The sequence below is a fragment of the Novosphingobium sp. FW305-C-111 genome (genome assembly GCF_058783565.1).
The window spans coordinates 1-112,093 of record NZ_JBYSYP010000011.1 but is presented as its reverse complement, the minus strand read 5'-3'; the positions used below and the strand labels follow the sequence as shown (position 1 = coordinate 112,093).

Below are 112,093 nucleotides of genomic sequence, written 5' to 3'. Positions count from 1 at the left end.
GGCAGCGGCGCGGTGACGTCGATCCAGTCGCCTTCCGGGTGCTCGATCCTGAGGCGGCGGGCATGGAGGTGCATCTTGCGGCTGATCGAGCCCGACAGGAACGCGCCCTGGCCGCCGTACTTGCCGTCGCCGACGATCGGGTGGCCGATCGCAGCCATGTGAACGCGGAGCTGGTGGGTGCGGCCGGTCAGCGGCTGGAGCTCGACCCAGGTCGCGGTGTTCCCGGCGCGCTCGACGATCCGGTAGCGGGTCCGCGCGCTTTGCCCCTGGCCGCTTTCGTCGACCATCATCTTCTCGCCGCCGGTGCCGGGCTGCTTGGCGAGCGGCAGTTCGATCAGGCCATCGGCGATGTCGGGCACGCCGACCACCAGCGCCCAGTATATCTTGCGCGCCGAGCGGCCCGAGAAGCGCTTGGAAAAGAACGCCGCGCTGCCGGGCGTGCGGGCTATCAGGAGGACGCCCGAGGTGTCCTTGTCGAGCCGGTGGACGAGGCGGGGGCGCGGGCCCTTTTCCTCGACGAAGGCATCGAGCAGGCCGTCAACGTGCTCATAAGTCCCGGAGCCGCCCTGTGTGGCGAGGCCTGGCGGCTTGTTGAGCACGATGGCGGCGCGGTCGCGCTCCAGCACCATCGATTCGGCGAGTTCGACCTGTTCCGGGGTGAGCGGCTTGCGCTGCGAGCCCTGCCCGGCGGGGAGGGCGGCGCCGCCCGGCGGGATGCGCAGGACCTGGCCCTTCTCGAGCCGGTCGGCGGGATCGGCGCGCTTGCCGTCGATCCGAAGCTGGCCGGTGCGGGCCCAGCGCGAGACCGTGGCGAAGCCGACCTGCGGGAGATTGCGCTTGAACCACCGGTCGAGGCGGATGCCGTCGTCGTCTGCGGTGACGGTGAACTGGCGGACCTCGTCCGATTCCCGATCGCCCTGCGCCTGTCGATCGACCATCACGCCGTCCCCCGCATCATCGCCATGCCGGCAAACAGGCCGACCGCCCCGGCAATCAGCGAGGCGAGGCCATACGTGACCGCCAGGCCGATCATGCCGCGCTGGATCAGCGCAACGATCTCGAGGCTGAACGCGGAAAAGGTGGTGAACCCCCCGAGCACGCCGACGCCCAGCAGCAGCCGCCAGGCCTCGCCATCCGCCTGGCCGTTGCGCGCCAGCCACCCGGCGAGCACACCCATGGCGAGGCTGCCGAGCACGTTGATCCAGAAGGTCGGCCACGGAAACATCGCCTCCGGCCCGGTGAACACGCCGATCAGCCGTCCGGCCTGGAAGCGCAGCGCCGCGCCGATGGCACCGCCGAAGGCGACGATCAGCGTGGCGACGAGAGTGGATGGCGGGTTCATCGCGCGTGCCTTAGAGGGGATGGGCGGCGGGCGCAACGCGGCCAAGGGGCGGCCAAGGGGCGGTCAGCGGACGGGAGGGGCGCTCGTCTGGCCCCGAAAATGGCCGCAAACCCTTGCCTTGCCCCTGCTTCGGTGGTAGCGGCCCGCCCGTTCGAGCCGGTCCGTTCGGATTCGGCTTCGTTTTGCGTTTTTCAATTTCCGGTGACTCCCGCCGCGCCGCGGGCTCTCGCCGACAGTGATCGAGGTGTTCCGGTTTATGCAAATTCTCGTCCGCGACAACAACGTCGACCAGGCTCTCCGCGCGCTCAAGAAGAAGCTGCAGCGTGAGGGCGTGTACCGCGAGATGAAGCTGCGCCGTCACTACGAGAAGCCGTCCGAAAAGCGCGCCCGTGAAAAGGCCGCCGCCGTGCGCCGCGCCCGCAAGCTCGAGCGCAAGCGCGCCGAACGCGACGGCGCGAAGTAAGGCCGGTCCCCCGCCCTTCGGCTGGCCGGCAGGCCGGCCGCTCAGGGTAAACTGCCCGTCGGGCAGGCGGGGACGTCCTTCGGCAGGGGCCACGCCCCGGATGAAAGCCTCCGCCCGGCGCGGGGGCTTTTGTCGTTGTGGGGGCGCTCCCGGGGCCGCGGGTGCAGCCCTCTGGAATCCAGAATCGTCACCCTGAACTCGTTTCAGGGTCCCCTCGCGTCCTGTTCCGATAGGTCGGAAGCGAGGACCACAGCGCCGCTGACATGCTCAAGATGCCGAGCCGGACCGAACTGGACCCTGAAGCAAGTTCAGGGTGACGGCGGGATCGAGCGGAAGGTTGGCGCTTGAGCCGCATCACCCCTCTTGCCCGCGAACCCGCGTTGCGCCATCAGGGGCGCGACTGAAACGGCGCGCCTCATTGCCCGCGCCGCCTTGGGGGAACATCATGTCCGAAGTCACGCGCGTCCCGCTCCAGCCGATCGAGAAGGGCTCGATCGGCATGATCTGGCTTGGCGTCATCATCGCCTTGCTCGTCGGTATCGGCGCGGCCTGGGCGCTCCACCCGCGCGGCGTGACCGTCGAAGAGCTTTCCGCCGGCAAGGGTGCAAGTCCGACCGCGACGGACGTCGTGCTCGTGAACTATGTCGGCCGGCTCGAAAGCGGCAAGGAATTCGACCGCGGCGAGAAGGTCGCGATCCCGCTCGAATCGGTCGTTCCGGGATTCCGCGACGGCCTCATCAAGATGAAGGAAGGCGGCAAGTACCGCCTCGAGATCCCCTCGCAGCTCGCCTATGGCGACAAGGCGACGCCCGATCCGCGCACCGGCGAAGTGGCGATCCCCGCCAACAGCGACCTGGTGTTCGAGGTCGAGCTGCTCAAGTTCATGACCAGCCAGCAGTTCCAGATGCTCCAGATGCAGATGCAGCAGATGCAGGGCATGGGCGGCGGCCCCGGCGGTCCGGGCGGCGAATCGGCCCCGCCGATGCCGGAAGGCGCGCCGAAGCCGTAAGGTGACGGGAGAGGAGACTGTGCCGGTCGCGAGCCGCGACTGGCCGCTCCGCCCCTGGCTCGCCGGAGGCCTGCTCGCGGTGTGCGGGCTGGCGGTCTGGCTCCTGACCAGGAACACCGAAGCGTCGCCCGGGCGGATGGCCGGGGCGGCGTTTTTCGTGTTCGGCGGGGTCAGCGCCGCGTTCACGCTGGAGCGCGAGGGCTGGCTGCGCGCGGCGGCGTTCTCGGTGCTCGCCGGGCTGGTCATGGCGGGCCTTGCCTTCCATGCGCTCGACGTGGGCGACCATGTCGCGGGCGAGGAGTTCGGCTTTGCGGCCGGGGTCTTTGCCCTGCTGCTGGCACTGCCGCTGTTCCAGGCGGGGTTCGAGCGGGCGCGGTTCGCGACCCCGTACCGCGACATCCACTTCCACGTCTGGACCGATGCGGTCTGCGGGGCGGGGGCGCTGGCGTTTACCGGCCTATCGTGGATCGTGCTCGCGATCCTGTCCGAACTGTTCCACCTGCTCAAGATCGACCTGCTCCGCGACCTGATGCAGGAGGGCTGGTTCGGCTGGACCTATTCGGGCGCGGCGTTCGGGGCGGCGCTCGGCACCTTGCGCAACCAGATCCGGGTGATCGGCACGCTACGCCACGTCGTCATGCTGGTGCTGTCGCTGCTGGCGGTGCCGACCGCGCTGGCGCTGGTCCTGTTCCTCGCCGCGATGGTGGTCTCCGGGCCGGACGTGCTGTGGGAGGCGACGCGCAGCGCCACACCGGTCCTGCTCGCCTGCGCCGCCGGGGCGTTCGTACTGGCCAACGCGATTGTGCGCGAGGACGACGGCGAGATGAGCCGCAACCCGGTCATGCGCCTCGCCGCGCTGGCGCTGGCTACGGTGATCCTGCCACTGACGGTATTCGCTGCGATCTCGATGGGCACGCGGATCGACCAGCACGGCCTTTCGCCCGAACGTCTTTGGGGCCTGCTCGCGATCGCGGTTGCCTGTGCCTACGGCCTCGCCGCGTTCGTCGCGGTGCTGCGCGGGCGGATCAAGGGCTGGCCGGAATACCTGCGCCGCGCCAACCTCAACCTCGCCGCCGGGGTGAGCGCGCTGGCGCTGCTGCTCGCGCTGCCGGTCCTCGACTTCGGCGCGATCTCGGCGCGGCAGCAGGTGGCGCGGCTGGACGGGGGGAAGGTCCCGCCCGACAGGTTCGACTACCACGCCCTGCGCTGGCAGTTCGGTGATGCCGGACGCGCGGTGCTGGCGGGTCTCGCCAAGCGCGGCGGCGAGGTCGGCAAGCTGGCGAAGGAAGCGCAGGCGGAGACCGAGCCTTATCCTGCCGTGCCGATGCCGGACCGCGAGGAGCGCAAGTTCGAAAACCGCATCACCGATCCGGGTCTGCGGGCGCGGGTGGACAAGTACTGGCAGCAGAACCCTTACGTCTGCGGTTCGCCATGCATCGCGGTGGACGCCGGGACACGGCCGGGCGGGCCACCGCGCGCGGTGTTCGTCGGGCCGGACGGGGTCACCGTGCGCGAATTCGATTCCGCTTCCGCCGACGCGGTCGTCCAGATGCCGGAAGCCGCCCCGACGGCGGAGGTGCGCGAGGACTCGAAGGTCGAAGTCCGCCCGTGGCAGGGCCGGCGCGTGTTCGTCGATGGCAAGCCGGTGGGGCCGCCTCTGGAATAGCGCGAATTTGCCCGGTTTCCGGCGCAACCCGCCCTTGAACGCGCCCGCTCCCCCCGCTAACGCGCGGCCATGTCCGTAGACAAAGCAACCGTGGCGAAGATCGCCTCCCTGTCGCGCCTCAACCTCGGCGACGCCGAGCTTGAGGCGATGGTCCCCGAACTCAACGGCATCCTCGCCTGGGTCGAGCAACTGGGCGAGGTCGACGTGACCGGGGTCGAGCCGATGACTGCCGTCATCCCCAACACCCTGCGCCTGCGCGACGACGTCGTGAACGCCGATCCGCTGACCGGCGGCGGGGTCCGCGACAAGGTCCTGGCCAATGCGCCGGCGGCTGAACACGGGTTCTTCGGCGTGCCGAAGGTGATCGAGTGAGAGCTCTCGGCCACACCACCACTTTTTGCGCCCCCGCGAAGGCGGGAGCCCAGGGCCGCAAACGCTGCGCCCTGATGCACTGGGTCCCCGCCTTCGCGGGGACGCACGGGATTTCGATTTGATGACCGACCTCACCGACCTTTCCGTCGCCGCGATCCGCTCCGGCGTGTCCTCGGGCGAATTCACCGCCGTCGAGGTGGCCACCGCGTTCAACGCCAACGTCGCCGCGGCGCAGGATGCGCTCAACGCGTTCATCGTCACGACCCCTGATGCCGCGCTCGACGCCGCGCGCAAGGTCGACGCGGCGCGCGCCGCCGGCCAGCCGCTCGGCAAGATGGCCGGCGTGCCGATCGGGATGAAGGACCTGTTCGCCACCCGCGGCGTCCAGACCACCGCGGCGAGCCACATCCTCGAAGGCTTCAAGCCCGAGTACGAGAGCACGGTTTCCCAGAAGCTGTGGGACGCCGGCGCGGGGATGCTCGGCAAGCTCAACCTCGATCAGTTCGCGATGGGCTCGTCGAACGAGACCAGCTACTTCGGCAATGTAATCAGCCCGTGGCGGCGCAAGGATGGGGGCAACGCGCCCCTGGCCCCCGGCGGTTCGTCGGGCGGCAGCTCGGCGGCGGTCGCGGCGCGGCTCTGCCCTGCGGCGACCGGGACCGACACCGGCGGCTCGATCCGCCAGCCCGCCGCGTTCACCGGTATCACCGGCATCAAGCCGACGTACGGCCGCTGCTCGCGCTGGGGCATCGTCGCGTTCGCCTCGTCGCTCGACCAGGCCGGGCCGATGGCCCGCGACGTGCGCGACTGCGCGATCATGCTCGAAGCCATGGCCGGGTTCGATCCCAAGGACGCGACCAGCCTCGACATGCCGGTGCCCGAATGGGAAGCGGGCCTGAATGCCGACTTGCGCGGCAAGAAGGTGGGCATCCCCCGCGAATACCGCATGGACGGCACCGACGCCGACGTGCTGGCGAGCTGGGACAACGGCATCGCCTGGCTGAAGGACGCGGGCGCGGAGATCGTCGAGATCTCGCTGCCGCACACGAAGTATGCGCTGCCGGCGTACTACATCATCGCCCCGGCCGAAGCCTCGTCCAACCTCGCGCGCTATGACGGCGTCCGCTATGGCCTGCGCGACCTGCCCGAGGGCGCGAACCTGCAGGACATGTACGCCGCGACCCGTGCCGCCGGGTTCGGGGCCGAGGTCAAGCGCCGCATCCTGATCGGCACTTACGTGCTCTCGGCGGGCTTCTACGACGCGTACTACACGCAGGCGCAGAAGGTCCGCACCCTGATCGCGCAGGACTTCGCGAACGCGTTCACGCAAGTCGACGTGATCCTCGCCCCGACCACGCCGACCGCGTCGTTCGGGCTGGGCGAGATGGTCAGCGATCCGCTGGCGATGTACCTCAACGACGTGTTCGCGGTGCCCGCCTCACTCGCCGGCCTCCCGGCGATGAGCGTGCCTGCCGGGCTCAACCGTGAGGGGCTGCCGCTCGGCCTGCAGATCGTCGGCAAGGCCTTCGACGAGCAGGGCGTGCTGAATGCGGGGCTGGCTATCGAACAGCGCGCCGGCTTCGTCCACAAGGCGGAGCGGTGGTGGTAGATGAGCTTTTTTGCGGACCTTTTGCAGCAAGAGGTGACGGTCTGGTTGCGCGACCTGATCGGCAGAAAAAGACACGAAGCAAATAAACACGAAGTGACGGATCAGGCAGCGACCAAGCGGGCCAGACGTCGAAAGCGGAAATAGATATGAGCAGCTACCGCATCCAGGGCGCAACCGGTGAGTGGGAAGTCGTGATCGGCCTCGAGGTCCACGCGCAGGTCACCTCGAACTCCAAGCTGTTTTCGGGCGCGGCGACCGCGTTCGGGGCGGAGCCGAACAGCCAGGTCAGCCTCGTCGACGCGGCGATGCCGGGGATGCTGCCGGTGCCCAACCGCGAGTGCATCCGGCAGGCGGTGCGCACGGGCCTTGCCATCCAGGCGCAGATCAACAAGTGGTCGCGCTTCGACCGCAAGAACTACTTCTACGCCGACCTGCCGCAGGGCTACCAGATCAGCCAACTCTACCACCCGCTGGTGGGCGAGGGCGCGATCGAGGTGATCCTGGATGAGAAGGACCCCGAAGGCTCGACCAAGACCATCGGGATCGAGCGCATCCACGTCGAGCAGGACGCGGGCAAGCTGATGCACGACCAGCACCCGACGATGTCCTACGTCGACCTCAACCGTTCGGGCGTGGCGCTGATGGAGATCGTCAGCCGGCCCGACATGCGCTCGCCGGCGGAGGCGGGCGCGTATCTCACCAAGCTGCGCCAGATCCTGCGCTATGTCGGGTCGTGCGACGGCAACATGGACCAGGGCTCGATGCGCGCCGACGTCAACGTCTCGGTGCGCCGCCCGGGCGAGCCGTTCGGCACCCGGACCGAAACCAAGAACGTCAACTCGGTCCGCTTCGTCATGGCGGTGGTCGAGCAGGAGGCGATGCGCCAGGTCGGCGTGATCGAGGACGGCGGCACGATTGCCCAGGAAACCCGGCTCTACGATCCCGACCGGAACGAAACCCGCTCGATGCGCAGCAAGGAAGACGCGCACGATTACCGCTACTTCCCCGATCCCGACCTGCTGCCGCTGGTGCTCGACGACGCCTTCGTCGACGAATGCCGCGCGAGCCTGCCCGAACTGCCCGACGCCAAGCGCCACCGCTATGAAACCGCGCTGGGCCTCTCCGCCTACGACGCCGCGCAGCTGACGCTGGAGGTCGAGACTTACCAGCAGTTCGAGGAGATGCTCGGTGCGGTCGCCGTCGCCGCCGGCAAGGGCGAGAAGGACGTCGCCAAGCGCGTTGCCAACTGGATCCTCTCCGAACGCCCCGGCGTGCTGCGCGCCGCTTCGCTGCCGGTGACGCACCCGAAGAACACGCTGGAGGCCAACGTCGCGCTGGTCGTCGCGGTGAGCGAGGGCACGATCTCCGGCGGCAAGGCCAAGGAAATCCTCGCCCAGCACCTGACGAGCGACATCGACCTCGCCGCGGTCATCGCCAGCAACCAGCAGACCAGCGACACCGGCGCGATCGAAGCCGCGGTCGACAAGGTCTTGGCCGACAACGCCGACAAGGTCGAACAGTACAAGGCCGGCAAGGAGGCGCTGTTCGGGTTCTTTGTCGGCCAGACGATGAAGGCAATGCAGGGCAAGGCCAACCCGCAGGTGGTCAACGGGGTGGTGAAGGCGAAGTTGGGGTAGGTCCTCTTTCGAGGCATTGATGCTTGCACCCCGTGTGCCCGCCGCTAATCTGGCAGTGCAACAGGGGCAGGGGAATAATGCGCTTGAAATTGACGCTCGTGGCAGCGTCGGTTTGGCTTGCGGCGACGGCGACGACTGCCATCGCGGCCAAACCGGCTGAGCCAGCGCCGGAAATGGACGATCCGGCAAAATTCTTTCTTTTCCATGCCGGCGACCAATCGGCGGACCAGTTTCGCGGCGATCTCGTCTATTGCATTGGCCAGGCTTATCCGATCCTGTCGATGCGTGACCGGATGCCGTCGACTGGCGGGATTTTCGGAGCCTTACTGGAGGGCCGGATGGCGGAGATCGACCGCTTTCGCATGCGCAACGCAGCCATGCGCAAGTGCATGGGCGGGTTCGGATATGCGCGGTTCCAGGTGCCGCAGGATCGCTGGAACGAGATCGTCTAGAATGGCGATATCGTTCGCGACAACGATCAGCTCGTCGATGCCGAGGTGGTGGAAAACATGGTCGGTTTTGCCACTGCAGCAGCGCCTTCCAGCGGGAGGCTCGAACCATGATCCGCTTCTGCCTTAGTGTCGCTGCGATTGGGCTGGCGACGTCAGTGATCCCGCCAGCCTCTGCTGCCCCGGCACCGGCCAAGCCTGCGAAAATCAAGCTCGATACGCTCAAGCCGGGAAAAGTGAAGGTTGATCCTCGACTGGGATATATCCTTGTCCGGATGGGCCCGCGTGCCACGCCCAAGGACAACCCGGTACCGATCGGCTTCATGCGAGTTTCTCCGGAGACGCAGCTTCCGTTCGCTGAGGATGACCCGGAGACGAAGGCGCCCAACTACTCGCAGACTCTAGGCGTCGGAGTAAATACGGCACGTAGTTTCGGTGAATCCGACGGGGCCGGGGTTTATCTGGTCGCGGCCTACCCGGGGCGATGGATCATCAGCGGGGTCGGCAATACCTGCCTGTCGATGGGCACCTATGCATTCGACGTGAAGCAGGGTGAGATCAGCGATATCGGGCTGATGCTGACCGGTCGCGAGGATGGCAATTCTCCCGCACCGGAAATCAGGGCTGCGAAGCTTTCCGACGACCTGGTAGAGTTCGGAACCTTGATGAATGTCGTCATGACCAGCGCCCTGTTCGCAAGGTCGGCAAGCGATGACCCGGCTGTGCCGCCTGAGCTTTCGGCCATGCCACGCAGCCACGTGACGTTAACGCCGGATGTAATGCTGCCGAACCTGTGCATGGACATGGTCGGCCGCGCCGCCAGCCTGCCGCCATTAGGTCATCGTCCGCCGATGACTGCGGAAGAGGCGGCCAAGGCTATCGATGAGATCAATCCTGACGATCTGGCCGAAAGAGTGGCCAAGGCTCGGGCCGCGAAGGCAGCAGGAAACAAGAAATACTGAAGCAGACGGGTGGCGCGGTGTTTGGCCGCGCCACCCTTTGCGTTCTAGACCCGCGTCCCGTTCATCGGAAAGCTGCCGAACGCGCCGGCCTTGACCGTTCCGCTCAGCGTGTCGCCGTCCACGGTCGCGTCGCCTTCCAGGGTCATCGGCATCGGCACGGTCATCTTCATCTTCCAGGTCAGGCGGTTGCCATCGACCTTGCCGTCCTCGACGTCCATCGAACCCATCGCGCCGACGTTGCTGCCGGTGAAGGTGTCGCCGTCCACCGTCACGGTGAACTTGCTCGACTGGTCGCCCATCGGGGTCTTGGTCACGCAATCATAGGTTCCGGCAACGCTCATGGTGTTCTCCTCTCCGTAAGGTGGTCTCGAGTTCACTGCTTATCTACACCGATGTCAATAGTGCGGTACTCGACCGGCAGGCCGATCCCCTTGAGCTGGGGTTCGATCACCTTGCGGTCGCCCACCACCACGAAGACCATGTCCTGCGGCTGGAGGTATTTCGCCGCCGCCGCGTCGAGCGCCTTGGCATCCACCGCGCGGTAGCGACTGGCGAGCGTGGCGTCCCAGTCGTCCGGGCGGCCGAGGCGCCGGTTGAGGACGAGCTGGCCGAGCACCTGCGCATTGGTTTCGTAGCGGTTGGGCAGCCCGCGGATGTTGCCGTCGGTCACCCGGTTGAGCTCGACCGGATCGACCGGCTTGGTGGCGGGGAACGCCGCCATCTGCGCCATCAGCACCTTGAGCGAATCGCCCGTTCGGTCGGATTGGACCGCCGTCTGCACCACGAAGCTGCGCGGGCCGACGCTGCGCCGTACCGAGCTGCCTACACCGTACGTCCAGCCCTTTTCCTCGCGCAGGTCGTTGTTGAGCCGCGAAAGGAAGCCCGAACCGATCACTTCGTTGGCGAGGTCGACCGCGACGTCGGGGTCGCTTCCGGTCATCGGCAGGGCCTTCCCCGCGGCGATCACCGACTGAGGCGAATTCGGCCGGTCGATGACGATGATCCGGGGCGAGGCGGCGGGCACGGGCGCGTCCACGCTTTTCATCGGCGGCATCGCATGAGGGATGCCCCAGGTCCCGAACGTCTCGTTCAGCAGCGGCAGGATCTCTTCCAGCGTGGTGTCGCCGACCACAGTGATCGAGGCCAGTTCGGGGCGGAACCACTTGGCGTGCTCGCGGCCGAGGTCATCGGACGTCAGCGCGGCGATGACCTTCGCCGAACCCAGGCCGCCGGACGGCACGCCATAAGGATGGTCGGGACCGAACACCGCCGGGGCCAGGACCTCGGCGGCGAGCCCGTTGGGGGAGGACAGGTTCTGCGCGATCTGCGCGATCCGCTGCTCCTTCACCCGCGCCACTTCGGCCGGATCGAAGCTGGGCGAATGCACGATGTCGTGCATCAGCCTGAGCGAGGGCGCGAGATTGGCGGAGAGTGCGTCGAGCGTCACCGTGCTGGCGTCGAGCGACGCACTCGCGGTGATCGTCGCGCCGAGCCGTTCCTGCGTTTCGGCAATCTCGGCCGAGCTCTCGCCCGCCGCGCCTTCGTCGAGCAGGTCGAGCATCAGCGACTGCACGCCCTGCCGGTCCTGCGGGTCGGCGCTGTAGCCGGCGTTGAAATCGACCGCGATCAGCACCTTCGGCACCGCGGTGCGGCGCATCAGCTGGACCGGGATGCGGTTGCGCAGAAATCCGTGCTCGATCGGCGGCAGGGCTAGGTCGGCGACCGGGGCGATCGGCGGAATGTCCCGCTTCGGTCCCTTCTTGACGACGGGCGCCTTCGCTTTCTTCGGCTTGGAAGAGGGCGCGGTGCCTTCATCGCCCCAGCCGCCCATCGCGTCGCCCTTCTCGGTGCGCTCGCCAGGGACAACGGCGAGGTCGAACGGCGGGCGGCCGAGCCACTTTGCCATGGCGGCCTGGACTTGGGCCGGGGTCACCGCGGCCGCGGCGGCGAGGTCTTTCTTGTAGGCGGCCGGATCGCCCTGGTAGAGCATGCCCTCGGCCAGCGTCATGCCCTTGCCGCCCATGTCGCCGACCCGTTCGAGCTGGCCGATCTCTTCGGCGATCAGACGGGTTGCGGCCCGCTGCACCTCGTCCGCGGTGGGCCCTTCGCGGACCAGCCGGTCGATTTCGCCGGCGAATGCGGCTTCCGCCGTCGCCTTGTCGACCCCCGGCTTCACATCCATTTCCGCGATGATGAAGCTCAGTTGCTCATGGTCCTGCAGCCCCGCCGAGGTCGATACCGCCAGCTGCCTTCCGCGGACCAGCGCATTGTCCAGCCGCGAGCTGGAAAGGCCGCCCAGCACCATCAGGCCGATCTCGAGCGGGATGCGGTCGGGGTCGGAGAGCGCCGGCCCGGTCCAGTTGCGGGAGAGCTGGATGGTCGCGACCTGGTCGGTCATCTCGCGCTTCGCCGGCGCGGCGAGGGTGACCGGCGCCGCCTCGACCTTGCGAACTTCCGGGCCTGCGGGAATGCCGCCGAACCACCGCTGGACCTTGTCCCTGGCGGTGGCGAGGTCGATGTCGCCGGTCAGCGCGAGGACCACGTTGTTGGGGCCATAGTTGTCGATGAACCACTTGTGGACATCGGCGAGGCTGGCGGCGTCGAGGTCGGCCATCGAACCGATGGTCGAGTGGCGGTAGGGGTGGCCGACCGGCAGCAGGCCGTCACCCAGCGCATACTCGGCGAGACCATAAGGCTGGTTGTCGCGCTGGCGCTTCTCGTTCTGGACGACGCCGCGCTGCTTGTCGAGCTTGGCCTGGTCGATCGCGCCGAGGAGGTGCCCCATGCGGTCGCTTTCCATCATCAGCGCCCGGTCGAGCGCGCCGGTGGGGACCACCTCGACGTAGTTGGTGCGGTCGTACCAGGTCGAACCGTTGGTCGGGGTCGAGCCCGCTGCCTCGAGCGGGATGTCGAAGTTGGGCACGTTTTCCGAGCCGGTGAACATTAGGTGCTCGAACAGGTGGGCGAAGCCGGTCTTGCCCTTGGGTTCGTGCTTCGAGCCGACCCGGTAGTACGTGGTCACGCCGACGATCGGGGCCTTGCGATCGGTGTGGACGATCACGGTCAGGCCGTTGGCGAGGGTGAAGGTCTCGAAGGGGATGTCTACCGCCTTGACCAGTTCGCCGAGCGGCGCTGGGCGGGGTTCGGGGCTCGCTGTCGGGGCGGGCGCCGGGGCGCTGGCGAGCGGGGCGGTTTGCGGGGCGCAGGCGGCGAGGGTCAGCGAGGCGAGGGCGGTCGTGAAGAGAAGACGCATGGGGTTCCCGGCCTGGAAGATTTGGTTGCTGTGGTAACGGAAGCGGGGCGGAGGTCTAGTGGCTGTCGATCAACGACACCAACTCAGCGCGTCGTCCGGGACGACGAGATGGGCGCACTGACCTACCGGCTCGTCACCACCTCGCGGCTGGCAGCGTGCGCGGCGATGTCCGCGCGCTCGAAATGCACGGGCTTCAGTCGGTGCGCGACGAACAGCGGTGCCTGGTCGGCGAAGTGCTTGCTTTTCGGCCGGGTCGTCGCCGCGCCGAACGGCTGGATCGATTCGGAGCGGACAGCGCCGCCGCCGGCTGGCCACTCGATGAACATCACGAAGCTGTCGCCGTGCTTGATCAGCAGCCGCCCGTCGTCGGGATCGACGTTCCAGCTGGTCGCGGCGCGCAAGGTGTCGCCGCCGCCGTCCATGGGGAGGTCGGTTGTGCCCTGCCGCACGCGGATCACCTCGCCCAGCGGCGGGTCGATCCGGCCCCAGTACTTTTCAAGGTGTTCGCTCGCCTTCTTCAGCTCTTCCTTGGGATCGGGCGCGGGCTTGAGGTTGTAGCTGGAGGACATCGCCTCCTTGAGCACCATCACGGCAAGCGCATCCGCGCGGCCGTTGCCGTCGGCCTTCAGATCCCAGGTGGCGAGCAGCCTCTGCGCCTCGGCCAGCTTGGGTTCGCTGCGCAGATCGAGCCGCGCGATGGCATCGAGCATCCACGCGACATAGCCGGTGCGCTCGTAGCCGGTGTCGTACTTGATCCGCTCGAGCTCGGTCCGCCCGATCGGGTTGGTGGCATCGAGCAGCAGCGCGGCGCGGCGGGTGCGGTTGGTGACGTCGAGCTCCACGCCCATCTCCGGCGCGAACCTTGCGGGATCGAGCTCGCTTCCCTTGCCGGCGGCGAGGAATGGCGTGTTGTTGGCGTTGTAGAGGAAACCTGAAGCCGGGTTGAGGATTTGCGGAACAGCCTCGAACGGCACGGTTTTCCGCCAGATCAGGTCCGAGCGGTCGCCCGGCAGGATCCCGCGCCAGTCCTGCCCCGGGACGCGCTGGGGGATCATTGCATTGTAGACGTAGGCGATGTTCCCGGCCTTGTCGGCGTAGAGGAAATTGGTCGAGGGAATGGCCATGAGCTTCAGCGCCGCCATCCATTCGTTCATGTCGCGGGCGCGGTTGAGGCGGTAGTACTCGGTCAGGTTGCCGAGGCTGCCGATCCCCGCATAGCGCACCGCGAACGCGCCCTGGTCGTTCACGATCACCGGACCATGTTCGCTGCGCCAGACCGTCCGGGGGATCGGCAGGGTTAGCGGCCCGAACCTGACCGGCAGCCAGACGGTGCGCTTCTCCAGCGGCCTCCACTGCCCGTCGAGCCGGTACTGCGTGCCATCGGCGTTCAGCACCAGCTTGTAGACATCGACGAGGTCGGGCCGGTTGACGGTGTTCGTCCAGCCCAGCGTGTCGTTGTGGCCCAGCGCAACCAGCGGCATCCCCGGGAAGGTCGCCCCGGCCATGTGCCAGCCCTCGTCGCTTTCGACAACCAGCTCATACCACGCGGTCCCGCCTCGCCACGGCTGGTGGGCGTTGGAGACGAGCCGGGTCACCCCGTCGCCGGAACGCTTGGGGGCGATGGCGAAGGCGTTGGAGCCGGCAAGGTCGGCATCCTCGCCCACCGGCAGCGGGCCGGGCCTTGTGTTGTTCGCGGCGAGGTCGATCTGGTCGCCGCCGCCTTGGGCATAGGCCGGCGCGGGCTTCCCATCGGTCGGCGGGCCATGGTCGCGGCGCGGCAGCTTGCCTTCCGCCAACGGACCGATCTGGCTACCCAGGCCATAGAAGAACGGCTGGCGCAGCGCGAAGCCGGCGGCAATGTCCTCGCCGGTGACCGGGAACAGGTTGGCCAGCTTGATCTCGCCCGGATGGGTCTTGGCATAGCGGTTGAGGCCTGTGGCATAGCCGTCGAGCAACGCGTGTACGTCCGCCGGCAGCTTCGCATACTCGCCGTCCACGGTCCCGCGGACGTTCAGCAGGTGGTATATGAAGTCGACCTTCGCCCCGTCTTCCCCCGCGATCGCGCCATAGCGCCCGCGGGCCATCGCGAAGACGTCCTGCAGCGTGGAGAAATCATCCTCTGCGTGGGCATAGGCGATGCCGAACGCGACTTCCGGATCGGTCCGGGCATGGATGTGCGGCACGCCCCATTCGTCGCGTGTAATCTCGGCGCGGTAATCGTATTTCGGCGGGGCATGGCCGGGGGTGAAAGCGAAGAACGGCTCCCACACCAGCAGACCGAGAATCAAGACAAGCGCGAAAATGAGCACGGTCCAGGTGGTGCGGGCGAGCCAGTTGCGGATCATCCGCGGTTGCTAGCGCACGGGGCGCGGGGTGGGAAGGGCGTGGGTCACAGGCGCGAATTGCTCTCTCCTATGGAGGTTCGTCACCCTGAACTCGTTTCAGGGTCCACTTTCGCCCTACCCTGACGGTTGGTTGGCCTGCTCAAACCTCAAGGCTGCTCACTCCTCGGACTCGGGAGGAGGTCGGCGGCGGGATGCTGAAACAAGTTGAGCATGACGAAGGGGTTGCAGGGCAGGCTGCCGCGATCCAGTCCCTTGCGTACCGTCGCTCAACCCCTTAGCCCTCGCCCCGAACAAGTTACCGGAGAAACCGATGCGCCTTCGTGCCGCCTTCTTTGCCCTGCCGCTCCTCGCCCTGTCGCTGCCCGCCGTGGCCGAGGATGTGACGTTCTCACCCGAGGCAGTGCGCGCGCATGTCACGTTCCTGGCGGACGACCTGCTCGAAGGCCGCGACACCGGCTCGCGCGGGTTCGACATCGCGTCCAACTATGTCGCCACTCAGTTCATGGCCATGGGGCTGAAGCCGGTCGGCGATCCCGCGACCGGATCGTACTTCCAGAAGCTGACCGTGCGCGAAGCGCGGCTGGACGGGACGCCGAAGGTCACGCTCAACTACGGCGGCAAGGACGTCGTGCTCGACAGCACGGCCAGCGTCCTTGTCGGGCCGAGCATCGCCGAACGGCAGGTCTCGATCGAAGCGCCGCTGGTCTTCGCCGGATACGGCTTCGACCGTCCCGAGCTCAAGCTGAGCGACTATAAGGGCCTCGACGTCCGCGGCAAGATCGTGGTCGTGCTTTCGGGCTTCCCCAAGGGCATGAACAGCGAGCTTGGCGCGAGCCTCGCCGGGGACAAGGGCGTGGTCGCGATGCGCCGCGGGGCGATCGGGGTGATCACCGTGCCGACGCTCGCCGACACCGCTCGCCGCCCGTGGGAGCGGCGGGTGGAATTGTCCGACAGCCCGTCGAAGTCGTTCCTGGAACCGGGCGGCGAGCCGTTCCGCCGGGCGCCCGGCATTCGTGCCGGAGCGGTGCTCAATCCCGACGCCGCGACCCCGCTGTTCGCCGCCGCCGGCAAGAACCTCGGCGCGATCCTCGCGGCGGCCGACAAGACCGGCGGGCGGCCGAAGGGCTTCCCAATGAAGGCCAAAGCGAAGATCGAAGTGGCCAGCACCTTCAAGGATCTCGCCACCCAGAACGTCGTCGCGGTCCTGCCGGGCAGCGATCCCGCGCTGGCCGGCGAATACGTCGCGCTCACCGCGCACCTCGACCACCTCGGCGTTCACGGCAAGGGCGAGGACAAGATCTCCAACGGCGCGATGGACAACGCCGCGGGTGTTGCGACGATGCTCGAAGTCGCGAAGAAGCTCAGCGCCGGCGGTGAGAAGCCCAAGCGCTCGGTCCTGTTCGCCGCGTTCACCGGCGAAGAGGGCGGGCTGCTCGGCTCGGGCTATCTTGCGCGCAACCCGGTGACCACGGGCGGCGAGATCGTCGGGCTCGTCAACTTCGACATGCCGGTGCTGACCTATCCGTTCACCGACGTCGTCGCCTTCGGCGCGGAGAACTCGACGCTCGGGCCGATGGTCGCCAACGCCGCGCAGAAGGCGGGTATCACGCTCTCGCCCGATCCGATGCCGGAGGAAGGGCTGTTCACCCGCTCCGACCACTACCGCTTTGTCCAGCAGGGCATTCCCTCGGTGTTCCTGATGACCGGGTTCGCCAACGGCGGCGAGGCGAAGTTCCGCGACTTCCTCAAGACCCACTACCACCAGCCGAGCGACGACCTGAACCTGCCGATCGACTGGCAGGCCGGGGCGAAGTTCGCCGAGGTGAACTATTACATCGTCCGCGAGATCGCCGACGCCGCCAAGCGCCCGCTGTGGTACCAGGGGAACTTCTTCGGCAAGGAATTCGCACTCAAGGCAGAGAAGGCGGCGAAGTAGTTTTTCCCGCAACATCAACCAAATGCGTCCCCGCGAAGGGGGGGACCTCCATCCATCAGGCGGACCATTTGCGGCACGAGGTCCCCGCCTTCGCGGGGACGCCGCTGAATTGCCGTCCACGGCACTGATCGTCTCGCAACGCGTTTTTGTCGAGCGACCCCTTGTGTTGCATGAAAGCCACACTACCTCCCTCGCAACAGGAGGAACACCCGTCTCATGAACCTCGAAAAATTCACCGACCGCGCCAAGGGCTTCCTGCAGGCGGCGCAGACCGTGGCCATTCGCAACAGCCATCAGCGCATCGGGCCGGAGCACCTGCTCAAGGCCCTGTTGGAGGATGGCGAAGGCATGGCCTCGGGCCTTATCCAGCGTGCGGGCGGCAATGCCCCGATCGCGCAGGCTGAAATCGACAAGGCACTCGCCAGGATTCCAGCGGTGTCGGGCGGCGGCGCGCAAGCGACCCCCGGTCTCGACAATGATGCGGTCCGCGTGCTCGACCAGGCCGAGCAGGTCGCGACCAAGAGCGGCGACAGCTTCGTCACGGTCGAGCGGATGCTCGTCGCGCTGGCGCTCGCCACCACCACCGTCGCGGGCCAGGCGCTCAAGGCCGCCAATGTCACCCCGCAGGCGCTCGAAGCGGCGATCACCCAGCTGCGCGGCGGGCGCACGGCCGACAGCGCCGGCGCGGAAAACGCCTACGAGGCGATGAAGAAATACGCCCGCGATCTCACCGATGCGGCGCGTGACGGCAAGCTCGACCCGGTGATCGGCCGCGACGAGGAAATCCGCCGCACCGTGCAGATCCTCGCCCGGCGGACAAAGAACAACCCGGCGCTGATCGGCGAACCCGGCGTCGGCAAGACTGCGATCGCCGAAGGGCTTGCCCTGCGCATCGCCAATGGCGACGTGCCCGACAGCCTCAAGGACCGCCGCCTGATGGCGCTCGACATGGGCGCACTGATCGCCGGCGCGAAGTATCGCGGCGAGTTCGAGGAGCGGCTGAAGGCCGTGCTCGACGAGGTCAAGGGCGCCGAGGGCGAAATCATCCTGTTCATCGACGAGATGCACACCCTGATCGGCGCGGGCAAAGGCGAGGGCGCGATGGACGCCTCGAACCTCCTGAAGCCCGCGCTGGCCCGCGGCGAACTGCACTGCATCGGCGCGACCACGCTCGACGAGTACCAGAAGTACGTCGAGAAGGACCCGGCGTTGCAACGGCGCTTCCAGCCGGTGTTCGTCGGCGAGCCGACGGTCGAGGACACGATCTCGATCCTGCGCGGGATCAAGGACAAGTACGAGGTCCACCACGGGGTGCGGATCGCCGATAACGCGATCGTCGCCGCCGCGACCCTGTCGCACCGCTACATTTCCGACCGCTTCCTGCCCGACAAGGCCATCGACCTGATGGACGAGGCGGCCAGCCGCATCCGCATGGAAGTGGAATCGAAGCCCGAGGAGATCGAGAAGCTCGACCGCCGGATCATCCAGATGAAGATCGAGGAGATGGCGCTTGGCCGTGAGACCGACCAGCCGTCGAAGGACCGGCTCGCGACCCTGCGCGAGGAACTCGCCAACCTCGAGCAGCAGTCAGCCGAGCTGACCACGCGCTGGCAGAACGAACGCGACAAGATCGCCGCGGAGGGCAAGGTCAAGGAACAGCTCGACGCCGCGCGGGTCGAACTCGAACAGGCCCAGCGCCAGGGCGACCTCGGCAAGGCCGGGGAGCTTGCCTATGGCCGCATTCCGGAGCTCGAGAAGCAGCTCGCCGAGGCGCAGGGCCATTCCGAAAACGCCCTGCTGCGCGAGGAAGTCACCGCCGAGGACATCGCCAGCGTCGTCAGCAAGTGGACCGGCGTGCCGGTCGACAAGATGATGGAGGGCGAGCGCGAGAAGCTGCTCCAGATGGAGCATGTGATCGGCCAACGCGTCATCGGCCAGAAGGACGCGGTGCTCGCCGTGTCGAAGGCCGTGCGCCGCGCGCGGGCCGGGCTGCAGGATCCGAACCGCCCACTGGGCTCGTTCCTGTTCCTCGGGCCCACCGGCGTCGGCAAGACCGAGCTGACCAAGGCGCTCGCCGGCTTCCTGTTCGACGACGACAACGCGATGGTCCGCATCGACATGTCGGAGTTCATGGAAAAGCACGCGGTGTCGCGCCTGATCGGCGCGCCTCCGGGCTATGTCGGCTATGACGAGGGCGGCGTGCTGACCGAAGCGGTTCGGCGCCGGCCTTACCAGGTCGTGCTGTTCGACGAGGTCGAGAAAGCCCACCCCGACGTGTTCAACGTGCTGCTCCAGGTGCTCGACGACGGGCGGCTGACGGACGGGCAGGGCCGGCAGGTGGACTTCACCAACACCCTGATCATCCTGACCAGCAACCTCGGCAGCCAGTATCTCGCCAACCTCGAGGAAGGGCAGGACGTCGAGAGCGTCGAGCCGCAGGTGATGGAGGTCGTGCGCGCGCACTTCCGGCCCGAATTCCTCAACCGGCTCGACGAGATCATCCTGTTCCACCGGCTGGGGCAGGAGCACATGGGACCGATCGTCGAGATCCAGGTGGCGCGGGTGGCGAAGCTGCTCAAGGACCGCAAGATCACGCTCGACCTGACCGAGGCGGCCAAGCGCTGGCTGGGGCGGGTCGGCTACGATCCGGTCTATGGCGCCAGGCCGCTCAAGCGGGCGGTGCAGCGGCACCTGCAGGACCCGCTCGCGGAGAAGCTGCTGGGCGGCGAAATCCCCGACGGCAGCACCCTCCGCATCGACGAGGGCGACGGCGCGCTGGCGATCGCGGTGGAGTGAAGTAAAGGCCACCCCTGACCCCCGTCCTGCCTGCGGGAGGGGGATTGAAGGGCTAGCTCCCGGCTTAGCGCAACCATTTCCCCTCCCGCAGGCGGGAGGGGTCAGGGGTGGGCATACCGCGAACAGTGGTTGGGGGTGGGGCCGCTCCTACTTCTTCAATCCGATCTCCCGCAGCCGCTGCTGCAGAAACTCGTCTGCGGTGATCGAGACCGGGTAGCGATCCGGATTCGCGGCGCTGACGCACTGCGGCAGGGTGCGGAACGGGAAGTCGCTGCGCAGGTGCAGGAAGAACGGCATCGAATAGCGGCTGAACCGCGCCCGCTCGGCATCCGGGTTTCGTACCCGGTGGACGGTCGAGGGCAGGACGTTGTTGGTCAGCCGCTCGAGCATGTCGCCGACGTTGACCACCAGCGCGCCTTCAGGCGGCGAGGCGCTGATCCACTTGCCCTCGCGGGTCAGCAGCTCGAGCCCCGCTTCCTCGGCACCGAGCAGCAGGGTGATGAGATTGATGTCGCCGTGCGCCCCGGCGCGGATCGCCTCGCCCTGGAGGTTCTCGATCGGCGGGTAGTGGAGCAGCCGCATGACCGAGTTGCCGTCGCTGATCGGGCCATCGAACCAGTGCGGGTCGAGCCCGAGGTAGACCGCAATCGCCGACAGGATCCGCGCGCCGGTCTCATCGAACTGCCGGTAGAGTTCGGTGAAGGTCTCGCGGAAGCCCTCGGGCTGTTCGGGCCAGACGTTCGGCGGCATCGAATCGGACAGCGGATGCCCGTCCGGCAGGTCCCGGCCGATGTGCCAGAACTCCTTGAGATCGTGAGCCTTGGCGTCCTTGGCGATTTCGGTGCCGAACGGGGTGTAGCCGCGCGCCCCGGCGATGGCGGGGTCGTGGTAAAGCCGCTTCTCGGCTTCGGGTAGCGCGAAGAACGCCTCCGACAGCGCCCATGCGCGGTCGATCAGCGCGCGGTCGATGCCGTGGTCCTTGACCATCGCGAAGCCGAAGGTCTGGAAGCTTTCCCCGATCTCGCGGGAGAGGGCGGCCGGGTCGCTGGCCAGCGACAGCACCGGCAGGGTTTCAAGGTTCATGGGTGTCCGTTCTCGAAAAATTCGCTAATGGCGCGCCTATAGACGAGCGGGACCCCGGTTTCATGACCAAAATCAACGACGATACTGCGCTGTGGCTGATGAAGTCGGAGCCGGACGTTTATTCATGGGACGATCTCGTCGCCGAGGGCGAGGGCACCTGGGACGGGGTGCGCAACCATCTCGCCGCGCGCAACCTGCGGACGATGAAGAAGGGCGACCTGGCGTTTTTCTATCACTCCAACATCGGCAAGGAGATCGTCGGCATCGCCAGGATCTCGAAGCCGGGGCTGACCGATCCGACCGACCCTGATGGCAAGTGGGCGGCGGTCAAGGTCAAGCCGGTAAAGAAGCTCAAGCGCCCGGTCTCCCTCGCCGAGATCAAGGGCACGCCCGAACTCGCCGAAATGGAATTGCTGCGCCTGTCGCGCCTCTCGGTTTCGGCAGTGCGACCGGCGGAGTGGGATTTCATCCTGGGCATGAGCAAGCGCAAGTAACCGGGAACGGAGCCCGGCTTCCAGCGTATCTCCTTGCAAGAGCGGCGAAATCCGTTTTGCCGCATAAAACAAGGAGATAGTCCCATGGGTGAACTGATCGACAAGGCCAAGGGCCTCGCCAACGAAGCCATCGGCAACACCAAGCAGGCCGCCGGCAAGGCGACCGACAGCCCCCGCCTCCATGGCGAAGGCGTTGCGCAGGAGCGCAAGGGCGAAGCGCAGCAGGTCAAGGGCAGCGTCAAGGGCACTCTCGGCGACGATATCTGATCGCCCTGCAGCATTGCAGAAAAAGAATACCGCGGGCGGTGCCGGAAGGCGCCGCCCGTTTCATTTGCGCTGTCCCCACGGTGTAAGGGGCTAGGCTGCAAACTGCGTCATTTCGGCACTGTGGACGAGACGCGCTGGAACCAAGTTAAGATTTTCTTAATTGTAGGTTCCATGAAGCGCAGACTCGTCCTCACCAGCGAAGGCGCCGGACATCCGTTCCGCCGCAGCTTGCCGCCCCGCGTGCTGCAGCGCCTGCCGCAGCATGAGCCTGAGGTTGCCGCGGCAATCGCGCGGCAGGAAACTGCAGAGCGTCCGCTGTGGGACTGGCGGGGTGAGACCCAGCGCTTTGCCGGCGACAGCGAAGGCGCGCTGATCCTGCCGGCCGTAGAGCAGGCGCCGCAATCGACGCTCGCACAGGACCTGCGCCACTTCGCGATGGCCTATGCCGCGTGCTTCGTGGCGGTGAGCCTGTTCATTCTTTAGGGCCCGCGGGGCCTAGTTAAAGGTTGATGTCCGTTCGCTCGCCGCGTCCTTCTCGGCGTTGAACAGCAACTGACCGAGCCACGCCGAAACGAGACACATCGCCGCGCTCAGCAGCAGCTGGTCGACCAGCGCGATCTTCGCCGCCGACAGCCCGACCGCAAGCAGCGAGCCCACCACCATCGCGCCCGAATTGACGATGTTGTTGGCGGCAATGGTGCGCGCCGTCTCGGACTTTGCGACCGTCGTCGTCAGGAACGCATAGAGCGGCACCACGAACATGCCCCCGCTCACCGCGATGCCGAGCAGCGTCAGCAGCAGCGGCACCGCCAGCGGCTGGGCGAGGAAGTGGCCGACATCGAGCAGGCCGTTCTCCGGGTGCGGTGTCCACTGCTTGCAGACCACGTGGAAGGCGACCACGAACAGTCCCATCACGACCACCGAAATCGGTGACCAGCGCGCGGAGACCGTGCCCTTGAGCAGTGCGTTGATTGACATAGAGCCGATCGCCACGCCGACCGAGAACACCACCAGGAACAGGCTGGCGACTTCCTTGCTCGCGGTCAGCACGTTCTTGGCGAGCGGCGGGAACTGGATGAACAGCACCGCGCCGATGGTCCAGAAGAAGCTGATCGCCATGATCGCGAGGAACACCCGGCGATGGTGCATGGTGTTGCGGATCAGCGCGAAGGATGAGCGGAAGAGATTGTAGTCGAGCGGCTCGACCGTGCTCAGCGGCGGGGCGGGGGGTACCTGCCGTCCGGCGAACCAGCCGAGCAAGGCGGTGAGCACGACGCCGCCCGCGGCGACCTCGACGGGGATCCACCCGGCGAGGATCGTTCCGGCGAGGATCGCGATATAGGTTCCCGCTTCGACCAGCCCGGTGCCGGCCAGCACCTCGTCATCGTGGAGATGCTGGGGCAGGATTGCGTACTTGATCGGGCCGAAGAAGGTCGAATGGACCCCCATCGCGAACAGCGCGAGCAGCATCATCGGGATCGCGGCGGAGTGCACCACGCCGGCCGAAATGACGTTCTCGGCGGCCAGCCAGGCGAGCACCAGTCCGCTGCCGCCGACCAGCATGATGGCGATCTCGCAAGCCTTGACGATGCGGATGATCCGCGCCTTGTCGCGCATGTCGGCCAATTGCCCGGCCAGTGCGGACAGCAGGAAGAACGGCAGGATGAACACGCCCGAGGCGATCGCCGAGAACCGCGCCTCCGCCTCTTCCGAGCTGTAGACGCTGTACACCACATACAGCACCATCGCGTTCTTGAAGAGGTTGTCGTTGAACGCTCCGAGGAGCTGGGTGACAAACAGCGGCAGGAACCGCCGGCTGGCCACAAGATGGGTCGAAGTTGTCATGCAGGCCCTTGCGGCATCCCCGATTGCGCGGGCGACCCTATAGACAAGTCAGCGCCGGGCAAGAGTGTTCCTTGCGTGTTTTACACGGGGGCAAGGGGGCGCTAGCAAGCAAGGCGATGCTGACGCTGCCCAACCTCCTCACCCTGTCGCGGATCGTGGCGGTGCCGCTGCTCGCGTTCTTCCTGTGGTGGCCCGACTGGGCGTTCGGCTATGCCATCGCCTTCGCGCTCTACTGCCTGATGGGGATCACCGACTATTTCGACGGCTACCTCGCCCGGGCGCAGGGCGCGGTGTCGCGGCTGGGGGTGTTCCTCGATCCGATCGCCGACAAGATCATGGTCGCCGCGGTGATCCTGATCCTCGCAGCGCAGGGCGTGCTCCGCGGACCCTATGTCGGCGACATGCACGTCATCGCGGGCCTCATCATCCTCGTGCGCGAGATCGCGGTTTCCGGGCTGCGCGAGTTCCTCGGCGGGCTGCAGGTTTCGGTCCCGGTGTCGAAGCTGGCGAAGTGGAAGACCACCTTCCAGCTCGTCTGCCTCGGCGCGCTGATCCTCGGCCACGCGATGCCGTGGTGGAACGTGACGATTGGCGCCCTGACGATGAACGTGCCCCACACCGTCGGCCTGACGACCCTGTGGGGTGCGGCGGTGCTGACCGTGGTGACGGGGTGGGATTACCTGCGGGTCGGGCTGAAGCACATGGATTGAGGTCGCTCAGGCGAACTCGTCGCGCTTCTGGTTTGGCCGGATCCGCCGGATCTTGCGGGCGCTTTCGTGTGGCAATCGCAGTTCGAAGTTCGTTAGCTGACGTCGAGCCATCTCATCTCCGAGTTTGGCAGACTGACGCAGCCAACGACGGTAGCCACTCATGTCGTTGCGATTGAAGCACGACATTGCGGCGTTGTGAGCGGCGCGGGAATCGCCGTAGCGGGCCGCGCGGTGATAGAGGCCCGCCGGACTGAACGAACTGGCTGCTGCGCCAAACGAGGCAAGGCGATTGTCGTCGCTGTACCAATCGGCAACTTCGACCATCGCAGCAGGATACCGGCGCAGGGCAAGGTGCCACATGATGGGCAGCCAAAGGCCAATGGCCCGGCCCTCGCGGATTTCGACCGCTCGCAGATAGAGGCGGTCCAGACGCTCAGCGCGGGCTTCGGACAGCTTTTTACCCAATTCACTCCACCCGCAGTTCGTCCGCCAGCATCCTGAACTCCTCGGCGCGCGGGCTGTTCTTGCGCCAGACCAGGGCGATCTCGCGGTAGGCGTGGTCGGACTTCAGCGGCCGCGCGACGATCTGGGTGTCGTGGAGGATCCCCGCCTCGACCGCCATTTCCGGCAGCATCGTCAGCCCCAGCCCGTTGTCGACCATCTGCACCAGCGTGTGCAGGCTGGTCCCGATCATCGTCGCCGAGGCGCGCAGTTCGGGGCGGTTGCAGGCGGCCAGCGCATGATCCTTGAGGCAGTGGCCGTCCTCGAGCAGCAGCAGGCGCGCCTCGTCGATGAGGCTCGGCGGGATTTCCGCCGGGGGATCGCGCGGGTCGTCCTTGGGGAAGGCCACATAGAGCGGATCGTTGAACAGGTGCTCGGCCTCGACCTCGCCGGTGGCGAAGGGGAGCGCCAGCAGGACGCAGTCGGCGCGGCCGTGGTGGAGCGATTCGATCGCCGCCGCGCTTGGCTCCTCGCGCAGGAACAGCTTGAGCTGCGGGCGATCCCTGCGCAGCCGCGGCAGCAGGCGCGGGAGCAGGAACGGCGCGATCGTGGGGATCACGCTCATCCTGAGTTCCCCGGCGAGCGGCGCGCCGTGGGCCTGGACGAGCTCGGACAGCTCCTCCGCCTCGCGCAGCAGGCGGTGCGCCTTGGCGACGACCTGGTTGCCGAGCGGGGTAAACCGCACCACCCGCCTTGTCCGCTCGACCAGCGTGATGCCGAGCAGCGATTCCAGCTCGCGCAGCCCCGCGGAAAGCGTTGACTGCGAGACGAAGCACGAGTCCGCGGCGCGCCCGAAATGCCCGTGCTCGTGCAGCGCGACGAGGTACTGCAGCTGCTTGAGGGTGGGGAGGTAGGTGGTCATCTTGGAAAATGTACACGCCCTAAGTCGTCATTGCGAGGGCCGCAGGCCCGCGGCAATCCAGTGCAAAGCGCACTGCTGCTGGATTGCTTCGCTTCGCTCGCAATGACGATGGCTGGTGCCGGCCTCAATCCACGTGCGCATGCGCCTCGTGGTCGTCCGCGCCGCCGTTCCCGCCGATGTCGTCGATGTGCGCCATCTTGAGCTTGCCGCCGACCACCGCGAAGGCGGTCTTGCCCTCGACCAGTTCGAGCGCCTCGCGGCCGAACTGTTCGTAGCGCCAGCCTTCGAGGATCGGCAGGTTCTTGCGCACGCCGGCGGCCAGCAGCTCGAGGTCGTCGGTGCGGGCGAGGAGGCGCGCGGCGATGTCGATCTCGCGGCTGCGGATCTTGAGCAGCAGCTTGAGCAAGTCGGCAACCAGCGCGCCTTCCTTGCCGAGCGGTGCGCCGCGCGGGGCGCGGGCGGGCATTTCGGCTTCGCTCAGCGGTTTGGCCTCGGCCAGCGTCTGCATCAGGCGGCGGCCGATCTCGTTGTTCGCCCAGCCCGAGGAGAGCCCGCGCACCTTTGCGAGGTCGGCCTGGGCCTTGGGCGGGTGGCCGGCGATGTCGGCCAGCGTCTCGTCGCGGACGATGCGGCCGCGCGGGATGTTCTTGTCCATCGCCTCGGCCTCGCGCCATGCGGCGAGCGCCTTCAGGCGGCCGAGCACTGCGGGGTTGCGGCCCGGAGCCTTGATCCGGTGCCAGACCGTTTCGGGATCGGTGCGGTAGTTTTCCGGGTCCGCCAGCTTCTCCATTTCAGCGTCGAGCCATTCGCCGCGACCGGTCTTGATCAGGCGCTTCAGGAGGCGGGGGAAGATCTTGGAGAGATGGGTGACGTCGCCGATCGCGTATTCGATCTGCCGCTCGGTCAGCGGGCGGCGCGCCCAGTCGGTGAACCGCGCGCCCTTGTCGACAGAGATGCCCAGCCACGATTCGACGAGATTCGAATAGCCGATCTGCTCCGACTGGCTGACCGCCATCATCGCGATCTGGGTGTCGAAGATCGGGTGCGGCGTCTTGCCGGTGAGGTTGTAGATGATCTCCACGTCCTGCCCGCCGGCGTGGAAGACCTTGAGCACGTCCTCGTTATCCACCAGCAGGTCGAGCAGCGGGGCGAGGTCGATGCCCGGGGCCAGCGGATCGATCGCCGCGGCTTCCTCGGTATCGGCGATCTGCACCAGGCACAGCTCGGGCCAGTAGGTGTTCTCGCGCATGAATTCGGTATCGACCGAGACGAAATCGGCCTTGGCGAGGCGGGCGCAGAGTTCGGCCAGCGCCTCGGTCGTCGTGATCAGTGGGTGTATCTTCATGGTTCTTTTCTGTATGGGCCGCCCTCACGACCCGGTGGGGTGGGCCCGGCAGGGGCCCTCGGCTTGACAAAAGCGCGGCCATCGCCTGTTAGCCGCGCGGTTTCGCCCCCTGCCTTATTGCAAGCGGATTGGAAAGAGTTTCATGCATCCCTATCGCTCCCACACCTGCGGCGCGCTGAGCCGTGACAACGTCGGCGAGACGGTCCGCCTTTCGGGCTGGGTGCACCGCAAGCGCGACCACGGCGGGGTGCTGTTCGTCGACCTGCGCGATCACTACGGGATGACCCAGATCGTCGCCGACGTCGACAGCGCGGCCCTGCCCGTGCTCGAAGGCATCCGCGCCGAATCCGTCGTGACGATCGAGGGCACGGTCAAGCTGCGCACCGCGAACACCGTGAACCCCAACCTCGCCACCGGCGAGATCGAGGTGTTCGCCCGCTCCGCCACGGTGCTCTCGGCCGCGGAGGAGCTGCCGATGCCGGTGGCCGGCGAGCAGGAATATCCCGAGGATATCCGCCTGCGCTACCGCTTCCTCGACCTGCGCCGCGAGACGCTCCACGCCAACATCATGAAGCGCACCCGGGTCATCTCCGACATGCGCCGGCGAATGGAAGCGGCCGGTTTCACCGAGTTTTCGACCCCGATCCTCACCGCCTCCAGCCCCGAGGGCGCGCGCGACTTCCTCGTGCCGAGCCGGATCCATGCGGGCAAGTTCTATGCCCTCCCGCAAGCCCCGCAGCAGTACAAGCAGCTGCTGATGGTCGCCGGGTTCGACCGCTATTTCCAGATCGCGCCGTGCTTCCGCGACGAGGACCCGCGCGCCGACCGCCTGCCGGGCGAGTTCTACCAGCTCGACCTCGAGATGAGCTTCGTCACCCAGGAAGAAGTGTGGGAGACGATGGAGCCGGTGATCGGCGGCGTCTTCGAAGCCTTTGCCGAAGGCCGTCCCGTCACCCCCACCGGCAGCTTCCCGCGCATCCCCTATGCCGAGGCGATGCTCAAGTACGGCTCGGACAAGCCGGACCTGCGCAACCCGATCCTGATTGCGGACGTTTCGGAAGAGTTCACCCAGTCGGGCTTCGGCCTGTTCGAGAAGATCGTCGGCACCGGCGGCAAGGTCCGCGCGATCCCCGCGCCGTCCACCGCCGACAAGAGCCGCAAGTTCTTCGACGAGATGAACGAGTGGGCCCGCGCAGAGGGTCACGCCGGCCTTGGCTATGTCACCCGCAAGCAGGGCACCTTCGGCGGCCCGATCGCCAAGAACCACGGCGAGGAGCGGATGGCCGCGCTTTACGACAAGCTGGGCCTCGGTCCCGATGACGGGCTGTTCTTCGCCGCGGGCAAGGAAGAGCAGGCGGCCAAGCTCGCCGGTGCGGCGCGCACCCGCGTGGGCGAACAGCTCGGACTGATCGACAAGGACCGCTTCGAGCTGTGCTGGATCGTCGATTTCCCGTTCTACGAATGGGACGAGGACAACAAGAAGGTCGAGTTCAGCCACAACCCGTTCTCGATGCCGCAGGGCGGGATGGAGGCGCTCCAGAACCAGGACCCGCTGACGATCAACGCCTACCAGTACGACCTCGTCTGCAACGGGTTCGAGATCGCCTCGGGCTCGATCCGCAACCAGTCGCCCGACACGATGGTCAAGGCGTTCGAGATCGTCGGACTGTCGAAGGCCGACGTCGAGGAGCGCTTCGGCGGGCTTTACCGCGCCTTCCAGTACGGCGCGCCGCCGCACGGCGGGATGGCAGCGGGCGTCGACCGCATCGTCATGCTGATCTGCGGCGCGCAGAACCTGCGCGAGATCACCCTGTTCCCGATGAACCAGCGCGCCGAGGACCTGCTGATGGGCGCGCCGAGCCCGGCAGAACCGCGCCAGATGCGCGAACTCAACATCCGCGTGGTCGAACAGCCGAAGGGCTGACAACCGCCGTAAAATGCCTATGCTCCGTCGCCGGGGAAACCGGGGGACGGGCATGGGACTTGGCGTTTTGGGCAGCCGCGGGCGCATCGACCCCGATTGATGCTCGCCCGCTGGCTTGCCTGGACCCCGCCCGCGCCCGGCGCGGCGTATCGGCCTCAGCTCGACGGGCTGCGGGCGGTGGCCGTGCTGCTGGTGCTCTACAGCCACTTCTGGGACGAGGCATCGAACGCCGGACTGCTCGGCGTGCGGCTGTTCTTCGTGCTGTCGGGGTTCCTCATCACGGGCATGTTGCTCGAGGCGCGCGACGCGGGCGGCAGTTCGCTTGGCCACTTCTACATCCGCCGCGCGCTGCGGCTGTGGCCAGCCTATTACCTCACGCTGGGACTCGCGGTCCTCGTCGATGCCGAGGGGATCCGCGACGTCGCCTGGTGGCATGTGCTTTACGGCACCAACATCCTGTTCGCGTTGCGCGGCGATTATGTGCCCTGGTACACTGCCGCATGGTGGTCTCTGGCGGCGGAAGAGCAGTTCTACATCGCCTGGCCGCTGCTCGTCCTGCTGGTCCCGCGGCGCTGGCTCGGCACCACCTGTGCGCTCCTGATCCTCCTGTCGCTGGCATTTTCCGGCACGGTCGAGGCGAGCGGCGGGGAGGACAACCTATATGGGCTGCTTCCGGCGGTGCTCGACAGTCTTGCCGCGGGGGCGCTGCTTTCGGTGATCGGTCGCGCCCGGCCTGAGCGGCTCGGCTGGCTGCGACCGGCGGGCTGGGCGGGTCTTGCGGGCTGGGCGGTTGTCGTCGCTGGCGACTTCGGACGGTCGACCTGGGCGAGCCTGCCGCTGCTCCTGCTGTTCCCGGCATTGGTATGGTTCGCGGCGAACGACAGTGCGTGGTGGCCCGGGCGCCTTCTGTCGTGGCGCCCGCTCACGTTCGTCGGGCGGATCAGTTACGGCATCTACCTCTATCACTTGCCACTATGGTGGTGCGCGATGCAGTGGACCGAAAGCTGGCGGATATTCCACCGCGGCCCAGTAGTCTTCGTGGTGATGACGGCAGCGACGCTGGCAGTCGCCACCCTCTCATGGTTCGCGCTCGAAGCGCCGCTCAACCGGCTCAAGCGCCGCTTCCCCTTTCCGTAACTTCCGCGCGACCTGCCGCGAATGGGCAGAGCGGGGCTTGCGCCCCCTTGCCAGCGCCGCCCGCGTTGATTAGGGCGCTTGCCTGACTGAAGAACAGATTTCCTGCGAAGGGGCATTCAATGAGCGATACCGCCGACCGCGTTAAGAAGATCGTCGTCGAGCACCTCGGGGTCGAGGCCGACAAGGTCACCGAAGACGCCAGCTTCATCGACGACCTGGGCGCCGACAGCCTCGACATCGTCGAACTCGTCATGGCGTTCGAAGAAGAATTCGGCGTCGAGATTCCGGACGATGCGGCTGAGAAGATCAGCACCGTTTCGGACGCGATCAAGTACATCGACGAGAACAAGGGCTGATCGGCTCGTTCTCATAACCCCGTCCGCCCTGAGCTAGCTGAAGGGCAGTCCTTCTTCCGCTGCGGAGCAAGGGAGGGCGGGACTTCGACAGGCTCAGCCCCGGACGGGTCTGGGCCTGTTGTGTTTTCCGACAAAGACTTGCAGAGCCCCCACGGAATTTGCGGAGAGTAATATGCGTCGTGTGGTCGTAACCGGACTGGGCCTCGTCACCCCGCTTGGGGCGGATGTCGAAACCGTGTGGCGGAACCTTATCGCCGGCAAGAGCGGCGCCGGGCCGATCACCCGCTTCGATGTCAGCGACCAGAAGTGCAAGATCGCCTGTGAGGTCAAGCCGGCCGACCACGAGTACGGCTTCGACGCCGGCAAGCGCGTCGACCACAAGATCCAGCGCCAGGTCGATCCGTTCATCGTCTATGGCATCGACGCTGCCGGGCAGGCGCTCGAGGACGCCGGGCTTGCCGAGATGGACGACGACCTCAAAATGCGCACCGGCTGCTCGATCGGTTCGGGAATCGGCGGGCTGCCGGGGATCGAGAGCGAATCGATCGTTCTCCACGAAAAGGGCCCGGGCCGCGTCTCCCCGCACTTCGTCCATGGCCGCCTGATCAACCTGATCTCGGGCCAGGTCTCGATCAAGTACGGCCTGATGGGCCCCAACCACGCGGTGGTTACCGCCTGTTCGACCGGCGCGCACTCGATCGGCGACGCGGCGCGGATGATCAAGGACGGTGATGCCGACGTGATGCTGGCGGGCGGCGCGGAAAGCACGATCAACCCGCTCGGTGTGGCCGGATTCGCCCAGGCCCGCGCGCTCAACTGCAGCTACAACGACCGCCCGACCGAGGCCAGCCGCCCTTATGACAAGGACCGCGACGGCTTCGTCATGGGCGAGGGCGCGGGCGTCGTGGTGCTCGAGGAATACGAGCACGCCAAGGCGCGCGGCGCGAAGATCTATGCCGAAGTGGTCGGCTATGGCTTGTCGGGCGATGCCTACCACGTCACTGCGCCGCACCCCGAGGGCAAGGGCGCGGAACTCGCGATGCGGATGGCGATGCGCAAGGCCGGGATGGAGCCGGGCGACATTGACTACGTCAACGCCCACGGCACCTCAACGATGGCCGACACGATCGAGCTGGCCGCGGTCAAGCGCGTGCTCGGCAACGATCTCGGCGGCGCTTCGATGAGCAGCACCAAGTCGGCGATCGGCCACCTCCTCGGCGGGGCCGGGGCGGTCGAGACGATCTTCTGCATCCTCGCGATCCGCGACCAGGTCGTGCCGCCGACGCTGAACCTGACCAATCCCGACGAGGGGACCGAGGGCGTCGACCTCGTTCCGCTCAAGGCCAAGCCGCGCAAGGTCCGCGCCGCTCTCAACAATTCGTTCGGGTTCGGCGGGACCAACGCCAGCGTGATCGTCAAGGCGGTCGAGGACTGAGCGGAGGGGCCAATGTCCCGCAACCATCTCTCGTCATTGCGAGGGGCGCAGCCCCGCGGCAATCCAGCAGTGTCGCGCGGCGACGTGGATTGCTTCGCCGCGCTCGCAATGACGACCTGGTTGGCTAGGGCAAAGCCATGATCCTGCGCGGGCGTGCCTGGCTGGTCGCGCTGGCGGGGGCCGTCCTGCTGCTGGGCGGGCTCGGCTGGCTGGTCGGCGGCTGGCTGGTGCCGGGGCCGACCGGGAAGGACACCACCTTCACCGTGCCCGACGGCGCGGGGCTGGCGGTGATCTCGGAAAAGCTGGCCGAACAGGGCATCGTCGGCTCGCCGTCCTCGTTCCTGCTGCGGGCCAAGGTCCTCGGCGGCAGCGGGACGATCAAGGCGGGCGAGTTCGCCATCCCCGCCGGGTCGAGCGCCCGCGACGTCCTTGCCATCCTCCAGAGCGGGCAGGTGCTGCGGCGGCTGATCACGGTGCCCGAAGGGATGCCCTCGATCCTCGTGTACGAACGGTTGATGGGGCAGGACCTGCTGACCGGGCAGATCCCGGTGCCGCGCGAAGGGTCGCTGCTGCCCGACAGCTATGATTTCGCCCGCGGCGAAAGCCGAGCCGCCGTCGTCGCGCGCATGCAGGCAGCGATGGACAAGACGCTGGCGGACCTGTGGAAGAAGCGCTCGCCGCAGACGGTTGCGAAGACTCCGGCGGAGGCCCTGGTCCTCGCCTCGATCGTCGAGAAGGAGACCGGCAAGCCGAGCGAGCGCAAGATGGTCGCCGGGCTCTATTCCAACCGCCTGAAGATCGGCATGCCGCTCCAGGCCGATCCGACGATCATCTATCCGATCACCCAGGGCAAGCCGCTGGGGCGGCGGATCAGGCAGTCGGAAATTGCGGCGGTCAACGACTACAACACGTACTCGATGGTCGGTTTGCCCAAGGGTCCGATCACCAACCCGGGCCGCGCCTCGATCGAGGCGGTGCTCAACCCGGCGCAGACCGATGCGCTCTACATGGTTGCCGACGGGACCGGCGGTCACCAGTTTTCGGCGACTCTCGAGCAGCACAACGCCGCGGTCGCCAAGTGGTTCGCGATCCGCCGCGCCAAGGGCGAGATGTGAACCTTGCCCTCGCGCTCGAGGGGCGGGTCGCCTCGCTGACGATCGACCGCGCGGCCAGGCGCAACGCGTTCGACCTGGCGATGTGGGAGGCGCTGCCGGGCCTGCTGGACGAAGCTGAAGCGCACCGCGAGCTGCGCGTGCTGGTCATCCGCTCGGCCGCGCCCGCCGGCGCATTCTGCGCGGGCGCCGACATCGCCGAGATGCTGGGCCACAAGGACGACGCGGCGTTCCACGCCCGCACCCAGGCGGCGATCAACGCCGCGCTCCATCGCCTCGCGCGGTTTCCCTTGCCGACGCTGGCGTTCATCGAGGGGGATTGCATGGGCGGCGGGGTCGGCCTCGCGGTCGCCTGCGACCTGCGGGTGGCGAGCCCGGCGGCGCGGTTCGCCATCACCCCGGCAAGGCTCGGGCTGGTCTATCCGCTGCACGACGTCGCCAACCTCGTGTCGCTGGTCGGCGCGGGGCAGGCGCGGCGGATGCTGCTGACCGGACTCGCCATCGACGCCGCCGAAGCGCTGCGGATCGGGCTGGTCGAGCAGGTTTCGGACAGCGCCGATGACTGGATCTCGGCCATCGCGGCCAACTCGGCCAACTCGGCGATGCAACTCAAGCGCTTCGTCCGGCGCGTGGTCGACGGCCAGAGCGAGGATGATGCCGAAACGCTGGCGATTTTCGCCAGCGCGTTCAGCGGCGCGGACTTTGTCGAGGGGACTTCGGCCTTCGTGGAGAAGCGGGCAGCCCGGTTCGGCCCGCGCAGCGAGTAGAGCGACTCGCTCTAGGACAGCAGGAATATCCCGGCGATGACCGACATCACCGCGGTCGAGATCCACCCGCCGACGGCCAGTCCCGGCGATATCGTCAAATGGCCCATTACCCTGGGGTTGCGGGCGACCAGCATCGTTACCGCCATCAGCGGCGGGGCCAGCAGTCCGTTCACCACCGCAGCCCAGTACAGCGCTTTCATCGGATCGATGGCGAGGAAGTTCATCGCCACCCCGGCCATCACGGCTGCCGCGATCGTCACGTAGAACGCCTTCGCCTCGAACGGCTTGCGATCGAGGCCTTCAGGCCAGTGGAACGTCTCGCTCACCGCGTAGGCGGCGGCGCCCGCGAGCACCGGAACCGCCAGCAATCCGGTGCCGATGATCCCCAGCGCGAACAGCGCGAACGCGAGGTCGCCGGCAATCGGGCGGAGGGCCGATGCCGCCTGCGCGGCGGATTCGATGTCGCGGATGCCGTGGGCATGAAGCGTCGCGGCCGTGGCGACGATCACGAACAGCGCGGTCAGGTGGGAAAATCCCATCCCCACCATCGTGTCGATCCGGATGCGGGCCAGCTCGGGACCAGCCTTGCGCGGCGCGACGCACAGCGGCTTGGTGTGGCGGCGGTGCTGCTCCTCGACCTCCTGCCCGGCCTGCCAGAAGAAAAGGTAGGGGCTGATGGTCGTGCCGAAAACGGCGACTAGCGCCATCGCGTGCTCGCGGTCGAAGGTGAAGCTGGGGACGAGCACGCCGCGCAGCGCTTCGCCGACCGGGACGTCGGCGACGAACACCACCGCGACGTAGGCGAACAGCGACAGGGTCGTCCATTTGAGGATGCTGGCGTAGCGTCCGTAGCTCAGCCAGACCTCGAGGACGACGCTGACGAGGCCGAAGCCGAAGACATAGGCAAGGGTCGGGCCCGGAAGCAGCAGGGCCAGCGCCGCGGCCATCGCGCCGAGGTCTGCACCAAGGTTGATGACGTTCGCGGTGACCAGAAGCACCACGACTGCGCGCAGCAACCACGGGCTGTAGTGACGGCGCAGGTTGGCCGCGATCCCGCGACCCGTCGTCGCCCCGATGCGTGCGCAGATCATCTGGATCGCGAACAGCAGCGGAAAGCCGAACAGCATGGTCCATGCAAGGCTGTATCCGAACTGCGCCCCGACCTGGCTGTAGGTGCCGATGCCGCTGGGATCGTCATCGGCCGCCCCGGTGACGAGACCGGGGCCGAGCACCGTGAGGACCGAACGCTTTTCGGGGTCAGGTTCGCGATCGGGCTCCGCCATGATCGTCCGGCTGTCGCAGGTTCGCGGGGCTCTGGCAATCGGCGTGCGCCGTTGACGGAGCGATCAGGGCGGCTAAAGCGGGAGCATGATCGATCCCCGTACTTTCCGCGATGTGCTCGGAACCTACCCCACGGGCGTCTGCGTGATCACCTCGGTCGACGGCGAGGGGTCACGGACGGGACTGGTGGTCGGCTCGTTCAGTTCGATCTCGCTTGATCCCCCGCTGGTCGGCTTCTTTCCCGACAAGCGTTCGTCGAGCTGGCCGCGGATCGCCGCGACCGGCCGGTTTTGCGTGAACGTGCTGGGGTCAGGGCAACTCGACCTGTGCCGGCGATTCGCGGCGAAAGCCGAAGACAAGTTCGCCGAGCTCGCACACGGCCATTCGCCGGCGGGATTGCCCCTGCTCGACGAAGCGCTGGCATGGATCGACTGCACGATCGAACGGATCGTCGATATCGGCGATCACCTGCTCGTCGTCGGCGCGGTCGAGGCTCTGGACAAGCGCGACGAAGGCACCCCGCTGATGTTCTTCCGCGGCGCCTACCACGATCTCACCGGTCTCTCGACCAACTGAGATCCTGCAAGCACGTGCGATTTTTCGCGGGATTTTGACAACCGTCAAAGCCGCCCGGCAAGCATGCTGTCATACCAGCCCCAGCAGGACGGCAGGAAGCGCCGGTCCGGCCACCGCCCACCCGGTGCCGGCCAGCGCAACCAGGCTTCGCAAACGCCGCTTCACCGCCGTCCTGCGCCAATTCTCCCCAACTTGGGGCGGCCCGCATCGTCGTGCCGCCCTTTTTTTTGAGACGGCAATCGATCCCAGCCGATTGTGACGTGGCCCGTGCGGTGATACGGGGCAGTATATGTCGTCCTGCGATACTTGCGTCGTGCGCAACCGTGCGATCTGCTCGGCCCTCGAACAGGGCGAGATCAACGCGCTCAATTCGCTCGGGCGGCGGCGGACGATTTCGGCTGGTGAGCCGCTGATCTGGGAAGACGACGATTCACTGCTGGTCGCCAATGTGATCGAGGGCGTGCTCAAGCTCGTCACCTCGACCGAGGACGGACGCGAGCAGATCGTCGGTGTCGCCTATCCTTCCGATTTCATCGGGCGTCCCTTCGGCCAGACCACCCGCGCCAGTGTCGTCGCGCTGACCGATGCGCGGGTCTGCGTCTTCGCCCGCGGCGACTTCGACCGGTTCGCGCGCGAACATCCGGCGCTGGAGCACAAGCTCCTCGAACGGACGCTGACCGAACTCGACCGCACGCGCGGCTGGATGATGCTTCTGGGCCGCAAGAATGCGAGCGAGAAGATTGCCACGTTCCTGCTCGAAATGGGCGAGCGGCTGTCGGAAACCGGCTGTGCGCCGCAGCTGATGCCGGCGTCCCGGATCACCCTGCCGTTTTCACGCCAGCAGATCGCCGATGTCCTCGGCCTGACGATCGAGACGGTCAGCCGCCAGTTCACCCGGCTCAAGAACGAAGGCGTGATCGACTTGCCCTCGCGGCGCGACGTGGTGATCCTCAACCGGGCCGCGCTGGAAGCCCAAGCGGGCTAGGCAGCAAGTCCTGACAGCTCGGCATTGCGACGCCGCAGGCCGAAGCAATCCATCGCCGACTGTTCGGCTCCTGGGTGGCTTCGTCGCTGTGTTCCTCGCCATGACGATCGACGTTTGGGCGCAGTCCTCTTATCGCAGAAACGCCTCCCCCTGCCGGAGCAAGGGGAGGCGCGTGGAACGGCGCTGGTGCGGCGGGCGATCCCAGGAGCCCGCCGCAGGGCCGCCCCGCTCCCGCCCGCGCCCGGGCAGGGAGTATGGGACAGGGCTCAGAAGCGGTAGCTGAGGCCCGCGCTGACCACCCACGGATCGAGCGAGTGCTTGGTCGTCAGCACTTCGGTGCCGGCGGCGTTGCGGACGTGAAGCTTGGTGTCCATGAAGTACTTCTTGGCGTCGAGGCTGACGCCGAGCCCGTTGGCGTTGACCGGAATGTCGATCCCCGCCTGCAGCGCGAAGCCGAGCTTGTTGTCGAGATTGAGGTCGGTCCCGCCGAGCGCGCGGGTGGTCGAGCCGGGCTTTTCGTTGATGTAGAAGAACACCGACGGACCGGCCCCGACATAGGGCTTGATCCCGCCTTCCAGGGGCAGGTGGAACTTGACCGTAGCGGTGGCCGGCAAGACCAGCACGTGATCGACGATCCGGGTCCCGGCGATTGCGCCGTCGCCGTTGATGTGGTGCTGCGTCAGGCAGCAGATCGTCTCGACCGAGACGTTGGGCGAGAAGAAGTATTCGATGGCGACGGTCGGCACGACGTTGTCGTTGGCCTTGGTCTGCGATCCTGCGGGGAGACCGATCAGGTCCTTCTCGACGTCGACGATCTTGCCGTCGGGCAGCACGCCGGTGCCGAGCAGCTTGACCTGTAACTTGCCCTCGGCGCTGCCGGCCATGGCCGGGGCGGGGGCGAGCATCGCGGCGGCAAAGGCGGTGGCCAGCGCGACGGTTGCGAACTTGTTCATCTGTCCAATCCTGCACCCCGGCGGCCTGCCCCTCGCAGGCCTGGGTTCGACCGGTGGTGTCGGCCAGCCTGATGCATCGGTCGGCTTCCAGTTACTTTGACCGAGCGCAAAAAATTGCGCGCCGCCGACTTTTTCAAAAAGATCCGCGCAATTTGACTTCGATCAATGTTGTGGACCGGGGCCGGGTCCACGCGGCTTCCTGACATCTCCGATGGAAGGGAAGGCTCCATGGAATCGGTACTCACGCGCTCGGGCATCTGGCTCGGGGCGCTGCTTCTGGCCGTCGTCGCCTCTGCCCTGGCAGTGGACCACGGCTTCGCCATCCACATGGCGATCTTCGCGCTCGCCGCCCTGATCGGGCTCGCGGCCTCGCTCTCGACCGCCGATTACGGCGCGATCCTGCGCGGCGCCGTCAGGATGCCCGACCAGGGCAAGTACGACGACGATCCGGTCCGCTGGGGCGTCATCGCCACGGTGTTCTGGGGCATGGCGGGCTTCCTCGCCGGCCTCTACATCGCGCTCGAGCTGGCATTCCCGGCGCTGAACCTCGGCTTCGAGTTCATCAACTTCGGGCGCCTCCGGCCGCTGCACACCAGCGCGGTCATCTTCGCTTTCGGAGGCAATGCGCTGATTGCGACCTCGTTCTACGTGGTCCAGCGCACTTGCCGGGCGAGGCTGGCCTTCCCCGGCCTCGCCCGTTTCGTTTTCTGGGGCTACCAGCTGTTCATCGTGCTGGCGGCGACCGGCTACTTGCTGGGCATCACCCAAGGCAAGGAATACGCCGAGCCCGAATGGTACGTCGACCTGTGGCTGACGATCGTGTGGGTCGCTTACCTCGCGGTGTTCGTCGGCACGCTGGTCAAGCGGACCGAGCCGCACATCTATGTCGCCAACTGGTTCTACCTCAGCTTCATCCTCACCGTGGCGATGCTCCACATCGTCAACAACCTGAACGTGCCGGTGAGCTGGTTCGGGTCGAAGTCCTATCCGGTCTTCGCGGGTGTGCAGGGCGCGCTGGTGCAGTGGTGGTACGGCCACAACGCGGTCGGCTTCTTCCTCACCGCCGGCTTCCTGGCGATGATGTACTACTTCGTCCCCAAGCAGGCCGAACGCCCGATCTACAGCTACCGCCTGTCGATCATCCACTTCTGGGCGCTGATCTTCCTCTACATCTGGGCGGGTCCGCACCACCTCCACTACACCGCGCTGCCCGACTGGGCGCAGACGCTGGGCATGGTCTTCTCGGTCATGCTGTGGATGCCGAGCTGGGGCGGGATGATCAACGGCCTGATGACGCTGAATGGCGCATGGGACAAGATCCGCACCGACCCGATCATCCGCATGTTCGTGATGAGCCTGGCGTTCTACGGCATGAGCACCTTCGAAGGGCCGATGATGTCGGTCAAGACGGTCAACTCGCTGTCGCACTACACCGACTGGACCATCGGCCACGTCCACTCCGGCGCGCTCGGCTGGAACGGCATGGTCACCTTCGGGTGCCTCTACTACCTCGCCCCGCGCCTGTGGAACCGCGAGCGGATGCACAGCCTGCGGATGATCAACTGGCACTTCTGGCTCGCGACCGTGGGGATTGTCTTCTACGCCGCGTCGATGTGGGTGGCGGGGATCACCCAGGGCCTGATGTGGCGCGAATACGGCGCCGACGGCTATCTCGTGAATTCCTTCGCCGACACGGTGAAGGCGCTCCACCCGATGTTCATCCTGCGCGCCGCCGGCGGGCTGATGTACCTCGCCGGGGCCGCGATCATGGCCTGGAACATCGCGAAGACGATCGCCGGCAGCCCGCTGCGCGAGGAAGCGCCGATGACCGAGACGCCGCACGATCCTGCCAGGGACGTGCCGCTCCCCGGCCACGCCGCCCACGCCTGATCCCCCGGCAGAAGGAGACAACGACATGGCTTTCGCCATCATGGAGCGCCACAAGACGCTCGAACGCAACGTCACCCTGCTTGGCGTGTTCGCCTTCCTTGCGGTGACAATCGGCGGGATCGTGGAAATCGCCCCGCTGTTCTGGATCGACAACACGATCGAGAAGGTGAAGGGGGTGCGCCCCTACACACCGCTCGAACAGGCCGGCCGCGACATCTACGTCCGCGAAGGGTGCTACACCTGCCACAGCCAGATGATCCGTCCGTTCCGCGACGAGGTCGAGCGCTATGGCCACTACAGCCTCGCCGCGGAATCGATGTACGATCACCCGTTCCAGTGGGGCTCCAAGCGCACTGGGCCGGACCTCGCCCGCGTCGGCGGCCGCTATTCCGACGAATGGCATGTCCAGCATCTCAAGGACCCGCGCAGCGTGGTCCCGGAATCGATCATGCCGACCTACCAGTTCCTCGCCGAGCGGGACCTGGATGCGGGCGACATGGGCGCTTCGCTGAGCACGCTCGCCACGGTTGGCGTGCCTTACACCAAGGATGAGATCGCCAATGCCGACGCCGACCTGATGGCCCAGGCCGATCCCGGCGCCGACAGCGCCGGCTTGCTCAAGCGTTATCCCAAGGCGCAGGTCCGCGATTACGATGGCGATGCGGGCCGGGTGACCGAAATGGACGCGCTCGTCGCCTATCTCCAGGTGCTCGGCACGATGGTCGATACCCAGAGCGCCGCCGCGCAGGAAGACCTCGCCAGGGAGAAGGGCCGATGACCGGGCCGACGACCTACGACCTGCTGCGGCACCTCGCCGACAGCTGGGGGCTGGTGGTAATGACGGGGGTGTTCACCCTCCTGTGCCTCTGGCCGTTCCGCCCCGGCGCGAAGGACACGAACCGCGCCGCCGCGACCATGATCTTCGAGAAGGACAACGACGATGTCCAGTAATTCCGGGGCGAACAAGCGCGTCGATGAACCCACGGGGACCGAGACCGTCGGCCACGAATGGGACGGGATCGAGGAACTTAACACCCCGCTGCCGCGCTGGTGGCTGCTGACCTTCTACGCGACGATCCTGTTCAGCATCGTTTACGTGGTGGTCTATCCGGCGATCCCGCTGCTCGATCGCGGGACGCAGGGCCTGTGGGGCTGGTCGAGCCGCGGCGATCTCGCCAAGGAAACCGGCGATGCGGAAAAACTCCGCGCACCGCTCTACGCGGCGCTGGCCAGGACGCCGATCGAGAACTTCCAGGCCGATCCCAAGCTGTACCGCGCGGCGATCGATGGAGGGCGGGCGGCGTTCAAGGTCAACTGCGTAACCTGCCACGGCGCGGGCGCGGCCGGCATTGTCGGCAAGTATCCGAACCTCGCCGACAACGACTGGCTGTGGGGCGGCGATCTGGCGGCGATCCAGCAGACGATCACCCACGGCATCCGCCAGCCCGGTGACGAGCTGACCCGCACCAGCCTGATGCCCTCGTTCGGCCGCGACGGGATCCTTACCCCGGCGCAGGTCGGCGACGTCGCCAGCTACTTGCGTGTCCTCTCGAAGCAGGACGGGCCGAGCGCCGCCGCGACCCGCGGGACGCAGATCTTCGCCGACAACTGCGCGGTCTGCCACGGCGCCGCGGGCGAGGGTGGCCGCAATGTCGGCGCGCCCAGGCTCGACGACGCGATCTGGCTCTACGGCGGCAAGAAGGACGAGATCGCCCAGTCCGTCACCACCGCCCATGCCGGGGTCATGCCCGCTTGGAACGGCAAACTCGACGCCGTGACGATCAAGATGCTCGCTGCCTACGTCCACTCGCTGGGCGGCGGCGAGGCCAACCCGGCTCCCGCGGCAGACGCCGCCGCGGCAGCCACTCCTGCGGCGCCTGCCGCCAACTAGGACACGTCCCATGACCGCGCACGATCCCAAGGTCGCGGAGAGGAACAACGAAAACGAAGGCCACTCCAGGCACTTCGAGGAAATCGGGTACTACGAGAAGCGGAAAGGGGTGTTCCCCCGGAAGGTCGACGGACGCTTCCGCCGCTTCAAGTGGGCCTGGATGGCGCTGACCCTTGCCATCTATTACGCGACCCCGTGGATCCGCTGGGACCGCGGGCCCTATGCCCCGAACCAGGCGGTGCTGGTCGATCTCGCCCACCGCCGGTTCTACATGTTCGACATCGAGATCTGGCCGCACGAGTTCTATTTCGTCGCCGGCCTGCTGATCATGGCGGGCGTCGGCCTGTTCCTGATCACCAGCGCGGTCGGCCGGGCGTGGTGCGGCTATTCCTGCCCGCAGACTGTGTGGACGGACCTGTTCCAGCACGTCGACCGTCTGATCGACGGTGACCGCAACGCCCAGATCCGCCTCCAGAACGCAGCCTGGGGACCGGCCAAGATCGCCCGGCGGGCGTTCAAGTGGTCGATCTACCTCGCGATCTCGTTCTGGACCGGCGGCGCGTGGATCATGTACTTCGCCGACGCCCCGACCCTGACCCGGGAATTCTGGACGGGCGAGGCCGCCGGGGTCGCCTATGCCACCGTCGCGGTGCTGACCGGCACGACTTTCTGGCTCGGCGGGTTCATGCGCGAGCAGGTCTGCATCTACATGTGCCCGTGGCCGCGCATTCAGACCGCGATGCTCGACGAGAAGTCGCTCACCGTCACCTACAAGGAATGGCGCGGGGAGCCGCGCGGTTCGGTCAAAGCGGCCGAAAAGGCCAAGGCCGCGGGCCAGCCGCTCGGCGACTGCATCGATTGCCTGCAGTGCGTCGCGGTCTGCCCGACCGGCATCGACATCCGCGAGGGGCCGCAGATCGGCTGCATCACCTGCGCGCTGTGCATCGATGCCTGCGACAAGGCGATGGCCGACGTCGGCCGCCCGCGCGGGCTGATCGACTACGTCACGCTGGAGGACGCGGCGATCGAGAAGGCCGGGGGCACTGCCAGGCCGGTACTGAAGACCATCTTCCGTCCGCGCACCCTGATCTACTTCGGGGTCTGGGCGGCGATCGGCGTGGCGCTGCTGTTCGCGCTCGGCACCCGCACCCGCATGGACCTGTCGGTCGCGCGCGACCGCAACCCCGAATACGTGCTGCTCTCCGACGGCTCGGTCCGCAACGGCTACACCCTCAAGCTCCGCAACATGGAAGCGCGCCCGCGCGAGATGGAGCTGGCGCTCGAAGGGCTGCCGAATGCGGCGCTCTTTACCGACGAAATGGAGGCCAAGGACGCGGTGCGGACGATGCGGGTCACCGTCCCGGCCGACACGACCCTGCCCCTGCGCGTCTATGTCGTCGCCGGACCGGGCGCGAAGGAAGCCGAGTTCGCGATGACACTCAAGGCCACTGATGCCGAAGGCGGCGCCGACCGGGGCGAGACCAAGTTCGAAACCGCCGAGGGAGACGAGTGATGGCGAGCAAGACGGTCCGTCCGTTCACCGGGCGACATGCCACCGCGATCATCGTGTCGTTCTTCGCGGTGGTCATCGCGGTCAACGTCCTGATGGCGCGCCTCGCGGTCTCGACGTTCGGCGGGATCGTGGTCGAAAACTCCTACGTCGCCAGCCAGCACTACAACACCTGGCTCGACGAGGCTGCGAAGGAGAAGGCGCTCGGCTGGCAGGCCGGGATCGACCGAGAGGGCGGCGATGCAGTGGTCACCCTCGCCGATGCCGCCAACCGGCCGATCACCGGTGCGAACGTCTCGATCGACGCAGTCCACCCGCTCGGCCGTGTGCCCGACCATGGCCTGGCAGTGCGCGAGATCGCGCCCGGCCGCTATGCCGCGCCGCTCGTCGCAGGGCGCTGGCGGCTGCGGATCGCGGTGCGCGCGGAGGGGCACACCTGGCGCACCGTGGGCGACCTCCAGTGAGCGCGCCGGTCCGCATCGACGCCGAGCTCCACCATGCGCTGCTGGCCGTGCCGGGGATGCACTGTGCCGGCTGCATGGCCAAGGTCGAACGCGGGCTCGGCGCAGTGCCGGGCGTCGCCTCGGCCCGCTCCAACCTGACCGCGCGTACGGTCGAGGTGATCCACGACGGCTCGCTCGCCATGCCCGATCTCGTCGCGGCGCTGGCCGGCGCCGGGTTCGAAGCGCAGCCGCGCGAGATCGTCAGCGAACAGCCCTCTGCGGTGAAGCCGCTGCTCGCGCCGCTGGCGGTCGCGGCCTTCGCCTGCATGAACGTGATGCTGCTCTCGGTCAGCGTCTGGTCGGGTGCGGACGGGACGACGCGCGACCTGTTCCACTGGCTCTCGGCGCTCATCGGGATCCCGGCGATCCTTTATGCCGGCAAGCCGTTCTTCACCTCGGCGTGGAGCGCGCTCAGGCGCGGGCGGACCAACATGGACGTGCCGATCTCGATCGGCGTCACGCTGGCGACCGCGCTGTCGTTCTATGAAACCCTGACCCACGGCGAGGAAGCGTGGTTCGACGGCACCCTGATGCTGCTGCTGTTCCTCCTCGCGGGCCGCGTGCTCGACGCGATGATGCGCGACCGCGCGCGGGCCGGGGTTGATGCACTGCTGCGCCAGGCGGCGACCGGCGCGATGGTGGTCGAGGACGGCGAGACCCGCTGGACCGAAGCGCGCGCACTGCTGCCCGGCATGGTCATGCGCATCGCGACGGGCGAGCGGCTCGCCGCCGACGGGGTGGTGGTCAAGGGCCAGAGCCGCTTCGACAATTCGCTCCTGACCGGCGAGAGCGAGCCGGTTGCGGGCGGGGAGGGGACGCCGGTCCTCGCCGGAACGCTCAACGTGTCCGCGCCGGTCGACGTCCGCGTAACAGCGACCGGGCAGGACACCGCGCTCGCCGAGATCGCCCGGCTGATGGAGGCGGCGGGACAGTCGCGCTCGGCCTATGTCCGCATCGCCGACCGTGCCTCGCGGCTTTATGCGCCGGCGGTGCATACCCTCGCGGCGCTGAGCTTTGCCGGGTGGATGATCGCGGGCGCGGGCGTGTACAAGGCGCTGGTCATCGCCATCGCGGTGCTGATCATCACCTGCCCCTGCGCGCTCGGCCTGGCCGTGCCGGTGGCGCAGGTGGTGGCTGCGGGGGCGCTGATGAAGCGCGGGATCCTCGTCAAGGACGGCTCGGCGCTCGAACGGCTTGCCGGCATCGACCGCGCGCTGCTCGACAAGACCGGCACGCTCACCCTCGGCCGCCCGACGCCCGACGAGGCCGCGCTGGACGGCCTCGCCCGCGACGAGGCGGAGATCGCACTGGCGCTTGCCAGCCACAGCCGCCACCCGATCTCGCTCGGCCTCGCCCGTGCGCTATCGGCTCGCGGGGTGCGCGCCGCCGCGCTCGACAGCGTGGAAGAGCGCATCGGCTGGGGGCTCGTCGGCGAATGGCATGGACTGCCTGTGTCGCTCGGCCGACCCAAGTATTCGACCGGAACCGCGGTGGCGCTGACCGTGCCGGGCCGGCCGATCCGCCTGATCGGATTCGCCGACCGCCTCCGCCCTCAGGCGCGCGAGGCGATCGACCAGTTGAAGGGTCTCCAGATCGGCTGCTCGATCCTCTCCGGCGACACCGTCACCTCGGTCGGCGTGATCGCCCGCGAGACCGGGCTGACCGCGCAGGCCGGTGCGACTCCGTCGGACAAGCAGGAATCGATCAACCGCCTGCGCCGGGTCGGCTGGCGGGTCATGATGGTCGGTGACGGGCTCAACGACGGACCCGCGCTCGCCGCCGCCGACGCCTCGATGGCCCCCGGCAGCGCGAGCGACGTCGGCCGGCAGGCGGCGGACCTCGTGTTCACGGGAGAATCGCTGATCGCCCTGCCGGTGGCGGTGCGCGCGGCGCGGCGGACGATGAACGTCGTGCGCCAGAACTTCGCACTCGCCATCGGTTACAACCTGCTGGCGGTGCCCCTGGCCATCGCCGGGATGGTCACCCCCCTGATTGCCGCCGCCGCCATGTCGACCAGCTCGCTGATCGTCATCGCCAACTCCTTGCGCCTCGCGAGGGCCGCGAAATGAGAACCCTGAATTTCGCGCGTCATTGCGAGGCTGCAGGCCGAAGCAATCAAGAGCCATCCGCTTCAGCCGCTGGATTGCCGCGGGGCTTCGCCCCTCGCAATGACGGCCAGGGGGAAGGGCCGGGCCGATGACCAGCATCGCCTTCCTCATCCCGATCGCGCTCGGCATGGGCCTGCTCGGCCTCGCGGCGTTCTTCTGGGCGCTGCGCAAGGGCCAGTTCGCCGATCTCGACGGTGCCGCCGCGCGCATCCTGATCGACGACGAGGAGCCGGAGCAGTGATCGGCGCGCGGGCCTTATTCGCTGCGCTGGCGCTGGTGCAGCTGGCCGCGCCAGTCCCTGTGGCCGCTTCGAGGGTGGTCATGGTCCCCGGATGCGGTTCCGGGAGGCAATCGATCCCGCTCGATATCCCCATGCGTGACAAGGATAATTCGCCTTGCTGCGGGAAATTGTGCCACGTCAATGATCGCAAGCGGAACTCCGGCCAGTGCTGCGGACCGGAGGATGACCGCGATGACCCCTGAACGTTTCGGCGGCTGGAATTACTGGCCCGACCTGCTCGCCACGCCGGTCCCGCGCTATACCAGCTATCCCACCGCGGCCGAGTTCGAGGATGGTGCGCTTGCCGACCGGCAGGCCTCGGCGCTGCGCGAATTGCGCGGCACGGCCTCGCTCTACCTGCACATCCCGTTCTGTGAGAAGATCTGCTGGTACTGCGGCTGCAACACCGGCGCGGCCAACCGCACGCACCGCCTTGCCGCCTATCTCGACGCGCTGCACAGCGAGATCGAGCTGGTCAGCCGCGAGCTCGACCCTTCGGTCCGCGTGACCCGCATCGCGTTCGGTGGCGGCAGCCCCAACGCGATCCAGCCGACCGACTTCGTCCGGCTGGTCGACGCGCTGACCCTGCATTTCCGGCTCGAGCAGCCGGTGGTTTCGATCGAGCTCGACCCGCGCTCGCTTACCGCGCCGTGGTTTACGGTGATCCGCGGCATTGGCATCATCAAGGCGAGCCTCGGCGTGCAGACGCTCGACCCGGCGGTGCAGGCGGCGATCGGGCGGGTCCAGCCGCTTGGCCTCATCGAAAGCGCGGTGGCGGGGCTGCGCAAGGCCGGCGTCAACTCGGTCAACTTCGACCTGATGTACGGCCTCCCTGGCCAGAACGACGCGGTGCTGGCGGAAACGCTGGAGCGGGCGGTGGAGATGGCACCCGACCGGATTGCCCTGTTCGGCTATGCCCACGTCCCCCACATGATCCCGCGCCAGCAGAAGATCGACGCCAGCCACCTGCCCGACCAGCGGGACCGGTTCCGCATGGCGGCGCAAGGGCAGGCGTTCCTGACCGGGAAGGGCTATGAAAGCGTCGGCTTCGATCACTTCGCGCTCCCCGGCGACGATCTTGCCCGCGTCACCCGCGAGGGGCGGCTGCGGCGCAACTTCCAGGGCTTCACCGACGATCAGAGCCCGGCGCTGATCGGCCTCGGCGCGTCGTCGATCAGCGAGTTTCCCGGGGTCTACATCCAGAACGAGAAGAACGCCGGGCGCTACCGGATGCTTGTCGCCAGCGGCAGGATGCCGGGGCGCCGCGGCGTGGAGCGCACCGCCGAGGACCGCCGCCGCGGCGCGGTGATCGAGGCCTTGCTGTGCCGGGGCACGGTGCGCCTCGACGACGACCTGATCGCGCTCGCCCGCCCGCGCCTCGCCCCGTTCGTGGAGCGCGGGCTGGTCGCGGTGGACGGGGCCTCGCTGTCGCTGCTGCCGGGATCGGAGCCCTATCACCGCACCGTGGCGGCGATTTTCGACACCTATCGATCGGGCGAGAAGAGGTTCAGCTCGGCGGTCTGAAGCCCGACGAATAGCTATTCCCCGTGCCCGCTTCGCAGGTGCAATATCAGCTGAACCGCGTTACCCTCGCCGCCACGCAGCGCCCGGGGGAGACGACTCATGAAGCCCATCGAACAGATCATGCGCACCGCGCCCGTCATCCCGGTGCTGGTGATCGAGGACGCGGCCCACGCCGTGCCGATCGCGCGGGCGCTGGTGAAGGGCGGCCTGCGGGTTCTCGAAGTCACCCTGCGCACCCCCGCCGCGCTCGACGTGATCCGCGCCATGAAGACCGTCGAGGGTGCAATCGTCGGAGCGGGCACCGTCACCAATCCTGACGAACTCGCCGCCGCGATCGACGCGGGGAGCGAGTTCATTGTCTCGCCCGGCCTGACCGAGCGGCTAGGCAAGGCCGCGATCGAGAGCGGCGTGCCGTTCCTCCCCGGCACCGCCAGCGCCGCCGACATCATGCGCGGGCTCGACCTGGGCTTGTCGCACTTCAAGTTCTTCCCGGCCTCGACCTCGGGCGGGTTGCCGGCCCTGAAGGCGCTCGCCGCGCCGTTCTACCAGTGCCGCTTCTGCCCGACCGGCGGAATCAGCCTCGCCACTGCGCCCGAATGGCTGGGCTTCGATCCGGTGCTCTGCGTCGGCGGCAGCTGGGTTGTCCCCAAGGGCGCTCCCGATGAGCCGGCGATCGAATCGGCGGCTCGCGAAGCCGCGGGGCTCGCCCGGTGAAGTCGGTCGCGGACCTTCGCGCGCGGCTGCAGAAGCTTCACGCCCGCACCGCCGAAACCCCGCTGTTCAACCCGGTCTTCCAGCTCAGCCACGACCTCTCGCGCGAGATCGAGCGCGGCTCGCTCGATCTCGACGCGGTCGAGGCGCTGGTTGCGGATCTTGAATGCGGCTCGCTGCGAAGCCGCGCGGCGCGCCTCCACCGCCTGCTCAGCCCGACCGACCCGGGCGAGAACCTCGGCCTCATCGACGGCCTGCTCGACGAGGAGGACGGCTTCACCCAGTTCCGCGCGCGGTGGGAGCGCCCGCTGATGCATGCGGTGTTCACCGCGCACCCCACCTTCCTGCTCAACGGCGCGCAGTCCGACCTCGTCGCGGCCGCCGCCGCGAGCGGCGACCCCGATGACGTCGCGGTCTGCGGCGCGGCTCCGGGGCACGGCAAGATCACGCTCGAATTCGAGCACGACGAAGTCTCGAACGCTATCACCCGCGCTGCCGCCGCGCGCGACCGGATCGTCGGCCGCCTGCTCGCCCACGCCCGCCAGCGCTGGCCGGGCCGGTGGCACGACTTTCGCCCGCTGCCGTTCCGCTTCGCCACCTGGGTCGGCTACGACATGGACGGGCGGACCGACATCGGCTGGACCACCAGCATCTCGTTCCGCTTGCGCGAAAAGGCGATGCGGCTGGGCCAGTACGCCGCCTCGCTCCGGCTGATCGACGCAGACCATGAACTCGTCGCGGTGCTGGAAGCCGCACAGGTCCATGCCGCGGAAATGGCCGCGCTGTTCGCCGCGCCGCTGGACCATCCCGAAGAGCTGGCCGCCGCGGCCAACTCCCTCACCGCCGATCACCCCGCCAAGCTGCTCAGCCTCGCACCGCTGGTCGCCCGGCTCGAAGACGAATCGCGCGGCGGCGACGGCGACCGCTGCATCGCGCTGGCGACGCTCGCCGCGGCCATGCGCGCGGACGGGCTGGGGCTCGGCTGGATCCACTTCCGGGTCAACGCCTCGCAGCTCCACAACGCGCTGCGCCGGCGGATCGACCCCGACGGGACGATGGATCTCGGCAGCAAGGGCGCGCTTTCCAAGCTGCGTGAGCTGCTCGCCGAGGTGAAGCCGCTCCGGGTCAACTTCGCCGCGCTGGCGATCGAGACCTCGACCGCGCTGCGCCAGTTCCTGGCGATGGCGCAGATCCTCCACCACGTCGACGGCGACGCCCCGATCCGGATGCTGATCGCCGAATGCGAGCAGCCGCAGACGGTGCTGGCCGCGCTCTATTTTGCCAAGCTGTTCGGGATCGAAGGCAAAGTCGACGTCTCGCCGCTGTTCGAGACAGAAACCGCGCTCGAGCATGGCGGGCGGTTCCTGCAGGCCCTGCTCGCCGAGCCGGCCTATCGTGACTACGCGCGGCTGCGCGGGCGGGTGGCGATCCAGACGGGCTTTTCCGACGCCGGTCGGTTCATCGGCCAGCTTCCCGCCGCGCTCGCGATCGAGCGGCTGCAGGGTCGGCTGGTCGATGCGATGAAGGCGAACGGCCTGACCGATGTCGCCGCGCTGGTGTTCGATACGCATGGCGAGTCGATGGGCCGCGGTGCGCACCCCGCCGGGTTCGCCGACCGCCTGACCTGGCCGCTCAGCCAGTGGGCCCGCGCCCGCTTTGCTGCGGCGGGCATCGCGCTGGAACCCGAAGCGAGCTTCCAGGGCGGCGACGGCTACCTGTTCTTCCGCAACGAGGCGCTGGCGCTTGCGACGCTGACCCGCATCGCCGAAGCGGAGATGGCGTTCGCAGGGCAGGGCGCATCCGACCCGTTCTATGACCGCACTGACCTCAGCCTCGATTTCTACCGCTCGATCCGTCGGGTCCAGCGCGAATTCCTCGAAAGCCAGACCTACAGCCGCGCGGTGACCGCGTTCGGGCTCGGCATGCTGACCCAGACCGGCAGCCGCGTCTCGCGCCGCCAGTCGGACCTCGGCGCCGACCGGACGATGAGCCTGCGTGCAATCCGCGCGATCCCGCACAACGCGATCCTCCAGCAGCTCGGCTATCCGGTCAACGTGATCGCCGGGGCCGGGACGGCGGCGGGCGAGGAGACCGAGGCGATCGCCGACCTGCTCGCCGCCTCGCCGCGCGGCGGCCAGCTGGTGCGGCTGCTGCGCGCCGCCAACGGCCTGGCCTCGATCAAGAACGTCGCCGCCTATGGCGAACTGTTCAACTCCGCCTACTGGGCCAGCCGGCCCTATCGCGGGACCGAGGCGAGCCTCGAGACCGGTTGCCTCGGGCTTGCCGAATACCTGACCAAGGACGACCGCACCGGCGTGTTCCGACGGCTCGCCTCGCGCCTCCGGGTCGACTGGATGAAGCTCCACCGCGTGCTGGCGCGGGTGCCCGGTGCTGGCCGCGACGCCGCGCTGGACGACGAACGCCGCCAGATCGGCCTGCTCCAGGCCCTGCGGCTGGCGCTGCTGATGCACATGTTCCTGCGCGCGGTGCAGGTCCCGCCGTTCGCGCGCTCGAACGACGTCAGCCGCGACGACGTGCTGGAGATGGTCCTGTCGCTCAGGGTCGACGATGCGCTCGAGCAGCTCCGCCGCGCCTATCCCGTGGTCGAACCCGAAATCGGCGACTTCGCGGTGTCGGAGCCGACCGATTACCCCGACGAAAACGGCGAGGACTATGGCGCGATCCGCGCCCGGTTCATCGACCCGATCGAACGGGCCCACGCGCTCAACCTGCGCATCGCCGTGGCCATCGCCAACCACTTCGGCGCGCATGGGTAGTTAACGCCCGCCCCGTAATCGGGCGGACTTGCCAGGAGGCCGGAATCAAAACCGGCCCGTGCCAGGGAGAGTCCCGCGAAAGGCTCCTGCCGCCGTCCGGCGGCGCTGCGCCTTGGGGGGACGAATGGAAAACTACGATTTCCTGGTGATCGGCAGCGGCCCGGCCGGGCGGCGCGCGGCGGTGCAGGCGGCCAAGCTCGGTCATTCGGTGCTGGTCGTCGAAGGCCGCCGCAGAGTCGGCGGGGTCTCGGTCCACACCGGCACCATTCCGTCGAAGACCCTGCGCGAGACCGCGCTGAACCTGTCCGGATGGCGGGAGCGGGGGTTCTACGGCAACTCCTACCGGGTCAAGAAGGAGATCTGCGGCGACGACCTCGGCAACCGGCTGGGCAAGACGCTGGAACACGAGGTCGCGGTGCTCGAACACCAGTTCCAGCGCAACATGATCCGCACCGTGAGCGGCACGGCGCGCTTCACCGGTCCGCACGAGGTCGCCATCGCCGGGGCCGACGGCAGCGAACTGGCGGTGCGCGGCGAGCGGGTGCTGGTCGCGGTCGGTACCCAGCCCTTCCGGCCCGACACCATTCCGTTCGACGGCGAGCGCGTGCTCGACAGCGACGATTTCATCGAGACCCCGCGCGTTCCCCGCAGCCTGACCGTGGTCGGCGCCGGCGTCATCGGCATCGAATATGCGACGATCTTCTCGGCGATGGACGTCCCGGTGACGCTGATCGAAAGCCGCAACACGATCCTCGATTTCATCGACCGCGAGATCATCGATGAGTTCATCCACGAACTGCGCGACCGGGGGATGATCGTCCGGCTCGGCGCGGAGGTGGAGAAGGTCGAGCGCAGCGGCAACTGGATAACCACCACGCTCGCCGACGGGCGGCAGGTGCGCACCGAGGCGCTGCTCTATGCCGCCGGTCGCAAGGGCGCGACCGACCAGCTGGGGCTGGAGGCCTGCGGGCTGGCGGTCGACAATCGCGGGCGGCTCCAGGTCGATCCGCAGACGTTCCAGACCGCGGTGCCGCACATATATGCCGCGGGCGACGTGATCGGCTTCCCCAGCCTCGCCTCGACCTCGATGGAGCAGGGCCGGATCGCCGCTTGCCACGCCTTCGGCCTGCCGCTGCCGCCCGCGCCGCAGTTCTTCCCCTATGGCATCTACGCGGTGCCGGAGATCTCGACCGTCGGGCTCAACGAGGAAGAAGTGAAGGCGAGGCGGATCCCCTACGAGGTCGGCATCGCCCGCTTCCGCGAAACCTCGCGCGGGCACATCATGGGGCTCAATTCTGGGATGATGAAAATGCTGTTCTCGCTGAAGACGCGGCGGCTGCTCGGCGTCCACATCGCCGGCGAGGGCGCGACCGAGCTTATCCACATCGGGCAGGCGGTGCTGAACCTCAAGGGGACGCTCGATTACTTCATCGAGAACACGTTCAATTACCCGACGCTGGCCGAAGCCTACAAGATCGCGGCGCTGGATGCGTGGAACCGGATGCCGAGGTGACCTAGAGGTCATTGGCCGGAAAGTATCCGAGACCTGCCCTCATCCGAAGTCATGCTGAACTTGTTTCAGCATCCCCCTTCGGTTTGCCCATCTGCGAGGATTGGTTCACCACGGGCGACGCTTCGCCCCGGTACGCCGCTTCGGCACGGGGCGAGAGCGGACCCTGAAACGAGTTCAGGGTGACGATGCTCCTGTCCATTCAGTGGTGTCCTACACATACCCCCGGCCGACCTTCACCGGCCGCGCCGGTTCGCTGAACATCGCGCCGGCCGACAGCCGGCTGCCGCGCACAACCAGCAGGATGGTGTCGCCGGCCTCGATCTTGAGGTCTTCGCCGGGGTGCTCGATCGACTGGCCGCCCGCGCGATCGACCTGGACGACGAAGAACGCCCCGTTGGCCCGCCGCTCGGCCTCGCCGACCGTCTCGCCGGTCAGCGCGCCGTGTTCGACCGCGGTCACGACTTCCAGGTCTAAGCCGAATTCGTGGAGTCCCCGCTTCATGTCGGTCATCCGGGCCGAGCTGGTCATCACCGTGCTGGTGCGGGGATAGAGGATCAGCTCGACGATCCGTTCGGCGCCGATGTGGGTGGGGAGGACGACCTTGTCGGCCCCGGCGTGGAACAGCTTGCTCTCCGTGGTCGGCGCTTCGCCGCGGGCGATGATCTCGATGCTCGGCTGGAGGTTGCGGGCCGAGAGCGTGATGAAGACGTTCGCGGCGTCATCGGGCAGCACGGTCGCGAGAACCGCGGCGCGGTCGATCCCGACCTGCTTGAGCGTCTGCTCGTCGGTCGCGTCGGCAACCACGGCGAGGTGGCCGTGGCCGCGGGCTTCCTCGGCCTTGGCAGGGTCGCGCTCGACGATCACGAAGCCGCGGCGCGCGTCGTGGAGGGCCTTGGCCAGTTGCACCCCGATGCGGCCGTAGCCGCAGACGATGACGTGGCCGGAGAGTTTGTCGATTTCGGTCATGATGCGGTCGAGCCCCAGCAGGCGGCGGAACTGATAGAGGGTGAATACCTGCACCAGAGCGCCGGTGAGCACGATCATGCTAGTGCAGCCAAGCACGATCGTCGCGGTGGTGAGGATGCGCAAATAATTGGTGTCGATCGGGCGAACCTCGCCGTACCCGACCGAAAAGATCGTCAGCAGCACCATGTAGGCGGCATCACCCCAAGGCCAGCCGGCGCGGTGATAGCCGATGGTGGCGCCGACGAAGATCGCCGCGACGACCGCGAGCGTGCTGCCGAGCAGCCGCACCGGCGAGCCAAGCACCCGGTTCGCATCGCGCGAAAATGCTGACGGTCCCTCGTCCAAACCCAGCGATCCCGTGTCCAAGCCCGGGCGGAGCCTAGGCCGGGGCGGGCGGGCAAGTCCAGTGCGAGCGACTTGCAGGTAACATCGTCCCGGACCTGATCCGGGACCGCTGGCGGCCTTGCGCAAGATTGCCAGCGGTCCCGGGTCGAGCCCGGGACGACGCGGGATCAGACCGCTGCGAGCGCCTGTTCGAAATCGGCGATCAGGTCGTCGGCATCCTCGATGCCGATCGAGATGCGGACCAGGTTGTCGGTGATCCCCAGCCGCGCCTTGCGCTCGTCGGGCACGGACAGGTGCGTCATCGACGCCGGGTGGCTGGCCAGCGTCTCGGTCCCGCCGAGGCTCACCGCGAGCTTGGCGATGCGCAGTGCGTCGAGGAAGCGGAAGCTCTCCGCCTCGCCGCCCCTGATGAACAGCGAGAAGGTGCTGCCCGCACCGGTGCAATGGCGGTCGAAGATGTCCTGCTGGTGCGGATCGGCGATCACGCCAAGGTAGCCCAGCCCCTCGACCTTGGGGTGCTTCGCCAGCCACGCGCAGACCTTGGCCGCGTTCTCGCCCGAGCGGGTCATGCGCAGTTCCAGCGTCTCCAGGCTGCGCAGGAGCATCCACGACGTATTGGGGTCGAGGATAGTGCCCATCGTGTTGCGGAGCATGCGGATCGGGTCCATCCACCGCTTCGCGCCGGACAGGCCGCCTGCGACGAGGTCGGAATGGCCGCCGGCATACTTGGTCAGCGAATAGACCACGACGTCCGCGCCGTGATCCAGCGGGCGCTGCCACAGCGGTCCGAGGAAGGTGTTGTCGATGGCGATCGGCGGAGCGTCGGTGCCGAATGCAGCATCGCGCGCGGCGCTCACCGCCTCGATGTCGACCAGCGCGTTGGTCGGATTGGCCGGGCTTTCGAGGTAGATCATCGCCACCTTGCCGCCCTGGGTCTTTGCCATGTCGGCGGCGCGGGCGAGGACGGCGTCGAGTTCCTCGCGGGTCGCCCCGGCGGGAAAGTCGAGATAGGTCACCCCGAAACGCGACAGGGTCTTGGCGATGAACGTTTCCGTTGCGGCGTAGAGGGGCCCGGAATGGACGATCACGTCGTTCCGGTCGCACAGCGCCAGCAGCAGCGTGGCGATGGCCGACATGCCGGACGAGAACACCAGCGACTCTTCCGCCCCGTCCCACACCGCGAGCCGGTCTTCGAGGATTTCCTGGTTCGGGCCGTTGAAGCGCGAATAGACGAGGCCGTCGGTCCCGCCAGGGCGCTTGCCGGTGATGCCTTCGAAATGGCGCTTGCCCGCCGCCGCGCTTTCGAACGCGAAGGTGCTGGTCAGGAAGATCGGCGGCTTCAGCGCGCCTTCGGACAAGTGCGGGTCATAGCCGTGGCCCATCATCAGGGTGCTGGGCTTGATCTGGCGGCCATTGATGTCGGCCGGGCGGCGATTGCGGCGAGGGGTGTCGGTCATGGTTGCAGTTGTAACCAGTTTGCGCAGCGCTGGCGAGAGCGCCCGACGGTTCAAGCTGCGGGCGGTGGATAAGTTCCGCTCAGAGCCGCCCCAGCGCGACCACGCTCCACACCACGGCCACGATCAGCACTGCGCCCGCGACGTCGAGCAGGAACCCGGCTTTCAGCACTTTGGGCATCGCGATGTGGCCGGTGCCCCACGCGATGGCGTTCGGTCCGGTCCCGGCCGGCAGCATGAACCCCCAGCTCGCGGCGAACGCGGCGGGCAGCGCCAGCAGCAGCGGGTCTGCGCCGAGCGCCGCGCACAGGGCCGCGACCACCGGCATGATCCCGCTCGCAGCGGCGATGTTGCTGGCGAACTCGGTGACGAGGATGACGAACCCGACCAGCACCAGCGCAACGATCGGCAGCGGCACGTTGGCCAGCGGCAACATTTCCTGGCCCAGCCAGTTGGCAAGCCCGCTTTCGCTCATGCCCATGGCGAGCGACAGGCCGCCGCCGAACATCAGCACAACGTCCCACGGTGCGCGGTTGGCTTCCTTCCACACCAGCATCGGCCGCCCGGTGCCGTCGGGGATCAGGAACAGCGAGAGGCCGGCGATCGCCGCGATCGTCCCGTCGGTGAGCCCGCCCTTGGGAAACAGCGGCTCGGTCAGCGGCAGTGTCACCCAGGCGAGCACGGCAAAGACGAAGACCGGCACCAGCCGCCGCTCGGGCACCGTCCAGGCGACCGAGTGCTCGATCGCGCGGCGGGCGGCGGCGGGGTCGAAGCTGTCGTGGCGCAGGTCATGGACCTTGCCGACGATCCACGCGGTCAGCGGCACGCCGATCAGGACCAGCGGCAGGCCGAACATCGACCATTCGACGAAGCTGATCTTCACCCCCAGCGTGCGGTCGAGCAGGGCCACGGCGATGGCGTTGGTCGGGGTTCCGACGATCGTCCCGAAGCCGCCCAGCGTCGCGGCGAAGGCCACGCCCATCGGCAGCGCGCCGGCCATGCCCTTCGTCTCGCCCTCGGCCACCCCGCCCGAGGCGAGGATGGCCAGCGCCATCGGCATCATGATCAGCGCGGTCGAGGTGTTGGAGATCATCGTCGAAATCAGCGCGGTCGCGCCCATCACCGCCAGCAACAGCTTCCACGCGCTGCCTCCCGCGCGGCTGAGCATCGCCAGCGCCAGCCGCCGGTGCAGCCCGGTCCGCTCGATGGCGAGGGCAAGAAAAGCGCCGCCCACGAACAGGAACATCGTCGGTGAATAATACGCGCCGGCGGTCTTGTTGGCGTCGGCCACCCCGGTCAGCGGCAGGATGATGAACGGCAGCAGCGCGGTGGCCGACAGCGGCATTGCCTCGCTCATCCACCACACCGCCATCCACCAGACGAGGCCCGCGGTGGTCCACGCCTGCGGCGGCATCCCGCCGGGCGCGGCGATCAGCAGGGTCAGGAGGAACCCGAGCGGTCCCGCCGCCAGCGCAATCCTGCGAACGTCCAACCCCGTGCCCCCCAGCAATACCGCACCGTGCCGGTCGAAGCGCCGCACTTCGCTCACGATCGCACGTTGCGACCCGAATGGAGGAAGATCGCGCGTTCGACAAGGTCAGGACACGGGGCGTGTTGCCAGTGGACCTGTCCCCACGACTCGAAAAAGGCGCGCTCCCATGGGAAGCGCGCCCTTGCGTGATCGAGCCTTGTGCCGGTCCTTACTTGGGCGCGAGCACCATCAGCATCTGGCGGCCTTCCATGCGCGGGAAGGCTTCAACCTTGGCGATTTCGGCGACGTCGTCCTGGACCTTGCGCAGCAGGTTCATGCCCAGCTGCTGGTGCGACAGCTCGCGCCCGCGGAAGCGCAGGGTCAGCTTGACCTTGTCGCCCTCGCCGAGGAACTTCACGACGTTGCGCATCTTGGTGTCATAATCGTGGTCGTCGATGTTCGGACGCATTTTGATCTCCTTGATCTCCTGCGTCTTCTGCGACTTGCGCTGCAAGTTGGCCTTCTTCTGCGCCTCGTAGCGGTACTTGCCGACATCGAGGAACTTGCAGACCGGCGGATCGGCGTTGGGGGAGACCTCGACCAGGTCAAGGCCGACGTCGGCCGCCTGTTCGATCGCCTCGCGGGTGTACATGACGCCGATATTCTCGCCGTTTTCGTCGATCACGCGGACCTTGGGGACGGTGATCATCTGATTGTAACGGGGCCCGCTTTTGACGGGGGGCGTCATCATGCGCCGGGGTGGGGGGGCTATAGTGCTATCTCCTGTAGGTGGCCGCTCTCGTGCGAATCCCGGGCCTCTTATCCAGAATCGGCCGCGGGATAAAGGGATTCCCGCGCATCACGCACCAAGGGCCGCCTCCACGAGGGAGACGGCCCGGTGACGAATACGTAAGTCGTTGAAGGACTAGCGGTCCTGCTGGCTTGCGCCGTTTTCGCCGTCCATGCCACCGGACGACTGGTCGCCCTTGCCGTCCTGCTGGCGACGGGCATCGTCCTGCTGGTTCTGCTGGCCCTGACCGCCGCCCTGGCCACCCTGCTGACCGCCCTGCTGGCGGCGCGCATCGTCCTGCTGCTGCTGGCCCTGACCGGATTGCCCGCCCTGCTGGTTCTGCTGGTTCTGCTGGCCCTGGCCGCCCTGGTTGTCGTTCTGCTGGGTCATGATGACATCTCTCCTGCGTGTCGCCGTCATGGCGTACCCGGAAAGAACGAGCAGCGAAGTGGCGCGGTTCCGTGAAAACCCTGTAATTTCAATCGGCTCGGCGCGTTTTCGGCGGCGACTGGCTCAGGCCGCGGCACGCCACAGCGGGAAGCGCGCGAGCCGGTCCGCGGCGGGCACCAGCGCATCGATCCCGCTCGCCGGCTGGAGCGCGGCCAGGATCGCGGGATCGCCCGCGTCCATTCCCCCGGTGAGCGCGCCGAACGCGGGCAGGATCATCCGCCCGCCGCCCCGTCCGTCGTCCGCCGCGACGAGACAGGGCCGCGCGATCGCCCGCCCGCGCACCGACAGGCGCAGCTTGGGATGGTAGTGGCCGGAAAGCTCGGGCGCGGTCTCGCCCTTCTTTGCCCGGTGACGCAGGATCAGCCCGCCGGTCAGCAATTCCTCGACCGGCGTGCCGCCCTCGGTTCCCTTGAGTTCGGCATCGTGGTTGCCGGTGATCCACACCCAGTCGGTCGCCCGGGTCAGCGCCGCCAGCATTCCCGCCGCGTGTGGCTCCAGTCGCTGCGCCCCGGCACTGTCGTGGAAGTTGTCGCCCAGGCAGAACACCCGCCGCGCGCCCGTTTCGCGGATCGCCAGCGCCACCCGCTCCAGCGTCTCGCGGCTGTCGTAAGGCGGGAGCATCTGCCCGTGGCGGGCAAAGAAGCTGGCCTTTTCAAGGTGCAGGTCGGCCACCAGCAGGGCGTTCTCCTTCGCCCAGAACAGGGCCCGGGACGCGCCGATGCGGAATTCCTGTCCTGCGAACGAAAAGGGAACCATGGCTGCTCCCTAGACGCGGGCACGGGGATTTGGCAAGCGCGCGATGATCTCTCCTCCCGCGTGCGGGAGGGGGCGGGAGTGGGCCTGTCAGGGCCGCCGCTTCCGGTAACAGGCCCACCCCTAGCCCCTCCCGCAAGCGGGAGGGGGATGAAGGCAGACATGACCGACTGGACCCAAGCCACCGCCCGCGCCCGCACCTGGTTCGAGATCCTGCGCGACCGCATCTGCGCCGAGTTCGAGGCGATCGAGCGCGAGGCCGGCAGCGACGCCAGCTTCACCTACACCCCGTGGAACCGGGATGCCGAGAACGGCGCCGAAGATGGCGGGGGCGGCGTGCAGGGGCTGATGAAGGGCAAGGTCTTCGAAAAGGTCGGGGTCAACGTCTCGACCGTCGGCGGCGCGTTCAGCCCTGAGTTCGCGAAATCGATCAACGGCGCCGACGAACAGAACCCCGGCTTCACCGCCACCGGGATCAGCCTCGTCGCGCACATGGCGAATCCGCACGTCCCGGCAGTTCACATGAACACCCGCTTCCTCACGACGCAGAAAGCGTGGTTTGGCGGCGGCGGCGACCTCAACCCGCCGCTCCCTTATGAAGAGGACACCGCCGAGTTCCACGCCGAGTTCAAGGCCGCCTGCGACCGCCACGATCCGGCGTATTACCCGCGCTTCAAGGCATGGGCCGACGAATACTTCTACATCCCCCACCGCAAGGTCCATCGCGGGGTCGGCGGGATCTTCTATGACCACCTCGAATGCGGCGACGAGGCGGGCTTCGAAGCCAATTTCGCCTTCACCCGCGACGTCGGCGAGGCGTTCCTCGCGGTTTATCCCCGGCTGGTGCGGCGGCGGATGGGGATGGACTTCACGCCCGCGGACAAGCTCCAGCAGCTCCAGTGGCGCGGCCGCTATGCCGAATTCAACCTCGTCTACGACCGCGGCACGCTGTTCGGGCTCAAGACCGGCGGCAACATCGACGCGATCCTGATGAGCCTGCCGCCCGAAGCGGTCTGGAGCTGATCACTCGTCCGGATCGATCACGTCGGTCTTGGCGCGCTGGTTTTCCTTCGAGCACTGGCTCATCACGTCGAGCAGCGAGTGGCCGACCGGCTGGTACTTGCGCCCGTGCAGCGCCTCGATGTCGGCCTTGCGGCGTTCGAGGTAGTATTCCCGCGCGGTGTTGTAGGGGTTCGAGCTTTCGCGTTGCTTTTTCAGCTCGCAGTCGAGCTGGATGCGGTCGTCGAGCGACTTGATCGTGCCTGATCCGAAGACCCAGATCGGATCGGTGAACGGCTTGCCCACCGCCAGCGGCAGCAGCGAGCGGTCGACGCCGAAGCCGAACAGGTCGCGCACCGTGGTCGGGCCGATCAGCGGGAGGAACAGGTACGGCCCCGGACCGACGCCGTAATAGCCGAGCGTGTTGGCGAAGCCGTTCTCGCGGTAGGGCAGGCGGAACGGCTTGTTCTTGGCGACGTCGACCAGCCCCGCCACGCCCACGGTCGAGTTGACCGCAAACCGGCCGAGCGTTTCCGCGGCCTTGCCCGGCTTTCCCTGAAGCAGGAAGTTCACGAACACCACCGGCTCGGTCAGGTTGCGCAGGAAATTGCGCAGGCCCGACCGCACCGGGCTTGGCAATGCGTGCTTGTAGCCCATCGCCAGCGGCGCGACGATTGCGTCATCGACCTTCTGGACAACCTCGAACGAGGCCTGGTTGACGGCTTGCGCCGGGTCGCTCTTGGGCTGGTCGACCTCGCCGGTGACGACGATCTGGTCCTTGCCGTTCGCCGCGGGCGGCGGGGCCGGGATCGCGGCGGCAGCGGGAGCGGGAGCGGGCGGGGGGGCATCCTGCGGAGCCGCGCTGTCGATCGGCGGAAGGACGATCACCGGCTGGCCGACCGGTTGCGCTTCGGCCTGTGCGGTCACCGGTGGCGGAGCGGTTGGTGGCTCCGGCGCTTGCGGGACATCTGCCGCGGCGAGCGACAGGGCCGCACTCAGGACCGGAACGAACACGCTGATCTCCCTTTCGTTTTCACGACTCCAGCATCGCGGGATTCTACGCCGCCGCAAGTGCTAATCGGTCCGCGCCGGGGCGAGCGTGGCCGATTTGCGACAGAACCGAGGTAGAGAGGCGCGCAATCGCGGTAATTTGCCGCAACCCCTTGCCCTGTGCCCCCGATCCCGCCCATCTAGGGGCGAGATGCTCCGCCAGTACGAACTCGTCGAACGCGTGAAGGCGTATGATCCGGACGCCGACGAGGCGATGCTGAACCGCGCCTATGTCTATACCGTGCAGAAGCACGGCACCCAGAAACGGGCCAGCGGCGACCCCTACTTTTCCCACCCGGTCGAAGTCGCCGGCCTGATGACCGAGCTCAAGCTCGACCAGGACACGATCATCACCGCGCTGCTCCACGATACCGTCGAGGATACCCTCGCCACGGTCGACGAGGTGGAGAAACTGTTCGGACCGGACGTCGCCCGGCTGGTCGACGGGGTGACCAAGCTCTCCAAGATCGAGGCGATGACCGAGAGCGAGCGCGCGGCGGAAAACCTGCGCAAGTTCCTCCTCGCGATGAGCGAGGACCTGCGGGTGCTCCTCGTCAAGCTGGCCGATCGCCTCCACAACATGCGCACGCTCCACTTCATCAAGAGCGAGGACAAGCGCCGCCGCATCGCCCGCGAGACGATGGAGATCTATGCCCCGCTGGCCGAGCGCGTGGGCATGTACGAATACATGCGCGAAATGCAGCTGCTCGCGTTCGAACAACTCGAACCCGAAGCCTACGCCACGATCACCGGCCGCCTCGCCACGATCCGCAGCGAGGAGGGCGGGCAGGTCGACGCGATCGCACTGGAGATCAAGCAGGCGCTCGCCGAAGCGGGTATGTCGGTCGAAGTTTCGGGGCGCGAGAAGCACCCGTACTCGATCTGGCGCAAGATGGCCGAACGCCACGTCAGCTTCGAGCAGATTACCGACATCATGGCCTTCCGCGTCCTCGTCGAGAACGAGGAGGACTGCTACCGGGCGCTCGGGATCATCCACCGCGAATGGCAGATGATCCCGGGGCGGTTCAAGGACTACATCTCGACGCCGAAGCTCAACGGCTACCGCTCGCTCCACACCGCGCTGATCTATCGCAACTCGATGCGGGTCGAGGTCCAGATCCGTACCCGCGACATGCACCGCCTCAACGAGTTCGGCCTCGCCGCGCACTGGGCCTACAAGCAGGGCGGCGTGGCGCCGGATGGGCAGGTGGCGTGGTTGCGTGACCTGATCGAAATTCTCGAGACCAGCCACGACGCCGACGAACTGCTTGAGCACACCAAGCTGGCGATCTACCAGGACCGGATCTTCGCCTTTACCCCCAAGGGCGCGCTGCACCAGTTGCCCAAGGGAGCGACGCCGATCGACTTCGCATTTGCCGTCCATACCGACCTTGGCGCCAAGGCGGTCGGCGCGAAGATCAACGGGCGGCACGTGCCCCTGCGCACGCAGCTCGGCAACGGCGACGTCGTGGAGATCATCAAGAGCCGCAATTCGGAGCCGCAGCTGTCGTGGCTCGGCTTCGTCGTTACCGGCAAGGCGAGAGCCGCGATCCGCCGCTTCGTGCGGCTCAAGGAGCGGCAGGAAATCGCCGCCATCGGGCGCAAGCTCTATGAGGAAATCGCCGAGCGGCTGCCGACCAAGGTCGGCAAGAAGGCGCTCAAGGACGCGCTCAAGCGGCTTGGCCTCTCGAACGAGGACGAGCTGATGTATGCCATCGGCACGGCCAAGCTCGACGACCGGCAGGTGATGGAAGCGCTGGTCCCGGGCAGCGCCGCCAACCTCCCGGCGTCGGAACAATGGCCGCAGCAGCAGCGCGCGATCGCGGTACGCGGCCTGACCCCGGGCGTGGCCTTCAAGCTTGCCGAGTGCTGCCACCCCGTCCCCGGCGACCGCATCGTCGGCCTGCGCCGTCCGGGCGAGGGCGTGGAGGTCCACGCGATCGACTGCCTGAGCCTCGCCAACGGCATCGACGCCGACTGGATCGACCTGTCGTGGGACGCCCGCACCGACGGCGCCACCGGGCGGATCCGGGCGGAGCTCTACAATCGGCCGGGCACGCTCGCGGAAATGGCGGGCATCTTCGCCAGCAACCACGCCAACGTCGTCAACCTCGAGATGACCCAGCGCGAGAGCCCGTTCCACACCTACGAAGTGGAAATCGAGGTCCGCGATCTGGCGCACCTCACGCGAATCGTCAGTGCGCTGCGGGCCAGCGATGCGGTGGCGCAGGCGGAGCGGATCTAGAGGCAGGCAGGTCCATCCCCCGGCTCCCTCCCGCATGCGGGAGGGGGGAGATCAGCGCGATCGCTTGCTCGACGCGCAGCTAGTTCCCCTGCCGCATGCGGGAGGGGCTAGGGGTGGGCCTGTAAGAGGCTGGAAACCTCAATCCCCCGTGAAACTCGGCGCCCGCTTCTCGAGGATTGCCGCCACGGCCTCCGCGTGGTCCTTCGTCTCGTGTGCGATCGCTTGGTAGGCGGCCGACAGTTCCAGAACGTCGTGCGCCCGTCCATGCTGGGCCTCGCGCAGGAGCTTCTTGGTGAGGCGCAGGGCGCGGGGGCTGTTGGCGCAGATCTTGTCGGCAATCTTGAGAGCAGCGTCGATCAACTCGCCGTCAGGTACGACGTCGCCGACCAGCCCGATCGACTTGGCATAGGCCGCATCGAAGGTCTCGCCGGTCAGGAACAGTTCGGCGGCCTTGGAGTAGCCGACGATCCGTTGCAGCGTCCACGCGCCGCCGTCGCCGGGGACGATGCCGACCTTGATGAAGCTCGCCGCCATCTTGGCGCTCTCGGCCGCCACGCGCACGTCGCACAGGCACGCGAGGTCGAGGCCGAGACCGATGGCGTGGCCGTTGATCGCGGCGATCATCGGAATCTCGCAGTCGAGCATGGCCCGCACCGCACGCTGCACGCCCCGGCGGTAATTGGCGCGGGTGGAATCGGGCTGTTCGAGCACGCCGATCCCGGTGCGCTGCTGCATCCCCTTGACGTTGCCACCTGCGGAGAACGCGCGGCCTTCTCCGGTTAGCACGATGCACGAGACAGAGCGGTCGTTGCCCAGTTCGAAGAAGGTGTCGACGATGCTGTCGCAGTCCTCGAGCGTGCCGATGGCGTTCAGCGATTCCGGGCGGCGCATCGTCAGGATCGCGACCTTGCCGCGGCGTTCGACGGTCAGGAACGGGGTCATTCTGGAGCCTCCCACGAAATTTAACTTTACGATTAAAAGGCCGCTGCCATAGGAAGCGACGCGATGCAAATATTCCCGATCCGCTCGTTCGATCCGCCCGGCGATGTCCCCGCGCTCCGCCGGCAGGTGCGCGAACTGGTGGCGCAGCACGCGCCCCGCTGGGACATCGAGACCCGCTGCAATCCCTGGCTGAAATGCGACCCGGAGTTCTCGCGCGCGATGGGCGCGGCGGGGCTTCTGGGCCTCAGCTGGCCGAAGAAGTATGGCGGGCAGGAGCGGTCGATCCTCGAACGCTATGTCGTGCTGGAAGAGCTGCTCGCGCTCGGCGCGCCGTCGGGCTGCCACTGGGTCGCCGACCGCCAGACCGGGCCGCTCCTGCTGCGCTATGGCACCGAGGCGCAGCGCGAAAAGTACCTCCCTGGCATGGTCCGCGGCGAGATCTATGCCTGTATCGGCCTGTCGGAACCCAACGCCGGATCCGACCTCGCCAGCGTCCGCACCGCGGCCCGGCGCACGCCCGAAGGATGGCGGATCAACGGCCAGAAGGTGTGGACCAGCAATGCGCACGAGTGCCATGCTGCGCTCACCCTCGTCCGCACCGAGGAAGGCAGCGAGCGTCACGCCGGGCTTTCGCAGCTGATGATCGACCTCGACTCGCCGGGTATCACGATCCGTCCGATCATCGACATGACCGGCGAGCACCATTTCAACGAAATCTTCTTCGACGATGCCCTGATCCCGCTCGACGCGCTCGTCGGCACCGAAGGGCAGGGCTGGAAGCAGGTCGTCGCCGAGCTTGCCTATGAGCGCTCCGGGCCGGAGCGGTACCTCTCCACCCACATGCTGTTCGCCACGCTGATCGACGCGATCGGGCCTGACGCGCCGGAGCCGGTCGCGCAGCTGATCGGGCGGCTGACCGCTGAGCTGTGGACGCTGCGCCAGATGTCGATGTCGACAGCCGCCAAGCTGGCTGCGGGCGAGGATCCGGTGGTCGAGGCGTCGATCGTCAAGGACCTCGGCAATGCGTTCGAACAGGCGATGCCGCGTCTGATCCAGGCCGCGGTGGACATCGACACTTCGGGCGGCAGCGACCTCGGCCGGGCGCTGGCCCACGTGCTGGTCGCCTCCCCCGGCTTCTCCCTTCGCGGCGGCACGCCCGAAGTGCTGCGCGGAATCATTGCGAAGGGACTGGGCCTGAGATGAGCGAGCAGCGCCAACTCCTGTGCGACATGGCCGAAGGGCTGTTCGCAGAACTCGCCGAAGTGCCGTTTGCCGAAGCGATGCCGCGGCTGGCCGAGGCCGGCTTCACCTCGCTGCTGGTGTCCGAGGAAGCCGGCGGGTTCGGCGGCGACTGGGGCGACGTCTATGCGGTGCTGCGCCTCGCCGGGCGGCACGCGCTTGCCGCGCCGCTCGCCGAGACGGTCATGGCCCACGGCCTCCTCGCCGAGGCGGGGATCACCGCGCCCGAGGGGCTCGTCGTATTCGCCGCCCACGGTCAGCGCGTCACCTATGGCCGCCATGCCGATGCGGTCGTCGCCTTGGGGGAGGGCGGCCTGAAGCTCTACCCGGCGAGCGCTGTCGCATGGGACGAGGGCACCAATATCGCGGGCGAACCGCATGACTTGCCGCGCTTCTCGGGTCAGCCGGATGCGGCCGGGCAAAGCTCCGCCGAGGGCATCGCGCTGGGCGCGTTCGCCCGCGTCGCGCAGGCCGCTGGCGCGCTGGAGGCGGCGTTCGAGCTCACCCTCGAACACGTCAACACCCGCGTCCAGTTCGGGCGCCAGCTCGCCAAGTTCCAGGCGGTGCAGCAGGCCATGGCCGAGTTCTCGGTCGAGGCGGCAGCGGTCGATGCGGCCGGACAGGCGCTCGCCACGGCGATGGACTTTGCCCGCGCGAACGGCGGCGATACCGGCTTCGAGATCGCCGCGGCCAAGCTGCGGACGAACATCGCTATCGAGAAGTCCTTCCCGATCGCCCACCGCCTCCATGCCGCCATCGGCTACACCATGGAATACGCGCTCAACCGGTATACCCGCAGGCTGATGGGCTGGCGGGGCGAGTTCGGCAATGACTCATACTGGGGCACGCGGCTCGGTCGCCAGGTCGGGGGCATCGGCGGGGCCGGGCTCTGGGCCGAGGTCACCGCGCGGGGCGACCGGCTGATCCGCGCCTGACGCCTGTTCCGGGCGGTATCATCGGCGCTTGACCCTTGCGGCAGGGCGGTTTAACCGTGCGGTTAAACTTTCTGCGAGAGGACTCGGCTGCCATGGCTACCGCATATATCGTTGACGCAGTGCGCACCGCCGGCGGGCGGCGCAACGGACGCCTCGCCGGGGTTCACCCGGTCGATCTCGCTGCGGCCAGCCTCGATGCGATCGTGTCGCGCACCGGGATCGATCCCGGTGCGGTCGAGGACGTGATCATGGGCTGCGTGACGCAGGCGGGACAGCAGGCCGGACAGGTCGGCCGCAACGCCGTGCTCGCCTCGAAGCTGCTTCCGGAATCGACCCCGGCGGTGACCATCGACCGCCAGTGCGGCTCGTCGCAGCAGGCGGTCCAGTTTGCTGCGCAGGCGGTGATGTCCGGCGTCCAGGATGTGGTGATCGCGGCCGGGATCGAGAGCATGACCCGCGTGCCGATGGGCACCAGCGCGATGTTTCACATGAAAGAGGGGCTGGGGAACTACAAGTCGCCGGGCCTCGAGGCCAAGTACCCGGGCGTGATTTGGTCCCAGTTCATGGGCGCCGAAATGATCGTCAAGAAGCACGGCTTCACCAAGGATCAGCTCGACCGCTTCGCCCTGACCAGCCACCAGCGCGCCAAGGCCGCGACCGAGGCGGGCGCGTTCGCCAACGAGATCGTGCCGATCGAGATCGAGACGCCCGACGGCAAAGCCATGCACACCGTGGACGAAGGCATCCGCTTCGACGCGACGCTCGAGAGCATTGCCGGAGTCAAGTTGCTGTCCGAAGGCGGCGCGCTGACGGCGGCCAGCTCGAGCCAGATCTGCGACGGTTCGTCGGCGGCACTGGTCGTCTCGGAGGAAGCGCTCAAGCGCTACAACCTGACCCCGCTGGCGCGGATACACACCCTGACGGTGACAGCGGGCGATCCGGTCATCATGCTCGAGGAGCCGCTGTTCGCGACCGACCGCGCACTGCAGAAGGCCGGCCTGAAGATCGGCGACATCGATCTCTATGAAGTCAACGAGGCGTTCGCCTCGGTGCCGATGGCGTGGCTCAAGCACACCGGCGCGGACCCGGACAAGCTCAACGTCAACGGCGGCGCAATCGCGCTCGGCCACCCGCTCGGCGCTTCGGGCACCAAGCTGATGTCGACCCTGCTCAACGCGCTCAAGGCGCGCGGCGGCAAGTACGGCCTGCAGACGATGTGCGAAGGCGGCGGCGTCGCCAACGTCACCATCGTCGAGATGTGCTGAGCGCCAATTCTCAAACGGCTGCGTCCCCGCGAAGGCGGGGACCTCGTGCCGTCTGACGGACCATGAACCGAGGGAGATCCCCGCCTTCGCGGGGATGCAACTGACAAGGAAAAACCCATGATTCTCGACAACACCGTTTCCGCCGTCGTCACTGGCGGCGCTTCCGGCCTCGGCGCGGCAACCGCCCGTGCCCTGGCCGCCAAGGGCGTCAAGGTCGCCATCTTCGACCTCCAGAAGGAAAAGGGCGAGGCGATCGCAGCGGAGCTCGGCGGCGTGTTCTGCGAAGTCAACGTGACCGACGATGCCAGCGTCGACGCCGGCTTCGCCAAGGCCCGCGCCGCGATCGGCCAGGAGCGCATCCTGGTGAACTGCGCCGGCACCGGCAACGCGATCAAGACTGCCTCGCGCAGCAAGGAAGACGGTTCGATCAAGCACTTCCCGCTCGATGCGTTCAACTGGATCATCCAGATCAACCTCGTCGGCACCTTCCGCTGCATCGCCAAGTCGGCGGCCGGCATGATGACGCTCGAACCGCAGGCCGACGGCGACCGCGGCGCGATCGTCAACACCGCGTCTGTCGCGGCCGAGGACGGCCAGATGGGCCAGGCGGCCTACTCCGCGTCGAAGGGCGGCGTGGTCGGCATGACCCTGCCGATCGCCCGCGACCTCGCGAGCGAGAACATTCGCGTCAACACCATCCTGCCGGGGATTTTCGACACCCCGCTGCTGGCTGGTGCGCCGCAGAACGTGCGCGACGCGCTCGCCGCGACCGTGCTCAACCCGAAGCGCCTCGGCAGCCCGCCGGAATACGCGGCGCTGGCGCTGTGCATGATCGAGAACGGTTATTTCAACGGCGAGGATGTCCGCCTCGACGGCGGCATCCGCATGGCACCGCGCTAAGACCGACGCAAAACGCCCCCGCGATGTGCGGGGGCGTGATCATCAATCGGGCGAGAGGCAGGACATGAGCGAGTTCACGCAGATCAAGTACGATGTCGCCGACGGGATTGCGACGATCACGCTCAACCGTCCGGAAAAGATGAACGCCTTCACCCGCGTGATGATGGACGAGCTTATCGCCGCGTTCGATCGCACCGATGCCGACGACGAGGTCAAGGTCGTGATCATGACCGGATCGGGCGACCGCGCGTTTTGCGCCGGGGCCGACCTCACGCCCACGGACGGCAGCAAGCCGTTCGCCAGCAACGATGTGATCGAGGACCTGTCCGACACCCGCGTTCGCGATGGCGGCGGGATGCTCGTCCTGCGGATGTTCGAATCGAAGAAGCCCATCATCGGTGCGATCAACGGCGTCGCGGTGGGGGTCGGGGCAACGATGCAGCTACCGATGGACATTCGCGTCGCCAGCAACAAGGCCCGCTTCGGCTTCGTGTTCGCCCGCCGCGGGATTGCGCCGGACGGCTGCGCCAGCTGGTTCCTGCCGCGCATCGTCGGCCTGCCGCTGGCGCTCGAATGGTGCATGACCGGCCGGGTGTTCGACGCCGAGGAAGCCCTGCGCGGCGGTCTCGTCCGCTCGCTCCACGATCCGGAAGACGTCATGCCGACCGCGGTCGCTCTCGCCCGCGAGATCATCGACAACACGGCCCCGGTTTCGGTCGCGATGACCCGCGCGATGCTGTGGCGGCTTGCGCAGGCCGACCACCCGATGGAGGCGCACAAGATCGACAGCCGCGCAATCTATCGCCTGTCCAAGGGCGTGGACGCGAAGGAAGGCGTGGAAAGCTTCCTCGAGAAGCGCGCGCCCCGCTATCCCGGCAAGGTCTCGCAGGATATGCCTGAAGTCTATCCGTGGTGGGAAGAAGCGAACTGGGGATGAAGCAGGGCAAGGCCCCGAACGACGCGGAAGGCGCAGACACCGCGGCACCGGCCGGCGCGCGCGATCTGCTGCTCGAAACCGCCTCGCAGATCATGCGCGACGGCGATCTTGTCGACATATCGCTGTCGGAACTGTCGCTGCGCTCGGGGCTCAATTCGGCGCTGGTCAAGTACTATTTCGGCAACAAGGCCGGCCTGCTCAACGCGCTGCTCGACCGCGACATGGTCGCCATCGTCAAGAGCGTGGACGCGCTGGTCGCCAAGGACGACATGAGCCCGGAGGCCAAGCTCCGCCGGCACATCTCCAAGGTGATCGATACCTACTACCAGGTTCCGTACCTCAATCGCCTGACCATGCGGCTGGTGCGCGAAAGCAATCCCGAAGAAGCCCAGCGGATCGCCGACGAGTACATGACCCCGCTCTACAAGGCCTACAGCCGGCTCATCAAGGCGGGGGTGAAGGACGGCACCTTCCGGCCGATCAACCCGCAGCTGTTCTATTTCACCGTCACCGGCGCGTGCGACCGCTTCTTTTCGGCGCGGCTGGTGATCAAGCACTGCTTCGATCAGGACACCCTGACCGAAGAACTCCGCGACGCGTACCGCGAGCATACCATCGACATCATCATGGCGGGCATCCTGGCGCGCTGAGCGCGGATCGCCCTCTTGCAGACCTGCGGCGCTACGGGCACTCCACCCGCAGCAAGGGAGTGCGCGCGTGTCGGCTAGGCGGGAAGGCGAATGGCGGATCGGGGTGATCGGCGGGTCGGGGCTCTATGACCTGTCGCTGATCGAGGATGCGCAGGAAATTGCGGTGTCCTCGCCCTTCGGAACGCCCTCGGGACCTGTCACGCTAGGCACCATCGCCGGCGTGCGCTTTGCGTTTCTCCCCCGCCACGGCGCCGGCCACCGCCTGCCGCCCGACCGGGTTCCGTACCGAGCGAACATCGATGCGCTGAAGCGCTGCGGCGTGACAGACGTGCTGGCGATCTCCGCCATCGGCTCGCTGCGCGAAGACTTTGCGCCGGGCAGCTTCGTCGCGGTCGACCAGTTCATCGACCGCACCGCGGCCCGCGAGAACTCGTTCTTCGGTGAAGGGCTGGTGGCCCACGCCAGCATGGCCGATCCGGTGTGCCCGCGACTGACCGCGCTGGCGGTCGAGGCGGCGCGCGGAGCGGGAGCCACGGTCCACCACGGCGGCTGCTATCTCGCGATGCAGGGGCCGCAGTTTTCGACCCGCGCCGAAAGCCGGATGTACCGCGAATGGGGCGCCGATGTCATCGGCATGACCGCGCTGCCCGAAGCGCGCCTCGCCCGCGAGGCCGAGCTGCCATACGCCCTGCTCGCCATGGTCACCGACTATGACGCGTGGCGCGAAGGCGAGGCGGTCGACGTCGCACAGGTGCTCCAGGTCATGGCCGCCAACGCTGCGACCGCGCGGGAAACCGTCGCGCGGCTGGCGGCGTTGCTGCCGGAGCGGCGCGAGCCGAGCCCGATCGACCGGGCGCTCGACGGCGCGATCATGACCGCGAAGGGCCAGCGCGACCCGGTCCTCGCGGCGAAGCTCGATGCGGTCGCGGGAAGGGTGCTGCGATGAGCGAGGTCGTTCTCCACGATTACTGGCGTTCCTCCGCCGCTTATCGGGTGCGGATCGGGTTGAACCTCAAGGGCATCGCTTATCGCACGCAGGTCGTCGACCTGCTTGCGGGGGAGCAGCGGGGCGCAGGGTACCGGGCGCTCAATCCCGCTGCGCTCGTGCCGACGCTCGAGATCGACGGCCATGTCCTGACGCAGAGCCTGGCGATCCTCGATTACCTCGATGCCAGGGTTCGAAAGCCCCGGTTCGTCTCGTCCGATCCGGCCACGCGTTCGGTCACGCTGGCGCGCGCCCTGGCGATCACGTCGGACATCCATCCGCTCAACAACATGCGGGTCGTGGGCGAACTGCGGGCGCGGTTCGGGGCCGACGACGCGCAGGTGCTGGGATGGATGCAGGAGTGGATGCACCGCGGTTTCGCCGCGCTCGAGCCCGGCGCGCCGAGCCAGGGTCTGCTGGGCGGCGACCTTCCCGACCTGGCCGACATCTGCCTTGTGCCGCAGATGTACAACGCAAGAAGATGGCAGGTCCCGCTCGTTGACTATCCCAAATTAGTACGTATAGACGCGGAATTGCGCAATATTCCTGCGTTTGCCGCGGCCGCGCCCGAAGCGGTGAAGCCGGGATAGGGGATCAACAAATCGCCGCTTGCGCCCGGCGATGGTTGCAGTAGAAACGATTTCCTATGCCAGGGACGGGAACACGGCTCGCCGACTACATGCCTTATCGGCTCGCGGTCACCTCGAACGAGGTGAGCGGCCATATCGCCGGCGCCTATCGCAAGCGGTTCGGGCTCAAGATCCCCGAGTGGCGCGTCATGAACATCCTTGGTGACGGTGGATCGCAGACCCAGCGGGATCTCGGACGGCTGGCCGTGATGGACAAGGTTGCCGTCAACCGGGCCTGCAAGGTGCTGGAAGAGCGCGGCCTGATCGCTCGCACCCCCAACGCCTCCGACGGCCGCTCGCACCATCTCGAGCTGACCGACGCGGGGCGCGAGATGTTCAACCAGATTTGGCCCCATTCGCTGGCGATCGGCGCGCAGATATTCTCCTGCCTGACCGAAGCGGAAACGGAAAAGCTGCGCAAGATCCTCGGCAAGCTGCTCGACAGCGTCCGCAAGCTGGAAAGCGAGACCAAGTGAAATTTGCATCCCTGCCGCAGGGGCGCGACGGCCGTCTGGTCGTCGTGTCCGACGACCTTGCCTGGTACGCCGACGCCGATCACATCGTGCCGACCCTGCAGGGCCTGCTCGATGACTGGGAGCGCAACTACCCCCTGCTGGAGTCGCTCGGCATCGAGCTTGCCCACGGCGCGATCCCGCGCAAGCGCTTCCACGAGCGCGAGGCCGCCGCACCCCTGCCGCGCGCGTTCCAGTGGGCCGACGGCAGCGCTTATGTGAACCATGTCGAACTGGTCCGCCGGGCGCGCGGGGCGGAGCTGCCCGAAAGCTTCTGGACCGATCCGCTGATGTACCAGGGTGGCAGCGACGATCTGCGCGCCGCGCGCGAGCCGATCCTCCTCGCCGACGAAGCCTGGGGCTGCGACCTCGAGGCGGAAATCTGCGTGGTGACCGGCGACGTGCCGCAAGGCGCGAGCCGCGAAGAGGCGCTCGCCGCCATCCGCCTGGTCGGACTGGTCAACGACGTGTCGTTGCGCAACCTGATCCCCGGCGAACTCGCCAAGGGCTTCGGCTTCGTCCAGTCCAAGCCGGCGAGCCACTTCTCGCCCGTGTTCGTGACGCCGGACGCGCTGGGCGAAGCCTGGAGGGACGGCAAGCTCCACCGCCCGCTGCAGGTCGACGTCAACGGCCAGCCGTTCGGCCGGGCCGAGGCGGGAGAGGAGTGCACCTTCGATTTCGGCGTGCTGATCGCGCACCTCGCGAAAACCCGGAAGGTGAGCGCGGGCTCGATCATCGGTTCGGGCACGGTCTCCAACCGCGATCCCGATGGATCCCCCGGCCGTCCGGTCAGCGAAGGCGGGCGCGGCTATTCGTGCATTGCCGAACTGCGCATGGTCGAACAGATCGCCCGCGGCGAGGCCTCGACCCCGTTCCTGCGCTATGGCGACACCGTCCGCATCGAGATGAAGGACGCCGCCGGGCACTCGATCTTCGGGGCGATCGAACAGGTCGTGGCGAAGGGCTGACCCGGATCCCCCGCGAGGGCGGGGGTCTCCTCCTGTCAACGGACCGGTTGCGGCACGAGGTCCCCGCTTTCGCGGGGGCTCGCTTACTGCCGGTGGACGAAGGCGTCGTTGATCGAGCAGGCCGCCGGGCCGAGAATGACGATGAACAGCGTCGGCAGGATGAACAGGATCAGCGGAACGGTCATGATCGCGGGCAGGCGCGCGGCCTTTTCCTCGGCGCGCATCATCCGCTCGTTGCGGAATTCGGCCGAGAGCACGCGCAGCGCCGAGGCGAGCGGCGTACCGTAGCGTTCGGTCTGGATCATGGTCGTGACCACGCCCTTCACCGCGTCGAGATTGACGCGGTAGGCGAGGTTCTCGAACGCCTGGCGGCGTTCGGTCAGGAACGACAGCTCGATCGCGGTCAGGGCGAACTCGTCGCCCAGCTCCGGATAGGCGCGGCCGAGCTCGCGGGCGACGCGGTTGAACGCGGCGTCGACGGTGAGACCGGCCTCGGCGCAGATCACCAGCAGGTCGAGCGCGTCGGGCAGGCCCTTGCGGATCGCGTCGGTGCGCTTGGTGACGAGGTTCGAGACGAACAGGTCGGGCGCCTTGTAGCCAAGGCCGACCATCACCGCGAACGCGGCGAACTTCTTGAACGGGGTCCACGTCGGGAAGAAGTCGATGCCATAGATGACAAGGCCGGCGAGCAGGCCGAGCACGATGGGCGAGACGAGGCGGCCGGCGATGACCGCGACGCCCCATTCGCGCTTGCGGATGCCGGCCTGGGCGAGCCGCTGCTGGACGGCCTGGAGCTGCGAGTCCTGCAGCATCTTGAACCGCGACAGGAAGCTCTTGAGCTGGTCGGTGGTCTCGTTGCGGCGGACGATTGACTGGCGTTTCTTGGCGCTGGCCGTGACGATGCCGGCCTTCAGCTGCTCGCGCCGCTCGTTGAGCGCCTTGACCCGCTTGGCCATCGGATCGCGGACGGTGACCGCGGCATAGATCGCCAGCATGACCGCCATCGCGGCGACCGCGACAAGCAGCGAACCGACCCAGATGACGTCGAAGCCGAGGAGAGTGGGGCCTTTGGTAGGCATGGTCTTGTCCTTGTCCCCCTCAGATCTCGAAGCTGACCATCTTGGCCATGATGAAGGCACCGATGCCCATCCACACTGCGCCGCCGATGCCGGTGACGATCAGGCGCTCGTCGATGAAGAACTTCCCGATGTAGTTCGGGTTGATCCACCAGATCATCGTGAACACGATGAACGGCAGCGCGCCGACGATGTAGGCCGAGGCCTTGGATTCCGAGCTCATCGCCCGGATCTTGAGCTTCATCTGGGCGCGCTTGCGCAGCACGTCCGAAAGGTTGCCGAGCGTTTCGGCGAGGTTGCCGCCGGTCTCGCGCTGGATCGCCAGGGTGATGACGAAGAAGCTGAACTCGGGCGTGTTGAGCCGGTCGGCGGTTTCCTGGAGTGCGTCCTCCATGGTCCGGCCCATCTTGATGCGGTCGGTCACCAGCTTGAACTCGATGCCGACAGGTCCGGGCAGTTCCTGCGCGACCACACCGAGCGTCTCGGTCACCGGCAGGCCTGAACGCAGGCCGCGGACCAGCAGGTCGATGGCGTCGGGAAACTTGCTGGTGAAGTCCTCGTTGCGCTTCTTGATGAAGAAGCCGACGACCATGTGCGGCAGGCCCGCGCCGATGAAGATGCCCAGCCCCAGCGACAGCAGCGCCGCTCCGGACTTGATGAACACGATCAGCGTGATGAACAGGGCGAGGCCGAGCGAGGCATAGAAGTACTGGCTGATCGTCCAGTCCTTGCCGGTCCGGTGCAGCCGCAGCGCCAGCGCCTCGACCCGGGAGCCCGAGCCGGCGATCTTGAAGTTGCCGGGTTTGCGCGCGGCGATCGCCTTGCGGTACTGCGCCTCGACCTTGTCGGTGGCGTTGTCCGAATGGCGGAAGCGCACGGCCTGGAGGCGGCGGTTGCTCTCGCGGGCCATCGACGGTCCGGCGAACGCCGAATAGCCGAGCACCATCACCAGCATGAGGCCGATGGCCACCATCATGAGTTGGACTATGCTCATCCGCGCTGCCTCTTCGATCGTTCAGGGGGTGCCTGCGGCGGCGGTTCTGGGACCCGCCGCCGGAGAAACCGCTGTTACTGCGCCGGTGCCTTGGCCTTCTTCGACCCGACCAGCGACTTGAGGTCGAACTTGCCGAGCAGCGAGGCCTTGCGGGCATCGCTCTTGTCGACCGTGGTCTGGCCTTCCTCGTCGACCGATCCGATCACCGCCTTGGCGACGTCGCGGATGACCTGGCCCGCCTTGGTGCTGCGATTGGCTTCGGCAAAGGTCTGGCCGAGCTTCGCGGCATTGGCGGCGGCCTTGAAGTCGTAGGGCACGATGAAGTTGATCTTGCGTTCGATCGACGCTTCGAAGTCGGCCTTGCTGATCTCGGCCACGCCCTGCTGGACCTTGTTGGCGACAACGATCGGCCGGACATGCGCGGCGTTGGTCTTGAGCCACGACAGCAGGCGGATCGCGTCGCGCGCCCCGGCGAGGGTGAGCTCGGTGGCGAGAACCACCACGTTCACGTCCGCCAGCAGGTGCGGGAAGTTGATCAGCATGTTGCGCGGCAGATCGACCACGGTCATCTCGAACGCCTGGCGGAATTCCTCCTCGAGCTGGACGAAGGCGGAGCCGTCGGTCATCAGCGGCGAGTTGATCGGCGCTTCGGCCGAAAGGATCGCAAGGTGGTCGTTGGCGCGGATCATCGCGCGTTCGATGAACAGGCCGTCGATGCGGCTGGGGTTGTCGATGGCGTCGGTGAGCCCGCGTCCCGGCTCGAGGTCGAGCGCCAGCGCGCCGGTCCCGAAGTGGACGTCGAGGTCAAGCAGCGCGGTCGGCATCTTGTGCTCGGCACTGAACAGCCACGCCAGCGAGGTGGCGAAAGTCGAGGCGCCGCAGCCGCCGCGGGTGCCGACGACGGCGGTCGAGATGTGCTTCTTGATCGACGCGGCGTCGTGGCTCTTGGGCGCGGTGAAGATCGCCTGGGCCTGGACCAGCGCGTCACGCAGCTGCCCGGCCGAAAGCGGCTTGAGCAGGTAGTCGTGAATGCCCGAGCCGAGCAGGTCGCGGTACAGGCGCACGTCGTTGACCTGGCCGACCGCGATGACGACGGTGCCCGGCTCGCAGACTTCGGCCAGCGCGTTGATGTCGTTCAGCGGATCGCCGCTTTCCGACAGGTCGACCATCAGGATGTTCGGGCTCGCGGTGATCGAGAGCGACTGGATGGCGTTGCGCAGGCCACCCTTGTTGCACTTCTCGGGCTGCCAGCCCATGTCGACCACGACCGGACGGAGGACGTCGAGCGCGGCCTCGTCGCAGATGAAGGCGGCGAAGGCGTCGCGGTTGCCGCCGGGCTTCCAGGGTGCGTTCATCGGTCTTACTTTCCGCTCTGGGTGGAGTTGGACTTGAGGCCTTCGGTGCCGGTCGGCTTCTGTTCGCGGTAGCTGTCGATGGCCTTGGTCGAGCTCATCACGGTCGTTTCACCGGTGCCGCGCGCCCCGTGGACAAGGTGCTCCTTGTCGGCGACCATCAGCGCCATGTTGCCGTTCACCGCGCAGCCGTAGCCGCTGTAGGTGCCGTTGCTGAGGTTGGCGTCGGTCTTTTCCTTCCATGCCGGGCAGCCCGGCACTTCGGCGACGGTGCGGGTGACCACGACCCGGGCGGAACCGGCGAGCACGTCGCCCGCGGTGACCGGGGCGGTATCGCCGACCAGCATGCCATAGCGCGCCGCGATCCCCTCGATCGCCTGGCGGGTCGCCGCGGCCTCGAGCGGGTCGTCGATGGCGATCTTGTCGCCGTAGCGCAGGTCCATCGCCTCGAACCAGCCGGCGAGGCGGCGCTGTTCGGACACGGAGACCCCGCCGCCCGGAAGGGTGGCGACGTCGAAGACATAGCTGTTGCGCTGGACCACCGGCTGGTTGACGCTTTCCAGCGTGCGGTTCGTCGGCATTCCGCCGCAGGCCGACAGGGCGAGGCCGAGCGAGAGGGCCAGCGCGGCGGCTCCGGTGCGGGCAAGGTTGGTACGCATGGTTCTCACCTCTCTCAGTTCAGGCCGAAGCCGGGGACGGCGGCGCTGGCGGTCTTGTCCTTCTTGCCCTTCTTGCGCTTGCCTTCGTCGGCGAGCGCGCGCGGGGCCTGGGGCTGGGTCAGCGCGCCGACTTGCGGGCCGGCCTGGACGGTGCCGTCCTTTTCGCTCGGCTTGGGGCGGTCCTGGCCGCTCTTGCCGTCGCTGATGAAGTTGCCGAACAGCTGCTGCATGGCGTCAGGCGTCTGGTAGCCGTCGGTCGGCAGCTTGATGTCGTTGGCGTCGACCGGCTGGACCAGGTACGGCGTCACGATGATGACCAGTTCGGTCTCGCCCTTGCGGAAATTGGTCGAGCGGAACAGGCTGCCCAAGATCGGCAGGTCGCCAGCGCCCGGCATCTTGTTGATCGTGTTCTGTGCCTGGTTGCTCATCAGCCCCGCGATCATGAAGCTCTGGCCGGAGCCGAGTTCGATGGTCGTTTCGGCGCGGCGGATGGTCAGCGACGGGATCGAGAACCCGTTCAGCGTGACCGCACCCTGCGCCGACAACTCCGACACTTCTGGACGGACGCGCATCGAGATGCGGCCGTTGGCGAGTACGGTCGGGGTGTAGGCCAGGCTGACGCCAAACTTCTTGTACTCGATCGAGGTCGAGCCGAGGCCCTGGCTGATCGGGATCGGGTATTCGCCGCCTGCAAGGAAGTCGGCGGTCTCGCCCGACAGCGCGGTCAGGTTCGGTTCCGACAGGGTGGTGACGAGACCGGCAGTCTCGGCGAGATCGAGCGCGCCAAGAAGATCGAGTCCGAACAGCCGACCAGCGCCCGCAATCGTCGTACCAGATGTGATCGGGGTGACCGTGGTCCCGGGTACCTCGACGAACTTGCCAGGATTGTTGACGTCCGGAATCGTCACCTTGACGGTGCTGCCGATACCGGTCGCGGTGCCGGGGCGAAAGTTGGGTGACCAGCCCTCGCGGCCTTGGCCGATGCCAAACTGGAACCCGCTTGACCCATCGATGGTCGTCAGGTTGGTGCCAAGCTGGCGGACCAGCGAGCGGCTGACCTCCGCGAACTTGACGTGCAGGCTGACCTGCAGCGGCGTCGCCATCTTAAGGCGGCTGACAACGGTGGTGTCCTTGCCGACGAACGCCGTGACCAGGCGCTCGGCCTCGGCGGCGTCTTCCGGCGCAGCGACAGTGCCGGTGAGCAGGACCGTGTTGTTCATCGTCGCGACGTTGATCTTGGCTTCGGGCATGGCGAGGCCGAGCATCTGGTCGATTGAGTCGATGTTGGTGCCGACGCGGACGTTCGACGACCAGATCACCGTGCCCTTGGCATCGCTGGCATAGATCGTCGTCTCGCCGCCGCCCTTGCCGAAGACATAGAGCTGGTTGGTCGACTTCACCTGAACATCGGCGATCGAGTCGTTGGCGACGAAGACGTCGGCCATCCTGCCGGGGATCGTGACCAGCTGGCCGCGTCCGATCGAGAGGACCAGCTCGCCGGCCGGGCGCATCACGCTCTGGGCCGTCGCCGGGCTGAACCCGGGCATGAGGGCCAGCGGGGCCGCGACGAGCGCCGCGGTCAGGAGTTTGGTGGTCAGGCGGCGTTTCATCGTATTGCCCCTCATCATCTCGGTCATCCCGAGCCGGTTCTGTTGCGCGGTGCTCATCAGAAGCCCGCCATGCTGCTGCCGACACCGGCCGCCGCGTTGCCGCCGATCTGGACGGCCTGCGACGACTTGCCGCGGGTCACGCGGACCACGGGGCCCATCGGCGCGGCCGGGCGGGCCGGAGCGGCGCTCATCCGCGGTGCCTGGGCAGGTGCGGCGCCCGCAGCTGGAGCCGGACGCGGTGCGCTGGCGCCGCGGGCCTGGAAGCGGGAGACGTCGCCGCCGGTCACGAAAGTCGAGCCGTTGTCGAGCGGACGGTTCATCGCGGCCTTGAGCAGCTTTTCCTCGTCGGCCTTGCTCGCGCCGGCCGGAACCTGGAGGTCGCCCGAGGCGATCGCCTGTTCGAGCTCGCCCTGGTTGTCGGCGATCGAGCGCAGCGACAGGCTGAGCGTGCCGATGGTCTGGGCGACCGCGATCTTCTCGGCGATCTTCGGCGTGACTTCGAGCGTCACGGTGCGGAAGGTGCGGACGCGGGTCTTGCCTTCGACGGTCTCGTTTTCGGTCGACTGGTCGGTGGCGAGAACGCGCAGGTTCTTGAGGATCGTCTCGGCCGCTTTCAGCGGGGGCGCACCATCGCCGCCCTTGACCGACTGGGTCAGGACGAGGTCGATATGGTCGCCCGGGAACACGAACCCGGCAACACCGGTGCGGGCGGAGACCGGAATGGTCACGGCGCGCATGCCCGGCCCGAGTGCGGCGGCGAGGAAGCCGCGGTCGCCCGGCGCAACGAGCGAGCCCTGGGTGACCGGTTCGCCGGCGGTGATCGGGAAGCGCACGACGGTGCCGAGCAGCTTCGACAGGTCAGCCTCGCCGTCGATGAAGTAGGCGTCCTGGACCAGCTCCTTCGGCCACTCCTGGTACGCGATGGAATCGGCGGTGATGATCGTGCCGACGGGCAGGGCGCGCTGCGCGACCAGCACCTTGGGACCCTTCGGGACCTTGGAGGCCGCTTCGGCCTGGGGCGCGGATGCGCCGGTGAAAAGGCTCTTCGCGGCAAAGGCCGTACCGATCGCCACGATCAGCGCCCCAACCAGCAGCAGCAGCTTCTTACGGTCCATGGCTAGTTTCCCGCCCCTTGAATGTCTCGGCCCTCAATCGGCCAAAATGGTTAAAATCCGGTCACTCTGCGTGGGTCAGCCCAGTCCGGCCGCGGTGAGCAGCCCGGGACCCGGGTATTTGGTCCCCAGAACCCACAGTCCGGCGATGGCGATGGCGATGCCGTAGGGGATCTTGACCTTGTCCTTCTGGCGGCGGGCGATGTGCCACATGCCGAAGACGATGGTCAGCGCGCCGCCGACCAGGGCCATGATCACCAGCAGCTGGAGATAGGGCTGCCACGGCAGCCACAGCGCGAGCGCGGTGAGCAGCTTGACGTCGCCGCCGCCCATCATGCGCAGCGCGAACAGGCCGGCCAGCGCGAAGAAGACGATGACCGCAACGCCCAGTTGAAGGGCCACGCCCGGCCACAGCGACAACCCGCTCGCCCACCAGAACAGCGGTGCGGACAAGGCGATCGCGGCGTTGAGCCAGTTGTCGATCTGGCGCCGGCGAAGGTCGGTGAAAGCGGCGACGAGCAGCGCGATTGCCAAGCTGCCGGCCAGTCCGTAAACGAGATTTTCCCCCTGCATGGTTACTGCATACCGATCAGGACTTACCAAAAAGTAACCACGACCGGAGAGCCGCGATTACCCACCCGTCGTCCCCGGAACGCCTCGCCCCGATCGACCGCCGGGCGATCCCGCCGGCTGCGGTGGAAAGCCGCTGGATCGCGCCCGATGGCTGGCCGATCCGCCGGATCGACTGGCCCGGCGCGGGTGAGCCTGCGGGCGCGCGCGGCGCGATCCTGTTCCTTCCGGGGCGCGGCGATGCCTACGAAAAGTACCTCGAAACGCTGGAGCACTGGCACCGGCAGGGCTGGCACGTCACCGCGCTCGACTGGCGCGGACAGGCAGGTTCCGGCCGCCTTGCCGCCGATCCGGGGGTGGGCCACGTTTCCGACTTCTCGGTCTGGGTCGAAGACCTCGCCGCGTTCTGGAACACGTGGAAGGCCGAGCATCGCGGCCCGCGGGTGATCGTCGCGCATTCGATGGGCGGGCACCTCGCGCTCAGGGCGCTGGCCGAAAAGCGCGTCGATCCCGTGGCCATGGTGCTGTCCGCGCCGATGCTGGGTTTCACCGCACCCGGGCCGCTGCCGCTGCTCCACGGCGTGGCGAGGCTCATGTGCCGGACCGGCGATCCCGAACGGCGCGCGTGGAAGATCAGCGAGAAGCCGGGTGCCGGGCTCAAGGGCCGCGAGAACCTGCTGACGCACGACCCCGAACGCTATGCCGACGAAGCGGCGTGGCGGGTCCAGCGGCCCGAACTCGAGCTCGGCCCCGGTTCATGGCGCTGGGTCGAGCGCGCCTATGCCTCGTTCGCGGCGCTGGCGCGGCCGGGCGTGCTCGAGGCGGTGCAGACACCGGTGCTGCTCCTCGCCACCAAGGCCGACGGGCTGGTCTCGTGGCGCGCCATCGAACGCGCCGCCCGCCGCCTGCCGCGGGCGCAGCTCGTCCTCTACGGCAAGGAAGCCGCGCACGAACTGCTGCGCGAGGCGGACGAAGTGCGCAGCAAGGTGATCCGCACCACCGACGACTTCCTCGGCCGGCTGGCGCCGCCGCAGGATTGAGCGATGACCGCGCAGCACTTCGACGTCGCCATCATCGGCGCCGGGATGGCAGGCGCGAGCCTGGCCGCTGAGCTGGCGCCGCATGCCACGGTGCTGCTGGTCGAGGCGGAGGACGCGCCCGGCTACCACACCACCGGCCGCTCGGCGGCGTTCTGGGAGGAGGCCTATGGCGGCCCCGGCGTCTATCCGCTGACGATGGCCTCGGGCCGGTTCCTCCGCGCCGGCGGGTACCTCTCCCCCCGCGGCGCGCTCAACATCGGGCGCGAGGCGGACCGGGCCAAGGTCGCGGCGTTCGTCGAGCGGTTCGCGGGCCTTGGCGCGCGGGTCGACCTGATCGGGCGCGAGGCGCTCCTGGCAAGGGTGCCGGGCCTGCGCGGCGAGTGGACCTGCGGCTCGTGGGAGCCGGACTGCGCCGACATCGATGTCGCCGGGCTGCACCAGCACTACCTCGCCGCCAGCCGCCGCGCCGGTACCGTGCTCCGCGTCCGCGCGCGGGTCGAGGCGGCGGAGGGCGAGGGCGGGCGCTGGCGGATCGCGTGGCCGGGCGGGGAGGCGCTGGCGCCGGTGCTCGTCAATGCCGCGGGCGCGTGGGCCGATACCGTCGCCGTGATGGCGGGCGCGAAGCCGCTCGGCATCCGCCCCTTGCGCCGCACCGTCGCGCAGCTGCGCACCGCGCCCGAGCCGCCGGCCGACCTGCCGCTGACGCTGGGAATCAACGAGGACTTCTATTTCAAGCCGCAGGCCGGGCGGCTGTGGCTGTCGCCCCACGACGAAACCCCCGACGAGGCCCGCGACGCCGCGCCCGAAGAACTCGACGTCGCCATAGCGATCGACCGGTTCGAGGCGGTCGTCGATTGGCGGGTCGCGGCGGTCGAGCGCAAGTGGGCGGGCCTCCGCAGCTTCGCGCCCGACCGGCTGCCGGTCTATGGCTTCGACCCGCGGTGCGAGGGGTTCTTCTGGTTCGCCGGGCAGGGCGGCTTCGGCATCCAGACCGCGCCTGCCGCCGCCCGCCTCGCCGCGCAGCTGGTGCTCGCAATCCCGCAGGACGAGATGACCGCAGACATCCGCGCGGCCGATTACGCACCGGACCGGTTCAATTCCCCTGTGTAACTCCCGCCGGCGGCGCTAACCTGCATCCGGTTTGGAACCGCACAAGGGAGTCGGGAGCATGGCCCACCGTTTCGAGATCCGTAAGAACAAGGCCGGCGAGTTCGTCGCGTACTTCTGCTACAACGCCGAAACCATCTTCTGGACCGAAGGCTACAAGTCCAAGGCCAGCGCGCAGAACGCGATCGACTCGATCCTGAAAAACGGCCCGGGTGCCGAGGTGGTGGATACCACCGCGGGTTAGTTCGGCTCTGGATTGCTTCGTCGCTGCGCTCCTCGCAATGACGAAAGGTGTGGATTTGTGCGGGGGTACGTCATTTCAGACACCGTCGTCATTTCCGACACCGTCGTCATTGCGAGCGTAGCGAAGCAATCCACGGCGCACGAACGCTTTTAGGGATCAGGCCGCTTTTGCCGCCTCGCTCGCGAGCCGGTCGGCCCGTTCGTTTTCCGGGTGGCCGTCGTGGCCCTTGACCCAGACCCATTCGACCCGGTGCGGGCGGACCGCCTCGACGAGCGCGATCCACAGGTCGCCGTTCTTGACCGGCTTCTTGTCGGCGGTCTTCCAGCCGTTCTTCTGCCAGCCGAATACCCAGCGGGTGATCCCGTCGAGCACATACTTGCTGTCGGTGTGCAGCGTCACCCGGCACGGCTCCTTGAGCGCAGTCAGCGCGCGGATCGCGGCCATCAGCTCCATGCGGTTGTTGGTGGTCTCACGCTCCGAGCCGGACAGCTCCTTCTCGTGCTCGCCCATCCGCAGGATCGCGCCCCAGCCGCCCTTGCCGGGATTGCCCTTGCACGCCCCGTCGGTGAAGATCTCGACGTGTTTCACGCGAAGACCTGCGGGTTGGCGGCATAGAATTCGAGCCGGCGGGCAAAGGCCAGCGGGTCCTTGCGCATGACCAGCGCGTCCGCGGGGGTGTTGAGCCAGTCCCACGCGCGGCTGGCCAGGAACCGCATGGCCGCGCCCCGCGCCAGCACCGGCAGCGCGGCTTTCTCTGCCGGCGAGAGCGGATGCACCGCCTCGTATCCCTCCAGCAGCGCCGCGGACAGGTCTTCCCGGAAGGTGCGCCCGTCCGGCGAAAAGCACCACGCCGCATGGGTCACCGCGACGTCGTAGGCCGTGAGGTCGTTGCAGGCGAAGTAGAAGTCGATGAGGCCGGTGACCCGCGCGCCCAGCATCAGGACATTGTCGGGGAACAGGTCCGCGTGGATGACCGAGCGCGGCAGGTCGGCGGGCCACTGCCCGGCGAGGAGCGGTAGCTCCCGCTCGACCAGAGCCGCCAGCCCCGCGTCGATCGAGGCCAGCCCGTCGTGCCCGCACTCACCGATCAGCCGCTGCCATTCGGCGAGGCCCATGCCGTTTGCGCGGGTTCCGGCGAAGTCAGCGGCGGCCAAGTGGATGCGGCCCAGCGCCTCGCCCACCGCGCGCGCCTGCGCGGCGGTCGGTTCGCTCACCGAAACGCCGGGGAGGAATTCGATCAGCGCGAGGCCCTTGGATTCGCCCGATTCATGTGGGATCAGCCGGTACAGCCGCCCGTCGCGGTCGTGGATCGTCCGCGGCACCGGGCAGCCCTTGGCCGCGAGGTGGTCGAGCAGCGAGAGGAAGTACGGCAGGTCCTCCACCTCGATGCGGAACTCGTACATCGTCAGAATGAAGCGCGCGCCGTTCCCGTCCGCGCCGGTGGTCTCGACCAGCCAGTTCGAGTTGGAGACGCCCTCGGCGATGCCCTTGGCCGACACCAGCGTGCCGACGTCGAAGTCCGCGATCAGCGCGGCGATCTCCTCGGCGCCGAGGTGGGTATAGACGGCCATGACCGGGGCTTATCCGGCGAGCTGGCGGGGCAGCTTGAACACCATCTTTTCCTCGGTGGTGGTGATCACCTCCTCGGTCACGCTGCGCCATTCACCCAGCCGATCGACGACTTCACGGACCAGTACCTCGGGCGCGGAGGCGCCGGCGGTGAGGCCCAGCGTCTCGACGCCGTCCAGCCACGCCGGGTCGATCTCGCTCGCCCGCTGGATCAGCCGCGCCTGCGCCCCGCAGCGTTCGGCAACTTCGACCAGCCGCAACGAGTTCGACGAGTTCGGCGCGCCGATCACCAGCACCAGCTGGCAGCGCGGGGCGATCGCCTTGACCGAGGCCTGGCGGTTGGAGGTGGCGTAGCAGATGTCCTCGGCCTTGGGTCCGACGATCTGCGGGAAGCGCGCGCGCAGCGCGGCGACGATCCCGGCGGTGTCGTCGACCGACAGCGTCGTCTGCGTCAGGAACGCCAGCGGCGCGCCCTCGGGAAAGTCGAGTGCGGCGACGTCCGCCTCGCTCTCGACCAGCGTGATCGCGCCCTCGGGCACCTGGCCCATGGTGCCGATGACTTCGGGGTGGCCCTTGTGGCCGATGAACAGGATGTGCCGACCGGCCTCGACCTGGCGTTCGGCCTGGCGGTGGACTTTGCTGACCAGCGGGCAGGTCGCGTCGAGCCAGTCGAGCCCCCGCGCCGTCGCGGTTTCCGGCACGACCTTGGGGACCCCGTGGGCGGAGAACACCACCGGCGCGCCATCGGGCACCTGGTCGAGTTCCTCGACGAAGACCGCGCCCTTGTCCTTCAGCCCGTCGACGACGAACTTGTTGTGGACGATTTCGTGCCGCACGAACACGGGCCGTCCGAAATGCTCGAGGCTGCGCTCGACGATCTCGATCGCGCGGTCGACCCCGGCGCAGAAGCCGCGGGGCGCGGCAATCAGCAGGGTGAGGGCGGGCTTGTCCTGGCTTGGAAAGGCAGCGTTCATCGCCGCGCCCCTAGCACCATCGCGCCGTCCGGGGAACCATTGCCGAATGCAGCGGCGGTGGGTAGAGCGGGGGCCACAGTCTTTCAGGAAGAACCGCCCGATGCACCTGCCCCCGTTTCGTTCCGCCCGCGTCCGGACCGCCCTCGGCGTCTCGCTCCTCGCCGCGGCGCTCGCAGGTTGCGGCAACAAGCAGGGCGACATCGTGGTCGACGACAGCGTCGGCATCGCCGCCGTGCGCAGCCCGTGCCCGATCGTCGCGGTCCCCGACGTGACCGGCGACGTCACCCTGATGCGCGATCCTTCGCGCACCGATTCGGGCGCGATCGACGTCACCGCCTCGATCACCAACCTGCGCTCGACCTGCAACGACGGATCGGACAAGCTCTATTCGGTCGCAGATTTCGACGTCCTCGCCCGCCGCACCGACACCCGCGGCGCGCGGACGGTGCAGCTGCCCTACTTCTCGACCGTCGTGCGCGGCGGGACCGCGGTGGTGGCGAAGCGCATCGGCACGGTGACGCTCAACTTCGCCGACGGCCAGGAACGCGCTCAGGCCCACGCCCAGGCCGCCGCCTATGTCGACCGGAGCGAGGCGACGCTGCCCGAGGACATCCGCGATCGCCTGACCCGCAAGCGCAGGGCCGGTGATGCCGACGCCGCCATCGATCCGCTCTCGCAGCCCGACGTCCGCGCCGCCGTGGCGCGCGCGAGCTTCGAACTGCTGGTCGGCTTCCAGCTGACCGAGCAGCAACTGGCGTACAACGCGACGCGGTGAGGATTGGCGCCCAGGCGCGACTCTGCATCCCAAAGCTCGTCATGCTGAACTCGTTTCAGCATCCCGGCGCGTTCCAACTCGGCCATTTGCTGGAGCCCCAACTGTTGGTGAAGCGTGTTGCATCGCGCTTCAGAGCAAACCGGGAGGGGATGCTGAAACGAGTTCAGCATGACGCCGAGGAGGGTGGCTGGCGGGGAGCGCCAGTGAGACCGAAGCCAGCATTTCCCATTTTGCGCGATTTTCGCTAATGGCCCGCCATGACCGACACCCCTGCCAACCTTCACGCCGCTTTCGGCCGCCAGATCGACGCCGCGCTTGATGCGCTGGTGGCCGCGGGGACGCTGCCCGCCGGGCTGCCGCGAACGGCGGTGACCTGCGAGCCGCCGCGCGATCCCAGCCACGGCGACCTCGCCAGCAACGCGGCGATGGTCCTCGCCAAGCCGGCCGGGACCAACCCGCGCGCGCTGGCCGAGGCGCTGGTCGGCGAGCTCACCAAGGCCCCGCAGGTGACCGGCGCCGAGATCGCCGGCCCCGGCTTCATCAACCTGCGCCTCGCTGACGCGGCGTGGATCGAGGAATTGCGCACCATCGCACGCTCGGGCGGCGACTATGGCCGCTCGGCCATGGGCGGCGGCAGCGTGGTCAATGTCGAGTACGTCTCGGCCAATCCGACGGGGCCGATGCACATGGGCCACTGCCGCGGCGCGGTGGTCGGCGATGCGCTCGCCGCGCTGCTCGAGTTCGCCGGGCACAAGGTCGTGCGCGAATACTACGTCAACGACGCCGGCGCGCAGGTCGACGTGCTCGCCCGCTCGGCCCACGTCCGCTACCGCGAGGCGCTGGGCGAGGCGGTCGGCGAGATCCCCGAAGGACTTTACCCGGGCGATTACCTCGTGCCGGTCGGCCAGCAGCTCGCCGCCGAATTCGGTGACCGCTATGCCAGGGCCCCCGAAGCCGAATGGCTTGTGCCGTTCCGCGAGAAGGCGGTGGCGGCGATGCTCGAGATGATCCGGGCCGACCTCGCGCTGCTCGGCATCCACCACGACCTGTTTTCCTCGGAGGCCGAACTCCAGGCCTCGGGCAAGGTCGATGCAGCGGAGAAGTGGCTGCGTGCGCACGACCTCGTCTATGACGGCCATCTCGAAGCGCCCAAGGGCAAGACCCCCGAAGACTGGGAGCCGGTCGAGCTGCCGCTGTTCCGCTCGACCAGGTTCGGCGACGACCAGGACCGGCCGATCAAGAAGTCCAACGGGCAATGGACCTATTTCGGCGCGGACCTCGCCTACCATTTCCAGAAAGCCCAGAATGCCGACGCGCTGGTCGATATCTGGGGCGCGGACCATGCCGGCACGGTCAAGCGGATCAAGGCCGCGGTCGCCGCGCTGACCGGGGCGGACGGGCACAAGCCCAAGCCGTTCGAGGTCAAGCTGGTCCAGATGGTCCAGCTGATGAAGGGCGGCCAGCCGTTCAAGATGTCGAAGCGCGCGGGCAATTTCGTCACGCTGGCCGACGTCGTGGAGATGGTCGGCAAGAACGTCGTGCGCTTCACCATGCTCACCCGCAAGCCCGACGCGCAGATGGACTTCGACTTCGACAAGGTGGTCGAAGCCTCGAAGGACAACCCGGTCTTCTACGTGCAGTATGCCCACGCGCGGATCTGCTCGACGCTGCGCAAGGCGGCGGCGGAGGGCTTTGCGCCCGATCCCGCGAACCTCTCGCTGCTCGGCGAGGAAGAACTCGCACTGGTCAAGCTCGCCGCGCAGTTCCCGCGCACCGTGGAGGCCGCCGCCGCCGCGCGCGAGCCGCACCGTATCGCGTTCTACCTGAACGACCTCGCGAGCGCGTTCCACTCGTACTGGAACCTTGGCAACGACCGCCCGGACAAGCGCTTCATCGTGGCCCAGGATGGGGCACTCACGGCAGCCCGTCTTTTCCTCGCCCAACAAATCGGGCAAGTGGTCAAGAACGGCCTCGCGCTCCTTGGCGTGGAGGCGGCCGAGGAGCTTTAGGGGCATGATGGGCGGCGACGAAAAGAACCAGTGGGACGACGGCTTGCCGGAAGACGAACCGTTCGAGACCACCCCGTTCGACGAAGCGCAGCAGGGCTCGGGTGCGGGCCGCCTGCCGCTCGACGACGAAGATCGCCTGCCGTGGCTGGAAAGCCCCGATGACGTCGACCTCGAGGAAGAGGGCGTCGATGCCGGGCGGCTGGTCGGGCTGATCGTCATGGGCGTGGTCGCGCTCGCGCTGATCCTCGGCGCGGTGTGGTGGCTCTCGCACCGCGGCGGTGCCGGGCAGCAGGCCGACGGCAGCCTGATCGCGGCGTCGAAGGAACCGTACAAGGTCAAGCCCGAGGATGCCGGCGGCAAGGTCTTCGAAGGGACCGGCGACACCAGCTTCAAGGTCAGCGAAGGGCTGCGCCCGCAGGCGAGCATCGCCTCGAGCGACGCCCCGCCGCCCGCCGCCGCACCGGCCCCGGCGCCCAGCGCCTCGTCCAGCAAGGCACCCGCTGCGCAGGCCTCCGCCAGCGCCGCTCCGGCCGCACCCGGCGTCGGCGTGCAGATCGGGGCGTTCTCGACCAAGGCGGCGGCCGAAGCCGCATGGGCGCGCTACCAGGCCCAGTTCGAGGCGCTCAAGGGCACCAGCCACCGCGTAATCGAGGGCAAGGCCGACATTGGCACCGTTTACCGACTCCAGGCCGTGGCCGGCGACGCCGGTGCGGCGCGGAGCCTGTGCTCGACGCTCTCGGCGGGCGGGCTCAAGTGCCAGGTGAAGTGATTTTCGCTGACTAAGCGCGTCCCCGCGAAGGCGGGGACCTCCATCAATCCAGCGGACCGTTTGCTGCACGAGGTCCCCGCCTGCGCGGGGATGCGGTGAGGGGAAATTTTCCCCGGTCAATCTCCCCCGCGCCCTTGCGAAACCCCGGCGTTTCCGCGAATCTTCGAGCCATGACCCCGGCCATCTTCGGCCTCGCCGGCCTGACCCTCAGCGATTCCGAGCGCGACTTTTTCCGCGACGCCGACCCAGCGGGCTACATCCTGTTCGGCCGCAACATCGAAAGCCCGGAGCAGGTCCGCGCGCTCACCGATGCCTTGCGCGACATCCACGGGCGCGAGCGGCTGCTCATCACCATCGACCAGGAAGGCGGCCGCGTCCGCCGGATGCGCGATCCGGTGTGGCCGGCCTACCCGGCGGGCGAGGCGTTCGACCGGCTCTATGACGTGGCCCCCGCCAGCGCGATCGAGGCGGCGCGGGTCAACGCCGAGGCGCTCGGCCACGACCTCGCCGAAGCCGGGATCACCTGTACCCACGCGCCCTTGCTCGACGTCCGCCAGCCCGATGCCGACAACGTGATCGGTGACCGCGCGCTCGGCAGCGAACCGCTGCGGGTGGCGGCGCTGGGCCGCGCGGTGCTGGACGGCCTCGCCCGCGCCGGGGTCGCTGGCACGATCAAGCACATGCCCGGTCACGGCCGCACCACGACCGACACGCACAAGGCGATGCCGACCGTCACCGCCAGCGCCGAGGAACTCGAATGGGACTTGGCCCCGTTCAAGGCGCTGCACGATGCGCCGATCGGAATGACCGGGCACCTCCTGTTCACCGCGTGGGACACGGAGAACCCGGCAACGCTTTCGCCGTTCGTCATCAACGAGGTGATCCGACGCCAGATCGGCTTTGGCGGCCTCCTGCTGACCGACGACCTCGACATGGAGGCGCTGACCGGCACCGTGCCGGACCGCGCGGCCCGCGCGCTCGCGGCGGGTTGCGACATCGCGCTCAACTGCTGGGCGAAGATGGACGATATGGCCGGCATCTGCGCCGCCGTCCCGGCGATGCCCGCCGAGACGGCCGCACGGCTCGACCGGGCACTCGCCACCACCCGGCTCGACGGGGGTTCGGGGCGGCGGCACGAACTGCTGGCCAAGCGCGACCAGCTCCTGGCGCTCGCCGCATGACCGAGAACGCCGCCGCGACCGACCTTTTCGCCGACGCGGAGTGGGACGGCGTGGCGAGCGGGGGTTCCGAGGACGCGGCGCTCTATCTCGAGCTCGACGGCTGGGAAGGGCCGCTCGACCTGCTGCTCGACCTCGCCCGGCGGCAGAAGGTCGACCTGCGCAAGATCTCGATTCTCGATCTCGTCGACCAGTACCTGACCTATATCGAGCGGGCCGAGGCGCTGAAGCTGGAGCTTGCCGCCGATTATCTGGTGATGGCCGCGTGGCTCGCCTACCTCAAGTCGCTGCTCCTCCTCCCGCGTGAAGAAGGCGTCGAGCCTTCACCTGAGGAACTCGCGCTCAAGCTGCAACTGCGGCTCCAGCGGCTGGGGGCGATGCGCGAGGCCGGGGCGCGGCTGATGGCCCGCGACCGGCTGGGCCGCGACGTGTTCCGCCGCGGCGCGCCCGAGGGGCTGCGGATCGACCGCAAGGCCAGGTGGCAGTGCGACTGGTTCGCGCTCGTCCAGGCCTATGGCCACGTCAAGGCGCGCACCGCGCCGGTGGTCCACATGGTCCGCGAGCGGGCGGTGATGACGCTCGATTCGGCGCTGGCGCGGGTCTCCTCGATGCTCGGCGTCAGCCTCGACTGGATGGAGCTGCGCAGCTTCCTCCCGCCGCACGCCGACCCGCAGCTTCGCCGCTCGGCGCTCGCCTCCAGCTTCGTCGCCGCACTCGAACTGGCGCGGCTGGGCAAGGCCGAGATCGAGCAGGACGAGACCTTCGGCCCGCTGATGCTGCGCGGGGTGCGCGGGTGAGTTCATTTGAAGCATCGTCATTGCGAGGCCGCAGGCCGAAGCAATCCAGGGCGGCCTGGGTGGCTCTGGATTGCTTCGCCTCGCTCGCAATGAAGAAGGAGTGGGGTGAGAAGCTTTGAACGCGCAGCGCCCCGACGACCTCGTCCGCGCGGTCGAGGCGACGCTGTTCGCGGCCGAGGAGCCGATGACCGCGCAGGCCATTTCCAGCCATCTCGCCGGGGCGTCCGTGAAGGATGCGTTGGAAGAACTGCGCGAGACGTATGCCGGGCGCGGGATCGAACTGGTCGAGCGCGGCGGGCGCTGGCATTTCCAGACCGCCAGCGACCTCGCCCACCTGCTCCGCCGCGAGAAGGAAGAGGTGCGCCGCCTCTCGCGCGCCGCGACCGAGGCGCTGGCGATCATCGCCTATCACGAACCCGTCAGTCGCGCCGAGATCGAGGCGATCCGCGGCGTTCAGACCGCCAAGGGCACACTGGACGTGCTGATGGAGGCGGGCTGGGTCCGCGTCGCCGGACGGCGCGAGGTGCCGGGGCGGCCGGTGATCTATGCGACCACGCCCGAATTTCTCACCCACTTCGGCCTCGAATCGCGGCGCGACCTGCCGGGCATCGACGACCTCCGCGCCGCCGGGTTGCTCGACCCGGTGGACGACGCCTTCGCCGCGCTGACTGGCGGCGATGAGCCGGCGGAGGTGGCCGGGGAGGGCGAGGAGGAGGAATAGCGCAAGGATTCCGCGTCGTCCCGGACCTGATCCGGGACCGCTCGGGTCGTGGCGCGGCCTTGCTTGCAAGCACTTGCCCCCGGTCCCGGGTCGACGTGGGCTTGGCCGCTTACCAAACCGTCACTGGCATGTTCAGGTTCGCCGCACTATATGCGGCGCGACGCAAGGAGATACGACATGGGTAGCTTGTCGCTGGTCCACTGGATCATCGTCGCGCTGGTGGTGCTGGTGCTGTTCGGCCGTGGCCGCATTTCCGAGGTCATGGGTGACTTCGGCAAGGGCATCAAGAGCTTCAAGCAGGGCATGGCCGACGAAGCCAACCCGCCCGTGACCCCGCCGCCTGCGCAGATCACGCAAGGCACGGTCGCGCCGCCGCAGCCCGCGGCGCAGCCCGTGGACAACGGGACCCAGAACCCGAACTGATCTCCCCTGAGGGGAGAAAGCGCGCATGTTCGGCATCGACGCCTCCGAATTCCTGATCATCGTGGTCGTGGCGGTCGTCGTCATCGGCCCTAAGGATCTGCCGCTCGCGCTGCGAACGGCGGGGCGGTGGATCGGCAAGATGCGGCGCATGTCCAATCACTTCCGCGCGGGGATCGAGACGATGATCCGCGAGGCCGAGCTCGAGGAAATGGAGCGCAAGTGGAAGGAGCAGAACGCGGCGATCATGGCGCAGAGCCAGGCCACCGCCGCGCAGGGCCAGACCGCCGAGGCCGCCGCCGACCAGGCCGTGCCCGTCCCGGTCGCCCCGCCGCCCGCTGAACTCGACTACGAGAAGAAGCCTGCCGGGGACGTCCCCGCGCCATGAGCGTGTTCCGCGAGATCGACGAGAGCCAGGCCCCGCTGCTCGATCACCTGCTCGAGCTGCGCACCCGCCTTCTGCGCTGCGTCTATGCGCTCGCCACCGCGTTCGCGGTGTGCATGTATTTCGCCGACGACATCTTTGCGATCCTCTGCCGCCCGCTGATGGAGGCGTTCCCGCCGGGGCAGGGCAAGCTGATCTACACCAAGCTTTACGAGGCGTTCTTCGTCGAGGTGAAGGTCGCGCTGTTCGCGGCGTTCTTCGTCAGCTTCCCGGTGATCGCCAACCAGCTCTGGGCGTTCGTCGCGCCGGGGCTTTACGCCAAGGAAAAGAAGGCGTTCCTGCCGTTCCTGATCGCCACGCCGATCCTGTTCAGCGCGGGCGCATCATTGGCCTACTTCATGGTCATGCCGACCGCGTTTCACTGGTTCCTGGGCTTCCAGGGCGACAAGGGCGGGCTGCACCTCGAGGCCCTGCCGGGGACCGGGGATTACCTCGGCCTTGTCATGCAGTTCATTCTCGCCTTCGGGATCAGCTTCCTGCTGCCGGTCCTGCTGATGCTGCTCAACCGCGCCGGGATCGTCAGCCGCGCGCAATTGGTCGGCGCGCGGCGCTATGTGATCGTGGCGATCTTCGTGGTCGCGGCCATCGCCACCCCGCCCGACGTGATCTCGCAGCTGATGCTCGCGGGGCCGCTGCTGCTGTTGTTCGAGGGCACGATGGTGATAATGCGCTTCACCGAGCAGGCCGACGCCAAGGCCAAGGCGGAGGAAGAGGCTGCGGCGGCGGCACCGGTCCAGCCGGAGAGCCTGCTGCCGGGGGAGTGAACGAGACGTCGTCCCGGGCTTGACCCGGGACCGCTGGCGGCGCCACGCAGCCTTGCTTGCAAGCACCTGCCACCGGTCCCGGGTCGAGCCCGGGACGACGTGTGTAGTTACCGCCCTTCCACCTCGCCATCCCCGCCGTCCCAGACCTTGCGGCCCGCGACCCAGGTTTCCAGCACGCGGGTCTTGCGGATCTGCGCCGGGCTGGCGAGCAGGGGATCGGTGTCGACGAAGATGAAGTCCGCCCGCTCCCCCGGGATCAGCCGGCCGAAGCGCCCGTCGGCGAACCCGGCAAAGGCCGCGCCGCTGGTATAGGCGGTGAACGCAGTCACCCGGTCGACCTTCTCCTGCGGTTGCCAGCCGCCGAACGGCTGCCCGTCGGGCCCCTCGCGGGTGATCGCGGCGGCGATGCCGGCCCACGGGTCCGATATCTCGACCGGCGCGTCCGATCCGAACGCCAGTTTCGCCCCATTCGCCGCGAGTGATTTCCACGCGTACGCCCCGGCCAGCCGCGCCGGACCGAGCCGGGCTTCGGCCATCAGGCGATCGGATGTCTGGTGGACCGGCTGCATCGAGGCGATCACCCCGTACTTGCCGAACAACGCCATCTCGGCCGGATCGACCAGCTGGGCGTGCTCGATCCGCCAGCGGCGGTCGCCCTTGTAGGTTTCCGAAAGCTCCTCGATCGCCAGCAGGACCTCGCTGTCGGCGCGGTCGCCGATCGCGTGGACGGCAACCTGGAACCCGTCCATCGCCGCGCGGCTCATCAGGTTGCGCAGCGCGGTGGGGTCGAGCTGGGGCAGGCCGGTTTGCGTCGGCGCGTCGGCATAGGGCGCCTTGAGCCAGGCCCCGCGCGAACCCATCGCCCCGTCGAGGTAGAGCTTGACCCCGTTCATCCGCAGCCGGTCGTCATAAAGCCACGGGCTGGGCCCGGGGCCGCCGATCAGCACCATCGCGTCGATCCCGCGGGCATAGGCCATGACCCGGAGGTTGAGCCGCCCCGCGTCGCCGGCGCGGCGGTAGGCCTGCCAGTCCTCGATCGATATGCCCATGTCGCCGACTGCGGTGACGCCGCGCTTCAGCAGGATTTGCTGCGCCGTATCGAGCGCGAGGTCGCGGTCGACCGGGCGCGGGATGGGGATGAACTTTTCCACCAGCGGCTTGGCCGCATCGACCAGCACGCCCGACGGCACGCCCTTGGCATCGCGCTCGATTCGCCCGCCCGCCGGGTCCTTCGTCGCAGCGGTGAGCCCGGCGGCCTTGAGGGCGGCAGAGTTGGCCCAGCCCGCGTGACCATCGACCCGGGCCAGCCACACCGGGCGGTCGGCCACCGCCGCGTCGAGCTCGGCGGCGGTTGGAAAGCGGCCGAGGCCCCAGCTCTCCTGGTTCCAGCCGGTCCCGATCACCCACGGCCGGTCGGGATGCGCGGCGGCATAGGCGCGGATCATGTCCTGCGCCTGCGCCAGCGAGGTGGTCTGCGACAGGTCGAGCGTCAGCGCGGCGAAGCCGATGTCCATGACGTGGACGTGCGCGTCGATCATCCCCGGCAGGAGGAGGCGGCCCTTGCCGTCGAGCTTGTAGTCGACCTTGGCCGGGCGCTTGTCGCCGCGGTGGAGCACGGCCTTGACCTTGCCATCGTCGGAAATGACGAGGCCGGTGAAGCTTTCGACCCGGCCGTCGGCGCCGATGGTCTGGCCCTGGACGTTGTCGACCAGCGTGTCGGCGAGCGCCGGGAGCGGCGCGGCGAGGAGCAGGGCGGCGAAGGCCGCGAGGCGGGCTGACACTATTTCGCGCCCCGCTTCGGCAGGCGGCGGATCAGCGCGGTCGTGTCCTGGCGGCCGCCGCCCATCGCCTGGACTTCGGCATAGAACTGGTCGACCAGCGCGGTGACCGGCACCGACAGGCCGAGCGAGCGCGCCTCGTCCAAAGCGAGGCCGAGGTCCTTGCGCATCCAGTCGATGGCGAGGCCGAAGTCGAACTCGTCGTCGGCCATGGTCGTCCAGGCATTGTCCATCTGCCACGACTGAGCCGCGCCGCCCGAGATCGCCTCGTAAACCTTGGGCAGGTCGAGCCGCGCCGCCTGCGCCACGCGGATGCCCTCGGCGAGCCCGGCGATGGTGCCGACGAGGCAGATCTGGTTGACCATCTTGGTCAGCTGGCCCGCGCCGGCCTTGCCGACGTGGACCACGCGCTTGGCATAGGCGGCAAGGATCGGCCGCGCCGCCTCGACCGCCTTGCCCATCCCGCCGCACATGATCGACAGCTTGCCGTGTTCCGCGCCCGCCTGCCCGCCGGTGACGGGCGCGTCGACGCAGAGGATCTCCTTGTCGCGCGCCTCGACCGCGATCTGCCGGGCGATCTTGGCGGAGACTGTGGTGTGGTCGACGAACAGGCCTCCGCGGCGCAGGGTCGAGAAGACCCCCGTCGCGCCGAGCACGACGTCGGCAAGGTCGTCGTCGTTGCCGACGCAGGTGATGACCGCGTCCGCGCCCTCGGCCGCTTCGGCCGGCGTTTCGGCAACGCGCACCCTGAAATCCGGATTGGCCTCCACCCAGGCTTCCACCCGGCGCGGCGAGCGGTTGTAGATGGTGAGGTCGTGCCCGGCAGCGGCGAGATAGCGGGCCATCGGCGAACCCATGACACCGAGGCCGAGGAACGAGACTTTGAGGGGATCGCTCATGCACCTTTGTTTAGCGGGTTTGCCGCCGCCCGCCAGCCCCCGCTTGCACCGTTTGCGCGGGAAGCTATGGCTTGGCGGCAATGCCCAGCCACACTTCGCTCGTCGCCCGCGTTTCGCGCTCGCTGTTCTGGATTGCCGCCGTCTTTGCGAGCGTCATGGCGGTGCTGCCAAAGCCGCCGCAAACCCCGATCGACCAGTTCGGCGACAAGTTCGCCCACATCCTCGCCTTCGCCACGCTCGCGTTCCTCGCCAACCTCGGCTTCTGCCGCACCGACCGCATCCGCATCGTCGAGCGGCTGTCGTTCCTCGGTGCGGTGATCGAGGTGGTCCAGTCGATCCCCGAACTCCACCGCGACTGCGACATCCGCGACTGGGTGGCCGATAGTGCTGCGGTGCTGGTGGTGACCGTGGGCTTCGTGCTCTACGCCCGGTGGCAGCGCGGGCGGGCTTAGCGGTTCCCATTGTCCCCGCTTTCCGTTAGGGCGCGGGGCATGGAAAACCTTGCCCGCCAGTCCGACGCGCCGCCGCAGGCGTTGCTCACTCTCGCCGATGTTCGCGCGGCGGCGGAGCGGATTAAGGGGCACGTCGTGCGCACGCCGACGCTGCACAGCAAGACGCTGAGCAAGCTGACCGGCGCCGAGATCTACCTGAAGTTCGAGAACCTCCAGTTCACCGCCGCCTACAAGGAGCGCGGCGCGCTCAACGCGCTGCTGCAGCTGAGCGAGGAGCAGCGCGCGCGCGGCGTCATCGCCGCTTCGGCCGGCAACCACGCGCAAGGCTTGAGCTATCACGGCACCCGCCTTGGCGTGCCGGTGACGATCGTCATGCCGCGCACCACTCCGACGGTGAAGGTCATGCAGACCGAAAGCGTCGGCGGTAAGGTCGTGCTGGAGGGCGAGACTTTCGACGAGGCCTATGCCCACGCCCGGTCGATGGAGCGCCAGCTCGGCCTGACCTTCGTCCACCCGTTCGATGAACCGGCCGTGGCGGCGGGGCAGGGCACGGTCGCGCTCGAAATGCTCGAGGACGTGCCCGAGCTCGACATGCTGGCGATCCCCATCGGCGGCGGCGGGCTGCTCACCGGCATGGGCACCGCGGCGCGTGCGATCAAGCCGGAGATCGGCCTTGTCGGCGTGCAGGCGCAGCTGTTCCCGTCGATGTATTCGAAGCTCAAGCACGTCGACCTCGCTTGCGGCGGCGACACGCTGGCCGAGGGTATCGCGGTCAAGGAACCGGGCGCGTTCACCTCGGCGCTGCTCAAGGACCTTGTCGACGACGTGGTGCTGGTCGACGAGGCGGCGCTCGAAACCGCGCTGGCGCTGCTGCTGCAGATCGAGAAGACCGTGGTCGAGGGTGCCGGCGCCGCAGGGCTCGCCGCGGTGATGGAGAACCGCGAGCAGTTCGAGGGGCGCAAGGTCGGCATCGTCCTTACCGGCGGCAACATCGATACCCGCCTGCTCGCCAACGTCCTGCTGCGCGACCTTGCCCGCTCGGGCCGGCTGGCGCGACTGCGGCTCACCCTGCAGGACCGCCCCGGCGCGCTGTTCAAGGTGATGGAGCAGTTCAACGCCCACCAGGTGAACATCATCGAGATCTACCACCAGCGGATCTTCACCCACCTGCCGGCCAAGGGCCTGATCACCGACATCGAATGCGAAGCCCGCGACCGCGACCAGCTCGACCGGCTGGTCGCTGCGCTCAAGGCCAACGGCTATGCGGTGAGCCAGGTCGAGCTGGGCTAGCCGTATTTGCGGGCCTGACCCGGGACGACGACCCTCTTGCATGAGTGCCCGCCAGGTTCGTCATCCCCGGCTTGACCGGGGATCGTTGTGCACTCACGATCGGGAGTTGGATCCCCGCCTTCGCGGGGATGACGGCGTTCAGGGGGAGAGTTCCGGCCGCACAAAAATCCCCCGTTTACCCTGATTGATGGTTAAGGGACTTTAACCCTTTGCCCGGTTCATGCATTGTCACGGGCAAGGTACGCCGGATGGGCCGGCGGTGAAGAGGACGCCGACCGGCCGTGACTGCACCCGTCCGCTTTCCCCGGTTCTTCGTCACCAGCCCGGCGCCGTGCCCGTATCTTGCCGGCAAGAGCGAGCGGAAGGTGTTTACCGAGCTCAAGGGCCCGCACGCCGACGAGCTCAACGACGCGCTCGGGCGAATCGGTTTTCGCCGCAGCCAGACCGTCGCCTATCGGCCCAGCTGCATCGATTGCTCGGCCTGCGTTTCGGTTCGTGTGGTCGCCGACGAGTTCCGCCCGAACGCGGCGCAGCGGCGCGCGCTGAAAGCGCATTCGGACCTCGTGGTTACCGCCTGCAAGCCGTGGTCGACCGCCGAGCAGTTCGAACTTCTGCAGACTTATCTCTCTGCCCGTCACCCCGGCGGGGGCATGACCACGATGGACGAAATGGATTTCGCCGACATGGTGGAACATACGCCCGTTAAGAGCTATGTCATTGAATATCGGGAACCCGGAGATGGTCTGACCCCCGGCAAGCTGGTTGGCGCATGCCTCACCGACCAGCAAGGCGACGGGCTTTCCATGATCTACAGTTTCTACGATCCGCAACACGAGACGCGCACCGGGCTTGGCAACTACATCATCCTCGACCACATCCAGCGAGCCTCGCGAGCCGGCCTTCCCTATGTCTACCTCGGATACTGGGTCGAAGGTTCTGCGCGCATGCAGTACAAGATCCGGTACCGCCCGATGGAGCGGCTGGGCCGAGATGGCTGGGTGCGTTTCGATGACGCGGAACAGGCCGGACTCATCGGCCGCGCCGTCGCTCCGCGACCGGTTCGCGTCGGCGACGAAGGTGCCGGCAAGGACGGCGTTCCCCACGCGCTGGAGCAATACCGGCTGGCTTGACCGCGTGGCCCGGCTGCTCGCCGGGGCCGCGCTGGTCCTTGCCCCGCTTCCCGCGCTGGCGCAGGACCGCGATGCCGACCAGGCGCTTGAGGACCTCATTCCCGATTCGGCGCTGGACAATCCCGAGCAGTGGGCGCTCGATCATCCGCTGTCTCCTGACACCGATCCGAACGCCCCGGTGCTGGTGCAGGACCTCGATCCCTCCGCTCCGCTCGCAGATATGCCCGAATTCCAGCTCGCCTGGCCCGACGACGGCGAGCTGCCCAAGATCGAGCCGCTGAGCCCCGATCCCGACATCCAGCTGGCGCAGGAGCAGGCCGAGGACGCGATCGAGGCGCTGCCTGGCATCGAGGGCGAATCGCCCCGGATCGCCGATGCCCGGTTCGAAAAGGTCGGGAGGCAGGTCGAACTGGCCTTTCCGTCGGCGGTCGAAGCATTTCCGGAGCGTGAGGACTTTGCCGCGCGCTTCGCCGGGCTGTCCACGCTCAAGGCGTTGTCGGGCGACGATGACCAGAACATCGCCCAGCTGGCGCGGCGCGCCCGCACCGACCGTGATCTTCTGCTGAAGATGCTCCGCGTCTATGGCTACTACGATGCCGAAGTCTACCAGACGATCGGCGGATCCGAGGATGGCGAAGCGGCCGCGACAACGCCGGACAAGGCGGTCGTGCGCTTCGACGTGCTCCCGGGCCCGCAGTACAAGTTGCGGGATATCGACCTCGGCCAGCTCGCCGCGACGGGGCCGGACTACGACCCGCTGCGCAAGTCGTTCGCGCTCCAGCCGGGCGATCCGGTCAATGCGGACCGCATCGTCGAGGAGCGCGCCAAGCTCACCTTCGCGCTCGGCGAAAACGGTTATACATACGCCAGCGTCGGCGAACCCGACCTGCTGATCGACCACGAGCCGCGGATCGGCGACCTGACCGTGCCGGTCGCGCCGGGCGGCAAGTATCGGTTCGGCCGCGTCATCAGCTCGCTGCCGCGGTTCCTCGATTCGAAGCACCTCGAACGCATCGCCCGGTTTGATCGCGGCGACGTGTGGCAGCGCTCGCTGCAGGACGACCTGCGCGAAGCGATCCTCGCGACGGGCCTCGTCTCCTCGGTGACCGTCGCCACCCGCCAGGTCGCGCCCCCCAAGGACGGGGAGCCGGGGACCGTGGACGTCGCGGTGTCGATGGTCCCCGCACCCTTGCGCACGATCGCCGGCCTCGTCGGCTACTCGAGCGGCGAGGGCTTCCGCGCCGAGGCGAGCTGGGAGCATCGCAACTTCTTCCCACCCGAGGGCGCGCTCAAGGTCCGCGGCGTTGTCGGCACCAAGGAGCAGCTCGCCGGCGTGACGTTCCGCCGCAACAACTTCCTCGGCCGTGACCAGGTCCTGAGCCTCGACCTCTATGCCCAGACGGTCGATCGCGATGCCTACGACGCGCGCACGGTCTCGTTCCTCGGCACGTTCGAGAAGCAATCGACGCTGCTGTTCCAGAAGCCGTTCCTGTGGTCGGCCGGTCTCGAAGCCGTCGCGACGAGCGAGCGCGAGGGCGCGGTCAATGGCGTCCAGGCGCCGCGCAAGACCTACTTCATCGGCGCGATCCCGCTGCGCGCCGAGATCGACCAGAGCGACAGCCTGCTCGATCCGCGCCGCGGCTTCCGGGTCGGCGCGCGGGTCTCGCCCGAGCTTTCGGTGCAGAGCGGGGTCAAGTCGACCTACGTCAAGACCCAGATCGATGCGAGCTACTACCAGCCAGTGACCGAACGGGTGGTGGTGGCTGGCCGGGTGCGGGCCGGAGCGACCTTCGGCACCGACATCGCCAACATCGCGCCCTCGCGGCGGTTCTACGCGGGCGGCGGCGGATCGGTGCGCGGCTATGGCTACCAGCAGATCGGCCCGCGCAACTCGCTCGGCGATCCCAGCGGCGGGCGTTCGCTCAGCGAGTTCTCGCTGGAAGCGCGGGTCAAGACCGGCTTGCTCGGCGGCGCGGTAAGCGTGGTTCCGTTCCTCGATGGCGGGCAGGTCTACGAATCGAGCACGCCGCGGCTGTCCGACCTGCGGCTGGGGGCGGGCATCGGCCTGCGTTACGACACCAACTTCGGGCCCTTGCGCATCGACATCGGCACGCCGCTCAACCCGCGTCCCGGTGACAGCCGGATCGGCGTCTACGTCGCGCTGGGGCAGGCGTTCTGATGGCCGAGGAGGAAACCGCGCCCGCGCCCGAAGCCGCGCCGCGCCCGGCTTTGCAGCGCCTCACTTGGCCGCAGCGCGTGGCGGCGGTGACGCTGGGCATGGTCGCGCTGCTCTCGATCGCGTTCCTAGTGCTCGATTCCTCGCTCGGCCACCGCTTCGTGATCGACCGCATCGCCGGGCTGACCCCGGCCAACGGCCTCAAGGTCGAGATCGGGCGGATCGAGGGTTCGCTGTTCGGCGAGGCGGTGCTGCACGACGTCGTGCTCAAGGACCCGCAAGGCGCGTTCATGACCGTGCCCGAGGCGGAGCTCGACTGGCGGCCGCTGGCATGGATGAAGTCCGGCCTCGATATTCGCAAGCTCGTGCTCCACCGCGGCCATCTCACCCGCTGGCCGACGTTCAACCCGAGCAAGCCCGGCGGCTCGACCCTGCCGAACTTCGATATCCGCGTCGACCGGTTCGTGGTGGACGACCTGACGGTGGACAAGGGCCTGATCGGCCAGCGCCGCCGCATCGACCTCATCGCGCGCGCCGACATCCGCAAGGGCCGCGCGCTGCTCGATGTCGACGGGCGCTTTGGCGGCGGTGACCGGCTGCTTCTGAACCTCGACGCCGCGCCTGATCGCGACAAGTTCAAATTGGCGCTCGACTATGCCGCGCCCAAGGGCGGGCTGCTCGCGGGCGTCACCGGGGCGACGTCATCGGTGGCCGCCAAGGTCTATGGCGCGGGCGGGTGGAAGACGTGGAACGGCGTCGCGGTGGCGCGGCGCGACGGCAAGGACCTCCTCGCCCTGCTCCTCGCCAACCGCGGCGGGCGCTACACCGCGGCGGGCGAGGTCTATCCGGCCGACCTGCTCGCGGGCCAGGCCAGGGCGATCGCCGGCGACAAGCTCGGCCTGCGCTTCGACGGGACGCTGGTGGACAACGTTCTCGACGGCCGGCTCGCGCTGACCGGCGCGGCGCTGGCGGTGGGAAGCCGCGGCAAGCTCGACCTCGGCACGAACGCCGCCGAGGGCCTGTTCGTCCGCGCCCTCGCGCTGCGGCCCGAATTGCTCATCGCCGATCCGCAACTCGAAGGCGCGCAACTGACCGCCACGCTCGACGGGCCGTTCAAGGACCTGTCGATCGACCACGCGCTCACCGTGCGCCGCCTGAAATCGGGCACCACGCTGGCCGAAGGCCTGCGCACCGCCGGGACGGCGCGCTGGGACGGCAAGACGCTGTCGCTGCCGCTGAACCTTACCGCCGCGCGCGTCGTCACCGGCAACGGCCAGATCGATCCGCGCTTTGCCGGCGGCAAGGTCACCGGCACGCTGGCGCTGACCGGGGCGGAGCTCAATTCCGACGATCTCGCCATCGACCTCAAGGGCCTCGCCGCCCGCCTCGTGCTGCGCGGCAACCTCAAGCAGGGGGCGTTCGCGCTGGCCGGCCCGGTCGCGGCGCGGGGCTTCCAGCTGCCCAACCTCGGCCTCGTCGACGCCGACGCCAAGGTCCTGTTCAAGACCGGGCGCGGGATTGCGTGGACGCTGCAGGCAAACCTCGCCGGGCGGATGACGCGGATCGACAACAGGACGCTGCAGACGCTGACCGGCGGGGGCATCCGCTTCGCCGGCGGGGTGCGGCTGGGCCAGCAGGTGCCGATGCTGTTCGACCGGGCGCGGCTGACTTCGGCCAAGCTCACCCTCAATGCGCAAGGCCGCCAGCTCGCCGACGGCACCACGACGCTCACCGGCAACGGACGCCATGCCGACTACGGCCCGTTCACCGTCCAGGCCGACGTCGGCGCGGCCGGGCCCAGGGCGGTGCTGGTCTTCGCCGATCCCTATCCGGCGGCGGGGCTGAAGGACGTGCGCGTCTCGCTTTCGCCGATCCCCGACGGCTTCCGCATCGAGACCTCGGGCGGCTCCACGCTGGGCCCCTTCGACGGGGTGCTCGGCCTCTACAGCGCCCCCGGCGCGCCGACGCGGATCGTCATCGAGCAGATGAAGGTGTGGCAGACCGGGGTGACCGGCACGCTCCTGCTTGGCGACAGCGGTGTTTCGGGCGAACTGGCGCTCGCAGGCGGCGGGCTCAACGGGCAGATGCGGATTGATCCGCGCGGAAACGGCCAGCAGATCGACGCGCTGATCACCGCCCGCAACGCCCGCTTCGGCGGCCCGACCCCGCTCGCGATCGGCAACGGCAAGCTGGAGGTTTCGGGCTTCCTCGAGAAGGGCCGCAGCACGATCGAAGGCAATGTCTATGCCGAGGGGCTGCAGAGCGGTTCCCTGTTCATCGGCAAGCTCGCGGCCAGCGCGAAGCTGGTCAACGGGGCAGGGCAGGTCACCGCCTCGGTCGCCGGGCGGCGCGGCAGCCGCTTCGCCCTGTCGGGCACCGGCACGATCGAGCCCAACCGCGTCGTGTTCCTCGCCGGCGGCGAATATGCCGGGCGCAAGATCGTCATGCCGCGCCGGGCCGTCCTGACCCGCGAGGGCGATGGCTGGCGGCTTGCCTCGACCCAGGTCGGCTTCGGCAAGGGCATGATCATTGCCGAAGGGCACATCCTCGGCGGGCCGACCGAGCTCAACCTGCAAGTGGCCGACATGCCGCTGTCGGTCGCGGACATCGCCATCGCCGACCTCGGGCTGGGCGGGACGGCCTCGGGCGTGGTCGATTACCGCCGCGAAAACGGCGTGCCGGCCGGTCGCGCGCGGCTGGTGGTCAAGGGGCTGACCCGCTCCGGCCTTGTCGTGACCTCGCGGCCGGTCGACCTGTTCCTCGTCGCCCAGCTGTCGGCGAACGCGCTCGAAACCCGCGCCGTGGTCGAGGAAAAGGGCGAAACCCGTGGCCGGCTGCAGGCGCGCATTTCCGGCCTTCCTGCCGGCGGCGGACTGATGCAGCGCCTGCGCAGCGGCAGCCTGTTCGGCCAGCTGCGCTACAACGGCCCGGCGGATGCACTGTGGCGGCTGACAGGCGTGGAGCTGCTCGATCTCACCGGCCCGGTCGCCATCGCCGCTGACATGACCGGATCGCTCGACAACCCGCAGGTGCGCGGGGCGATGTCGAGCAGCGAACTGCGCGTCCAGAGCGCGCTCACCGGCACCGACCTGCAGAAGGTCGCGATGCGCGGGTCGTTCGCGGGTTCGCGGCTGACGCTCAACCAGTTCTCCGGCGTCACGCCGAACGGTGGGCGGGTGACGGGAAGCGGGACCGTGGATCTTTCCAACGTCGCCGAGCGCGGCGTGCCGCTCGACCTGCGGATTGCCGCGACCAACGCGCAGGTGCTCAACCGTGACGACATGGCCGCGACGGTCACCGGCCCGCTGCGGCTCGTCAGCGACGGGATCGGCGGCACCATCGCCGGGCGCGTGCGGATCCAGGAGGCGCGCTGGCAATTGGGACGGGCGTCCTCGGCGCTGGCCTTGCCCGAGATACGCACGCGCGAGATCAACGCTCCGGCCGACCGCGCCCCGGCCCGGGCGGCCGCGCGGCCGTGGAACTGGCTGATCGACGCGGCCGGCGACGGGCAGATCAATGTCCGCGGGCTCGGCCTCGACAGCGAATGGGGCGCGAACATCCGCCTGCGTGGCACCACCAGCGCCCCGCAGATCTTCGGCAACGCCAGCCTCGTCCGCGGCGGCTACGAATTCGCCGGCAAGCGCTTCGAGCTGACCCGCGGGCGGATCTTCTTCGACGGCAACGTGCCGATCGACCCGCGGCTCGACATCGTCGCGGAGGGCGACGTCGAGGCGATCAGTTCGCGGATCACCATTTCCGGCTCGTCGCTGAAGCCTTCGATCACCTTCTCCTCGACCCCGGCGCTGCCCGAGGAAGAGCTGCTGTCGCGACTGCTGTTCGGCAGCTCGATCACCCAGATCTCCGCGCCCGAGGCGGTCCAGCTGGCGGCGGCGGTGGCGAGCCTGCGCGGGGGCGGCGGGCTCGACCCGATCAACAAGCTGCGCGCCGCGATCGGGCTCGACCGCCTGCGCATCGTCGGCGCCGACGCGGCCAAGGGCAGCGGCACCTCGATCGCGGTCGGCAAGTACATCGGCCGGCGGTTCTTCGTCGAGGTGGTGACCGACGGCAAGGGCTACAGCGCCACCTCGGTCGAGTTCCGCATCACCCGCTGGCTGGCGCTGCTCGGCACGATCTCGACGCTGGGCGACCAGAGCGTGAACGTGAAGGTCAGCAAGGATTACTAGCCGCGTCCCCGCGAAGGCGTGAGCGTGAACCGGGTGCGTCGTCCCGGACTTGATCCGGGACCGCTGGCCGCATCGTCCCGTGCTCTCGGCAGGCAAGCGCCCCGCTTCACAGCGGTCCCGGGTCGAGCCCGGGACGACGCAGCAACAAAAAAGGCCCCGGGTTTCCCCGAGGCCCTCTTGCTCATCGAACCGCGTCGATCAGGCGGGCAGGCCGCTGATCGCCTTGGTTTCCATGAAGTCCTTGAGCCCGTGCAGGCCGCCTTCGCGGCCGTTGCCCGACTGCTTGTAGCCGCCGAACGGCGCGCCCGGGGTCGGCCCCCAGCCGTTGATCGCAACCATGCCGGCGCGCAGCTTCGGGGCGACTTCGGCGGCCTTCGCAGGGTCGCCGGTGATCGCGGCGGAGAGGCCGTATTCGGTCTGGTTGGCGAGTTCCACGGCTTCGTCGAGGTCCTCGTAGGTCATGATCGTCACGACCGGGCCGAAGATTTCCTCGTTGGCGATGCGCATGTCCGGGGTCACGCCCGAGAACACGGTCGGCTGGACGAAGTAGCCGCGGTTGACGTTGGCCGGCATGTCGGGACCGCCGGCCTCGAGCGTCGCGCCCTCGTCGATCGCCGACTGGATCAGGCCGCGAACCTTGTCGAACTGCGCCTTGTTGACCAGCGGGCCGAGGTGGCTGCCTTCCTGCATCGGGTCGCCGACCGGGGTCGCCGAATACATCGCCTTGAGGAACTCGGCCGCCTCGCGCTCGCGCGGCTTGTGGACGAGGACCTTGGTCGGACTAATGCAGCTCTGCCCGGTATTGACCAGCGGACCCATCGCCACGGGGGTCAGGTGCTTGGCGAAGTCGGCGTCGGGCAGGACGAGGTTGGGCGACTTGCCGCCCAGTTCCTGGTGGACACGCTTGACGGTGTCGGCGGCGGACTTGGCCACCATGATGCCCGCGCGGGTCGAGCCGGTGAAGCTGACCATGTCGATGTCCGGGTGCGACGAAATCGCGGTGCCGACGCCCGGGCCGTCGCCCTGGACGAGGTTGAACACGCCCGCCGGAACGCCCGCGGCGTGCAGCGTCTCGGCAAAGATCGCGGCGTTGGTCGGGCACTCTTCCGACGGCTTGAGGATCATCGTGTCGCCGGCGGCGAGCGCGGGGGCGACCTTGAGCGCGATCTGGTTGAGCGGCCAGTTCCACGGGGTGATCATGCCGACCACGCCGATGGGTTCGTAGGCGACGGTGTAGCCCTTGCCCTGCTCGGTGAACTCGAAGTTCTTGAGCGCCTCGATGGTGTAGATGAAGCCGCCGATGCAGGCACCGACCTGCGCGGTGGCGGCGAAGCTCACCGGCGCGCCCATTTCCTCGGCCATGGCGACGGCAAGATCCTGGGCGCGGTTCTTGAGCTCGGCAACGATGCGCTGGAGCAATTCGATCCGCTCTTCACGGGTCGTTTGGCTATAGCTTTTGAACGCACGCCGCGCAGCCGCAACGGCCTTGTCGACATCGGCCTGGGTGCCGAGCGTGATCGCGCAGCACGCCTCTTCGGTGGCCGGGTTGATGACCTCGTGGCGCTTGCCGCCCTGGCTATCGACCCACTGGCCGTCGATATAATGTTGCAGCCGCTCCCGCATCGCGAATCTCCTTTAAGGGACCGATTAAATCAGGTTCCATTTCAGGACTGATCGCGCGGATTGCAAGCACTTCCGCGAAAGTGGCACGGTTCGGTCGCGGGCGCGGGTCAGTTCGTCGGCGCGGCCTTGAGCACCCCGTCGACCGGGATTGCCACGCCGTTCGAGGCCAGCACCGGATCGCCGGAGATCATCGCCTTCGCTCCGTCGGACGAAGTCACCGATATACCGTCGCCGGACTTGGCGAACGTCAGCGAGCCCTTGCCCATGGTCGGCATGGTCACGCTCTTGCCGTTGGCCTTGTCGAGCGCGCTGCGGATGTCGGACGGGGTGAAATAGCCCGGCAGGATATGGTTGCGCACGACCTCCGCCAGCGCCGCGCGCTGCTCGGGCTGGAGCAGGAGCTTGCCGGGATCGCCCAGCTTGCCGAACGCGGCGTCGGTTGGGGCGAAGACGGTGTAGCTCGCCGCCCCGTCGAACGCGCCGGAAACGCCGGTATCGGTCAGCGCCTTGCCGAAGGTCGACAACGCCGCCGAGCCGGCGACAGCCGCCGCCAGCTTCTGACCCGTGGGGCTGGCCTCGGCGGCGGTGGTCGCGTCGCCGCTCGCCCCGCTCTTTTCGCCCGAGCATCCGGCCAGCAGGACCACCGCGCCGAGCGCGCACATCAGCTTGTTCATACGCAGGCCCCTTAAATCAGCAGTTCGATGGCGGCCTGGACCAGCCGGGTCGTCGGATCGATTTCGTAGACGTAGCCGTCGCTATAGCGGTACATCGCGTCGGGGCCGTCGACGTAGCGGTCGCGGTAGTCGTAAGGCACGTTGTACACGTCGTAGCCCACCGGCAGCGGCTGGCCGATCGCGATGTCGTTGCCGGTCAGCAGCGCGGCGATCGCGCTGATGGCGTCGGTCTGCGGGTCGAGCCGGTAGATCACGTCGTCGGCGTAGCGGTACGACGGGCCGAGGCCGTAGAAATCCTGGTAGTAGCTCGGCAGCGCGACCGGCTCGTAATAGCCCGGCCATGCCGAGCCGAGCGCCAGTGCCCCGCCGAGGAGCGGGACGTAGGAGGCGATCCGGTTGCCGTCATAGCGGAGCAGGTAGCCGTCGTAGTAACCGTAGTTGCCCGAACCCCAGTCGCGATAACCCCACCAGTCGGGACGGTCATAAACCGGGCGCCACGGGTCCTGCTTGGCGAGGCCCGGGGGCATGCAGCCGTTGTTCTTCTTGGCGAGGCCCGGCGGGCATCCGTCGATCAGCCCGCCGCGGGTGCGCTCGCTGGTCCAGCGGAACGGCCCGTCGCGGTCGTCACCGGCGATGATCCGGCGCGGCTCGCCCGGGCGAGCGCCGTCCTTGCGATCGGCCGCGAAGTCGCGGCCCTTTTCGGCGGACTTCTCGGCCGATTTGCCGGGCGCGTCGACCGGGCTGCGCATCGCGGGGCCATTGGCCTTGTCGCCGCGCGCCTTGTCTGGGCCCCTGTCGGAACCCTTGTTGTCAGAGCCCTTGCCGGGGTTGTCGGGCCGGCCCTGGGCGAACTGCATCGGCCGTGCGTCGTTTCCGCCACGGCCCTGCATGGCCTTGCCCGGCCCGTCGGCCTTGGCCGCCTTGCCCGGGCTGCCGCCGCCATTACCGCCACCTGCCGGGCCGCTCGCGGCACGCTTGTCTCCGCCGCCCTTGCCCCCGCCGGGATCGGCGAAAGCGGCAGGGCTTGCGAGCGCGACCAGTGCCGCGCCGATCAAAAGGCTGCGCATGGCTTATACCGTCCTGCGGCCGCGGAACAGCTGGACAAGGCCAACCACGATCGCGACGACGAGAAGAAGGTGAATCACGCCCGCGGTCACCTTGAAGGCGAACACGCCGAGCGCCCAGAGAATGAGCAGGATGAGGGCGATTGTCATGAGCATGGCTTGAACTCCCAAGTGGATTGGGCGGCCCGCTGCCGGGCGTCCTTGGCCATGTTACGCCCGGGACGGCGCTAAGGTTCCGCCCGCACACAGAAAACCCGGCGGGATCGCTCCCGCCGGGCTCCTGTTTTCGCAGTCTGGCCGGTGGCTCAGGCCGAGTAGTACATGTCGAACTCGACCGCCGACGGCGTGGTTTCCCAGCGCATCACTTCCGGCCACTTCAGTTCGATGTAGGCTTCGATCTGGTCCTTGGTGAACACGCCGCCCTGGATCAGGAAGTCGTGGTCGGCCTCGAGGCTTTCGAGCGCCTCGCGCAGCGAACCGCAGACCGTCGGGACCTGGGCCAGCTCGGCCGGCGGCAGGTCATAGAGGTTCTTGTCCATGGCTTCGCCCGGGTGGATCTTGTTCTTGATCCCGTCGAGGCCGGCCATCAGCAGCGCGGCGTAGCACAGGTAGGGGTTGGCCATCGCGTCGGGGAAGCGGAACTCGACGCGCTTGGCCTTGTCGCCGGCACCGTAAGGGATGCGGCACGAGGCCGAGCGGTTGCGGGCCGAGTAGGCCAGCAGCACCGGCGCTTCGTAACCCGGGACCAGGCGCTTGTAGCTGTTGGTGGTCGGGTTGGTGAAGGCGTTGAGCGCCTTGGCGTGCTTGATGACGCCGCCGATGAAGTACAGGCACATGTCCGACAGCCCGGCATAGCCGTTGCCGGCGAACAGCGGCTTGCCGCCGTCCCAGATCGACATGTGGGTGTGCATGCCCGAACCGTTGTCCTTCATGATCGGCTTCGGCATGAACGTCGCGGTCTTGCCATAGGCGTGCGCGACCTGGTGCACGACGTACTTGTAGACCTGCATGCGGTCGGCGGTCTGGACCAGCGTGCCGAAGGTCAGGCCCAGCTCGTGCTGGGCGCTGGCGACTTCGTGGTGGTGCTTGTCGCAGGGCAGGCCCATCTCGATCATGGTCGAGACCATCTCGCCGCGGACGTCGACGAGGCTGTCGACCGGCGCGACCGGGAAGTAGCCGCCCTTGGCGCGCGGACGGTGGGCGAGGTTGCCGGCTTCGTATTCGCGGGCCGAGTTGGTCGGCAGCTCTACGTCGTCGATCTTGAAGCCGTTGCCGTCGTAGCCGTCATAGAACTTGACGTCGTCGAACACGAAGAATTCGGCTTCGGGGCCGACATACACGGTGTCGCCCACGCCCGAGGACTTGACGAAGGCTTCGGCGCGCTTGGCGGTCGAGCGGGGATCGCGGGCATAGAGCTCGCCGGTCGAGGGCTCGACGATGTCGCAGCAGATGATCATCATCGGCGTGGCCGAGAACGGATCGATGTAGACCGCGTCGAGGTCGGGCTTGAGGATCATGTCCGACTCGTTGATCGCCTTCCAGCCTTCGATCGACGAACCGTCGAACATCAGGCCGTCTTCCAGCTCATCCTCGCCGATCACCGAGGCGACCATGGTGAGGTGCTGCCACTTGCCCTTCGGGTCGGTGAAGCGCAGGTCGATCCATTCGATTTCCTCGTCCTTGACGCGGGCGAGGATGTCCTTTGCTGATGCCATCGTGATTCGTTCCCTAGTTGAATTTACGTTCTATTTATTCGTCATGCTGAACTCGTTTCAGCATCCCCTCTCGTCCGCGGCGATTGCGCTGGATTCGAGGAGACCCTGAAACAAGTTCAGGGTGACGGCCTGTCGGGGCCGTCGGATCGCCCCCTAGATCGCGTCGTCGTCGCGTTCGCCGGTGCGGATGCGCAGGGCGGTCTCGACCGGGATCACGAAGATCTTGCCGTCGCCGATGCGCCCCGTCTGCGCCGCGCCGGCAATCGCCTCGACCGTGCGCTCGACCAGGCTGTCGGGCACGACGACCTCGAGCTTCACCTTGGGGAGGAAGTCGACGACGTATTCGGCGCCGCGATAGAGTTCGGTGTGACCCTTCTGCCGGCCGAAGCCCTTGGCCTCGGTCACGGTGATGCCGGACACGCCGATTTCGTGCAGCGCCTCCTTCACCTCGTCGAGCTTGAAGGGCTTGATGATCGCCTCGACCTTCTTCACGTGCCTTGATCCCTCGCGAACGGGCCGGAGTTGGCATCCATGACAGAGCCAGCCGGCGATGATCCCGTGCGGCCCGACCGTATCAAGAATCGTGCCACCTTCGTGGATCAAGCCCTAGCCGCTGGCGAACGCCCGCGAAAGCCGCAATTTCGCGGCTGCAGCAATTATCGGGACGTCTTGTGCGGGACGGCGGAAGGGATGTTGCGCGGGCGGGGAATTTTTGTGCTTATTTTTTGCGCAGAAGGTGCCTGTTTTTTGGGCATCTCAGGTTTTCGCACAAGGCTGTGGTCTGTTGAAGTCGGATGTCTGACATTTCAATTTTTTTCGTTCTCGGTGATGTCCCATTCAAGCCACTTGTCGAATAGCTCTGCCTATTTCAAGATCATGCCATTAGTGTGCCGTGGCAATGACGGGGGCAAAAGATGACGAGCATCACAATTCATTCGACCAACCTGGACAATCTCGCGGTTGGGGAATTGAAAGCGAAGTGGAGTGCCCGCGGCGATCGCATTTTACGCTATTACATCGATATTCGGCACAGACAGTTGAACCTTCATAAGGAGGTCAGCGCCCCCGAGCTATTCATCCTTCAAAGTAAAATGGATGCCCTGATGGCATCTTGGGATGACAAGTATGAGCAATTCACGAAGAAACAGAATGTGCTATCGGGCCATGCCGCAGCGGAAGACCTGACTGCTGACGCCATCGCTCGCCTCGATAGCATGGGAAAAATCTTGGCGCACACACTCAAGGTAGATGATCGGGTCGATTGGGACTCGCTGAAGGATAAAAGTCATTACGCTTTTCCAAAGGCGTTCCCCGAGACGAGGCCAATGTCCTCGCCGGAAATCCAGCCTGGCTATAGCGCCCCAAATATTGGCTTCTTCGATCTGATCCTCGGGCGGAAGGCGCGCATCCTTGCTGAAGCGGAGGAAAATTTTCATTCAGCCACTCGCGCATGGGAAGATCGTGAGCGCCAACGTTCGGCCAGGCATGCAAAAGCGGTAGAAGCTTGGGAAAAGCGTCAGAAGGCCTTTTGGGATGACCACTTGGCGAAAAAGGCGACATTTGAAGAGGAGCAGGCCGCCTCCCACGCCGAAGTTGAGCGCCAGAAATCTGAGGTCGGTCAGGGGAACGAGGAAGCTGTGATCGAACACGCCTCGTTAGTCCTTGAAGCGTCCGACTATCACGGGTTGTTCGAAAAGTCTTATCTGATCCAGTATCACCGAGACAATCGGCTTTTGAAAGTGGCCTATGACTTACCTTCCATGGACACTTTACCTTCGATCAAGGCCGTAAAGTTCGTAAAGGCGACGGGTGAGTTGCGCGAAACTTACATTACCGACCGGGAAAAGAAGGCGAACTTCGAGTCCGCTTGCTACCAAGTTTGCCTGCGAACCATTCACGAGTTGTTCGAGGCCGACGAAAGCAGCAACATCGAGAGCATCTTGTTCAATGGCTATGTGAATTTTGTCGATCCAGCCAAGGGTGTGACACAACGATCCTGCTTGCTCTCGGTCTTGGTGGATAAGCCGACTTTCTCGGCGATTGATCTGGCGCGAGTGGAGCCTAAGGTCTGCTTCAAATCGCTGAAGGGTGTGTCAGCGGCATCGCTAGCATCTTTGACGGCCATTCCGCCCGTGATGAAAATGGACACCGAAGACCGCCGTTTCATCGAAGCCCGCGAAGTTGGACACCTCGAAGAACTCGCTGTTTTCGGCCTGAAGGGGGTGCGAAGGGTCTGATCGCGGTCTTTGGTGCGTGAGG

General features: G+C 67.7%; 103 protein-coding genes (1 of these 103 cut by a window edge). 65 read left to right on the top strand and 38 right to left on the bottom strand.

Annotated elements, in window-relative coordinates:
- Both AC3WLD_RS13595 and crcB read right to left on the bottom strand, forming a co-directional pair.
- Positions 1-938, bottom strand: partial view of an RluA family pseudouridine synthase gene (locus tag AC3WLD_RS13595; protein ID WP_492557506.1) — the 5' portion only. 334 nt of this gene lie to the left of the window's left edge; the window shows 938 of its 1,272 coding nt (coding positions 1-938); the start codon lies at positions 936-938; its stop codon lies beyond the left edge, outside the window.
- Complete coding sequence (gene crcB / locus AC3WLD_RS13590; protein ID WP_492557505.1) at positions 938-1,342, bottom strand: fluoride efflux transporter CrcB; 405 nt, start codon at positions 1,340-1,342, stop codon at positions 938-940. The genes AC3WLD_RS13595 and crcB overlap by 1 nt, the downstream gene beginning before the upstream one ends.
- A gap of 256 nt (positions 1,343-1,598) precedes the next feature.
- On the opposite strand from crcB, the gene rpsU reads away from it, so the two are divergent.
- From rpsU to AC3WLD_RS13550, 8 genes are all read left to right on the top strand, one after another.
- Positions 1,599-1,805 carry a 30S ribosomal protein S21 gene (gene rpsU, locus AC3WLD_RS13585; protein ID WP_008070684.1) on the top strand — a complete coding sequence of 69 codons (207 nt, stop codon included), beginning with the start codon at positions 1,599-1,601 and terminating at the stop codon, positions 1,803-1,805.
- 445 nt (positions 1,806-2,250) lie between these two features.
- The gene (locus AC3WLD_RS13580; RefSeq protein WP_492557504.1) at positions 2,251-2,814 is read left to right on the top strand and encodes an FKBP-type peptidyl-prolyl cis-trans isomerase; all 564 of its coding nucleotides are present in this window, start codon (positions 2,251-2,253) and stop codon (positions 2,812-2,814) included.
- A 19-nt stretch (positions 2,815-2,833) separates the two neighbouring features.
- Entirely contained in the window at positions 2,834-4,480 is a 1,647-nt protein-coding gene (locus AC3WLD_RS13575; protein WP_492557503.1) for a DUF4153 domain-containing protein, read from the top strand.
- 69 nt (positions 4,481-4,549) lie between these two features.
- The gene (gatC, locus tag AC3WLD_RS13570) at positions 4,550-4,852 is read left to right on the top strand and encodes an Asp-tRNA(Asn)/Glu-tRNA(Gln) amidotransferase subunit GatC (protein WP_492557502.1); all 303 of its coding nucleotides are present in this window, start codon (positions 4,550-4,552) and stop codon (positions 4,850-4,852) included.
- A 121-nt stretch (positions 4,853-4,973) separates the two neighbouring features.
- Positions 4,974-6,461, top strand: a complete 1,488-nt coding sequence (gatA, locus tag AC3WLD_RS13565; RefSeq protein WP_492557501.1) for an Asp-tRNA(Asn)/Glu-tRNA(Gln) amidotransferase subunit GatA — start codon at positions 4,974-4,976, stop codon at positions 6,459-6,461.
- Between the two features lie 146 nt (positions 6,462-6,607).
- On the top strand, positions 6,608-8,098 hold the full coding sequence (gene gatB / locus AC3WLD_RS13560) for an Asp-tRNA(Asn)/Glu-tRNA(Gln) amidotransferase subunit GatB (protein WP_492557500.1): 1,491 nt from the start codon (positions 6,608-6,610) through the stop codon (positions 8,096-8,098).
- A 98-nt stretch (positions 8,099-8,196) separates the two neighbouring features.
- Positions 8,197-8,550 carry a hypothetical protein gene (locus AC3WLD_RS13555; protein WP_492557499.1) on the top strand — a complete coding sequence of 118 codons (354 nt, stop codon included), beginning with the start codon at positions 8,197-8,199 and terminating at the stop codon, positions 8,548-8,550.
- Positions 8,551-8,657: 107 nt separating this feature from the next.
- Positions 8,658-9,509 (top strand): hypothetical protein, encoded by an 852-nt coding sequence (locus AC3WLD_RS13550; protein ID WP_492557498.1) that lies wholly within the window; start codon positions 8,658-8,660, stop codon positions 9,507-9,509.
- A gap of 44 nt (positions 9,510-9,553) precedes the next feature.
- Here the strand turns inward: AC3WLD_RS13550 and AC3WLD_RS13545 are convergent, their stop codons facing one another.
- The 3 genes from AC3WLD_RS13545 to AC3WLD_RS13535 form a co-directional block, all read right to left on the bottom strand.
- A complete protein-coding gene (locus AC3WLD_RS13545) occupies positions 9,554-9,850 on the bottom strand; it encodes a hypothetical protein (protein WP_492557497.1) in 297 nt (98 codons plus the stop codon).
- Between the two features lie 32 nt (positions 9,851-9,882).
- Positions 9,883-12,762, bottom strand: a complete 2,880-nt coding sequence (locus AC3WLD_RS13540; RefSeq protein WP_492557496.1) for a M16 family metallopeptidase — start codon at positions 12,760-12,762, stop codon at positions 9,883-9,885.
- A gap of 122 nt (positions 12,763-12,884) precedes the next feature.
- A complete protein-coding gene (locus AC3WLD_RS13535) occupies positions 12,885-15,107 on the bottom strand; it encodes an acylase (protein ID WP_492557495.1) in 2,223 nt (740 codons plus the stop codon).
- A 310-nt stretch (positions 15,108-15,417) separates the two neighbouring features.
- Between AC3WLD_RS13535 and AC3WLD_RS13530 the strand changes: the two genes are divergently transcribed.
- Entirely contained in the window at positions 15,418-17,043 is a 1,626-nt protein-coding gene (locus tag AC3WLD_RS13530; protein WP_492557494.1) for a M28 family metallopeptidase, read from the top strand.
- Between the two features lie 216 nt (positions 17,044-17,259).
- Positions 17,260-19,839, top strand: a complete 2,580-nt coding sequence (clpB, locus tag AC3WLD_RS13525) for an ATP-dependent chaperone ClpB (protein WP_492557493.1) — start codon at positions 17,260-17,262, stop codon at positions 19,837-19,839.
- Between the two features lie 147 nt (positions 19,840-19,986).
- On the opposite strand, the gene AC3WLD_RS13520 is transcribed toward clpB, so the two are convergent.
- Complete coding sequence (locus tag AC3WLD_RS13520; protein WP_492557492.1) at positions 19,987-20,922, bottom strand: isopenicillin N synthase family dioxygenase; 936 nt, start codon at positions 20,920-20,922, stop codon at positions 19,987-19,989.
- A 62-nt stretch (positions 20,923-20,984) separates the two neighbouring features.
- Between AC3WLD_RS13520 and AC3WLD_RS13515 the strand changes: the two genes are divergently transcribed.
- The 3 genes from AC3WLD_RS13515 to AC3WLD_RS13505 all read left to right on the top strand — a co-directional run bounded on the left by AC3WLD_RS13515 (position 20,985) and on the right by AC3WLD_RS13505 (position 22,166).
- On the top strand, positions 20,985-21,416 hold the full coding sequence (locus AC3WLD_RS13515; protein WP_492557491.1) for an EVE domain-containing protein: 432 nt from the start codon (positions 20,985-20,987) through the stop codon (positions 21,414-21,416).
- Positions 21,417-21,500: 84 nt separating this feature from the next.
- Positions 21,501-21,683 carry a CsbD family protein gene (locus AC3WLD_RS13510; RefSeq protein ID WP_492557490.1) on the top strand — a complete coding sequence of 61 codons (183 nt, stop codon included), beginning with the start codon at positions 21,501-21,503 and terminating at the stop codon, positions 21,681-21,683.
- A 171-nt stretch (positions 21,684-21,854) separates the two neighbouring features.
- Complete coding sequence (locus AC3WLD_RS13505; protein ID WP_492557489.1) at positions 21,855-22,166, top strand: hypothetical protein; 312 nt, start codon at positions 21,855-21,857, stop codon at positions 22,164-22,166.
- Between the two features lie 12 nt (positions 22,167-22,178).
- Here the strand turns inward: AC3WLD_RS13505 and AC3WLD_RS13500 are convergent, their stop codons facing one another.
- The gene (locus AC3WLD_RS13500) at positions 22,179-23,528 is read right to left on the bottom strand and encodes an MFS transporter (RefSeq protein WP_492557488.1); all 1,350 of its coding nucleotides are present in this window, start codon (positions 23,526-23,528) and stop codon (positions 22,179-22,181) included.
- Positions 23,529-23,644: 116 nt separating this feature from the next.
- Here AC3WLD_RS13500 and pgsA point away from each other — a divergent pair, with 116 nt between their 5' ends.
- A complete protein-coding gene (gene pgsA / locus AC3WLD_RS13495; RefSeq protein WP_492557487.1) occupies positions 23,645-24,238 on the top strand; it encodes a CDP-diacylglycerol--glycerol-3-phosphate 3-phosphatidyltransferase in 594 nt (197 codons plus the stop codon).
- A 6-nt stretch (positions 24,239-24,244) separates the two neighbouring features.
- Here the strand turns inward: pgsA and AC3WLD_RS13490 are convergent, their stop codons facing one another.
- From AC3WLD_RS13490 to rnd, 3 genes are all read right to left on the bottom strand, one after another.
- On the bottom strand, positions 24,245-24,703 hold the full coding sequence (locus AC3WLD_RS13490) for a hypothetical protein (RefSeq protein ID WP_492557486.1): 459 nt from the start codon (positions 24,701-24,703) through the stop codon (positions 24,245-24,247).
- A gap of 1 nt (position 24,704) precedes the next feature.
- On the bottom strand, positions 24,705-25,601 hold the full coding sequence (locus AC3WLD_RS13485; protein WP_492557485.1) for a hydrogen peroxide-inducible genes activator: 897 nt from the start codon (positions 25,599-25,601) through the stop codon (positions 24,705-24,707).
- 124 nt (positions 25,602-25,725) lie between these two features.
- On the bottom strand, positions 25,726-26,946 hold the full coding sequence (gene rnd, locus AC3WLD_RS13480) for a ribonuclease D (protein ID WP_492557484.1): 1,221 nt from the start codon (positions 26,944-26,946) through the stop codon (positions 25,726-25,728).
- 142 nt (positions 26,947-27,088) lie between these two features.
- Between rnd and aspS the strand changes: the two genes are divergently transcribed.
- From aspS to AC3WLD_RS13450, 6 genes are all read left to right on the top strand, one after another.
- Positions 27,089-28,870, top strand: a complete 1,782-nt coding sequence (aspS, locus tag AC3WLD_RS13475) for an aspartate--tRNA ligase (protein ID WP_492557483.1) — start codon at positions 27,089-27,091, stop codon at positions 28,868-28,870.
- A 99-nt stretch (positions 28,871-28,969) separates the two neighbouring features.
- On the top strand, positions 28,970-30,007 hold the full coding sequence (locus AC3WLD_RS13470) for an acyltransferase family protein (RefSeq protein ID WP_492557482.1): 1,038 nt from the start codon (positions 28,970-28,972) through the stop codon (positions 30,005-30,007).
- Positions 30,008-30,126: 119 nt separating this feature from the next.
- Positions 30,127-30,363 (top strand): acyl carrier protein, encoded by a 237-nt coding sequence (locus tag AC3WLD_RS13465; RefSeq protein WP_028657713.1) that lies wholly within the window; start codon positions 30,127-30,129, stop codon positions 30,361-30,363.
- 172 nt (positions 30,364-30,535) lie between these two features.
- Complete coding sequence (fabF, locus tag AC3WLD_RS13460) at positions 30,536-31,798, top strand: beta-ketoacyl-ACP synthase II (protein WP_492557481.1); 1,263 nt, start codon at positions 30,536-30,538, stop codon at positions 31,796-31,798.
- Between the two features lie 137 nt (positions 31,799-31,935).
- A complete protein-coding gene (gene mltG, locus AC3WLD_RS13455; RefSeq protein ID WP_492557480.1) occupies positions 31,936-32,913 on the top strand; it encodes an endolytic transglycosylase MltG in 978 nt (325 codons plus the stop codon).
- Positions 32,910-33,677, top strand: coding sequence for an enoyl-CoA hydratase/isomerase family protein (locus tag AC3WLD_RS13450; RefSeq protein ID WP_492557479.1), 768 nt, complete (start codon positions 32,910-32,912; stop codon positions 33,675-33,677). Before mltG ends, AC3WLD_RS13450 begins: the two co-directional genes overlap by 4 nt.
- A gap of 11 nt (positions 33,678-33,688) precedes the next feature.
- Here the strand turns inward: AC3WLD_RS13450 and AC3WLD_RS13445 are convergent, their stop codons facing one another.
- Positions 33,689-34,960 carry an NRAMP family divalent metal transporter gene (locus AC3WLD_RS13445; RefSeq protein ID WP_492557478.1) on the bottom strand — a complete coding sequence of 424 codons (1,272 nt, stop codon included), beginning with the start codon at positions 34,958-34,960 and terminating at the stop codon, positions 33,689-33,691.
- An 85-nt stretch (positions 34,961-35,045) separates the two neighbouring features.
- On the opposite strand from AC3WLD_RS13445, the gene AC3WLD_RS13440 reads away from it, so the two are divergent.
- Positions 35,046-35,534 carry a flavin reductase family protein gene (locus AC3WLD_RS13440; RefSeq protein WP_492557477.1) on the top strand — a complete coding sequence of 163 codons (489 nt, stop codon included), beginning with the start codon at positions 35,046-35,048 and terminating at the stop codon, positions 35,532-35,534.
- Positions 35,535-35,823: 289 nt separating this feature from the next.
- Positions 35,824-36,519 (top strand): Crp/Fnr family transcriptional regulator, encoded by a 696-nt coding sequence (locus tag AC3WLD_RS13435; protein ID WP_492557476.1) that lies wholly within the window; start codon positions 35,824-35,826, stop codon positions 36,517-36,519.
- Positions 36,520-36,785: 266 nt separating this feature from the next.
- On the opposite strand, the gene AC3WLD_RS13430 is transcribed toward AC3WLD_RS13435, so the two are convergent.
- Positions 36,786-37,472 (bottom strand): OmpW/AlkL family protein, encoded by a 687-nt coding sequence (locus AC3WLD_RS13430; RefSeq protein ID WP_492557475.1) that lies wholly within the window; start codon positions 37,470-37,472, stop codon positions 36,786-36,788.
- Between the two features lie 228 nt (positions 37,473-37,700).
- Between AC3WLD_RS13430 and ccoN the strand changes: the two genes are divergently transcribed.
- The 12 genes from ccoN (at position 37,701) to sthA (ending at position 52,179) form a co-directional block, all read left to right on the top strand.
- Positions 37,701-39,362, top strand: coding sequence for a cytochrome-c oxidase, cbb3-type subunit I (gene ccoN, locus AC3WLD_RS13425; protein WP_492557474.1), 1,662 nt, complete (start codon positions 37,701-37,703; stop codon positions 39,360-39,362).
- A gap of 25 nt (positions 39,363-39,387) precedes the next feature.
- The gene (gene ccoO / locus AC3WLD_RS13420; RefSeq protein ID WP_492557473.1) at positions 39,388-40,140 is read left to right on the top strand and encodes a cytochrome-c oxidase, cbb3-type subunit II; all 753 of its coding nucleotides are present in this window, start codon (positions 39,388-39,390) and stop codon (positions 40,138-40,140) included.
- A complete protein-coding gene (locus AC3WLD_RS13415) occupies positions 40,137-40,313 on the top strand; it encodes a cbb3-type cytochrome c oxidase subunit 3 (RefSeq protein ID WP_492557472.1) in 177 nt (58 codons plus the stop codon). Before ccoO ends, AC3WLD_RS13415 begins: the two co-directional genes overlap by 4 nt.
- Positions 40,303-41,253, top strand: a complete 951-nt coding sequence (gene ccoP, locus AC3WLD_RS13410) for a cytochrome-c oxidase, cbb3-type subunit III (RefSeq protein WP_492557471.1) — start codon at positions 40,303-40,305, stop codon at positions 41,251-41,253. Before AC3WLD_RS13415 ends, ccoP begins: the two co-directional genes overlap by 11 nt.
- Positions 41,254-41,263: 10 nt before the next feature.
- Positions 41,264-42,766 (top strand): cytochrome c oxidase accessory protein CcoG, encoded by a 1,503-nt coding sequence (gene ccoG, locus AC3WLD_RS13405; RefSeq protein WP_492557470.1) that lies wholly within the window; start codon positions 41,264-41,266, stop codon positions 42,764-42,766.
- Complete coding sequence (locus tag AC3WLD_RS13400) at positions 42,766-43,227, top strand: FixH family protein (RefSeq protein WP_492557469.1); 462 nt, start codon at positions 42,766-42,768, stop codon at positions 43,225-43,227. Before ccoG ends, AC3WLD_RS13400 begins: the two co-directional genes overlap by 1 nt.
- A complete protein-coding gene (locus AC3WLD_RS13395; RefSeq protein ID WP_492557468.1) occupies positions 43,224-45,335 on the top strand; it encodes a heavy metal translocating P-type ATPase in 2,112 nt (703 codons plus the stop codon). Before AC3WLD_RS13400 ends, AC3WLD_RS13395 begins: the two co-directional genes overlap by 4 nt.
- A 127-nt stretch (positions 45,336-45,462) precedes the next feature.
- Complete coding sequence (ccoS, locus tag AC3WLD_RS13390; protein ID WP_492557467.1) at positions 45,463-45,615, top strand: cbb3-type cytochrome oxidase assembly protein CcoS; 153 nt, start codon at positions 45,463-45,465, stop codon at positions 45,613-45,615.
- A 231-nt stretch (positions 45,616-45,846) separates the two neighbouring features.
- Complete coding sequence (gene hemN / locus AC3WLD_RS13385) at positions 45,847-47,178, top strand: oxygen-independent coproporphyrinogen III oxidase (RefSeq protein WP_492557466.1); 1,332 nt, start codon at positions 45,847-45,849, stop codon at positions 47,176-47,178.
- Positions 47,179-47,277: 99 nt separating this feature from the next.
- Positions 47,278-47,892 (top strand): bifunctional 4-hydroxy-2-oxoglutarate aldolase/2-dehydro-3-deoxy-phosphogluconate aldolase, encoded by a 615-nt coding sequence (eda, locus tag AC3WLD_RS13380; RefSeq protein WP_492557465.1) that lies wholly within the window; start codon positions 47,278-47,280, stop codon positions 47,890-47,892.
- A complete protein-coding gene (locus tag AC3WLD_RS13375) occupies positions 47,889-50,666 on the top strand; it encodes a phosphoenolpyruvate carboxylase (RefSeq protein WP_492557464.1) in 2,778 nt (925 codons plus the stop codon). The genes eda and AC3WLD_RS13375 overlap by 4 nt, the downstream gene beginning before the upstream one ends.
- Positions 50,667-50,790: 124 nt before the next feature.
- Positions 50,791-52,179: a Si-specific NAD(P)(+) transhydrogenase gene (sthA, locus tag AC3WLD_RS13370; RefSeq protein ID WP_492557463.1), complete on the top strand. Its 1,389-nt coding sequence runs from the start codon at positions 50,791-50,793 to the stop codon at positions 52,177-52,179.
- Between the two features lie 210 nt (positions 52,180-52,389).
- Here the strand turns inward: sthA and AC3WLD_RS13365 are convergent, their stop codons facing one another.
- The 6 genes from AC3WLD_RS13365 to pdeM form a co-directional block, all read right to left on the bottom strand.
- Positions 52,390-53,511: a potassium channel family protein gene (locus AC3WLD_RS13365; RefSeq protein WP_492557462.1), complete on the bottom strand. Its 1,122-nt coding sequence runs from the start codon at positions 53,509-53,511 to the stop codon at positions 52,390-52,392.
- 146 nt (positions 53,512-53,657) lie between these two features.
- Positions 53,658-54,947 carry a cystathionine gamma-synthase family protein gene (locus tag AC3WLD_RS13360; RefSeq protein WP_492557461.1) on the bottom strand — a complete coding sequence of 430 codons (1,290 nt, stop codon included), beginning with the start codon at positions 54,945-54,947 and terminating at the stop codon, positions 53,658-53,660.
- A gap of 79 nt (positions 54,948-55,026) precedes the next feature.
- Positions 55,027-56,484 carry an SLC13 family permease gene (locus AC3WLD_RS13355; RefSeq protein WP_492557541.1) on the bottom strand — a complete coding sequence of 486 codons (1,458 nt, stop codon included), beginning with the start codon at positions 56,482-56,484 and terminating at the stop codon, positions 55,027-55,029.
- Positions 56,485-56,644: 160 nt separating this feature from the next.
- Positions 56,645-57,166: a translation initiation factor IF-3 gene (gene infC / locus AC3WLD_RS13350; protein WP_492557460.1), complete on the bottom strand. Its 522-nt coding sequence runs from the start codon at positions 57,164-57,166 to the stop codon at positions 56,645-56,647.
- A 174-nt stretch (positions 57,167-57,340) separates the two neighbouring features.
- A complete protein-coding gene (locus AC3WLD_RS13345; RefSeq protein WP_492557459.1) occupies positions 57,341-57,595 on the bottom strand; it encodes a hypothetical protein in 255 nt (84 codons plus the stop codon).
- 123 nt (positions 57,596-57,718) lie between these two features.
- Entirely contained in the window at positions 57,719-58,411 is a 693-nt protein-coding gene (gene pdeM, locus AC3WLD_RS13340) for a ligase-associated DNA damage response endonuclease PdeM (protein ID WP_492557458.1), read from the bottom strand.
- 159 nt (positions 58,412-58,570) lie between these two features.
- On the opposite strand from pdeM, the gene hemF reads away from it, so the two are divergent.
- Positions 58,571-59,431, top strand: a complete 861-nt coding sequence (hemF, locus tag AC3WLD_RS13335; protein WP_492557457.1) for an oxygen-dependent coproporphyrinogen oxidase — start codon at positions 58,571-58,573, stop codon at positions 59,429-59,431.
- On the opposite strand, the gene AC3WLD_RS13330 is transcribed toward hemF, so the two are convergent.
- Positions 59,432-60,421: an MlaA family lipoprotein gene (locus AC3WLD_RS13330; protein WP_492557456.1), complete on the bottom strand. Its 990-nt coding sequence runs from the start codon at positions 60,419-60,421 to the stop codon at positions 59,432-59,434.
- A 187-nt stretch (positions 60,422-60,608) separates the two neighbouring features.
- On the opposite strand from AC3WLD_RS13330, the gene AC3WLD_RS13325 reads away from it, so the two are divergent.
- A complete protein-coding gene (locus AC3WLD_RS13325; protein WP_492557455.1) occupies positions 60,609-62,702 on the top strand; it encodes a RelA/SpoT family protein in 2,094 nt (697 codons plus the stop codon).
- 138 nt (positions 62,703-62,840) lie between these two features.
- Here the strand turns inward: AC3WLD_RS13325 and AC3WLD_RS13320 are convergent, their stop codons facing one another.
- The gene (locus tag AC3WLD_RS13320) at positions 62,841-63,644 is read right to left on the bottom strand and encodes a crotonase/enoyl-CoA hydratase family protein (protein ID WP_492557454.1); all 804 of its coding nucleotides are present in this window, start codon (positions 63,642-63,644) and stop codon (positions 62,841-62,843) included.
- A gap of 63 nt (positions 63,645-63,707) precedes the next feature.
- Here AC3WLD_RS13320 and AC3WLD_RS13315 point away from each other — a divergent pair, with 63 nt between their 5' ends.
- The 10 genes from AC3WLD_RS13315 (at position 63,708) to AC3WLD_RS13270 (ending at position 72,664) form a co-directional block, all read left to right on the top strand.
- The gene (locus AC3WLD_RS13315; protein ID WP_492557453.1) at positions 63,708-64,847 is read left to right on the top strand and encodes an acyl-CoA dehydrogenase family protein; all 1,140 of its coding nucleotides are present in this window, start codon (positions 63,708-63,710) and stop codon (positions 64,845-64,847) included.
- Positions 64,844-65,818, top strand: a complete 975-nt coding sequence (locus tag AC3WLD_RS13310; RefSeq protein WP_492557452.1) for an acyl-CoA dehydrogenase family protein — start codon at positions 64,844-64,846, stop codon at positions 65,816-65,818. The genes AC3WLD_RS13315 and AC3WLD_RS13310 overlap by 4 nt, the downstream gene beginning before the upstream one ends.
- 92 nt (positions 65,819-65,910) lie before the next feature.
- Positions 65,911-67,083: an acetyl-CoA C-acetyltransferase gene (locus AC3WLD_RS13305; RefSeq protein ID WP_492557451.1), complete on the top strand. Its 1,173-nt coding sequence runs from the start codon at positions 65,911-65,913 to the stop codon at positions 67,081-67,083.
- A gap of 117 nt (positions 67,084-67,200) precedes the next feature.
- Complete coding sequence (locus AC3WLD_RS13300) at positions 67,201-67,983, top strand: SDR family NAD(P)-dependent oxidoreductase (RefSeq protein WP_492557450.1); 783 nt, start codon at positions 67,201-67,203, stop codon at positions 67,981-67,983.
- 64 nt (positions 67,984-68,047) lie between these two features.
- Positions 68,048-68,920, top strand: coding sequence for a crotonase/enoyl-CoA hydratase family protein (locus tag AC3WLD_RS13295; RefSeq protein WP_492557449.1), 873 nt, complete (start codon positions 68,048-68,050; stop codon positions 68,918-68,920).
- On the top strand, positions 68,917-69,570 hold the full coding sequence (locus AC3WLD_RS13290) for a TetR family transcriptional regulator (RefSeq protein WP_492557448.1): 654 nt from the start codon (positions 68,917-68,919) through the stop codon (positions 69,568-69,570). Before AC3WLD_RS13295 ends, AC3WLD_RS13290 begins: the two co-directional genes overlap by 4 nt.
- A gap of 67 nt (positions 69,571-69,637) precedes the next feature.
- Complete coding sequence (gene mtnP / locus AC3WLD_RS13285; protein WP_492557447.1) at positions 69,638-70,516, top strand: S-methyl-5'-thioadenosine phosphorylase; 879 nt, start codon at positions 69,638-69,640, stop codon at positions 70,514-70,516.
- Positions 70,513-71,145: a maleylacetoacetate isomerase gene (gene maiA, locus AC3WLD_RS13280; RefSeq protein ID WP_492557446.1), complete on the top strand. Its 633-nt coding sequence runs from the start codon at positions 70,513-70,515 to the stop codon at positions 71,143-71,145. The genes mtnP and maiA overlap by 4 nt, the downstream gene beginning before the upstream one ends.
- A 56-nt stretch (positions 71,146-71,201) precedes the next feature.
- On the top strand, positions 71,202-71,660 hold the full coding sequence (locus AC3WLD_RS13275; protein WP_492557445.1) for a MarR family winged helix-turn-helix transcriptional regulator: 459 nt from the start codon (positions 71,202-71,204) through the stop codon (positions 71,658-71,660).
- Entirely contained in the window at positions 71,657-72,664 is a 1,008-nt protein-coding gene (locus AC3WLD_RS13270) for a fumarylacetoacetate hydrolase family protein (protein ID WP_492557444.1), read from the top strand. Before AC3WLD_RS13275 ends, AC3WLD_RS13270 begins: the two co-directional genes overlap by 4 nt.
- Positions 72,665-72,747: 83 nt before the next feature.
- Here the strand turns inward: AC3WLD_RS13270 and AC3WLD_RS13265 are convergent, their stop codons facing one another.
- The 7 genes from AC3WLD_RS13265 to AC3WLD_RS13235 form a co-directional block, all read right to left on the bottom strand.
- Positions 72,748-73,743: a type II secretion system F family protein gene (locus tag AC3WLD_RS13265; RefSeq protein WP_492557443.1), complete on the bottom strand. Its 996-nt coding sequence runs from the start codon at positions 73,741-73,743 to the stop codon at positions 72,748-72,750.
- A gap of 19 nt (positions 73,744-73,762) precedes the next feature.
- On the bottom strand, positions 73,763-74,734 hold the full coding sequence (locus AC3WLD_RS13260) for a type II secretion system F family protein (protein ID WP_492557442.1): 972 nt from the start codon (positions 74,732-74,734) through the stop codon (positions 73,763-73,765).
- Between the two features lie 74 nt (positions 74,735-74,808).
- The gene (locus AC3WLD_RS13255) at positions 74,809-76,089 is read right to left on the bottom strand and encodes a CpaE/TadZ family protein (RefSeq protein ID WP_492557441.1); all 1,281 of its coding nucleotides are present in this window, start codon (positions 76,087-76,089) and stop codon (positions 74,809-74,811) included.
- A gap of 5 nt (positions 76,090-76,094) precedes the next feature.
- Positions 76,095-76,745 carry a CpaD family pilus assembly protein gene (locus AC3WLD_RS13250; RefSeq protein WP_492557440.1) on the bottom strand — a complete coding sequence of 217 codons (651 nt, stop codon included), beginning with the start codon at positions 76,743-76,745 and terminating at the stop codon, positions 76,095-76,097.
- A 14-nt stretch (positions 76,746-76,759) separates the two neighbouring features.
- Positions 76,760-78,412, bottom strand: coding sequence for a type II and III secretion system protein family protein (locus tag AC3WLD_RS13245; protein WP_492557439.1), 1,653 nt, complete (start codon positions 78,410-78,412; stop codon positions 76,760-76,762).
- Positions 78,412-79,470, bottom strand: coding sequence for a Flp pilus assembly protein CpaB (cpaB, locus tag AC3WLD_RS13240; protein WP_492557438.1), 1,059 nt, complete (start codon positions 79,468-79,470; stop codon positions 78,412-78,414). The genes AC3WLD_RS13245 and cpaB overlap by 1 nt, the downstream gene beginning before the upstream one ends.
- 75 nt (positions 79,471-79,545) lie before the next feature.
- Positions 79,546-80,040, bottom strand: coding sequence for an A24 family peptidase (locus AC3WLD_RS13235; RefSeq protein WP_492557437.1), 495 nt, complete (start codon positions 80,038-80,040; stop codon positions 79,546-79,548).
- 122 nt (positions 80,041-80,162) lie between these two features.
- Between AC3WLD_RS13235 and AC3WLD_RS13230 the strand changes: the two genes are divergently transcribed.
- From AC3WLD_RS13230 to AC3WLD_RS13220, 3 genes are read left to right on the top strand one after another with little or no spacing between them, the layout of a single operon-like run.
- Positions 80,163-81,077 carry an alpha/beta fold hydrolase gene (locus AC3WLD_RS13230; RefSeq protein WP_492557436.1) on the top strand — a complete coding sequence of 305 codons (915 nt, stop codon included), beginning with the start codon at positions 80,163-80,165 and terminating at the stop codon, positions 81,075-81,077.
- Positions 81,078-81,080: 3 nt separating this feature from the next.
- Positions 81,081-82,187 carry an NAD(P)/FAD-dependent oxidoreductase gene (locus AC3WLD_RS13225; protein ID WP_492557435.1) on the top strand — a complete coding sequence of 369 codons (1,107 nt, stop codon included), beginning with the start codon at positions 81,081-81,083 and terminating at the stop codon, positions 82,185-82,187.
- A 58-nt stretch (positions 82,188-82,245) separates the two neighbouring features.
- Positions 82,246-82,428 (top strand): YegP family protein, encoded by a 183-nt coding sequence (locus AC3WLD_RS13220; RefSeq protein WP_492557434.1) that lies wholly within the window; start codon positions 82,246-82,248, stop codon positions 82,426-82,428.
- A gap of 156 nt (positions 82,429-82,584) precedes the next feature.
- Here the strand turns inward: AC3WLD_RS13220 and rnhA are convergent, their stop codons facing one another.
- The 3 genes from rnhA to ispH are packed head-to-tail and all read right to left on the bottom strand — an operon-like array spanning position 82,585 to position 84,971.
- Complete coding sequence (gene rnhA, locus AC3WLD_RS13215) at positions 82,585-83,016, bottom strand: ribonuclease HI (protein ID WP_492557433.1); 432 nt, start codon at positions 83,014-83,016, stop codon at positions 82,585-82,587.
- Positions 83,013-83,999 carry a homoserine kinase gene (thrB, locus tag AC3WLD_RS13210; protein WP_492557432.1) on the bottom strand — a complete coding sequence of 329 codons (987 nt, stop codon included), beginning with the start codon at positions 83,997-83,999 and terminating at the stop codon, positions 83,013-83,015. Before thrB ends, rnhA begins: the two co-directional genes overlap by 4 nt.
- Positions 84,000-84,008: 9 nt before the next feature.
- Complete coding sequence (ispH, locus tag AC3WLD_RS13205; protein WP_492557431.1) at positions 84,009-84,971, bottom strand: 4-hydroxy-3-methylbut-2-enyl diphosphate reductase; 963 nt, start codon at positions 84,969-84,971, stop codon at positions 84,009-84,011.
- A gap of 100 nt (positions 84,972-85,071) precedes the next feature.
- Here ispH and AC3WLD_RS13200 point away from each other — a divergent pair, with 100 nt between their 5' ends.
- The 9 genes from AC3WLD_RS13200 to tatC all read left to right on the top strand — a co-directional run bounded on the left by AC3WLD_RS13200 (position 85,072) and on the right by tatC (position 92,849).
- Positions 85,072-85,746 (top strand): hypothetical protein, encoded by a 675-nt coding sequence (locus tag AC3WLD_RS13200; RefSeq protein ID WP_492557430.1) that lies wholly within the window; start codon positions 85,072-85,074, stop codon positions 85,744-85,746.
- Positions 85,747-86,003: 257 nt separating this feature from the next.
- Positions 86,004-87,755 (top strand): arginine--tRNA ligase, encoded by a 1,752-nt coding sequence (gene argS, locus AC3WLD_RS13195; RefSeq protein WP_492557429.1) that lies wholly within the window; start codon positions 86,004-86,006, stop codon positions 87,753-87,755.
- A 4-nt stretch (positions 87,756-87,759) separates the two neighbouring features.
- Positions 87,760-88,524 (top strand): SPOR domain-containing protein, encoded by a 765-nt coding sequence (locus AC3WLD_RS13190; protein ID WP_492557428.1) that lies wholly within the window; start codon positions 87,760-87,762, stop codon positions 88,522-88,524.
- Positions 88,525-88,694: 170 nt separating this feature from the next.
- Positions 88,695-89,705, top strand: coding sequence for a beta-N-acetylhexosaminidase (gene nagZ, locus AC3WLD_RS13185; protein WP_492557427.1), 1,011 nt, complete (start codon positions 88,695-88,697; stop codon positions 89,703-89,705).
- Entirely contained in the window at positions 89,702-90,499 is a 798-nt protein-coding gene (locus tag AC3WLD_RS13180; protein WP_492557426.1) for a segregation and condensation protein A, read from the top strand. The genes nagZ and AC3WLD_RS13180 overlap by 4 nt, the downstream gene beginning before the upstream one ends.
- Before the next feature lie 115 nt (positions 90,500-90,614).
- On the top strand, positions 90,615-91,220 hold the full coding sequence (gene scpB, locus AC3WLD_RS13175) for an SMC-Scp complex subunit ScpB (protein ID WP_492557425.1): 606 nt from the start codon (positions 90,615-90,617) through the stop codon (positions 91,218-91,220).
- 177 nt (positions 91,221-91,397) lie between these two features.
- On the top strand, positions 91,398-91,643 hold the full coding sequence (locus AC3WLD_RS13170; protein WP_492557424.1) for a twin-arginine translocase TatA/TatE family subunit: 246 nt from the start codon (positions 91,398-91,400) through the stop codon (positions 91,641-91,643).
- A gap of 25 nt (positions 91,644-91,668) precedes the next feature.
- Positions 91,669-92,028: a Sec-independent protein translocase protein TatB gene (tatB, locus tag AC3WLD_RS13165; RefSeq protein WP_492557423.1), complete on the top strand. Its 360-nt coding sequence runs from the start codon at positions 91,669-91,671 to the stop codon at positions 92,026-92,028.
- Positions 92,025-92,849: a twin-arginine translocase subunit TatC gene (tatC, locus tag AC3WLD_RS13160; RefSeq protein ID WP_492557422.1), complete on the top strand. Its 825-nt coding sequence runs from the start codon at positions 92,025-92,027 to the stop codon at positions 92,847-92,849. Before tatB ends, tatC begins: the two co-directional genes overlap by 4 nt.
- A 107-nt stretch (positions 92,850-92,956) precedes the next feature.
- Here tatC and AC3WLD_RS13155 read toward each other — a convergent pair whose 3' ends face one another.
- Together AC3WLD_RS13155 and AC3WLD_RS13150 are read right to left on the bottom strand one after the other, a co-directional pair.
- A complete protein-coding gene (locus AC3WLD_RS13155) occupies positions 92,957-94,633 on the bottom strand; it encodes an amidohydrolase (protein ID WP_492557540.1) in 1,677 nt (558 codons plus the stop codon).
- Positions 94,630-95,526 (bottom strand): NAD(P)-dependent oxidoreductase, encoded by an 897-nt coding sequence (locus AC3WLD_RS13150; RefSeq protein WP_492557421.1) that lies wholly within the window; start codon positions 95,524-95,526, stop codon positions 94,630-94,632. Before AC3WLD_RS13150 ends, AC3WLD_RS13155 begins: the two co-directional genes overlap by 4 nt.
- 80 nt (positions 95,527-95,606) lie before the next feature.
- Between AC3WLD_RS13150 and AC3WLD_RS13145 the strand changes: the two genes are divergently transcribed.
- From AC3WLD_RS13145 to AC3WLD_RS13125, 5 genes are all read left to right on the top strand, one after another.
- Complete coding sequence (locus AC3WLD_RS13145; protein ID WP_492557420.1) at positions 95,607-95,978, top strand: VanZ family protein; 372 nt, start codon at positions 95,607-95,609, stop codon at positions 95,976-95,978.
- 39 nt (positions 95,979-96,017) lie between these two features.
- On the top strand, positions 96,018-97,268 hold the full coding sequence (locus tag AC3WLD_RS13140) for a threonine ammonia-lyase (RefSeq protein WP_492557419.1): 1,251 nt from the start codon (positions 96,018-96,020) through the stop codon (positions 97,266-97,268).
- Positions 97,269-97,549: 281 nt separating this feature from the next.
- Positions 97,550-98,398 (top strand): arginyltransferase, encoded by an 849-nt coding sequence (locus AC3WLD_RS13135; protein ID WP_492557418.1) that lies wholly within the window; start codon positions 97,550-97,552, stop codon positions 98,396-98,398.
- Positions 98,346-100,577 (top strand): autotransporter assembly complex protein TamA, encoded by a 2,232-nt coding sequence (locus AC3WLD_RS13130; protein ID WP_492557539.1) that lies wholly within the window; start codon positions 98,346-98,348, stop codon positions 100,575-100,577. The genes AC3WLD_RS13135 and AC3WLD_RS13130 overlap by 53 nt, the downstream gene beginning before the upstream one ends.
- Positions 100,577-104,758: a translocation/assembly module TamB domain-containing protein gene (locus tag AC3WLD_RS13125; RefSeq protein ID WP_492557417.1), complete on the top strand. Its 4,182-nt coding sequence runs from the start codon at positions 100,577-100,579 to the stop codon at positions 104,756-104,758. Before AC3WLD_RS13130 ends, AC3WLD_RS13125 begins: the two co-directional genes overlap by 1 nt.
- A gap of 198 nt (positions 104,759-104,956) precedes the next feature.
- Here AC3WLD_RS13125 and AC3WLD_RS13120 read toward each other — a convergent pair whose 3' ends face one another.
- From AC3WLD_RS13120 to AC3WLD_RS13095, 6 genes are all read right to left on the bottom strand, one after another.
- Positions 104,957-106,381, bottom strand: coding sequence for an aldehyde dehydrogenase family protein (locus AC3WLD_RS13120; RefSeq protein WP_492557416.1), 1,425 nt, complete (start codon positions 106,379-106,381; stop codon positions 104,957-104,959).
- A gap of 107 nt (positions 106,382-106,488) precedes the next feature.
- On the bottom strand, positions 106,489-107,055 hold the full coding sequence (locus AC3WLD_RS13115) for a fasciclin domain-containing protein (RefSeq protein ID WP_492557415.1): 567 nt from the start codon (positions 107,053-107,055) through the stop codon (positions 106,489-106,491).
- An 11-nt stretch (positions 107,056-107,066) separates the two neighbouring features.
- Complete coding sequence (locus AC3WLD_RS13110; protein ID WP_492557414.1) at positions 107,067-108,122, bottom strand: hypothetical protein; 1,056 nt, start codon at positions 108,120-108,122, stop codon at positions 107,067-107,069.
- Positions 108,123-108,125: 3 nt separating this feature from the next.
- Positions 108,126-108,275, bottom strand: a complete 150-nt coding sequence (locus AC3WLD_RS13105; protein ID WP_492557413.1) for a lmo0937 family membrane protein — start codon at positions 108,273-108,275, stop codon at positions 108,126-108,128.
- 149 nt (positions 108,276-108,424) lie between these two features.
- Positions 108,425-109,834 carry a type I glutamate--ammonia ligase gene (gene glnA / locus AC3WLD_RS13100; protein ID WP_492557412.1) on the bottom strand — a complete coding sequence of 470 codons (1,410 nt, stop codon included), beginning with the start codon at positions 109,832-109,834 and terminating at the stop codon, positions 108,425-108,427.
- A gap of 153 nt (positions 109,835-109,987) precedes the next feature.
- Positions 109,988-110,326: a P-II family nitrogen regulator gene (locus AC3WLD_RS13095; protein ID WP_492557411.1), complete on the bottom strand. Its 339-nt coding sequence runs from the start codon at positions 110,324-110,326 to the stop codon at positions 109,988-109,990.
- A gap of 39 nt (positions 110,327-110,365) precedes the next feature.
- Here AC3WLD_RS13095 and AC3WLD_RS13090 point away from each other — a divergent pair, with 39 nt between their 5' ends.
- Both AC3WLD_RS13090 and AC3WLD_RS13085 read left to right on the top strand, forming a co-directional pair.
- Positions 110,366-110,752 carry a hypothetical protein gene (locus tag AC3WLD_RS13090; protein WP_492557410.1) on the top strand — a complete coding sequence of 129 codons (387 nt, stop codon included), beginning with the start codon at positions 110,366-110,368 and terminating at the stop codon, positions 110,750-110,752.
- Positions 110,749-112,071 (top strand): restriction endonuclease, encoded by a 1,323-nt coding sequence (locus AC3WLD_RS13085; protein ID WP_492557409.1) that lies wholly within the window; start codon positions 110,749-110,751, stop codon positions 112,069-112,071. The genes AC3WLD_RS13090 and AC3WLD_RS13085 overlap by 4 nt, the downstream gene beginning before the upstream one ends.
- Positions 112,072-112,093: the final 22 nt, after the last annotated feature.

What these genes read in the sequence shown, in the direction of transcription:
- crcB (WP_492557505.1), bottom strand. Translation starts at nt 1,342, where the DNA reads ATGAACCCGCCATCCACTCTCGTCGCCACGCTGATCGTCGCCTTCGGC.
- rpsU (WP_008070684.1), top strand. Translation starts at nt 1,599, where the DNA reads ATGCAAATTCTCGTCCGCGACAACAACGTCGACCAGGCTCTCCGCGCG.
- AC3WLD_RS13580 (WP_492557504.1), top strand. Translation starts at nt 2,251, where the DNA reads ATGTCCGAAGTCACGCGCGTCCCGCTCCAGCCGATCGAGAAGGGCTCG.
- gatC (WP_492557502.1), top strand. Translation starts at nt 4,550, where the DNA reads ATGTCCGTAGACAAAGCAACCGTGGCGAAGATCGCCTCCCTGTCGCGC.
- gatA (WP_492557501.1), top strand. Translation starts at nt 4,974, where the DNA reads ATGACCGACCTCACCGACCTTTCCGTCGCCGCGATCCGCTCCGGCGTG.
- gatB (WP_492557500.1), top strand. Translation starts at nt 6,608, where the DNA reads ATGAGCAGCTACCGCATCCAGGGCGCAACCGGTGAGTGGGAAGTCGTG.
- AC3WLD_RS13550 (WP_492557498.1), top strand. Translation starts at nt 8,658, where the DNA reads ATGATCCGCTTCTGCCTTAGTGTCGCTGCGATTGGGCTGGCGACGTCA.
- AC3WLD_RS13545 (WP_492557497.1), bottom strand. Translation starts at nt 9,850, where the DNA reads ATGAGCGTTGCCGGAACCTATGATTGCGTGACCAAGACCCCGATGGGC.
- AC3WLD_RS13540 (WP_492557496.1), bottom strand. Translation starts at nt 12,762, where the DNA reads ATGCGTCTTCTCTTCACGACCGCCCTCGCCTCGCTGACCCTCGCCGCC.
- AC3WLD_RS13535 (WP_492557495.1), bottom strand. Translation starts at nt 15,107, where the DNA reads ATGATCCGCAACTGGCTCGCCCGCACCACCTGGACCGTGCTCATTTTC.
- AC3WLD_RS13530 (WP_492557494.1), top strand. Translation starts at nt 15,418, where the DNA reads ATGCGCCTTCGTGCCGCCTTCTTTGCCCTGCCGCTCCTCGCCCTGTCG.
- clpB (WP_492557493.1), top strand. Translation starts at nt 17,260, where the DNA reads ATGAACCTCGAAAAATTCACCGACCGCGCCAAGGGCTTCCTGCAGGCG.
- AC3WLD_RS13520 (WP_492557492.1), bottom strand. Translation starts at nt 20,922, where the DNA reads ATGAACCTTGAAACCCTGCCGGTGCTGTCGCTGGCCAGCGACCCGGCC.
- AC3WLD_RS13515 (WP_492557491.1), top strand. Translation starts at nt 20,985, where the DNA reads ATGACCAAAATCAACGACGATACTGCGCTGTGGCTGATGAAGTCGGAG.
- AC3WLD_RS13510 (WP_492557490.1), top strand. Translation starts at nt 21,501, where the DNA reads ATGGGTGAACTGATCGACAAGGCCAAGGGCCTCGCCAACGAAGCCATC.
- AC3WLD_RS13505 (WP_492557489.1), top strand. Translation starts at nt 21,855, where the DNA reads ATGAAGCGCAGACTCGTCCTCACCAGCGAAGGCGCCGGACATCCGTTC.
- AC3WLD_RS13500 (WP_492557488.1), bottom strand. Translation starts at nt 23,528, where the DNA reads ATGACAACTTCGACCCATCTTGTGGCCAGCCGGCGGTTCCTGCCGCTG.
- pgsA (WP_492557487.1), top strand. Translation starts at nt 23,645, where the DNA reads ATGCTGACGCTGCCCAACCTCCTCACCCTGTCGCGGATCGTGGCGGTG.
- AC3WLD_RS13485 (WP_492557485.1), bottom strand. Translation starts at nt 25,601, where the DNA reads ATGACCACCTACCTCCCCACCCTCAAGCAGCTGCAGTACCTCGTCGCG.
- rnd (WP_492557484.1), bottom strand. Translation starts at nt 26,946, where the DNA reads ATGAAGATACACCCACTGATCACGACGACCGAGGCGCTGGCCGAACTC.
- aspS (WP_492557483.1), top strand. Translation starts at nt 27,089, where the DNA reads ATGCATCCCTATCGCTCCCACACCTGCGGCGCGCTGAGCCGTGACAAC.
- AC3WLD_RS13470 (WP_492557482.1), top strand. Translation starts at nt 28,970, where the DNA reads ATGCTCGCCCGCTGGCTTGCCTGGACCCCGCCCGCGCCCGGCGCGGCG.
- AC3WLD_RS13465 (WP_028657713.1), top strand. Translation starts at nt 30,127, where the DNA reads ATGAGCGATACCGCCGACCGCGTTAAGAAGATCGTCGTCGAGCACCTC.
- fabF (WP_492557481.1), top strand. Translation starts at nt 30,536, where the DNA reads ATGCGTCGTGTGGTCGTAACCGGACTGGGCCTCGTCACCCCGCTTGGG.
- mltG (WP_492557480.1), top strand. Translation starts at nt 31,936, where the DNA reads ATGATCCTGCGCGGGCGTGCCTGGCTGGTCGCGCTGGCGGGGGCCGTC.
- AC3WLD_RS13445 (WP_492557478.1), bottom strand. Translation starts at nt 34,960, where the DNA reads ATGGCGGAGCCCGATCGCGAACCTGACCCCGAAAAGCGTTCGGTCCTC.
- AC3WLD_RS13440 (WP_492557477.1), top strand. Translation starts at nt 35,046, where the DNA reads ATGATCGATCCCCGTACTTTCCGCGATGTGCTCGGAACCTACCCCACG.
- AC3WLD_RS13435 (WP_492557476.1), top strand. Translation starts at nt 35,824, where the DNA reads ATGTCGTCCTGCGATACTTGCGTCGTGCGCAACCGTGCGATCTGCTCG.
- AC3WLD_RS13430 (WP_492557475.1), bottom strand. Translation starts at nt 37,472, where the DNA reads ATGAACAAGTTCGCAACCGTCGCGCTGGCCACCGCCTTTGCCGCCGCG.
- ccoN (WP_492557474.1), top strand. Translation starts at nt 37,701, where the DNA reads ATGGAATCGGTACTCACGCGCTCGGGCATCTGGCTCGGGGCGCTGCTT.
- ccoO (WP_492557473.1), top strand. Translation starts at nt 39,388, where the DNA reads ATGGCTTTCGCCATCATGGAGCGCCACAAGACGCTCGAACGCAACGTC.
- AC3WLD_RS13415 (WP_492557472.1), top strand. Translation starts at nt 40,137, where the DNA reads ATGACCGGGCCGACGACCTACGACCTGCTGCGGCACCTCGCCGACAGC.
- ccoP (WP_492557471.1), top strand. Translation starts at nt 40,303, where the DNA reads ATGTCCAGTAATTCCGGGGCGAACAAGCGCGTCGATGAACCCACGGGG.
- ccoG (WP_492557470.1), top strand. Translation starts at nt 41,264, where the DNA reads ATGACCGCGCACGATCCCAAGGTCGCGGAGAGGAACAACGAAAACGAA.
- AC3WLD_RS13400 (WP_492557469.1), top strand. Translation starts at nt 42,766, where the DNA reads ATGGCGAGCAAGACGGTCCGTCCGTTCACCGGGCGACATGCCACCGCG.
- ccoS (WP_492557467.1), top strand. Translation starts at nt 45,463, where the DNA reads ATGACCAGCATCGCCTTCCTCATCCCGATCGCGCTCGGCATGGGCCTG.
- hemN (WP_492557466.1), top strand. Translation starts at nt 45,847, where the DNA reads ATGACCCCTGAACGTTTCGGCGGCTGGAATTACTGGCCCGACCTGCTC.
- eda (WP_492557465.1), top strand. Translation starts at nt 47,278, where the DNA reads ATGAAGCCCATCGAACAGATCATGCGCACCGCGCCCGTCATCCCGGTG.
- sthA (WP_492557463.1), top strand. Translation starts at nt 50,791, where the DNA reads ATGGAAAACTACGATTTCCTGGTGATCGGCAGCGGCCCGGCCGGGCGG.
- AC3WLD_RS13360 (WP_492557461.1), bottom strand. Translation starts at nt 54,947, where the DNA reads ATGACCGACACCCCTCGCCGCAATCGCCGCCCGGCCGACATCAATGGC.
- infC (WP_492557460.1), bottom strand. Translation starts at nt 57,166, where the DNA reads ATGATGACGCCCCCCGTCAAAAGCGGGCCCCGTTACAATCAGATGATC.
- AC3WLD_RS13345 (WP_492557459.1), bottom strand. Translation starts at nt 57,595, where the DNA reads ATGACCCAGCAGAACGACAACCAGGGCGGCCAGGGCCAGCAGAACCAG.
- pdeM (WP_492557458.1), bottom strand. Translation starts at nt 58,411, where the DNA reads ATGGTTCCCTTTTCGTTCGCAGGACAGGAATTCCGCATCGGCGCGTCC.
- hemF (WP_492557457.1), top strand. Translation starts at nt 58,571, where the DNA reads ATGACCGACTGGACCCAAGCCACCGCCCGCGCCCGCACCTGGTTCGAG.
- AC3WLD_RS13325 (WP_492557455.1), top strand. Translation starts at nt 60,609, where the DNA reads ATGCTCCGCCAGTACGAACTCGTCGAACGCGTGAAGGCGTATGATCCG.
- AC3WLD_RS13320 (WP_492557454.1), bottom strand. Translation starts at nt 63,644, where the DNA reads ATGACCCCGTTCCTGACCGTCGAACGCCGCGGCAAGGTCGCGATCCTG.
- AC3WLD_RS13315 (WP_492557453.1), top strand. Translation starts at nt 63,708, where the DNA reads ATGCAAATATTCCCGATCCGCTCGTTCGATCCGCCCGGCGATGTCCCC.
- AC3WLD_RS13310 (WP_492557452.1), top strand. Translation starts at nt 64,844, where the DNA reads ATGAGCGAGCAGCGCCAACTCCTGTGCGACATGGCCGAAGGGCTGTTC.
- AC3WLD_RS13305 (WP_492557451.1), top strand. Translation starts at nt 65,911, where the DNA reads ATGGCTACCGCATATATCGTTGACGCAGTGCGCACCGCCGGCGGGCGG.
- AC3WLD_RS13300 (WP_492557450.1), top strand. Translation starts at nt 67,201, where the DNA reads ATGATTCTCGACAACACCGTTTCCGCCGTCGTCACTGGCGGCGCTTCC.
- AC3WLD_RS13295 (WP_492557449.1), top strand. Translation starts at nt 68,048, where the DNA reads ATGAGCGAGTTCACGCAGATCAAGTACGATGTCGCCGACGGGATTGCG.
- AC3WLD_RS13290 (WP_492557448.1), top strand. Translation starts at nt 68,917, where the DNA reads ATGAAGCAGGGCAAGGCCCCGAACGACGCGGAAGGCGCAGACACCGCG.
- maiA (WP_492557446.1), top strand. Translation starts at nt 70,513, where the DNA reads ATGAGCGAGGTCGTTCTCCACGATTACTGGCGTTCCTCCGCCGCTTAT.
- AC3WLD_RS13275 (WP_492557445.1), top strand. Translation starts at nt 71,202, where the DNA reads ATGCCAGGGACGGGAACACGGCTCGCCGACTACATGCCTTATCGGCTC.
- AC3WLD_RS13265 (WP_492557443.1), bottom strand. Translation starts at nt 73,743, where the DNA reads ATGCCTACCAAAGGCCCCACTCTCCTCGGCTTCGACGTCATCTGGGTC.
- AC3WLD_RS13260 (WP_492557442.1), bottom strand. Translation starts at nt 74,734, where the DNA reads ATGAGCATAGTCCAACTCATGATGGTGGCCATCGGCCTCATGCTGGTG.
- AC3WLD_RS13255 (WP_492557441.1), bottom strand. Translation starts at nt 76,089, where the DNA reads ATGAACGCACCCTGGAAGCCCGGCGGCAACCGCGACGCCTTCGCCGCC.
- AC3WLD_RS13250 (WP_492557440.1), bottom strand. Translation starts at nt 76,745, where the DNA reads ATGCGTACCAACCTTGCCCGCACCGGAGCCGCCGCGCTGGCCCTCTCG.
- AC3WLD_RS13245 (WP_492557439.1), bottom strand. Translation starts at nt 78,412, where the DNA reads ATGAGCACCGCGCAACAGAACCGGCTCGGGATGACCGAGATGATGAGG.
- cpaB (WP_492557438.1), bottom strand. Translation starts at nt 79,470, where the DNA reads ATGGACCGTAAGAAGCTGCTGCTGCTGGTTGGGGCGCTGATCGTGGCG.
- AC3WLD_RS13235 (WP_492557437.1), bottom strand. Translation starts at nt 80,040, where the DNA reads ATGCAGGGGGAAAATCTCGTTTACGGACTGGCCGGCAGCTTGGCAATC.
- AC3WLD_RS13225 (WP_492557435.1), top strand. Translation starts at nt 81,081, where the DNA reads ATGACCGCGCAGCACTTCGACGTCGCCATCATCGGCGCCGGGATGGCA.
- AC3WLD_RS13220 (WP_492557434.1), top strand. Translation starts at nt 82,246, where the DNA reads ATGGCCCACCGTTTCGAGATCCGTAAGAACAAGGCCGGCGAGTTCGTC.
- thrB (WP_492557432.1), bottom strand. Translation starts at nt 83,999, where the DNA reads ATGGCCGTCTATACCCACCTCGGCGCCGAGGAGATCGCCGCGCTGATC.
- ispH (WP_492557431.1), bottom strand. Translation starts at nt 84,971, where the DNA reads ATGAACGCTGCCTTTCCAAGCCAGGACAAGCCCGCCCTCACCCTGCTG.
- AC3WLD_RS13200 (WP_492557430.1), top strand. Translation starts at nt 85,072, where the DNA reads ATGCACCTGCCCCCGTTTCGTTCCGCCCGCGTCCGGACCGCCCTCGGC.
- argS (WP_492557429.1), top strand. Translation starts at nt 86,004, where the DNA reads ATGACCGACACCCCTGCCAACCTTCACGCCGCTTTCGGCCGCCAGATC.
- AC3WLD_RS13190 (WP_492557428.1), top strand. Translation starts at nt 87,760, where the DNA reads ATGATGGGCGGCGACGAAAAGAACCAGTGGGACGACGGCTTGCCGGAA.
- nagZ (WP_492557427.1), top strand. Translation starts at nt 88,695, where the DNA reads ATGACCCCGGCCATCTTCGGCCTCGCCGGCCTGACCCTCAGCGATTCC.
- AC3WLD_RS13180 (WP_492557426.1), top strand. Translation starts at nt 89,702, where the DNA reads ATGACCGAGAACGCCGCCGCGACCGACCTTTTCGCCGACGCGGAGTGG.
- AC3WLD_RS13170 (WP_492557424.1), top strand. Translation starts at nt 91,398, where the DNA reads ATGGGTAGCTTGTCGCTGGTCCACTGGATCATCGTCGCGCTGGTGGTG.
- tatB (WP_492557423.1), top strand. Translation starts at nt 91,669, where the DNA reads ATGTTCGGCATCGACGCCTCCGAATTCCTGATCATCGTGGTCGTGGCG.
- tatC (WP_492557422.1), top strand. Translation starts at nt 92,025, where the DNA reads ATGAGCGTGTTCCGCGAGATCGACGAGAGCCAGGCCCCGCTGCTCGAT.
- AC3WLD_RS13150 (WP_492557421.1), bottom strand. Translation starts at nt 95,526, where the DNA reads ATGAGCGATCCCCTCAAAGTCTCGTTCCTCGGCCTCGGTGTCATGGGT.
- AC3WLD_RS13145 (WP_492557420.1), top strand. Translation starts at nt 95,607, where the DNA reads ATGCCCAGCCACACTTCGCTCGTCGCCCGCGTTTCGCGCTCGCTGTTC.
- AC3WLD_RS13140 (WP_492557419.1), top strand. Translation starts at nt 96,018, where the DNA reads ATGGAAAACCTTGCCCGCCAGTCCGACGCGCCGCCGCAGGCGTTGCTC.
- AC3WLD_RS13125 (WP_492557417.1), top strand. Translation starts at nt 100,577, where the DNA reads ATGGCCGAGGAGGAAACCGCGCCCGCGCCCGAAGCCGCGCCGCGCCCG.
- AC3WLD_RS13120 (WP_492557416.1), bottom strand. Translation starts at nt 106,381, where the DNA reads ATGCGGGAGCGGCTGCAACATTATATCGACGGCCAGTGGGTCGATAGC.
- AC3WLD_RS13115 (WP_492557415.1), bottom strand. Translation starts at nt 107,055, where the DNA reads ATGAACAAGCTGATGTGCGCGCTCGGCGCGGTGGTCCTGCTGGCCGGA.
- AC3WLD_RS13110 (WP_492557414.1), bottom strand. Translation starts at nt 108,122, where the DNA reads ATGCGCAGCCTTTTGATCGGCGCGGCACTGGTCGCGCTCGCAAGCCCT.
- AC3WLD_RS13105 (WP_492557413.1), bottom strand. Translation starts at nt 108,275, where the DNA reads ATGCTCATGACAATCGCCCTCATCCTGCTCATTCTCTGGGCGCTCGGC.
- glnA (WP_492557412.1), bottom strand. Translation starts at nt 109,834, where the DNA reads ATGGCATCAGCAAAGGACATCCTCGCCCGCGTCAAGGACGAGGAAATC.
- AC3WLD_RS13090 (WP_492557410.1), top strand. Translation starts at nt 110,366, where the DNA reads ATGACAGAGCCAGCCGGCGATGATCCCGTGCGGCCCGACCGTATCAAG.
- AC3WLD_RS13085 (WP_492557409.1), top strand. Translation starts at nt 110,749, where the DNA reads ATGACGAGCATCACAATTCATTCGACCAACCTGGACAATCTCGCGGTT.